General features: G+C 36.4%; 113 protein-coding genes and 1 tRNA gene (2 of these 114 cut by a window edge). 48 read left to right on the forward strand and 66 right to left on the reverse strand.

Features of this window, described 5'->3' with window-relative positions; all coding sequences use genetic code 11:
- The 4 genes in view from kdsA to C0Z22_RS02305 are tightly spaced (at most 12 nt apart) and all read left to right on the forward strand, a layout consistent with a single transcriptional unit that may run on beyond the window.
- Window positions 1-726, forward strand: partial view of a 3-deoxy-8-phosphooctulonate synthase gene (gene kdsA, locus C0Z22_RS02290; protein WP_103216714.1) — the 3' portion only. Its footprint begins 81 nt before the window's first position; the window shows 726 of its 807 coding nt (coding positions 82-807); its start codon lies off the left edge, out of view; it ends in the stop codon at window positions 724-726.
- A gap of 3 nt (window positions 727-729) precedes the next feature.
- Window positions 730-1,305 carry an HAD family hydrolase gene (locus tag C0Z22_RS02295; protein ID WP_103216715.1) on the forward strand — a complete coding sequence of 192 codons (576 nt, stop codon included), beginning with the start codon at window positions 730-732 and terminating at the stop codon, window positions 1,303-1,305.
- Between the two features lie 12 nt (window positions 1,306-1,317).
- Window positions 1,318-1,572 carry a DUF493 family protein gene (locus tag C0Z22_RS02300; protein WP_233189678.1) on the forward strand — a complete coding sequence of 85 codons (255 nt, stop codon included), beginning with the start codon at window positions 1,318-1,320 and terminating at the stop codon, window positions 1,570-1,572.
- Window positions 1,569-2,615, forward strand: coding sequence for an NAD(P)H-dependent glycerol-3-phosphate dehydrogenase (locus C0Z22_RS02305; RefSeq protein WP_103216717.1), 1,047 nt, complete (start codon window positions 1,569-1,571; stop codon window positions 2,613-2,615). The genes C0Z22_RS02300 and C0Z22_RS02305 overlap by 4 nt, the downstream gene beginning before the upstream one ends.
- Here C0Z22_RS02305 and C0Z22_RS02310 read toward each other — a convergent pair.
- The 9 genes from C0Z22_RS02310 to C0Z22_RS02350 all read right to left on the reverse strand — a co-directional run bounded on the left by C0Z22_RS02310 (window position 2,612) and on the right by C0Z22_RS02350 (window position 10,620).
- Complete coding sequence (locus tag C0Z22_RS02310; protein WP_103216718.1) at window positions 2,612-4,285, reverse strand: ATP-binding protein; 1,674 nt, start codon at window positions 4,283-4,285, stop codon at window positions 2,612-2,614. The two genes, C0Z22_RS02305 and C0Z22_RS02310, sit on opposite strands and share 4 nt — an antisense overlap.
- Window positions 4,275-4,970, reverse strand: coding sequence for a response regulator transcription factor (locus C0Z22_RS02315; protein WP_103216719.1), 696 nt, complete (start codon window positions 4,968-4,970; stop codon window positions 4,275-4,277). The genes C0Z22_RS02310 and C0Z22_RS02315 overlap by 11 nt, the downstream gene beginning before the upstream one ends.
- 8 nt (window positions 4,971-4,978) lie before the next feature.
- Complete coding sequence (gene phoU / locus C0Z22_RS02320) at window positions 4,979-5,596, reverse strand: phosphate signaling complex protein PhoU (RefSeq protein ID WP_158246775.1); 618 nt, start codon at window positions 5,594-5,596, stop codon at window positions 4,979-4,981.
- Between the two features lie 10 nt (window positions 5,597-5,606).
- Window positions 5,607-6,374 carry a phosphate ABC transporter ATP-binding protein PstB gene (pstB, locus tag C0Z22_RS02325; RefSeq protein WP_103216721.1) on the reverse strand — a complete coding sequence of 256 codons (768 nt, stop codon included), beginning with the start codon at window positions 6,372-6,374 and terminating at the stop codon, window positions 5,607-5,609.
- Entirely contained in the window at window positions 6,374-7,234 is an 861-nt protein-coding gene (gene pstA / locus C0Z22_RS02330) for a phosphate ABC transporter permease PstA (protein WP_103216722.1), read from the reverse strand. The genes pstB and pstA overlap by 1 nt, the downstream gene beginning before the upstream one ends.
- A complete protein-coding gene (gene pstC, locus C0Z22_RS02335; protein ID WP_103216723.1) occupies window positions 7,231-8,172 on the reverse strand; it encodes a phosphate ABC transporter permease subunit PstC in 942 nt (313 codons plus the stop codon). The genes pstA and pstC overlap by 4 nt, the downstream gene beginning before the upstream one ends.
- A complete protein-coding gene (gene pstS, locus C0Z22_RS02340; RefSeq protein WP_103216724.1) occupies window positions 8,172-9,167 on the reverse strand; it encodes a phosphate ABC transporter substrate-binding protein PstS in 996 nt (331 codons plus the stop codon). Before pstS ends, pstC begins: the two co-directional genes overlap by 1 nt.
- 102 nt (window positions 9,168-9,269) lie before the next feature.
- A complete protein-coding gene (locus C0Z22_RS02345; RefSeq protein WP_103216725.1) occupies window positions 9,270-9,485 on the reverse strand; it encodes a hypothetical protein in 216 nt (71 codons plus the stop codon).
- A 124-nt stretch (window positions 9,486-9,609) separates the two neighbouring features.
- Window positions 9,610-10,620, reverse strand: coding sequence for an HD-GYP domain-containing protein (locus tag C0Z22_RS02350; RefSeq protein WP_146037759.1), 1,011 nt, complete (start codon window positions 10,618-10,620; stop codon window positions 9,610-9,612).
- 223 nt (window positions 10,621-10,843) lie between these two features.
- On the opposite strand from C0Z22_RS02350, the gene C0Z22_RS02355 reads away from it, so the two are divergent.
- Entirely contained in the window at window positions 10,844-11,737 is an 894-nt protein-coding gene (locus C0Z22_RS02355) for a hypothetical protein (protein ID WP_146037760.1), read from the forward strand.
- On the opposite strand, the gene C0Z22_RS02360 is transcribed toward C0Z22_RS02355, so the two are convergent.
- Together C0Z22_RS02360 and C0Z22_RS02365 are read right to left on the reverse strand one after the other, a co-directional pair.
- Entirely contained in the window at window positions 11,734-12,741 is a 1,008-nt protein-coding gene (locus C0Z22_RS02360) for a DUF4340 domain-containing protein (RefSeq protein ID WP_103216728.1), read from the reverse strand. The genes C0Z22_RS02355 and C0Z22_RS02360 overlap by 4 nt on opposite strands.
- Before the next feature lie 17 nt (window positions 12,742-12,758).
- Entirely contained in the window at window positions 12,759-13,436 is a 678-nt protein-coding gene (locus C0Z22_RS02365) for a hypothetical protein (protein ID WP_103216729.1), read from the reverse strand.
- 148 nt (window positions 13,437-13,584) lie between these two features.
- Here C0Z22_RS02365 and C0Z22_RS02370 point away from each other — a divergent pair, with 148 nt between their 5' ends.
- Window positions 13,585-15,279: a S8 family serine peptidase gene (locus tag C0Z22_RS02370; protein ID WP_103216730.1), complete on the forward strand. Its 1,695-nt coding sequence runs from the start codon at window positions 13,585-13,587 to the stop codon at window positions 15,277-15,279.
- An 82-nt stretch (window positions 15,280-15,361) separates the two neighbouring features.
- Here the strand turns inward: C0Z22_RS02370 and rpmB are convergent, their stop codons facing one another.
- Window positions 15,362-15,598, reverse strand: a complete 237-nt coding sequence (gene rpmB / locus C0Z22_RS02375) for a 50S ribosomal protein L28 (protein ID WP_103216731.1) — start codon at window positions 15,596-15,598, stop codon at window positions 15,362-15,364.
- Between the two features lie 258 nt (window positions 15,599-15,856).
- On the opposite strand from rpmB, the gene C0Z22_RS02380 reads away from it, so the two are divergent.
- On the forward strand, window positions 15,857-16,789 hold the full coding sequence (locus tag C0Z22_RS02380; RefSeq protein ID WP_146037761.1) for a hypothetical protein: 933 nt from the start codon (window positions 15,857-15,859) through the stop codon (window positions 16,787-16,789).
- Here the strand turns inward: C0Z22_RS02380 and C0Z22_RS02385 are convergent, their stop codons facing one another.
- A complete protein-coding gene (locus C0Z22_RS02385; protein WP_103216733.1) occupies window positions 16,790-17,791 on the reverse strand; it encodes a radical SAM protein in 1,002 nt (333 codons plus the stop codon).
- Window positions 17,788-18,822, reverse strand: coding sequence for a hypothetical protein (locus tag C0Z22_RS02390; RefSeq protein ID WP_103216734.1), 1,035 nt, complete (start codon window positions 18,820-18,822; stop codon window positions 17,788-17,790). The genes C0Z22_RS02385 and C0Z22_RS02390 overlap by 4 nt, the downstream gene beginning before the upstream one ends.
- 74 nt (window positions 18,823-18,896) lie before the next feature.
- Here C0Z22_RS02390 and C0Z22_RS02395 point away from each other — a divergent pair, with 74 nt between their 5' ends.
- Complete coding sequence (locus tag C0Z22_RS02395) at window positions 18,897-19,820, forward strand: aldo/keto reductase (RefSeq protein WP_103216735.1); 924 nt, start codon at window positions 18,897-18,899, stop codon at window positions 19,818-19,820.
- Window positions 19,810-20,631 (forward strand): glycosyltransferase, encoded by an 822-nt coding sequence (locus tag C0Z22_RS02400; protein WP_199177505.1) that lies wholly within the window; start codon window positions 19,810-19,812, stop codon window positions 20,629-20,631. The genes C0Z22_RS02395 and C0Z22_RS02400 overlap by 11 nt, the downstream gene beginning before the upstream one ends.
- Here C0Z22_RS02400 and C0Z22_RS02405 read toward each other — a convergent pair.
- The gene (locus C0Z22_RS02405; RefSeq protein ID WP_103216737.1) at window positions 20,616-21,737 is read right to left on the reverse strand and encodes a saccharopine dehydrogenase; all 1,122 of its coding nucleotides are present in this window, start codon (window positions 21,735-21,737) and stop codon (window positions 20,616-20,618) included. The genes C0Z22_RS02400 and C0Z22_RS02405 overlap by 16 nt on opposite strands.
- A 171-nt stretch (window positions 21,738-21,908) precedes the next feature.
- Between C0Z22_RS02405 and C0Z22_RS02410 the strand changes: the two genes are divergently transcribed.
- Complete coding sequence (locus tag C0Z22_RS02410; protein ID WP_158246776.1) at window positions 21,909-22,877, forward strand: histone deacetylase; 969 nt, start codon at window positions 21,909-21,911, stop codon at window positions 22,875-22,877.
- On the opposite strand, the gene C0Z22_RS02415 is transcribed toward C0Z22_RS02410, so the two are convergent.
- From C0Z22_RS02415 to C0Z22_RS02445, 7 genes are all read right to left on the reverse strand, one after another.
- Window positions 22,867-24,243, reverse strand: coding sequence for an HAD-IG family 5'-nucleotidase (locus C0Z22_RS02415; RefSeq protein ID WP_103216739.1), 1,377 nt, complete (start codon window positions 24,241-24,243; stop codon window positions 22,867-22,869). The genes C0Z22_RS02410 and C0Z22_RS02415 overlap by 11 nt on opposite strands.
- A gap of 140 nt (window positions 24,244-24,383) precedes the next feature.
- Window positions 24,384-26,330, reverse strand: coding sequence for a bifunctional 2',3'-cyclic-nucleotide 2'-phosphodiesterase/3'-nucleotidase (locus C0Z22_RS02420; RefSeq protein WP_103216740.1), 1,947 nt, complete (start codon window positions 26,328-26,330; stop codon window positions 24,384-24,386).
- An 8-nt stretch (window positions 26,331-26,338) separates the two neighbouring features.
- Window positions 26,339-26,755: a hypothetical protein gene (locus C0Z22_RS02425; RefSeq protein ID WP_103216741.1), complete on the reverse strand. Its 417-nt coding sequence runs from the start codon at window positions 26,753-26,755 to the stop codon at window positions 26,339-26,341.
- 10 nt (window positions 26,756-26,765) lie between these two features.
- A complete protein-coding gene (locus C0Z22_RS02430) occupies window positions 26,766-27,467 on the reverse strand; it encodes a 5'-methylthioadenosine nucleosidase (protein ID WP_103216742.1) in 702 nt (233 codons plus the stop codon).
- A 66-nt stretch (window positions 27,468-27,533) separates the two neighbouring features.
- Complete coding sequence (locus C0Z22_RS02435) at window positions 27,534-28,295, reverse strand: glutathione S-transferase C-terminal domain-containing protein (protein WP_103216743.1); 762 nt, start codon at window positions 28,293-28,295, stop codon at window positions 27,534-27,536.
- Between the two features lie 51 nt (window positions 28,296-28,346).
- Window positions 28,347-30,665, reverse strand: coding sequence for a fatty acid cis/trans isomerase (locus C0Z22_RS02440; RefSeq protein ID WP_158246777.1), 2,319 nt, complete (start codon window positions 30,663-30,665; stop codon window positions 28,347-28,349).
- A 77-nt stretch (window positions 30,666-30,742) separates the two neighbouring features.
- Window positions 30,743-31,645 (reverse strand): DMT family transporter, encoded by a 903-nt coding sequence (locus C0Z22_RS02445; protein WP_103216745.1) that lies wholly within the window; start codon window positions 31,643-31,645, stop codon window positions 30,743-30,745.
- Between the two features lie 167 nt (window positions 31,646-31,812).
- Here C0Z22_RS02445 and C0Z22_RS02450 point away from each other — a divergent pair, with 167 nt between their 5' ends.
- Window positions 31,813-32,178 carry a c-type cytochrome gene (locus C0Z22_RS02450; RefSeq protein ID WP_158246778.1) on the forward strand — a complete coding sequence of 122 codons (366 nt, stop codon included), beginning with the start codon at window positions 31,813-31,815 and terminating at the stop codon, window positions 32,176-32,178.
- A 38-nt stretch (window positions 32,179-32,216) separates the two neighbouring features.
- Here C0Z22_RS02450 and C0Z22_RS02455 read toward each other — a convergent pair whose 3' ends face one another.
- From C0Z22_RS02455 to C0Z22_RS02475, 5 genes are all read right to left on the reverse strand, one after another.
- Window positions 32,217-32,807, reverse strand: a complete 591-nt coding sequence (locus C0Z22_RS02455) for a hypothetical protein (protein ID WP_146037762.1) — start codon at window positions 32,805-32,807, stop codon at window positions 32,217-32,219.
- Window positions 32,808-32,951: 144 nt separating this feature from the next.
- Window positions 32,952-35,993, reverse strand: a complete 3,042-nt coding sequence (locus C0Z22_RS02460; RefSeq protein ID WP_103216748.1) for an efflux RND transporter permease subunit — start codon at window positions 35,991-35,993, stop codon at window positions 32,952-32,954.
- A gap of 11 nt (window positions 35,994-36,004) precedes the next feature.
- Window positions 36,005-36,673 carry an efflux RND transporter periplasmic adaptor subunit gene (locus C0Z22_RS02465; RefSeq protein ID WP_103216749.1) on the reverse strand — a complete coding sequence of 223 codons (669 nt, stop codon included), beginning with the start codon at window positions 36,671-36,673 and terminating at the stop codon, window positions 36,005-36,007.
- Window positions 36,674-36,675: 2 nt separating this feature from the next.
- Window positions 36,676-37,971, reverse strand: coding sequence for a TolC family protein (locus C0Z22_RS02470; RefSeq protein ID WP_103216750.1), 1,296 nt, complete (start codon window positions 37,969-37,971; stop codon window positions 36,676-36,678).
- Window positions 37,972-38,028: 57 nt separating this feature from the next.
- Window positions 38,029-38,481: a MarR family winged helix-turn-helix transcriptional regulator gene (locus tag C0Z22_RS02475; protein WP_103216751.1), complete on the reverse strand. Its 453-nt coding sequence runs from the start codon at window positions 38,479-38,481 to the stop codon at window positions 38,029-38,031.
- Between the two features lie 108 nt (window positions 38,482-38,589).
- Here C0Z22_RS02475 and C0Z22_RS02480 point away from each other — a divergent pair, with 108 nt between their 5' ends.
- Window positions 38,590-39,111 (forward strand): TetR/AcrR family transcriptional regulator, encoded by a 522-nt coding sequence (locus tag C0Z22_RS02480; protein WP_103216752.1) that lies wholly within the window; start codon window positions 38,590-38,592, stop codon window positions 39,109-39,111.
- A 1-nt stretch (window position 39,112) separates the two neighbouring features.
- On the opposite strand, the gene C0Z22_RS02485 is transcribed toward C0Z22_RS02480, so the two are convergent.
- A complete protein-coding gene (locus C0Z22_RS02485; RefSeq protein WP_103216753.1) occupies window positions 39,113-40,387 on the reverse strand; it encodes an acetyl-CoA hydrolase/transferase family protein in 1,275 nt (424 codons plus the stop codon).
- A gap of 113 nt (window positions 40,388-40,500) precedes the next feature.
- Here C0Z22_RS02485 and C0Z22_RS02490 point away from each other — a divergent pair, with 113 nt between their 5' ends.
- Window positions 40,501-41,829 (forward strand): MATE family efflux transporter, encoded by a 1,329-nt coding sequence (locus tag C0Z22_RS02490; RefSeq protein ID WP_103216754.1) that lies wholly within the window; start codon window positions 40,501-40,503, stop codon window positions 41,827-41,829.
- Here C0Z22_RS02490 and C0Z22_RS02495 read toward each other — a convergent pair.
- Entirely contained in the window at window positions 41,826-42,209 is a 384-nt protein-coding gene (locus C0Z22_RS02495) for a response regulator (RefSeq protein ID WP_103216755.1), read from the reverse strand. The two genes, C0Z22_RS02490 and C0Z22_RS02495, sit on opposite strands and share 4 nt — an antisense overlap.
- Before the next feature lie 264 nt (window positions 42,210-42,473).
- On the opposite strand from C0Z22_RS02495, the gene C0Z22_RS02500 reads away from it, so the two are divergent.
- Window positions 42,474-42,893, forward strand: a complete 420-nt coding sequence (locus tag C0Z22_RS02500) for a CBS domain-containing protein (RefSeq protein WP_103216756.1) — start codon at window positions 42,474-42,476, stop codon at window positions 42,891-42,893.
- Here the strand turns inward: C0Z22_RS02500 and C0Z22_RS02505 are convergent.
- Window positions 42,883-43,587: a hypothetical protein gene (locus C0Z22_RS02505; RefSeq protein ID WP_103216757.1), complete on the reverse strand. Its 705-nt coding sequence runs from the start codon at window positions 43,585-43,587 to the stop codon at window positions 42,883-42,885. The two genes, C0Z22_RS02500 and C0Z22_RS02505, sit on opposite strands and share 11 nt — an antisense overlap.
- Window positions 43,588-43,649: 62 nt before the next feature.
- Here C0Z22_RS02505 and C0Z22_RS02510 point away from each other — a divergent pair, with 62 nt between their 5' ends.
- The 3 genes from C0Z22_RS02510 to C0Z22_RS02520 all read left to right on the forward strand — a co-directional run bounded on the left by C0Z22_RS02510 (window position 43,650) and on the right by C0Z22_RS02520 (window position 47,372).
- Window positions 43,650-44,273, forward strand: coding sequence for an FMN-binding negative transcriptional regulator (locus C0Z22_RS02510; RefSeq protein WP_103216758.1), 624 nt, complete (start codon window positions 43,650-43,652; stop codon window positions 44,271-44,273).
- Window positions 44,274-44,579: 306 nt separating this feature from the next.
- Entirely contained in the window at window positions 44,580-46,013 is a 1,434-nt protein-coding gene (locus tag C0Z22_RS02515) for an MBL fold metallo-hydrolase RNA specificity domain-containing protein (protein ID WP_103216759.1), read from the forward strand.
- Between the two features lie 12 nt (window positions 46,014-46,025).
- Complete coding sequence (locus tag C0Z22_RS02520) at window positions 46,026-47,372, forward strand: ATP-binding protein (RefSeq protein ID WP_103216760.1); 1,347 nt, start codon at window positions 46,026-46,028, stop codon at window positions 47,370-47,372.
- Here the strand turns inward: C0Z22_RS02520 and C0Z22_RS02525 are convergent.
- Together C0Z22_RS02525 and C0Z22_RS02530 are read right to left on the reverse strand one after the other, a co-directional pair.
- On the reverse strand, window positions 47,369-48,439 hold the full coding sequence (locus C0Z22_RS02525) for a hypothetical protein (protein ID WP_103216761.1): 1,071 nt from the start codon (window positions 48,437-48,439) through the stop codon (window positions 47,369-47,371). The two genes, C0Z22_RS02520 and C0Z22_RS02525, sit on opposite strands and share 4 nt — an antisense overlap.
- 410 nt (window positions 48,440-48,849) lie before the next feature.
- Window positions 48,850-49,386 (reverse strand): hypothetical protein, encoded by a 537-nt coding sequence (locus C0Z22_RS02530; RefSeq protein ID WP_103216762.1) that lies wholly within the window; start codon window positions 49,384-49,386, stop codon window positions 48,850-48,852.
- Between the two features lie 138 nt (window positions 49,387-49,524).
- Here C0Z22_RS02530 and C0Z22_RS02535 point away from each other — a divergent pair, with 138 nt between their 5' ends.
- Window positions 49,525-50,328 (forward strand): TIGR02147 family protein, encoded by an 804-nt coding sequence (locus C0Z22_RS02535; RefSeq protein WP_103216763.1) that lies wholly within the window; start codon window positions 49,525-49,527, stop codon window positions 50,326-50,328.
- A gap of 42 nt (window positions 50,329-50,370) precedes the next feature.
- On the opposite strand, the gene C0Z22_RS02540 is transcribed toward C0Z22_RS02535, so the two are convergent.
- The 8 genes from C0Z22_RS02540 to C0Z22_RS02575 form a co-directional block, all read right to left on the reverse strand.
- Window positions 50,371-50,577: a DUF5522 domain-containing protein gene (locus tag C0Z22_RS02540; protein WP_103216764.1), complete on the reverse strand. Its 207-nt coding sequence runs from the start codon at window positions 50,575-50,577 to the stop codon at window positions 50,371-50,373.
- 8 nt (window positions 50,578-50,585) lie between these two features.
- On the reverse strand, window positions 50,586-51,086 hold the full coding sequence (locus tag C0Z22_RS02545; RefSeq protein WP_103216765.1) for a hypothetical protein: 501 nt from the start codon (window positions 51,084-51,086) through the stop codon (window positions 50,586-50,588).
- Window positions 51,087-51,199: 113 nt separating this feature from the next.
- A complete protein-coding gene (locus C0Z22_RS02550) occupies window positions 51,200-51,514 on the reverse strand; it encodes a VF530 family DNA-binding protein (RefSeq protein WP_103216766.1) in 315 nt (104 codons plus the stop codon).
- A gap of 317 nt (window positions 51,515-51,831) precedes the next feature.
- Window positions 51,832-51,907: transfer RNA gene (locus C0Z22_RS02555), tRNA-Ala, on the reverse strand.
- 55 nt (window positions 51,908-51,962) lie between these two features.
- Entirely contained in the window at window positions 51,963-54,164 is a 2,202-nt protein-coding gene (locus C0Z22_RS02560) for a hypothetical protein (protein WP_146037763.1), read from the reverse strand.
- A 64-nt stretch (window positions 54,165-54,228) separates the two neighbouring features.
- The gene (locus tag C0Z22_RS02565; RefSeq protein ID WP_103216768.1) at window positions 54,229-54,840 is read right to left on the reverse strand and encodes a hypothetical protein; all 612 of its coding nucleotides are present in this window, start codon (window positions 54,838-54,840) and stop codon (window positions 54,229-54,231) included.
- 95 nt (window positions 54,841-54,935) lie between these two features.
- The gene (locus C0Z22_RS02570) at window positions 54,936-56,264 is read right to left on the reverse strand and encodes a tetratricopeptide repeat protein (RefSeq protein ID WP_146037764.1); all 1,329 of its coding nucleotides are present in this window, start codon (window positions 56,262-56,264) and stop codon (window positions 54,936-54,938) included.
- Window positions 56,265-56,294: 30 nt separating this feature from the next.
- Window positions 56,295-56,729 (reverse strand): hypothetical protein, encoded by a 435-nt coding sequence (locus tag C0Z22_RS02575; RefSeq protein ID WP_103216770.1) that lies wholly within the window; start codon window positions 56,727-56,729, stop codon window positions 56,295-56,297.
- Window positions 56,730-56,921: 192 nt separating this feature from the next.
- Between C0Z22_RS02575 and C0Z22_RS02580 the strand changes: the two genes are divergently transcribed.
- Window positions 56,922-57,206 (forward strand): hypothetical protein, encoded by a 285-nt coding sequence (locus C0Z22_RS02580; RefSeq protein ID WP_103216771.1) that lies wholly within the window; start codon window positions 56,922-56,924, stop codon window positions 57,204-57,206.
- An 86-nt stretch (window positions 57,207-57,292) separates the two neighbouring features.
- Here the strand turns inward: C0Z22_RS02580 and hisS are convergent, their stop codons facing one another.
- Window positions 57,293-58,633: a histidine--tRNA ligase gene (hisS, locus tag C0Z22_RS02585; protein WP_103216772.1), complete on the reverse strand. Its 1,341-nt coding sequence runs from the start codon at window positions 58,631-58,633 to the stop codon at window positions 57,293-57,295.
- A 104-nt stretch (window positions 58,634-58,737) separates the two neighbouring features.
- Between hisS and C0Z22_RS16295 the strand changes: the two genes are divergently transcribed.
- Window positions 58,738-59,694, forward strand: a complete 957-nt coding sequence (locus C0Z22_RS16295; RefSeq protein ID WP_103216773.1) for a M23 family metallopeptidase — start codon at window positions 58,738-58,740, stop codon at window positions 59,692-59,694.
- Window positions 59,694-60,899, forward strand: coding sequence for a DNA recombination protein RmuC (locus tag C0Z22_RS02595; RefSeq protein ID WP_103216774.1), 1,206 nt, complete (start codon window positions 59,694-59,696; stop codon window positions 60,897-60,899). The genes C0Z22_RS16295 and C0Z22_RS02595 overlap by 1 nt, the downstream gene beginning before the upstream one ends.
- Before the next feature lie 203 nt (window positions 60,900-61,102).
- Here the strand turns inward: C0Z22_RS02595 and C0Z22_RS02600 are convergent, their stop codons facing one another.
- Both C0Z22_RS02600 and C0Z22_RS02605 read right to left on the reverse strand, forming a co-directional pair.
- Window positions 61,103-61,354, reverse strand: coding sequence for a BolA/IbaG family iron-sulfur metabolism protein (locus tag C0Z22_RS02600; protein WP_103216775.1), 252 nt, complete (start codon window positions 61,352-61,354; stop codon window positions 61,103-61,105).
- A gap of 30 nt (window positions 61,355-61,384) precedes the next feature.
- Complete coding sequence (locus tag C0Z22_RS02605) at window positions 61,385-61,780, reverse strand: hypothetical protein (RefSeq protein ID WP_103216776.1); 396 nt, start codon at window positions 61,778-61,780, stop codon at window positions 61,385-61,387.
- Between the two features lie 130 nt (window positions 61,781-61,910).
- Here C0Z22_RS02605 and C0Z22_RS02610 point away from each other — a divergent pair, with 130 nt between their 5' ends.
- Window positions 61,911-64,820: a helicase C-terminal domain-containing protein gene (locus tag C0Z22_RS02610; protein WP_103216777.1), complete on the forward strand. Its 2,910-nt coding sequence runs from the start codon at window positions 61,911-61,913 to the stop codon at window positions 64,818-64,820.
- A gap of 3 nt (window positions 64,821-64,823) precedes the next feature.
- Here C0Z22_RS02610 and C0Z22_RS02615 read toward each other — a convergent pair whose 3' ends face one another.
- The 4 genes from C0Z22_RS02615 to C0Z22_RS02630 are packed head-to-tail and all read right to left on the reverse strand — an operon-like array spanning window position 64,824 to window position 68,077.
- Entirely contained in the window at window positions 64,824-65,621 is a 798-nt protein-coding gene (locus C0Z22_RS02615; RefSeq protein ID WP_103216778.1) for a hypothetical protein, read from the reverse strand.
- Entirely contained in the window at window positions 65,621-66,115 is a 495-nt protein-coding gene (locus C0Z22_RS02620) for a hypothetical protein (protein WP_103216779.1), read from the reverse strand. Before C0Z22_RS02620 ends, C0Z22_RS02615 begins: the two co-directional genes overlap by 1 nt.
- A gap of 28 nt (window positions 66,116-66,143) precedes the next feature.
- Entirely contained in the window at window positions 66,144-67,334 is a 1,191-nt protein-coding gene (locus tag C0Z22_RS02625; RefSeq protein ID WP_103216780.1) for a DUF4056 domain-containing protein, read from the reverse strand.
- 2 nt (window positions 67,335-67,336) lie between these two features.
- On the reverse strand, window positions 67,337-68,077 hold the full coding sequence (locus C0Z22_RS02630; RefSeq protein ID WP_103216781.1) for a hypothetical protein: 741 nt from the start codon (window positions 68,075-68,077) through the stop codon (window positions 67,337-67,339).
- Between the two features lie 46 nt (window positions 68,078-68,123).
- Between C0Z22_RS02630 and C0Z22_RS02635 the strand changes: the two genes are divergently transcribed.
- The 16 genes from C0Z22_RS02635 (at window position 68,124) to C0Z22_RS02710 (ending at window position 83,252) form a co-directional block, all read left to right on the forward strand.
- On the forward strand, window positions 68,124-68,627 hold the full coding sequence (locus tag C0Z22_RS02635; protein WP_103216782.1) for a potassium channel family protein: 504 nt from the start codon (window positions 68,124-68,126) through the stop codon (window positions 68,625-68,627).
- The gene (locus C0Z22_RS02640) at window positions 68,624-68,977 is read left to right on the forward strand and encodes a SirB2 family protein (RefSeq protein ID WP_103216783.1); all 354 of its coding nucleotides are present in this window, start codon (window positions 68,624-68,626) and stop codon (window positions 68,975-68,977) included. Before C0Z22_RS02635 ends, C0Z22_RS02640 begins: the two co-directional genes overlap by 4 nt.
- Window positions 68,978-68,996: 19 nt before the next feature.
- Window positions 68,997-70,301 (forward strand): MATE family efflux transporter, encoded by a 1,305-nt coding sequence (locus C0Z22_RS02645; protein ID WP_255407608.1) that lies wholly within the window; start codon window positions 68,997-68,999, stop codon window positions 70,299-70,301.
- A gap of 1 nt (window position 70,302) precedes the next feature.
- Window positions 70,303-70,965 (forward strand): class I SAM-dependent methyltransferase, encoded by a 663-nt coding sequence (locus C0Z22_RS02650; protein ID WP_103216785.1) that lies wholly within the window; start codon window positions 70,303-70,305, stop codon window positions 70,963-70,965.
- Between the two features lie 12 nt (window positions 70,966-70,977).
- Window positions 70,978-71,448, forward strand: coding sequence for a YchJ family protein (locus tag C0Z22_RS02655; RefSeq protein ID WP_199177506.1), 471 nt, complete (start codon window positions 70,978-70,980; stop codon window positions 71,446-71,448).
- A gap of 160 nt (window positions 71,449-71,608) precedes the next feature.
- A complete protein-coding gene (locus C0Z22_RS02660; protein ID WP_103216787.1) occupies window positions 71,609-72,952 on the forward strand; it encodes a Na(+)-translocating NADH-quinone reductase subunit A in 1,344 nt (447 codons plus the stop codon).
- A complete protein-coding gene (locus tag C0Z22_RS02665) occupies window positions 72,952-74,157 on the forward strand; it encodes an NADH:ubiquinone reductase (Na(+)-transporting) subunit B (protein ID WP_103216788.1) in 1,206 nt (401 codons plus the stop codon). Before C0Z22_RS02660 ends, C0Z22_RS02665 begins: the two co-directional genes overlap by 1 nt.
- 10 nt (window positions 74,158-74,167) lie before the next feature.
- Window positions 74,168-74,941 carry a Na(+)-translocating NADH-quinone reductase subunit C gene (locus tag C0Z22_RS02670; protein WP_199177507.1) on the forward strand — a complete coding sequence of 258 codons (774 nt, stop codon included), beginning with the start codon at window positions 74,168-74,170 and terminating at the stop codon, window positions 74,939-74,941.
- The gene (locus C0Z22_RS02675; RefSeq protein WP_103216790.1) at window positions 74,941-75,558 is read left to right on the forward strand and encodes an NADH:ubiquinone reductase (Na(+)-transporting) subunit D; all 618 of its coding nucleotides are present in this window, start codon (window positions 74,941-74,943) and stop codon (window positions 75,556-75,558) included. The genes C0Z22_RS02670 and C0Z22_RS02675 overlap by 1 nt, the downstream gene beginning before the upstream one ends.
- A 13-nt stretch (window positions 75,559-75,571) precedes the next feature.
- On the forward strand, window positions 75,572-76,183 hold the full coding sequence (gene nqrE, locus C0Z22_RS02680; protein ID WP_103216791.1) for an NADH:ubiquinone reductase (Na(+)-transporting) subunit E: 612 nt from the start codon (window positions 75,572-75,574) through the stop codon (window positions 76,181-76,183).
- A 28-nt stretch (window positions 76,184-76,211) separates the two neighbouring features.
- Window positions 76,212-77,438, forward strand: a complete 1,227-nt coding sequence (gene nqrF / locus C0Z22_RS02685) for an NADH:ubiquinone reductase (Na(+)-transporting) subunit F (RefSeq protein ID WP_103216792.1) — start codon at window positions 76,212-76,214, stop codon at window positions 77,436-77,438.
- A 141-nt stretch (window positions 77,439-77,579) separates the two neighbouring features.
- Window positions 77,580-78,920 (forward strand): sensor histidine kinase KdpD, encoded by a 1,341-nt coding sequence (locus tag C0Z22_RS02690; RefSeq protein WP_103216793.1) that lies wholly within the window; start codon window positions 77,580-77,582, stop codon window positions 78,918-78,920.
- A gap of 60 nt (window positions 78,921-78,980) precedes the next feature.
- On the forward strand, window positions 78,981-79,835 hold the full coding sequence (locus tag C0Z22_RS02695; RefSeq protein ID WP_146037765.1) for a hypothetical protein: 855 nt from the start codon (window positions 78,981-78,983) through the stop codon (window positions 79,833-79,835).
- A 188-nt stretch (window positions 79,836-80,023) separates the two neighbouring features.
- Window positions 80,024-81,433 (forward strand): ATP-binding protein, encoded by a 1,410-nt coding sequence (locus C0Z22_RS02700; RefSeq protein WP_103216795.1) that lies wholly within the window; start codon window positions 80,024-80,026, stop codon window positions 81,431-81,433.
- A 139-nt stretch (window positions 81,434-81,572) separates the two neighbouring features.
- On the forward strand, window positions 81,573-82,397 hold the full coding sequence (locus C0Z22_RS02705; protein ID WP_103216796.1) for a ThiF family adenylyltransferase: 825 nt from the start codon (window positions 81,573-81,575) through the stop codon (window positions 82,395-82,397).
- Between the two features lie 9 nt (window positions 82,398-82,406).
- Window positions 82,407-83,252: a hypothetical protein gene (locus C0Z22_RS02710; RefSeq protein WP_103216797.1), complete on the forward strand. Its 846-nt coding sequence runs from the start codon at window positions 82,407-82,409 to the stop codon at window positions 83,250-83,252.
- Window positions 83,253-83,299: 47 nt separating this feature from the next.
- Here C0Z22_RS02710 and C0Z22_RS02715 read toward each other — a convergent pair whose 3' ends face one another.
- Together C0Z22_RS02715 and C0Z22_RS02720 are read right to left on the reverse strand one after the other, a co-directional pair.
- Window positions 83,300-83,923 carry an iron-containing redox enzyme family protein gene (locus C0Z22_RS02715; protein ID WP_158246779.1) on the reverse strand — a complete coding sequence of 208 codons (624 nt, stop codon included), beginning with the start codon at window positions 83,921-83,923 and terminating at the stop codon, window positions 83,300-83,302.
- Window positions 83,898-84,590 (reverse strand): hypothetical protein, encoded by a 693-nt coding sequence (locus tag C0Z22_RS02720; protein ID WP_103216799.1) that lies wholly within the window; start codon window positions 84,588-84,590, stop codon window positions 83,898-83,900. Before C0Z22_RS02720 ends, C0Z22_RS02715 begins: the two co-directional genes overlap by 26 nt.
- A gap of 171 nt (window positions 84,591-84,761) precedes the next feature.
- Between C0Z22_RS02720 and C0Z22_RS02725 the strand changes: the two genes are divergently transcribed.
- Both C0Z22_RS02725 and C0Z22_RS02730 read left to right on the forward strand, forming a co-directional pair.
- Window positions 84,762-86,135: a sensor histidine kinase KdpD gene (locus tag C0Z22_RS02725; protein ID WP_103216800.1), complete on the forward strand. Its 1,374-nt coding sequence runs from the start codon at window positions 84,762-84,764 to the stop codon at window positions 86,133-86,135.
- A gap of 124 nt (window positions 86,136-86,259) precedes the next feature.
- Complete coding sequence (locus tag C0Z22_RS02730; protein WP_103216801.1) at window positions 86,260-88,017, forward strand: DEAD/DEAH box helicase; 1,758 nt, start codon at window positions 86,260-86,262, stop codon at window positions 88,015-88,017.
- Here the strand turns inward: C0Z22_RS02730 and C0Z22_RS02735 are convergent.
- Complete coding sequence (locus C0Z22_RS02735) at window positions 87,991-88,599, reverse strand: hypothetical protein (protein ID WP_146037766.1); 609 nt, start codon at window positions 88,597-88,599, stop codon at window positions 87,991-87,993. The two genes, C0Z22_RS02730 and C0Z22_RS02735, sit on opposite strands and share 27 nt — an antisense overlap.
- A gap of 73 nt (window positions 88,600-88,672) precedes the next feature.
- On the opposite strand from C0Z22_RS02735, the gene C0Z22_RS02740 reads away from it, so the two are divergent.
- From C0Z22_RS02740 to C0Z22_RS02755, 4 genes are all read left to right on the forward strand, one after another.
- Window positions 88,673-90,847, forward strand: coding sequence for a toprim domain-containing protein (locus tag C0Z22_RS02740; protein ID WP_103216803.1), 2,175 nt, complete (start codon window positions 88,673-88,675; stop codon window positions 90,845-90,847).
- Window positions 90,848-90,872: 25 nt separating this feature from the next.
- Entirely contained in the window at window positions 90,873-92,336 is a 1,464-nt protein-coding gene (locus C0Z22_RS02745; protein WP_103216804.1) for a DNA gyrase subunit A, read from the forward strand.
- Between the two features lie 307 nt (window positions 92,337-92,643).
- Window positions 92,644-93,069, forward strand: coding sequence for an integration host factor subunit alpha (locus C0Z22_RS02750; RefSeq protein ID WP_103216947.1), 426 nt, complete (start codon window positions 92,644-92,646; stop codon window positions 93,067-93,069).
- Complete coding sequence (locus C0Z22_RS02755; RefSeq protein WP_103216805.1) at window positions 93,070-93,501, forward strand: MerR family transcriptional regulator; 432 nt, start codon at window positions 93,070-93,072, stop codon at window positions 93,499-93,501.
- Here the strand turns inward: C0Z22_RS02755 and C0Z22_RS02760 are convergent.
- From C0Z22_RS02760 to C0Z22_RS02820, 13 genes are read right to left on the reverse strand one after another with little or no spacing between them, the layout of a single operon-like run.
- The gene (locus tag C0Z22_RS02760; RefSeq protein ID WP_103216806.1) at window positions 93,460-94,431 is read right to left on the reverse strand and encodes a polyprenyl synthetase family protein; all 972 of its coding nucleotides are present in this window, start codon (window positions 94,429-94,431) and stop codon (window positions 93,460-93,462) included. The two genes, C0Z22_RS02755 and C0Z22_RS02760, sit on opposite strands and share 42 nt — an antisense overlap.
- Window positions 94,432-94,466: 35 nt before the next feature.
- Entirely contained in the window at window positions 94,467-95,393 is a 927-nt protein-coding gene (gene gspN / locus C0Z22_RS02765; protein ID WP_158246780.1) for a type II secretion system protein GspN, read from the reverse strand.
- A gap of 29 nt (window positions 95,394-95,422) precedes the next feature.
- Window positions 95,423-96,040 carry a hypothetical protein gene (locus C0Z22_RS02770; RefSeq protein ID WP_103216808.1) on the reverse strand — a complete coding sequence of 206 codons (618 nt, stop codon included), beginning with the start codon at window positions 96,038-96,040 and terminating at the stop codon, window positions 95,423-95,425.
- Window positions 96,040-97,617: a pilus assembly protein PilM gene (gene pilM, locus C0Z22_RS02775; protein ID WP_103216809.1), complete on the reverse strand. Its 1,578-nt coding sequence runs from the start codon at window positions 97,615-97,617 to the stop codon at window positions 96,040-96,042. Before pilM ends, C0Z22_RS02770 begins: the two co-directional genes overlap by 1 nt.
- 60 nt (window positions 97,618-97,677) lie before the next feature.
- Window positions 97,678-99,045, reverse strand: a complete 1,368-nt coding sequence (locus C0Z22_RS02780) for a hypothetical protein (RefSeq protein ID WP_103216810.1) — start codon at window positions 99,043-99,045, stop codon at window positions 97,678-97,680.
- Window positions 99,029-99,943, reverse strand: a complete 915-nt coding sequence (locus C0Z22_RS02785; RefSeq protein WP_103216811.1) for a type II secretion system protein J — start codon at window positions 99,941-99,943, stop codon at window positions 99,029-99,031. Before C0Z22_RS02785 ends, C0Z22_RS02780 begins: the two co-directional genes overlap by 17 nt.
- A gap of 3 nt (window positions 99,944-99,946) precedes the next feature.
- Window positions 99,947-100,459: a prepilin-type N-terminal cleavage/methylation domain-containing protein gene (locus C0Z22_RS02790; RefSeq protein ID WP_103216812.1), complete on the reverse strand. Its 513-nt coding sequence runs from the start codon at window positions 100,457-100,459 to the stop codon at window positions 99,947-99,949.
- Entirely contained in the window at window positions 100,444-101,109 is a 666-nt protein-coding gene (locus C0Z22_RS02795; protein WP_103216813.1) for a type II secretion system protein, read from the reverse strand. The genes C0Z22_RS02790 and C0Z22_RS02795 overlap by 16 nt, the downstream gene beginning before the upstream one ends.
- Before the next feature lie 22 nt (window positions 101,110-101,131).
- Complete coding sequence (gene gspG, locus C0Z22_RS02800; protein WP_103216814.1) at window positions 101,132-101,587, reverse strand: type II secretion system major pseudopilin GspG; 456 nt, start codon at window positions 101,585-101,587, stop codon at window positions 101,132-101,134.
- A gap of 45 nt (window positions 101,588-101,632) precedes the next feature.
- Complete coding sequence (gene gspF, locus C0Z22_RS02805; protein WP_103216815.1) at window positions 101,633-102,841, reverse strand: type II secretion system inner membrane protein GspF; 1,209 nt, start codon at window positions 102,839-102,841, stop codon at window positions 101,633-101,635.
- A gap of 26 nt (window positions 102,842-102,867) precedes the next feature.
- The gene (locus C0Z22_RS02810) at window positions 102,868-104,592 is read right to left on the reverse strand and encodes a GspE/PulE family protein (protein ID WP_233189680.1); all 1,725 of its coding nucleotides are present in this window, start codon (window positions 104,590-104,592) and stop codon (window positions 102,868-102,870) included.
- 32 nt (window positions 104,593-104,624) lie between these two features.
- Window positions 104,625-106,991 carry a type II secretion system secretin GspD gene (gene gspD / locus C0Z22_RS02815; protein WP_103216817.1) on the reverse strand — a complete coding sequence of 789 codons (2,367 nt, stop codon included), beginning with the start codon at window positions 106,989-106,991 and terminating at the stop codon, window positions 104,625-104,627.
- Between the two features lie 15 nt (window positions 106,992-107,006).
- On the reverse strand, window positions 107,007-108,482 hold the full coding sequence (locus tag C0Z22_RS02820) for a hypothetical protein (RefSeq protein ID WP_199177508.1): 1,476 nt from the start codon (window positions 108,480-108,482) through the stop codon (window positions 107,007-107,009).
- Window positions 108,483-108,726: 244 nt separating this feature from the next.
- Here C0Z22_RS02820 and C0Z22_RS02830 point away from each other — a divergent pair, with 244 nt between their 5' ends.
- Complete coding sequence (locus C0Z22_RS02830) at window positions 108,727-110,493, forward strand: acyl-CoA dehydrogenase family protein (protein ID WP_158246782.1); 1,767 nt, start codon at window positions 108,727-108,729, stop codon at window positions 110,491-110,493.
- A gap of 74 nt (window positions 110,494-110,567) precedes the next feature.
- The gene (locus tag C0Z22_RS02835) at window positions 110,568-112,238 is read left to right on the forward strand and encodes a CRTAC1 family protein (RefSeq protein ID WP_103216821.1); all 1,671 of its coding nucleotides are present in this window, start codon (window positions 110,568-110,570) and stop codon (window positions 112,236-112,238) included.
- Between the two features lie 18 nt (window positions 112,239-112,256).
- On the opposite strand, the gene C0Z22_RS02840 is transcribed toward C0Z22_RS02835, so the two are convergent.
- From C0Z22_RS02840 to C0Z22_RS02850, 3 genes are read right to left on the reverse strand one after another with little or no spacing between them, the layout of a single operon-like run.
- Window positions 112,257-112,760 carry a YtfJ family protein gene (locus tag C0Z22_RS02840; protein ID WP_103216822.1) on the reverse strand — a complete coding sequence of 168 codons (504 nt, stop codon included), beginning with the start codon at window positions 112,758-112,760 and terminating at the stop codon, window positions 112,257-112,259.
- A 9-nt stretch (window positions 112,761-112,769) separates the two neighbouring features.
- On the reverse strand, window positions 112,770-113,114 hold the full coding sequence (locus tag C0Z22_RS02845; RefSeq protein ID WP_103216823.1) for a hypothetical protein: 345 nt from the start codon (window positions 113,112-113,114) through the stop codon (window positions 112,770-112,772).
- A complete protein-coding gene (locus C0Z22_RS02850; protein ID WP_103216824.1) occupies window positions 113,104-113,601 on the reverse strand; it encodes a hypothetical protein in 498 nt (165 codons plus the stop codon). Before C0Z22_RS02850 ends, C0Z22_RS02845 begins: the two co-directional genes overlap by 11 nt.
- A 73-nt stretch (window positions 113,602-113,674) precedes the next feature.
- Here C0Z22_RS02850 and C0Z22_RS02855 point away from each other — a divergent pair, with 73 nt between their 5' ends.
- Together C0Z22_RS02855 and C0Z22_RS02860 are read left to right on the forward strand one after the other, a co-directional pair.
- Window positions 113,675-114,352 (forward strand): hypothetical protein, encoded by a 678-nt coding sequence (locus tag C0Z22_RS02855; protein WP_103216825.1) that lies wholly within the window; start codon window positions 113,675-113,677, stop codon window positions 114,350-114,352.
- Between the two features lie 32 nt (window positions 114,353-114,384).
- Window positions 114,385-115,343: the 5' portion of a CpaF family protein gene (locus C0Z22_RS02860; protein WP_103216826.1), read on the forward strand. 73 nt of this gene lie beyond the right edge of the window; the window shows 959 of its 1,032 coding nt (coding positions 1-959); the start codon lies at window positions 114,385-114,387; its stop codon lies off the right edge, out of view.

The following is a 115,343-nucleotide window of genomic DNA, read 5'->3' on the forward strand; positions in this document are numbered from 1 at the left end:
CTTTTGGAAATGCTTGAGCCTGTAAAGGATGAAATCAACTTTTCTTATAAAGGGAGTTTTGATAAGGCAAACCGCTCATCAATCGATTCTTTCAGAGGTCCTGGACTTGAAAAAGGTCTTCAAATTCTTGAAAAAGTGAAGAAGCAATATGGTGTGCAATTAATCACAGACTTTCACACTGCTGAGCAAGCCGATACTGTTGCAAGTGTTGTTGATACAATTCAAATCCCTGCATTTCTTTGTCGTCAAACAGATATGATCTTAGCAGGTGCTGAAGCTTGTAAGAAATACGACGCTCAACTTAAGATTAAAAAAGGACAATTCCTATCTCCTGAAGAGACTGGAAATATCGTTAAGAAGGCCGAAGAGTTTATTTCAAAGGATAAGATCCTCTTAACTGAGAGGGGAACATCTTTTGGTTACAATAATCTTATTGTAGATATGGCAAGTTTCCAAATCATGAAGTCTTTTGGTGTTCGTGCAATTCACGACGCTACTCATTGTGTTCAAAGACCTGGAGGTCTAGGGACTTCAACTGGTGGAAAGCGTGAGCAGATTCTAACTCTTGCTCAAGCGGCCGTGGCAGCAGGTGCAGACGGAATCTTTATGGAAGTACATCCGAATCCAAGTGAAGCTAAGTCTGATGCGGCCACAAGCCTGCCTCTAGACCAAGCGGGTGTTATTATCCAAAGACTATTAAGAATTAGAAACGCTATTATGGAATAATTAATGGATTTATTTACAAAAGCTCAAAAATATAAAGAAAAATTAAAAGATATTAAAGTACTCGCTTTTGATATTGATGGAGTTCTAACTCCAGGTCATGTTTGGTACCAAGATGATGAAATGGGCTTTAATCGCTCATCACATACTTCGGATGGCTATGCTTTAAAACTACTTATGAAAGCAGGATTTAAAGTTGGTGTTATTTCTGGAGGTGCATCAAAAGGTGTTCAAGAGCGTTTTGTGAATAACTTAAAACTTGATTTTGCCTTCTTGGGTGACGAGGATAAAAGAGTCGCATTTAAAAAAGTCTTAGATCTTGGATTCAAACAAGAAGAAGTACTTTTTATGGGGGATGAATTCTTTGATGTTCCTCTACTAAAAGCAGCAGGATTTGCTGCAACAACGCCACATGCATCTCACGAGATTCAAATGTATTGTGACTATGTAACGCAAAGAGAAGGTGGACACGGTGCTGTTAGAGAAGTTATTGATATCTTCCGCTATGTCCATGGCATCGTTCCTGAAGTTTTAGACTTTGACGGAAGTCCTATTGATTTTAAGGATACATGGCCAAAGTAGGAGTTGATTAGTATGGATTTAACAAAACTAAAGGCCTTATTGGATGACCAATATGAGTGGCCAGCAGTCTATAATTTTAAGTTTATTGGAAATGAGACAAATCGTGATGAGTTAATCATGGCCGTAGGAGAAAAGCCTCACCATGAAAAACCATCTAAAACAGGCAAGTACATCTCTTTCACATTCAATGTAAAGTGCAATAGTTCTGATGAAGTGTTAACGATTTATGAAAGAGTCGGGCGCCTACATGGTATACTAGCACTATGACAAAAGATAACTTTGAATATAAAACAGCTCTCGTTGTTGGAGCTGGTGCTTTCGGAACTTCGATTGCATCAATTCTGGCAAATAAATTTGAAAATGTAATTTTAAAGGTACGCTCAGAAGATATCTATAAAGATATTAATGAGGACCGTATCAATTCTGTCTATCTTCCTGGTATTAAGCTTGACGCTAATATTAAGGCAATCCTTGATTGGAGTGAGCTAGATCCTAGTGAAGAAGATAGTTTAGAGCTTATTGTTTCAGGGTTACCTACTCACGGAATTAGAACTTTCTTTAGTGAAAACCTTGTTCGCTTTAATAGCTACCTTGGTAAAGGCATTCCTTTAATTAGTCTTTCAAAAGGGATTGATCCTGATACTCTTGAGTTAAGTGATGATCTACTAAATGATTTCTTTCCGCATTATCGTGACAATATCACATTCTTATCTGGCCCAAGTTTCGCAAAAGAAATTATGGAAAAACAGATTACTCTTGTCACAATCGCAGGTCGATCTAAAAAAGTGTTAATGGATGTTGCCACTAAATTAGAAACTCCATATTTTAAGGCCCTGCCAAATTACGATATAAAAGGTGTCCTTCTAGGTGGTGCTCTTAAAAACGTTTTGGCCATTGCTGGTGGTATCGTTGAAGGCCTAGGCTACAATCACAATACGCGTGCCGCTATGATTACTCGTGGAATCGTCGAAATGCTACGCTTTGGTAAGGTATTTAACGCTCGTCCTGAAACATTTTATGGCCTAAGTGGAATGGGGGATCTCATTCTAACAACAACAGGTGGACTGTCTCGTAACAAAACTTTTGGACTTGAGATAGCTAAGGGGAGAAAGCCTCTTGATATTATCAATTCACAACGTACAGTTGTTGAAGGTTATAAGACGACAAAAGCGGCTTTCTTACTAGCTGAGAAATATGAAATTCGCGCACGAATTTTTAAAGGACTTTATGAAGTTCTATACAATGATGCAAACGTTGAAGAAGTTCTAAGTCAACTAATGCAGGCACCTATTAAGTTTGAAATCGATTAAGATTTAATTGGAAAGAGCACTGTAAAAGTTGTTCCCTTATCTAGCATACTATCAACTTCGATTGATGCCTTCATTTTTTGTGCAGAGTGCTTTGCAATGGCAAGTCCTAGGCCTGTTCCACCAGTATTGATACTACGAGATTGATCAACACGATAGAAGCGTTCAAAGATTCTTGCGATTTTATCATTTGGTATACCAACACCTTCATCAGTAATTGCAATGTAACGATGATTTTCTCTTTGACCACTTTCAATAGTAATTTGAGTATTTTCTCGCGAGTACTTAATCGCATTTGATACGAGGTTCGAAATACAGTGATATAGTAGCTTTCCATTAGCAACGATTGTATCAGCTCCCGTATTTGAGTAGTTTACACTCATATTCTTTGCATTTATTTTGAGCTGTTGATCATTAATGAGAGCATTAATAAAAGAAGGAAGATTAATTTCTTCTACTTCAATTTTTCCTTCATTTTCAATCTTTGATAGTGAAAGAATTCCATTGATTAACTCGTCAAGGCGATCAACGTTTTGAATAACGATATCCATAATCTCTTGTTGATCTTCGTCCGTATTAATGGACTTTAGAGTTTGAGTATAGCCTTTAATCGATGTCAGAGGTGTCTTAATCTCATGTGAAACATTTTCAAAGAAGTCACGTCTCATATTATTTACATCTTGAAGTTTTGTAATATCACTAAAGTAGAAAAGAATCTCTTTGTCTTTATTCTTAGATTCAATATCGCTAATCTTTAACTGGAATGAGTTTGTTTTCCCACTAACTTTTGTTAAGGCGATTTGAGTATTATGGATCAGATTGGCCTGGTAACCATTCTTTCTTATAAGATTAATAAAATCATAGTCTCTAATTATACTAATAAGTTCTACGCCTCGATATCGTCCATTAAAAGGTGCAAAAGATTTCTTAAATGCATTATTACAGAAAATAACTCTGCCCTTACTATCAGTTACAACGACAGGGTCATCTATTGAGTTAATAATGACTGAATAATACTGTTTTGTATTAAAGAGATCTCTTTGAAGCTTTCGTCTCTTATTGAAGTTCTTAATAGACTTAGACTCAATATAATCCCAGTAATCACGACTATCAGTAGTATCAATAACTCCTTTCATTCTAAAAATATGAAAGAGGTCGTATAGAGGAGTAAAATAGTGACGAAAGAGAAAGAATTGTCCTGCAATAAAGAGAATTCCTAAGATTCCCATCGCCATAAAGAGTTTGGAAAAGACTTCTGATGAAATTAGTTTTAGTGCATCAGACTCAATCCTTAAAAAGAGAGTATAGCTCTTTCCTTTTGAGTGAAGTACACGGTGATGATAGATATATCGATCATCACTATCATATTCGCCAATAATAATATTTTTAAAATCCTCAATCTTAAAGCTTGGGGCCGCACATCTAATCGTACGATTTGCATTTAGAATATAAAATTGTGTTCTCTTTGTTTGTTTGTCACACATTTTCGCAATACCATCTTGGCGTAGCGACTGTAATTCCTGATCTACGATCGAGTGAATAAAGTTATCTTTAAAGTTTATGATAAAGAATGTGCCCAGAAAGAGTAGGGATAAACAAAAGATTAGCGTTTGATAAAAGATGATATCATTTAGAAACTTTATTTTAAGGAAGTTAAAAAAGTTATTCTTCACTCTTTACTCGATATCCTATCCCGCGAACTGTTTCAACAACTTTTGATTTACTTCCAAGCTTCTTACGAAGAGCGAAAACATGAGTGTCAACAGTGCGGTCTGTAACATAAATATTTTCACCTTTTATAAGATCAACGATTTGTTTACGTGTAAAAACCTTACCTGGAGAAGAGATTAGGACACAAAGAATTTTAAATTCAGAAACTGTCAGCTTAATTTCTTTTTCATCAATAATAGTTTTTACTCCATCGACATCAACTTTTATTCCCATATGGTTATATGTGTTCTTGTTGTTGATTGGAGAGCTTGTGTGATGACTTTCAACTCGTCGTTTTAGACTGCTTACTCTTGCCTTTAGGATTCCAATATCAAAAGGCTTCGTAATATAGTCATCAGCACCGGCATCAAGTCCTTCAATAATGGATTCGCTAGAAGTTAAGGCAGTAACAAAAAGAATTCCTACATTCTTAAGCTTCTTAGTATTTCGAATATACTGACAAATTTGTACACCACTAAGGTCCGGCAGCATGCGATCCAAAACAAAAAGCTCGTACTGATTATTCTCAATAGCAGTGATGGCATCATTACCTGTATTTGCCATGTCATAATCAATGCCTATGGCCTTAAGGTTTACCCCAATTAGTTTTGCGATTGATTGTTCGTCCTCTACAATTAGTGCTTTCATTATTTGCCTTATCGATCCTCTGTATGTCTTACGTCTTTACCTGACTCTAAGAAGATTATATCTTCACAAATATTTGTTGCGTGATCACCACATCTTTCAAATATTTTCGAAACACGAATGACAGCAAAACCTTCATCAACTTCTGCCTTTCCATCTTTAAGAAGTTGATAAAACTTCTTCACTAGATCTCTATGAAGAGAATTAACTTCGTGATCGGCCTTGATTACATCTGTTGCCATTTGAATATTGTTAGAAGCAAAGGCAATTAAACTCTTTCTTACCATCTCAAAAACTTCCGCTTGAATGATACTGCAATGTTTTTCTCTATTTGAAATTCGCATTAAGTAGCGCTTTAAGTTAACTGCTTCATCTCCGAGTCTTTCAAGTTCAGAGTTGATCTTCATGATGGCCAATGCCGTTCTTAGATCAATTGCAGTAGGCGACTTAAGAGCGATAAATTTAAATACATGATCATCCATAAGCTTATGAAATTCATTGATTTCATTTTCAAGCTCATAGAGATTTTCCATTGTTGATTTTTCATCAACTGCAACATGTAGAATCTTTTCTACAATTGCGGCCATTTCTGTAATATCTTTTCTTAGTGTTTCAACAGTCAATTCCATTGAATGCTCCTTAGCCAAAACGGCCAGTGATATAATCTTCAGTTTTCTTTTCTTTTGGGTTGGTAAAGACATCACTACTTAGTCCATGCTCAATAAGCTCTCCAAGGATAAAGAAACTTGTATAGTCTGCAATACGTGCTGCCTGCTGCATATTGTGTGTAACAACGATTACCGTATAGTCTTTCTTTAGTTCACTCATAAGATCTTCGATCTTTCCTGTCGCAATTGGATCAAGGGCCGATGTCGGCTCATCCATTAATACGATTGGCGGGTTTGTCGCTAGTGTTCTAGCAATACAGAGTCTCTGTTGCTGACCACCTGATAGTGAAGTTCCTTCTTGATGAAGTTTATCTTTTACTTCATTCCATAAGGCCGCTTTCGTTAGACAATTATAGGCGATTTCATCGAGTTCACTTTTTTTCTTCTTTCCCCAAAGTCTTGGCCCGATGACAACATTGTCATAGATACTCATGGCCGCAAATGGGTTAGGCTTTTGAAAAACCATTCCAATTTTTCTGCGAATTTCAACAGGATCGGCAGATGGAGCGTAGATGTCATTTCCTTCAAGAATAACCTCTCCTGAAACACGTGCACCTTCGACTTCTTCATGAATACGATTTAGGGTTCTAATATAAGTTGATTTACCACAACCTGAAGGGCCAATAATCGCATTGACAGTATTCTTATGGTACTTAAGATCAATACCTTTTACAGCGTGAAAGTCTCCAAACCATGCTTGAATATTTTTTACATCTAATATGATATCGCTATTTGCCATTATGATTTCCTCACAAAGAATTTCTTAAGCTTCTTTGAATTGAATAAGAATTTTGCACTTAAGTTCAGTCCAAGAACAATAATAATTAGGGTGAATGAACCGGCCCAAGCTTGTTGTTGCCATTCTTTATATGGACTGATTGCGTAGTTATAAATTTGTACCGGAAGTGAGGCCATTGGACCTGTTACATTGTAGCTCATGTACATGCTTCCAAATGCCGTAAATAATAGGGGGGCTGTTTCTCCGGCCGCACGTGATATTGCTAGAATTACACCTGTCATGAGAGAGTTTCTTGAGCCTTTAAGAATAATATTGAAGATAACTCGCCATCTTGGAAGTCCAAGAGCAAGTCCTGCTTCTCTAACATGCCTAGGGATTAGCTTTAAGATTTCCTCTGTTGTTCTAGTCACAATAGGAAGAATAATAATACTTAGAGCAAATGCTCCGGCCAGTGCTGAAAATGATTTAAAGCTTACAACAAATATTAGATAAGAAAAGATACCAACTACAATTGAAGGCACGCCTGTTAAAAGATCGATTGTAAATCTAAGGGCCGTTGCAATTTTACTTTTCCCGTATTCACTTAAGTAGACACCACATAGTGTTCCAACTGGAACCGCAATTAGTGAACCTATTGATACCATAATAAGAGTACCTAGGATGGCATGTCTCATACCACCACCGATTTCTCCAACTGGTTTAGGATCATTTAAAAAGAAGTCTAAACTTATTGAAGTTGAACCTTTTTGAAGAAGGAAAATAAAAACTAAAATTAACGGTAGAATCACTAATAAAGCAGAAAGAACTAACAGTCCCTTAAAAATTAGATTCTTTATGACACGACTTTTTGAGAGTTTCACTTTGATGCTCCCTTTGTTTGCTTCCATACAATTGTACGTGCTACTAAGTTAACTACAAAAGTAACGACAAATAAGAGAAGTCCAACGAGGCATAGAGCGGATAAGTGTAGATCACTTTCTGCTTCTGCATATTCATTTGCCATAACTGAGGCCATTGTTGAAGCTGGAGCAAAGATTGATTTAGTGATTTGAGGAGTGTTACCAATAACCATGGCCACGGCCATTGTCTCTCCAAGGGCGCGTCCTAAACCTAGAACTAGTGCTCCTACCATTCCTGAAAAGCTTGGCCTTAAAACTGCAATTTTAATCATCTCAAATTTTGTGGCCCCAAGCCCTAGGGCAGCTTCTTTGTGGAGTATATTAACTGAACGAAATACCTCTCGTGCAACAGATGTGATAGTTGGGATAATCATAATGGCCAAAATAATTGAGGCCGTAAGAATACCAATCCCAAAGCTTGGGCCTTGGAAAAAAGGTAAAAATCCAAATACTGCCTTTAGGGCAGGAGTTAGAAGGTCTTTAACAAAAGGAGCTAAGTAGTAGAGGCCCCATAAACCAAAAATGATACTTGGAACGGCCGCAATAAGTTCAACAAAAGTTCCTAGAATACTTGAAATTGATTTAGGTAAATATTCTGTAATAAAGAGGGCCACTGCAATACTAACAGGACCTGCAATTAGAAGGGCAAGAAGTGAAGTAACAACAGTACCAAAGATAAATGGAAGTGCCCCAAACTCGTCATCAATTGGATTCCAGAAATCATCGAAAATAAATTTAAATCCAAACTCACTAAATGCTTCACGACTGGCATAGAAAAGCTGACCAATCATAAGTATCAGTAGAATAATGACAATAAGTGAAAAAAAGCGAAGTGTTATATAGGCCAACTTATCCTGTTTTGAAGGAGAAATTGGCCCTAATTTTTTAAGTAGGTTCATTAAAGAGATTTTACCCTTTCTAATACCTTTTTGGAAAGTTCAGTTGGTAGGGGAGCATAGTAAAGTTCTTTAGCATAACTTTGGCCTTTACTAATTGCCCATTCAACGAATTTGTAAATCTCAACTCTTTTCTGGTCTTTTTCTACCATTGGTAGAAGGATATACGTCAGAGCACTGATAGGATATGAGTCTTTAGCGCTGCTGTTAATAAGTGAACCTGTTAACTCTTTTCCAGTTGTTTTAAACTCTTTAGCTGAAGCTGATACGGCCTCAACAGTTGGATTGATAAAGATACCAGACTTATTCTTAAGGGCCACTGTCTTAATATTATTCTTTCTAGCGTGAGCAAGATCCATATATGTGATTGAACCCTTAGTGTTGCTTACAATTGAAGTTACACCATCATTTCCTTTTGCTCCAACTCCAGTTGGCCAACGAAGTGATTTACCCGTACCAACTCTTTGCTTCCACTCTGTGCTGACTTCCACAAGGTAGTCTGCAAAGTTCTTCGTTGTACCTGATCCGTCTGCACGACGAACAACAAGAATGTCATCAGATGGTAGAGTTACACCAGGGTTAAGAGCTGCAATTTGCTCAGCATTCCACTTTGTAATTTTACCTAAGTAGATATCTGCAAGAGTTGCACCATCAAGCTTAAGCTCATCTGGAATTTGTGGGTGATTATAAGCAATGGCAACGGCGCCAAGAACCATCGGAACGTGTAGAACTGGCCATTTTGCTTTCTTCTTATCTTTTTCTTTCATTGGTGCGTCTGATGCACCAAAATCAACAGTCTCTTTTAAAAGTTGGCGTATACCACCACCTGAACCAATTGGTTGGTAATTGAATTGAATTTCTGGATGAATTTTCGAGTATTCAGAAAACCATTTTGAGTAAATAGCATATGGAAATGATGCTCCAGCTGCGTTGATCTTTAAAGCGAAAGTACTTGAACTCGCCAGCAGTAGGCAAAGTGCAATTATTCTCTTAATCATGTGTGTCTCCTAAATTCAGTGTTTTCTTGAATTTAGCACATGGTAAATATGGTGTTTATTAAGATTTTGTTAAAAAAAGGGCGACATTGTCGCCCTGCGTGATTATTGTAATGTATTTGATACGTAAAGTCTGAAGGACTTATCTTGATTACGACGAATCGTACAGATTCCTTCTTCTCTTTTGTTTACGAGATACTCGTAATAATCAGGTAGAGTGTCCTGAATTTCAAGGATTGATTTTCCTTCGTGCTCACCAAAATCGATAAAGACGTTTTCTTCTGCGATAATTCCCGTAACTGGGCTTACTTCGTTGGCCATGTTCCCTCCCTGGATCATTTAGCAATCTATAGTTTTATTTAAATATATGTAATTAAAAATATATTAACCGGTTCCTTGGTTAATTATTATTTTGAAATATTTGAAACGTAATGAAAAGTTTTTTTTACTTGACTGAACTTGTAAAGAAATTCCTGAAATAGTTAATGATAATTTTAAACTCGTGAGGGTAGTCTTTACTAATATGTGTGCGTACTTTTTCTAGAGCATCAAAAATTGTTAAAGCCTCTCTATATGGGCGTGGAGAGATCATCGCCGCTACGATATCACAAATATTAACCATGATTGTTTCAAAACCTGTCACTGTTAAGTTTTTTAGATACTGATTATCTGAATCATACTTATCTAGAATACTGAACGTGTGATGGTTTTCTATTACTTTCATGTGAGCAGGGCTTAGTTGAATACGACCTTGTAAAATTCTCGCTGAAATTATTGGATGTTTTGCAAGTAGTACCTTATCCATCTCTGATAGGTTCTCTTTGTCATATTTATCAATTGGAATGGCAGACATTCCAATATCTTTAAAATAACTCGTGATAAAAAAGTTCTCAATATCTTTGTCATTATAAAGTTGAGACGTCTTTAATATCCCTACAAGAAAAATTGATGAAAGTAGGGGTTGTGCAAAAATATAATGATGACCTTGGGCCGCAAAAAAACGATAGAGCGCTTCGTGCATTTTTGGATTCTTAATCAAGAAAGATGCCAGTACTTTTAAGCTTTGATACTGAAGATTAAGGGCATTATCATCAGTAGGATCTTCAAAGAGATATCGAAGGTTTATGGTAATAAGATTAAGTTGATTTTTACAATTTTGATAAGTATCACCCATTGAAAAAGAGCGAGTTACTTGCCTGAGGCAATCTTGTTGCAGCTCTTTCAGTTCTTGCCTTTGTTCTTTGCTTGCAAAAACAATCGTGTGACCTCTTTCAATCATCTCTTTAAGAGTGTCATTAGAAACATATGTTCCACGGTAGAGGTTGTGCTTAAACTTACCATCTTCGAAGATATAAACATCACAAGGTGTTGTCGGAATATTAAAAAGCTCCCTAATCGTAAAAGGGGTCAAGTTTAGTGCCAAATGTGATTTACGGAATATATCCTCTGCTCTCATGTTCATATTATAGCTTAAGTCGCTAAAATCATTAAATACCAAGAATAATAGGCAATATTTCGCAATTTTGTAATTTCTTGGAAAAAGCCTAACTTTCTAAGTTAAGAGCCCGAAATCAATAGAATATAAAGGCTAATTTTAATAAGGCTCGAATTTATTAACTAAGTTGCTATATTGGTTGAATACAACGAATGTTGAGCTAATTTTGACAAGAGAGAAGGCCATGAGTGCGCTTAAGAATCTAGAAGATTACATTGCTGATCCGAAATTATTTGAATCAATTCAACTATTTGATGATAGTTCGTACAGTTTACACTGGTCGAATTGGTCGAAATTAATTTGTGCAATGAAAGAGCGTCATATCAATGGTGATTCTTCAATGAGTATTGAAGAAGTGAAGGAAGAGCTTGAAACTTTCAAAGAAATTCCTGTTTGGCTTGTTAATAAGAAAGGTGAGATGGAGACGACTCTATTTGATCTTTATAACTTCTATATAGACCCAAGGCTTAAGCACTTATGGTTTGATGTTAATAAGCAAACTCTTATTTCTCTTAAGCATAAGGCCGGTCCATTCATGCATCTCCATTCAATGAGATGGGTTGATTACGATATCTACAAATTATTTGTATATGACCGTCTATTAAATAATCTTTCTCTAAGTCATCGCGACTTTAGAATGAACACAAATTTAAAAGCAAAATTTTCATTTTGGAATTCAATATTAAAACCTGTTGATGGACAGATTGTTCAGTTGAGTCGCAAGGGAATCCTTGTATCAATTGAAGGTCATAAGAACTTCTTAAGTCTATCGCAGTCCGACCAAATATCTCTTAGTGCTGAGGTTGGGGGACTCCTCAGCGCTACAGGGAAAAAATTCGAAGAATTTGATGAAGTTATTGGAAATTGTACAAGAGCAAAAACAGTTAAAATTGATTTCGATGAGAATATCTTTAAGGACTTAAATGCTCTTGAGACATGTAAAGGGGAGACATATTATATGTTCATTCCTTTTGCTAAGTTTCCAATCAAGCACCACCGCATTGGAAAAGCTATCCAACACGTCATTGATGAAGTTGAAGGTGCAGCTTCTCAAATTCTTAACAATTTAATCGACTAGTAAATAATATTATTCAAAGGGCTTGGTCTAAAAGATTTAAGCCTTTTGTATAATACATTTAGATACTCTTTGCTTACTAAGAAAGGGTGCTCTCTATTTGAAGCTCGTATAATAAAGTTCTCTTTTTTCTCAATATTAAGATCTGGAAGACTAGTTAATACCCAAGAAAGATCATATTCAATCTCTTCACCAGTTTTAATTTTTACAATAACTTTATAATATGGCTTAGCAAGATAGCGCTCAATTGCACTGTCCATCTTTTCAGTACGCTTATCAAGGATTGAATTTGATTTAAAACTCGTTAGCTTAACTAGGAACTCTTGGACTGCTTCATCATCAAGGGCCTTATTTCCTGATACCCAGATGTCTTTATCATTACGACTAAATTCAAAACGTAGTTTGCCTGAGTTTATAACTTTAACACCTCTAATATCGCTTGGAGCATAACTAAAGACTCGTGAGTCAATAAGTGATGGAAGGTCGATTTTCTCAAGTGAAAACTTAACGGCATTAACGTGGTAGATCGCATTGTCTTTATCGCTTACAACATATGTAGAGTTATCGATAGGATTGATAAGTCCAAATGAGATCGTTTCATCTTCTCCATTTTCACCCTTTAATGTAACAATTGAAGTTGGATTATCTAGGGAGAAGTTTGAAAGGTTGATTGGATCTTTTGGAAAGATCTTTTTAATCTTTACATTTTTTAGTGAGTCTAAAAGTTTATTAATGATTGCTTCATTAGCATTGATTCTTCTAGGCTTCGTAATAATCCATTGGTTTTTATTTTTAGCAAGACTAAATCGTCCAAGGTTTGATTGAAGTGAAATATCCTCAACCTTATCAATCTGATCACTTGTGAAAAGAAATTGGAGATTAGAAAGTTCTTTAGATGTAATAACCGGTGCTTGAAAAAACTCACTAATAACTGCTCCAAATAGGAGAGTAATAAAGAGTATTGAGACAAGACTAGCTGAAAAGTAATTACGTTTTATATTTTGCATAAGAAATTCTAGAATTCTTATTCGAGATCGTCAAAGAGATCGAAGTCGTCATCGCCACCTGAGCTACTTTCTTTGCTGGCCGCTACTGCCGCCGGCTCTTCTCTAACTTCTGGCTCAATAGATTTGATGAAATTTCTAAGAAGTGTACGTTCACCCTCTTTAAGAAAAGTGAACTTTATCCCTGTTCTAAATGGCATACTCGTTTGAGAGATAATGCGACTTTTCATGTTGTAGCTACGAGAAAAGACAACCACACCATTTAGGATGATACGATTTGGAATTTGAATATCAACGACAATTGATTGGCCCTGAGTAAATTGTCTTTCGCAAAAGAAATACATCCCATCCATATAAAGTTCAGATAGGAGAATATTGCCGACGTAGACCTTTTCTGGAGGTAAATCAGGAATAAATTGCTTGATGATTTTCGTTTCTTTTATCGGAGTAACATTGTCTCCAGACATGGCAGCATCTGCCAAAGCTTGTGGATCAAGTGCTGCTTCTTCACTTTCAATACTATCATTGATTGGAAGTTCACCTTTATCTTTATAAGTCTCAATAAGGTCATCAATATTAGGCTTTTCACCATTCTTGTACCTTAGTTTTACCGCTGCTTCTACTTCATCTCGAAGTGTCCAAACGTTAACTTTGATTCTTTTAATTAGGACTGGGTCGCTACTTTTACCGTGTATCATTAACTAACATTTTCTCACATTTTCAATATTTTGTATCTTTTGAAATTTTTGCCTCTGAAAGGGTGCTAAACTACTTGATAGACAATTATTTAAAAGTCTTAGCATAGGGTCTCCCATGGAAGGGAGATAAAAAGATTAGGAGGATCTAATGAGATTAAACGCATTTTTAGCACCAGCTGTTGTTTCAGCGATGGCACTTTCTCCACTAGCTGCTGATTACGTTCCAGGTGAACTAATTGTTAAGCTAAAGAAAGATGTTTCAGTTGAAAGTTTCTTTGGACAATCATTACATGGAAGTTCACTTGACCGTCGTATCGAGCTTACGTCAGGGGATCTTTATGTTGTTAAATTTAACGAGTCTCTTGTATCAATTGATTCAATTGCAAAGCAGATGAATGAAAGAGCAGAAGTAGAATATGCAGAGCCAAACTTTATCTACAAAATCGTAAAGCCAATCGTAAACACAAATGTATTAGAAGAAATCTTAAGCTATAACACAACTTCAGATGAAGGTGTTTACTACACGCCAGCAGATGAAAAATTTGGACAACTTTGGGGTCTGAAAAATACAGGTTCTAATGCTCCAAGAGGTGTTTCAGGTGTAGAAGGTGCTGACGTTGATGCACTAAGAGCTTGGGAAATCACTCAAGGTGATCGTGCAATTAAAATCGCAGTTATCGATACAGGGATTGATTACAACCACCCAGATCTAAAAGATCAAATGTGGACAAACGAAGGTGAGATTCCAGGTAACGGAATTGATGATGATGGAAACGGATACATTGATGATGTTCACGGATACGACTTCGCAAATAACGATGGTGATCCAATGGACGGACACTCTCACGGAACACACTGTGCTGGTACAATCGGTGCTTCACATAACGCAATTGGTGTTGCTGGTGTAATGAGAGATGTTCAATTTGTTGGGATTAAATTCCTAACAGATAGCGGTTCAGGTTCAACTGAAGCGGCAATCAAGTCGATTGATTATGCAACAAAAATCGGTGTTGATATTATGTCTAACTCTTGGGGAGGCGGTGGCCGCTCAGAAGCTCTTAAAGAAGCAATTGAAAGAGCAAATGCTGCAGGTATCGTATTCACAGCTGCTGCTGGTAACTCTTCTACTGATAATGATTCACGTCCACACTACCCATCAAACTACAATGTTGATAACGTAATTTCTGTTGCAGCTACAACTGCTGCTGATGAACTAGCAAGCTTTTCTTGTTATGGACGCTCAACTGTACACATCGGTGCTCCAGGACACGAAATTCTATCAACTGTTATCAACGGTAAATATGCTTCTTACTCAGGAACTTCAATGGCAACTCCACACGTTTCAGGTGTAATCGGACTTTTCCTTTCAGAAAATAAAGGACTAACTCCACTACAAGTAAGAAATAAAGTTATGGTAACTTCTGATCCTGTTGCTGCTCTTAGAGGTAAGACAATCAACGCTGGACGTATCAATGCTTACAACCTTCTTACAGATACTATTCCTGAAAGAAACGAACCAAATCCAGAAGATTGGCAAACTGTAGATGTTGCATCTTTTGAATCAGAACATCCATATACTGAAAACCAAACTCTTGAAACAACTTACACAGTTGAAGGTGCAAAGTTTATGAGAGTTAGAGTTCGTAAATTTGATCTTGAGAATCGTTATGACTTTATTGAAGTTAGAGATGCAAGAGGAGTTCTAGTTGAGAAAATTACTGGAGCAGGTGAGAACTATACTTCTTTCTTCGCTGAAGGTGATACTTTAAAGCTTATCTTCAAGTCTGACCGTTCAGTTCAGAAGTGGGGATTTGTTATTGATCAAGTAGATGTTCAATACTAAGAATTTTTAAAATTCACACAAATAAAAAGGCCAGCTAATGCTGGCCTTTTCTTTATCTATATAACTTTTAAGTTAAATCTAATTAAGCGTTCCAAAGGTGCTTGTACTTCTTTAGGAACTTAGAAAGTGAACCAACTTTATCTAGAGTTCTGATTGCTCTAGTTGAAAGCTTAAGCTTAATTGTTTCACCAGTTACAGGATCAAAAACTCTCTTCGTTTGTAGATTTGGTTTTTGAGTCATTTTTGTTCTATTTTTAGCGTGAGAAACTTTGTTACCAACAAGTCTTCTTTTTCCAGTTAAATCACATGTACGTGCCATCACTTCATCCTTATTTATTTATATAAACTCTACATTAATATATGGGTTATTAGGTTGTAGAATATAAACATAACGTCGTAAAAGTGCAACTACTTTTGTACAAATTGCGTAATATCCCATGGTTTTTACTGCAAAAAATCAAAGTTGTTTGGACATAGCAGCGAAATATCGTTATCATATAATTATTATTAAATGTAATTCTAGATAGTTAGAACTTTTTTCGAGGAAAGAGATTTGAAAAAACGAATATTATTGTTTTTGTCAGTCTTGGTCTTAATGGCCCTCGGTTACTATTTCTATACTTACTACAATGACGAATACCACCCTGAGGCCCTAAGAGAGCAGTATTCACAGAATGCTCCGGTGGCCTTCACTAATCGTGAATTACCAAAGAAAAAGTTTGTCCCGCGAAAGCAATTTCATGAAAAGAGTGATTATAAAAGATCTGACGATGAGGTCGTTGCGTTGGTTGGGCTCGGTATGGACAATGGTGTTTTCTCTGAGCTGAGTGGTTCAATAGAGGAGCTTAGAAAGGCCAATATTGATTGTGAACAGACTTATAATGATTATATGCCTCCTGCTCAAATCATAGATCCAAATTCTGGCTTTTACGCAAAAGAAGACGGCAATGTTTTGAGTCTCCTTAATCGTGCGATGGATTTATTAATAAATATCGAAGGTAGAGCTATTGCAAAACGCTTTCCTGAACTTGCTCAAGAGGCTTTGGATAGTGTTGATGAGATAAGTGAAGATGATATGGCAAAGATTATGCGCGCTCCACTTGTTTGTCGCCAATCAAATATTACAGTTCTATTTGAAACACTAATTGAAATGTCTAGTGAAGGTAAAATTTCTGACAACCAAAGGGCCGAGATTGTGGGCAGTATGGTTAATAAATTAGTTGTAAGTCTTGAAAGTGATAGCTTACAAGATAATATCTTAATGTCACTTACTCTATTAAAGGCCCTTGGAAGTTTATCAAGCAAGAATGACGAATACTTTTCTGAACTTGAGTCGATTTATGATGAGATGGCCGCGACACAAGTTGGGATAATGAAAGATTCAGATAAGAAGGCAAAGGTTGTTAATCCTGGAGAGATCTATCGTAATTACCGCGAAAGACAACGAGGCTTTTCTTCGTCTGTAATTGAAATTCTATATATTAGTTATCCTGAATATCTAAATGATTAATTACTCTTCCATGCAAAGATAGGTACTTTTTTTAGAGGCACCTGCTTTAAGACAAAGATCTTTAATCTTTCCTAATATCCACATTCTCATTGGTCTTGGATAGCGAATCTTTCCATCTTCACCTTTAGTAAGTTCTGAATGGAAGTATGTTGTTTGTGGATAGTTCTTCTTGACCTGTGAATAGACATCTTTCGTAAAGCGTACAACACCAATGGAAATATACTCAACTTTACTTAAGGGAATCACACTGCTTAGTTCACTAATTAGCTCTTCATATTCACTTTCAAAACTTTCACTGTGTATCACAGGATCAAAGTGAATACCGATGGGGTGACCTGCTTCATAAAGGCTTTTAATGGCCTTTAGGCGGGCCGCAAGACTTGGTGTCTTTAGGTCGTGAGACTTAATCTTATTCTTTGGCGAAAGAGAAAAAGAAGTGATGAAGTTTGGCAGTGGCTCTAGTTTTAGAAGCTCTTTTATATTTGCTGATTTGGTTCTAAGTTCAATGTAGCAGTGAGGATTTTTCTTTGTAAATTTGTGGTAGTAATCTAGCTCTCCAGTTAGGTGAGTTAGGGCAAGAGAGTCACTAAACTCGCCTGCGTGAAACCACATATTCTCATCCGATTGTTCAGCAATTTTTTGCATCTCACTTATAATCTCTTCGTGATTCACAAAGAGAACAAGGTCAGGAGTATTGAAATAACCTTGAAGGTAGCAGTAGTCGCACTCATAGATACAGTTGTAAGCGTGGATAAAGTAGTAGTGAGGCTCTCCTGAGATACCGTAGGCATTGGGAGCCTCTTTAACAAGTTGGCCTTGCTTTCTTGCAATAAAGAGATTTAGAGAATCTCTCTTTTGTAAGTAGGGCTTTTTAACTCTGCCCCAAATATCAGCGTAATTTTCGATTATTTGGACTGTAGCCTTTGGAAACTTAAGTGGAAGCTGATTTGAGATCAGAGAATTTTTAATTGAATCTTCGATAAAGATTTTCTCGATCTTCAAAGCTCTTCTCCATTCATAAGGGCGTTGAATTTTTGCCAATCAATCTTTGAAAGCTTCTTTTGTAGATCAAGGATTTCTTTTTCAGAATTAATTTTAGTTCTAAGGTTTAGCACAACTTTTTCAAGAGAAGGATCATAAGATAATTCATTTTTATCAAGTCCTGTTTCTTTGATAAAGTTATCTAGTTGTCTAATAATCTTAGTACGAGTCGGATAGAGTTTCTCTTTTAAGAAGTCTCTAAGCTCGAGGGCCTTCTTCTTTGGGGTTGTCTCTAATGCTTGAATATCTTTAAATGTGCTTAAGTTTAAAAGATCACTTAAACTCATATCATACTTAATAAGAATTTGTTGTACGAGATTTTTTACTTCGCGCTCAAGTGAGAGTGTAAAGTAAAATGCATCATCATTCAGAAGAGCAAGATCGTCACTTTGTAATTTTTCTTCACTTGTAAAAGACTCAATAAAGTAGCGGTAAAGCTCTTGGGAATAATCCTGGGCATGCTCTTTTATATATTCACAAATAGGTGCATCAGTGACGTGATCCGAAATCAATTTAAAAACTCTAAGTGGTGTTTGAAATTTTTTTGCCGCAAGACCGATGGCCCATGCTTCGCGATCGGCCAAAGGGGCAAAGTGTGAAAGTGATTTTGCTAATTCGCTATCAAGAACTCTTTCATTTGCAGTGATAAGATCTAGCTTAGATGAGCTTTGTTGGCATTGAAAACTTTTGAATTCCTCTTGCCCGTAGATTGTTCTGATTTCAAAAATCTCACCCTGCTTAAGATCAGCATTAAATGAAGCACATATTCCAAGATTGATGATTTGACCTATTTGAATTGCCTGGTTTTTAAGGATACCCATAGCATATGTGAGGGCCATGAGAACGTTCTGTGGGCCTTCTCCAGTCAGAATTAAGCCGTAGCTCTTATCTGCACATAAGTAGAGGTCATTAAAGTCTGGATGTGATTTAAAATCCATCTCTTTTAAAAATGTTTGAGCTTCGCCGCGGTGGGCAAATACAAGTAAATCCATAACTAGGAAATAACGTTTATCTTGTCGGTGCGTCAAGTCTTTACGCATTTAGGCGAAATAGATATTCATGACTTATGAAAATATTAGATCAATTTGGACAATTTGCTTTTGGTGGCGCCAGTATCTCTGGAGAGGGCGCGGGTTATGGATTTGGTGATATTAGTAAAGAAGATTCGATTAGTCTTTTACAATACGCCTTTGATCGTGGAGTGAAGATCTTTGATACGGCACCGATTTATGGCTTTGGTGAGAGTGAGAAGAGAATTGGCGAAGCATTTAAAAATAATCGTGAAAAAGTTTTTATTGTTTCTAAGTCAGGTGTGACTTGGCACGAGAATAAACGAGTGGATATGACTAATGATCCAGTTGTCACTCAAAAAATGATTGAACAATCACTAAGAGATCTAAATTCAGATTATATTGATCTCTATATGGTTCACTGGCCTGATGAAAGAGTGGATATCAGAAAAACTCTTGAGGTTATTGCAAAGGCCAAGCATGAAGGAAAAGTTAAGCATATCGGACTTTGTAATACAACGACCGAAGAGTTTAAATTAGCGTCACAAGTCGATCGAGTTGAGGTGATCCAATCACAATTTAACTTTTTTGAACAAGACGTTAAAAAAGATATTTTCCCAATCGTAAATGAAAATGACTTAAGTTTTATGAGCTGGGGAACTCTTGATAAAGGAATCCTAACTGGACGAGTGACGAAGGATCGAAAATTTGACAAAAGTGACTGCCGCTCATGGGCACCATGGTGGAAGGCCATGGATAAAGAAAGTCGCTATGATATTGTTGCAAGAATGCAACCTGCACTAGAAAAGCACGGACTTACTGGTTTAGACTTTGCAATTCACTTTAATCTTTCTCATGATGAACTAAGCACTGTTCTTTGTGGTGCTAGAGATCATGACCAATTAGATGGAGTCCTAAACTCTCTTGAGAAGAAAGTTACGAAAGAAGTACTAGAAGATATTATTAATAGTGTTAGTTAGTGTCGTCATTCCCACATACAATCGGGCCAAGTTCTTGGCCCGTGCAATTGACTCTGTTTTAGGACAAAGTTTTCAAGATTTTGAATTAATTGTTATTGATGATGGTTCAACTGATAATTCAAAGCAAACTGTTGAGTCCTACTCGGATTCTCGCATAAAATATTTTTTTCAAGAAAATAGAGGAGTTTCAGCTGCTCGAAATCTAGGTGTAAAAAAATCTTCAGGGAAATATATCGCATTTCTTGACTCTGATGATGAGTGGAAAGAAGACAAGCTTGAAAAACAATTAAGCTTACTAGATAGCTCAAAACATCGCCTCTGCCATACAGGGGAGCTTTGGCTTAGAGATGGTGAAGTTGTAAAACAAAAAAAAGCTCATCAAAAAGTCGGAGGGGATATGTTTATTCGCTCTTTAAAAAATTGTGTCATTTCACCTTCAAGCGTTTTACTTGAAAGAACATTATTTGAAGAGATGAATGGTTTTAATGAAAGCTTTATTGTGTGCGAAGATTATGACCTATGGCTTAAGATAACTTCTTTGTATGAAATCGACTTCTTAGATGAGCCTCTGGTAATTAAGCATGCAGGTCATGATGATCAACTATCCTTCAAGTTCTTTGCAATGGATTACTGGAGAGTTAAGGCCATGGCCTGGGCCAAAGAAAATCGCCAGCTTTCAACTGAGAGAATTGAAGTGTTAACTCAGCTTTGTTTAAAAAAGTGCCAATACCTTATTAAGGGCTATGAAAAATACGAAAATTTTGAAAATTACGATGAAGTAAGAGCTATTGAAAATTACATCAATAGCTGAGGCTCTTCGACTAACTTTTTCTCTAGGCCTAGCTCAATCGTTTTTTGATAGAAAATCTCAAGTGCGTTTTCCCACGGAGAATCTTCAATATCGCCATTAAGTAAATTGATTAAATGAGGAAGTAATTGCTCCACATATTCTTCAGTACTTTCTCTTGGAAGAAGAGATGGAAGGTGATCAATTGCAGTAACTTCTAAGAGCTGATCTAACTCTTGAACTCTAAACGTTGGAATATCAATTGTCGTAATATCAGGATATATCGGAAGAGGGTTACAAGGACCTGTAGGATCACAACTAACATCAGAAATTACAGAAAGATTTCTTTCATTTTGTAGAATTTCTAAATTGAGAAATGGCTCGGCCGGTTTTTTATTTAAAGTACAATTGACTAGAATATCGTAATCGAGAATTTGCTTAATTGGTCTGGCCACTTGTGTATCGGCCCTTCCCCAACCAGTCATTTCAACACCGACAGCTTCAAGTAGCTCTTTTGCTCCTCGGCCACAACGTCCACGGTTTCCAATGACAAGAACTCTTGGCCTTGAACCAAGCTCATCTAGCTCCTTTGATATATCATTAATTAACTCATGCTGAGATGAATATGAGTTCAATGGGCCACAATCATTAAAGTCTTTTCCTCTTTGTTGGCAAATCCAGTTCTTAAGTCCTAGGGCCGCTCCCACAAATCCTGCCCACTTCCCAAATGCTGCAATTCTTCTCCCTTTAGGGTCAGTTAGGTATTCAAGGTCATATAATTTTCCATCTCCTTGAATAAAACGATCAAGCATTTCTTTTGAACCTGTTTGATTTTTGTAAACATGAGCAAAGTGTATATGTCTGTGAGTTAATGGAAAAGTGTGAACATCTAATTCTTTTAAACCAAGGATAAAAGCATTTGCCGGTGCAAAGTTTATCCATGAATTTGTAGGCATCATCTTAAGGCCAAGTGCTTCGAATTCATCATCTTTAAAAATACGACTAGGTGAGCGTTCAATAATTACTTCATGACCAAGCTCCTTTAGCATTAGGGCAGCTTGGGGCGTAAGTGCACTACGCTCTTCAAATGGTTTTGTTTCATGGCGAAGCCAGATTGTCCTATTTGTCATGAAATTTAATCTCCCAAAAAAATCGTATACTTATAGCAAAGCTAATAGATTACTATAGCAAAGGGCCTTGTCACATTCTTAAATTTGTAAGATTTACAGGCCATTTTAATGTATAACTATATAATATTAGGATAATCAAGCAAGCTAAGTTTCGTTAATAAAGGAATGAATATGAAATACCATCCAGAAAAAAGTCGACTCTATTACATGGAAGACTCCCTTGGAAGTTATACTGACTATGGTATTGGCGTTCCTTTAAAAGACGAGAGAGTAACCAAAATCCTCGAAGAATTCAAAAATTCTCCATTTCTTGAAAGAAGAAAATCAACACATTTCTTTTTAAGTGACTTGGCCCTTGTCCATGATCGCGACTTTTGTGCTCGTACTAAACTTGATCCTACTGGACTTGTTCTTGAAGCTTACGAACTTATTAATGACGATGGAAGCTATCATCGTTACGAGCCTTCTGCTGCAGTAAAACCTTTAAGTGATTTTATTAATCGTGCTCTTTCTCATTGCGAAGGAACATACCTTGCTGCCTGTAATGCTCTAGAATCGGGCTTTTCTTATCATTTAGGAGGAGGAATGCATCATGCAAAGAGTGATGGGCCAGGTGGCTTTTGTATGTTTAACGATATCGTTATTGCAATTAGAAAATTACAAAAGGAAAAAGGTCTTGGTAAGTGTCTCGTTGTAGATATGGATGCTCATAAAGGTGATGGAACTGCACAAATTGTTGCCAACGATGAGTCGATTGATTGTGTTTCAATTCATATGAAGGATGGTTGGCCACTTGATAATCCTGATAAAACTAACTCAAGTTATATTCCTAGCACTCTTGATATCCCAGTTACTCCCGATGATGACTATCTTGTAAAACTCAAAGAAGTAGGGGACTTTATCAAAGAAGATTACGATCTTTGTATTGTAGTTCAAGGTGCAGATGTTTATGAAAAAGACATTTTGGAAAGTGCTAAAGGAATTCAGCTAAGTTTAGAAGAATGTCTTGAAAGAGATAAGTATATGAATGAATTATTAGAGTCGAAAGGTATCCCCCAAGCATGGGTTATGGCCGGGGGATACGGTGATGAAGTTTACCGTGTCTTTCAACAATTTGTTCAATATAAATTTAAAGCATAGTTGAATCTTCGTGGGCCAAGATTCTTTTCTTTGGCCTAAAGTAAGTACGTGGAGTGTACTCTAGAAGATCTGTAATCTTTGCCATGTAGAAACATGCATACTTTTCAACTTGATCAGCAAAACGTGATTCCTCCAGTCCTGCTCTCATCATTTCTCCCCAGTGTGGGTTAAAGAATTGGCGATAAGCATCTAAGTGCAGAGAGATTTTTGAGTTGATCTTATCAATTTCGCTAAAGATCTTTCCAATATCTTCTTTATTATATTTTTCTGGATCTTCGTGCTTTAAAAGCTCTAGCTTATTTAGCTCATGTTCTAGCTTTTCTTTTTGTTCCATTTCAGCATCGATAAGAGCTTGTGTTGGTGTTGACTGTCTAATCGCTTCAATCTCTGCTTCAAGAGGATCTAGGATAAGAGCTGTTCTCCAGTTGAAAGTTTTCTTTAGTGTAAGAACATCACCATAGATATGGTCACCAAGGTAAAGAATCTCTTCACCTTCAAGGCCTAGATCTTTTTGTAATTTTCCGGCCCATCCACCTTGGTACACCTTGTTTTGCTCTAGAGGACCTTCTGCATTTGTCATTAGTCCAGTATCCGTTTGAATTTCTAGAAACATATTGCTTACGTTAAAGAATCTTGGCTTACATGCAAGACAGATTGAAATATCAAATAGGTCTGTCCAGTTCTCATGCTCTTTTAAGAATGGATTAATCGTGTATTCCATTAGTCTTTTTGTCCAAGTCCATTCACTATTTGTGATAAGAATTAACTTCTTTCCAAAGCGTTTAAACCTTTCTAGCAGTTTTGCCACTTCTGGGTCTTTGATAATAAAGTCTTCAAGATGCTCTTCGACATATCCTTTAAGAGAATTGTCAGAGTGAGCGATATCGATAACTTCTTTGATATCGTGAGATAGTGTTTCGTAATCAGGAAGTTTTAAGCCTTGGTCTTTTAGATCAACAAGGTTTGCAAACATTGCACCATTTGAAATTGAGAAGTTTGTATCTAGTGATTGATACTGTTCTGAGTTTAGGTCAATGATACTATTCCCATAGATTTCATTCTGATCATGAAAGTCCATTGGCTTTGTACCATGCTTTGCGATCTTTACTTTTCCGTAGCGGTTTGTTTGTAAAATATTTCCACGAAGACGATCGATAATTAAACCTTGAATAACTTGGTTAAAATCAAATTTTAAATCTGTTACTTCTTTTGGATAATTTTTTACATCTACTAATTTTTGAAGCACGAGTTCGAAAACAAATTTTTCGAAAGCTTCTGTTTTATAGCGAACTAGAGTGTAGTCCATATCAAAACCAATGGCCTTGATCTTCTTCATATTTAATGTTCTATTGACGTATACTGACATATAAAATCCTTTTAAATCGTTTGAGAATATAATCCCCGGACCTTAGATTTTATCTAATCTTGATTTAAATGTCATATTATTAATACGTTAAGGCGTAAATTCAGTAACTTACGCCTTGGTGATTTTTAAGAGCGGTGTGTCTATTTAAGAATGATATAGTATTTTGCAAAGCCTTCATCATCAAGGCCTTTAATACGGTTAAGCTTAAATTTTGACTTCTTCTTAATATACTTTGTCGCTTTATCTGATGGAGAAGTTTCAAAGTAAACCTTAAGTTTGTCTGCATTAGCTATTGGCTTGATCTTCCAGTTCTCATTTGGACGAGCATCGACAAAACCTTTTTCTTTCGTTTCTTTTCTAATGTAGTTGATTAGAACTTGGCGATTGCTATCTGGAGCACTAAAGACGACATTGGCTTTTACTGCACCTGGAAATTTACCACCGGTTGCACGAAAGCTATTTGTTGCAAGAATAAACTCTTGCTCATCAGTAACGGCCTTTCCTTGATACTTTAAGTTTTCAATTCTGAATGAATCTTTATTTAAAACCTTACAATTTTCATCGTAGTGTCTTCTCTTTGTGATATTGATCTCGTAAGTTAGACCGTCAATCATATCAAAGTTGTATGAACGAAAGCTTCCCCAGTTTAGAAGAGGTTGGTCCTTGCTGTAGTTTGGATCAATATGAGCAAACATCCCCGCAGAGCACTCTAGCCACAATTTAACTTCTTTTCCTGTGAGCTTTAGAGCGTAGAGCATATTAGGGTAGAGGTAGAGATCAGCTGCATTTCTCAATGTCAGATTTCCCTTTTCAACAGTTGTGTATCCATTTGGATCATTCTTTCTGCCACCTGTTTTAAAAGGTGCAACTGCAGATAATACTGGGAGCCCACTTAAATTAGCATCGCCTTGTATTGCTCTTTTCACATAATCAATTTGAGCGTTAGAGACAATCTGTGTTGCCGCATCATCTTGGATTAGTGAGAGGAAGCTATAAAATTCCTCCTTAGAGAAACCAACTTTTTCACCTGCGAGCTTAATTGTTCGTTGGTGATCATCTTCAATGATTTCTGCAAGTTCAAGATCGGGTTTTACACTTGAATCTGATTCTTTATCATAAATCGAGTAGACTGAGGATTGTCCATCGATCACATGCCACTTACTTCCATCAAAGTTTAATTTTAAATCAATGATTCCAACGTGTGATCCCCATTTCCCAGGCATAACGGCAGCGACTCCATTAATTGTTCCTTTCTTCGCATCAATACCTTGAATTCCTTCATATTCTTTTGAAGGAAATAGAGCATGAGTGTGACCAAAGGCAATGGCATCGATATAAGGAACGCGACTTAGGTAGGAAACTGAGTCCTCTGCATAAAGCTTGTATTCATCTGTACTAATTCCTGAATGTGGAATTGCGATGATGACATCAGCGCCTTCATTTTTCATTTTCGCCGTAAGCTCTTTTGCGACTTCAATAATATCGCGGGCCACGACTTTCCCTTCAAGATTATTCTTATCCCAGACCATAATCTGTGGCGGAACAAAACCAATGTATCCAATTTTGAGCTTATGTGGCAGACCTTTTGTGTCCTTAACTTTTTTCTCTAAAATTACATATTGCTTAAAGTAAGGCGATGCTGGCTTACCATTTTCGTCTTTGTAAACGTTAGCATTGATATAAGGAAATTTTGCATCTTTAAGAGAGGCATCTAGAAACTCTAGGCCGTAATTAAATTCATGGTTTCCAATATTACCCACGTCATACTTTAGATGATTCATGAGTTTAAAAGCAGGGTGAACTCCTTCTTTTCCGTGAGTGGCCACAAAGTCGGCCATAGGATTCCCCTGAAGGAGATCACCATTATCGATGAGCGTATAATTATCTGCTTGTGCGGCATACTTTTTAATAAGTGTAGCCGTTTTAACAAGTCCAAATCTTTTACTTTCTTCGTTCTTATAATAATCGTAGTCTTTGTAGTAACCGTGTAGGTCAGTGGTTTCAATTACACGAAGTTTAACTTGTGTTTGTTCCTTACAGCCTACAATTAGAAAAAGAGACAGTGAAAATAAAAAGATTTTTCTCATATATATTCCTAGTAATAACGTCCTGAAGAGTAAGTAGCATCAAACATACGAGCTTTACCGTAAACTTTTACGTTACCCTTAAGTCCTGCAAAGCCATAAATTTGAGCTTCGCCAAAAGCTTCAGCATTATCCCAAACTGACGCCTCATCATAAACTCTTGCATTCTCATACACGTGAGCATTACCCCAAACTTTAGCGTAGTCTGAAATAATTGCATTACCTGTGATTTTTGCAAATCCTGTTACTTGGGTCTTGTCACAAACTTGTGCATTCTCACCAATATAAACATTCTTTGATACATAAGCTGTATCAGCAACGAATCCACCTTGTGTTCCATCATTGTTGATCCAATATTCACCTTCTTGTCCTGCACATGGTGCAGCTAAAGCTGGAAGGATAAAAAGCATAGCAGCTAGTAATTTCATAAATCACTCCTTAGATTTTTTCGATTAGCTCAATTAATTTCTTACCTAAATTATCCGATGCTAATCTCAAATTGGCAAAGAACTCTTCCTCTGTTGGATGCTCTCCGTCAACAATGTCAGTAACTGACTTTAAAAAGAGTGTTGGAATACTGAATTGATCAACTACCCAGGCAATAGCTCCAGCTTCCATATCTTTAAGAACTGCTTGATTTGTTTCAATTAACTTTTCATCTTCAGCACTCATATCAAGAGAGTTTCCTGTTGAAATAATTGCTGTCTTTAGGTTTAGAAGCTTTCCATATTCTTGAGCAATAGGATGTGCTGTCTTATAGATTCCGTAGTTTTCATATCCTGGAATAGGAATTCTGCGATCATGAAAAACTGTTGTGTCGGCCGTGTAGACGTCTCCAACTTCTGCACCACGCTTTCTAAAGCCACCGGCAGTTCCCGCGTTGATAATCATTTCTGCACCAAGTTCTCTGATCGCAAGAAGAGTAGAGACAACCGCAGGAGACGTTCCTACGTTTTGCACTTTATGGTGCTTACATTCACCACTTATAATAACTGAAATCTTATGCCCGTGATATTCACATTGATATAATTTCATTGGTAGATTTGGGTCTAATTTTTTGTCTTGATCTGTGATAGCTAGTTTCTCTAAAAGCGGTGCTGCTTCCGAGTCCATGGCCATGATGATGGCAATATTTTTCATAATGTCTCCATTTAAAATCTTTTATCTAAGTTTAATAGAAAAAGAGCATAATTTGAAATATTGCAGCTAACTTTCTAGATGGGTTGGGTAGATATTATCTTTTGAACGTGTTTGGGCGGCCACTCGTTGGAGCCACCTGATGATACGGTGGTACTTCTGCTTAATTAGATCTGCAGGAGGTAGTCCAGTAATGAGAATACGATTCAGATGGCAATAGAGTAATATATCGATATACTTGATATCGTTGCCAAAAATAAAATTCTTCGTTCCCAGTATTTCGTTAATATAAGTAATCTGTGATTCAAAATAATCAAGTGCACATGCTTGATCTTTATGAAAGATTTCATACTCTGAGATACGCTTTACTATAATTTCTTTTACTGACGAAATAACATCTTCTGGTGATTCATCTATATCTTGAACATACTTGGCCTGCTTAGCGAATTTTTTCTTCATAGCGCTAAGCCCTTTTGTATCTTTGTATGAGAAGTAAACGATACTTGCCCATAATGAATTTATACACCAATCTTGTAAGAGCTGGGCCTGCATTGCTTCTTCATTGTTTAAAAGAAAAAGCTCAGATTCTCCACGCAAGTCTTTGAAGTAGTTGATACAATTTCTAATGCCTAAGTATTTCTTATCGCCATCAATAATAGCAGGAAGACTGCTCATCTTAGCTGGCACTCCCTGAATTTGAGAGTTCACATGGACTGTTTTTAACTTAAAGTCGATATTTAGAAATGAAAAAATTCTATTTATAGTTGCACAGTACGGGGAGAAGGATTCGACTTCATCGTTTCCTGCCCAAGAAATTAATACTTTATCCATGGCATAACTGTCGGAGAGTTACTTTAAAAAATTAACTAAATTTTGATGTCTTTAGCGATTTTCCAATCGATTTAAATCATAAAGACCAAATTCAATAAGATTTGTTTCAAAGGCTATCTCATGAATTTTATCTAGTGTTGGCCAAAATCTTTTATCACTTCTTCTCACACCATACTTATCAAGAAGCCTGCTATGAGCTGCCTGTGAAGTAGTATTCTTAATTGCATTTACAAAATTCGGTAGTTGAGATTTTTTAAGTTTAAAAATAGTATTCGGATAACTCCCTACAGTTCCTTTTGTTACAGTGAAGTTATCTTCTTCAGTAATTCTCTGACTTCCTTCTTTCAAGAGGTGAGAGATATTGTAGTGAGCATTGTTGTGAATTAACGTATATGTTTCATTAGTATCCTCAATCAAGATAAAAGATACTTGTGAAAAGAGATTTACAGCAGTCTTCTTCATCTCTTCGTTATTCATTAAGCTTTTGAGATTATCATCTTTAACTTCAAACCTCTTATTTAAAGCAGGAGCTAGTCTATTTTTTAATAGTTCAAATAGTTCACTCTTTGCGTCTCTAGTCTTATATGAAATTGCGGGCTCTTTCTTTATCCAAGCATAGCGTCCTACGATATGTTCTTTAACTCTACCAGAAGCTCTTTCGTACCATAGTTCTCTTTCTTTCAATCTTTGTTTTGAAGGTAGTAATGTTAGAAAGTTGAATTCACCTTCAAGTCTTAAAAAATCCATGTAAAGTCTAGTGTTGAGTTGATGAGATAAATTCCCATATACATCAAAGCCAGCAACCAGGAGGTAGTGAATTCTTTCTAAGAGTGGATAATCAATGACCCAAGCTGTTTTTGGATTTTGACCAACAAGTCCTTTCAAAACTGTCGCACTATCAAAATGTCTAAAAATAGTTAATGCTGCATTCTGATTGTTTCCATCGCCATTCCAAATAGAATTTAGATTTAGGATAGAGGAGTTTTGATCGATAAATTCTGACTTCTTTTTAAGATATTTTTCTTCTTCATTTTTATACTTGAACCATTGAACACCACCCACATTTGCAAACTGTGCAGGAAGACTCATGCGCTCTAGCTCATTTGTAAGTGGAAAATTATTGCGGTTTTTATAAAGCTTAGGGTTTACAAAGAAAGTCCAAAAGTGATCCTGAATTACATTAAGGGCAATTTGACCGCGGCAAACAGGACCTTTTATAAAGTTAGAAATCGTGTATTGAGACTCTTTAAGAAGAAACTCATAACGTGATTCAACAGGTAAATCTTTAAAAGTTAAAAATGGGTTTGCTGCTTCTAGGGCTCGGTAGCTAGGAAGTTCTTTTACCTGATACTTTGGTGTTATAAATAATTTCTTATACCAATTCATTCTCTCTTTATCAAAGAGGTAAGGCATATGCGTTTTATCGACAATTGTCTCTTTCTGTTTCACTAGTCGATAGTAGACTCTCTTAACCTTTGGATCATCAAATGGCCTTCGAGAGGCAATGACTTTGATTGGTTTTCCAGTTGGTGTTTTAGATCTTACTAATTTATAAAAATTCGTTTCATTTTTTTCACTAAAATATAGATTTGCTAGGTAAAGGTGCTCATAAAGGTAGCGCGCCATAAGTTGATGTTTTTTACTTTTCTTGTTTAAGAAAAGTTCCCAATCTTTTATTTTTTTTAGTTCTTCCCTTGAAAGGGGAGCTTCTTTGTTGAAGTTTGAGCCTTGGGCTATCCAAGTTGTAATTAGCTCACTCTCTTTATTTGTTAGTGCAGGAAGTCCATATGGCATACCTCCAAAAGGAGAAGACTTCGCGTAGTTTTCAAATTCGTCTTCTTTTGGACAAAAACGATCATTTTCTAGGCTGAAGTCTAAGCTTGTCGGAAGAATCTTTGTCTCCGGAAGAGGCACAACCTCTTTTAACTTTATCATCTTTGCTATGACGTTTTTATTAAGATTTTTATGTGAAACTGAGAAAAAACCTTTATCTCTCCACTGCTTAGTTGAGTTTGCATCGATATAAAGTCGGCTTGGCGAAGCAACGATTAAGCGCTCTCCCATATAGACCTTATCTTTAGAGGCTCCTCTTTCAACGGCTTCTCGGGAAGTTAGTTTTAGTTGGCAAGGTGAATCGTAGCAACTGTGACAAACAACACAGCGATTATCAAATATTGGTTTAATATCTTTGTTGAAATCAACTTTCTTCTTCCCATTCCAATGGTTTGCTTGTTGTTGGGAGAAGACAACACTATTATTTTCAATCTCTTTAATGGCCTTTTTAGTTGCCTCTTGGTGAATTTCTTTATCCTTTGGGACAAGGAGATCTGTCTCGTTATTATTTGAACAACTAATAAGAAAAATGCTCACTAGAGCAAGTAAAGAGATCACCTTCATTTAAACCATACCTAATTAAAATTATTTATGAAATGTTATAAAGATTGGCCTCAATTGTCATTTGATTTCGTTTTCTTTGGACGCGAAAGGTGAGTTCCTAGGTAAATACACGTTAAGAGAATTGCAGCTCCAATTATTTCAAGTGAAGAGAATGGCTCATTAAAAAGGAATATACTTAGAGTCTTAGCAATCACTGGTTGTAATAAAATAATAAGTCCTGAAACAGAAAGTGGGGCACTTTTAAGGCCATAGCTAATTAATGACCAGCCAATGACCTGACAAAGAATAGCAAGCCCAAATACAGAAGGCAGATGCTCAAGAGCTAGGCTTTTGTGGCCGTGCTCAAATTGAGCGGTAATAAAGAGAATCGCTCCAGTCACAAGAGAAGAGTAGGTGATAATCTCTAGTGCAGTGATTTTCGTCTTAAATGTCATAAGGGACGTTTTCTTAATTGAAGTTGTATAAAGTGAGTAGCACAACCCTGTTGTCAGACCAAAGAGTACTCCCCAAAAGAATTCCTCTGACTGATAGAATTGAACTTGGCCTTTTAGAATGAGAAATACTCCAAAGAAAGCAAAGAGAAATACTAGTAGCTTTTTGAGTGTTATTTTTTCTTTATAAAGGATAAGGCCAAAAACAAGTAAGTAGAAAACTTGGGTATTGCCTAAAATTGTAGACATGCCAGCACCAATTAAGTGAACTGATCGATGCCAAACAAATAAGTCCATAGCAAAGCAGAAACCTATGACGGCCGTCATAGTATAGAAGCGTTTGTCCTTGATATAATTTTTCTTAATAAGAAGTTGGTAAATAAGAAGAATTGAACCTGCAATTGAACAACGAAGAGCGCCAATCATGCTCGGAGAAAGGTCACCACTGAGATTTTTAACAAAAATAGGTGCTAATCCGATGCATATTGTTCCTAAAATTAGGCTTATGACACTTGTGTTCATTTTTACTCTCTTTTAAGTTTCTTTTGAGTTTCTTTAACTTGCCACTGTGTGCAAGAGAGTATAGCTCAACAAATGGCCCCAAGGGTATATTTTCTTTTAAATTTACTGACGATTTGACGATAATTGCATAAAGTATAGCTACGCTATAAATATAAAGGAGATATATTGTGAATTTATTCAAAATCACTGTTGTTGCCGCTCTACTAAGTGTAAGTGCTTACGCTGGAGATGCTGCTAAAGGTAAAGCAATTTACAAGAAAGTTAACTGTGCTCTTTGCCACAATGCTGATGGTATGGGGAAAGCTGCAGATGTTAGTAAAATTGCAATTGTTAAAGGTCCAAGAATTGCTGGTCTAGATGCTGCTTACGTTGCTGAGCAAGTTACTGCGATTCAATCAAAGAAGAGAAAAACTAAGAATACTTCTATGATGTGGACAAAGGTTCGTGGTCTTTCAGCTCAAGACATTAAAGATGTTGCGGCCTACGTAACGACTATGTCAAAAGATAAGTACAAAGGTATGAATCAAAAATAAGACAAATAGAAAGGGCCTCTTATGAGGCCCTTTTTTTATTATTTAATTTCAAAAAACACTCTAAAACCACCGTAATTCTGATCGTAAATTCCATTGAAGTCATTACCTGAAACTTCAATTAACCTTTTTAAACTGAAGTCTAGGCTAGTGATAACCTTTTCTCCATTTAAGTATTTCTCATACTTCTCTTTCGTTAAGAGGTCTTTAACGTTAAAGCTCGCAGTAATTTTAGAAAGGTCTTGGTTATCTATGATATCAACTTGTGAAAGTTTCTTATAAATACCATCTTGATAGAAAAGAATATTAGCACTCTTTGTTCTTACTTCCATTTCGATATTGCGAAATGTTTTATAAGTGAATAGATCAAAGATGTTCTTTTCTTTAAAGGCAAAGCTTTTATCTGTTTGACTACATTGGAGCATTTGAATGTTCAATGTCAGTTCAATATTATCTCCAATTTGCTTGGAACTATAATTTTTAACTTTATATGCTTGAAGCTTATTTCGATAGAGGTCCTTCTTCTCATTACAATTTGCCCTTGCACCGTCAGATACTTTAACGACACCCTGTGATGGCATAGCTTGGCAAATTCCTGAACATAGAACTGAGGTAAGGATTATTGATCTCATCTTTAATTCTCGCTTGTTGCTAAATAAAATAATGAACATTTATAGCACTTTTAAGGATGAGTTTGTTCAAGATGGGAAGATTTACAGGAGATGTCTTAAGTTTAGACGTAAAAAAGGCCTCTAATTAAGAGGCCTTTTTTCAAATTATGCATTTGATTTCAATAGCTTAGAGAGCCATTCTTTCACTCGATATAGCACTAAGTGAATCGTTGGAACGAGTGTGTATGTAAAGAAGATTGAACCTAGCATACCACCAATCAAAACTGCACCCATGGCCGACTTCATTTTGTCGATCATAAAGAGCTGTGGCATTGTACCAGCGATAATGGCAATAGAAGTCATTAGAATAGGCTTCAGTTTTTCCTCGGCCCCTAACCATAATGCTTCCTTAATCTCAACACCTTCATCAAGCTTTTGCTGAGTATATTCAATCATAAGAATGGCGTTGTTAACGGCAAGTCCTACAACCATTACAATGGCCATCATGGAACCAATATTAATCGTCTGCTCCGTGTAGAACATCATTAAAAAAGATCCTAGGAAAGATGTTAGAATCGCTGAACCAATTGACACTGGGAATACAAATGAGTTTAGGATCGCAACAAGTAGCATATAAGTTAAGATTACTGCTAGCATGAAGGCTTTTCCCATCTCTTGTTGAGATTCTTTCTGACTTTCTGCCTGGCCTGCAAACATGAACTTAGTCCCTTGTGGTAGCTCTGCCTTACTGAATTGCTGGCCCAGATCTCCCATGATGGCACCAACAACACCTTTTACAACAAAGGCTTTGATCTGAATGATTCTTTCTTTGTCACGTCTTTTAAGTGGCGAAGATGCTTCGACAACTTGAACCTTACCAAGGCTTGAGATTGGGATAAGTCCATCCTTTCCATGAATTAGAAATTTATCAAAGTCAGAGATATTTCTTTTAAATTCTGGCGCAAGAGTTACATTTATATCGTATTCTTCACCACCTTCTTTATAAACGGCATCATCATTACCATTTACAAGTGCACGGATTGTACCCCCAAGACGCGAGCTTGATAGGTTTTGACGAATTACTTTTTGAGGTTCAGAAATAAACTGAATCTCCATTTTTGGAATTCGGTAAGAGCTTTCAATTGAACTAAAGTATCCTGAGTCCTTCATGATCTTTTGCATTTTTTCTGATGCAATAATCATATTATCGAAATTATCTCCTGTGACGTTTATTGTAATATCACCATCATTACTAGCGTTTCGACTACCACCTGTTAGAGTAATTTCTGCTTCAGGAATATTAGATACCTTTGGAAGTAGATCATCCATGATTTCTTTATAGTCTCTTTTTCTCTTTGTTGCTGAAGTTAAGTTGACGGTAATACGTGATCTTTCTTCACCGTCATAACCAATATCTGAAAGAGTTGAAACAACCTCTGGGTACTTTCTTATAATCTCATCAACCTGTTGAGTGATCTGAGCTGTTTTTTCAATTGGTGAACCATCTGGCATAAGAATAAATGCCTTAAATTCATCACGGTCAGACTTTGGAAGGAACTCATTACCAACACGTTTTGCCGGATAAACAATTGTAAAGAAAAGCGCCATTAGGACAATAATTGAAGTAATAGGCCAATTCATAAATTTATCAAAGAACCAACGGTACTGTTTTGTTGCCCAAGCAAGTAAGCGATCGACAAGACCTGCGAGCTTAGGGAAAGGTCCTTTTAAAGTATCAGGGTCTTTTAGAAGTAAGGCACAAAGCATTGGTGTTAACGTAACAGATGCTAGGATCGAGAAGATCGTTGCAAATACAACAGTCATACCAAATTGAAGCATGAACTTACCAACGACACCACCCATGAAGGCCAGTGGAGTAAATACAACTAGGTTTGTTCCTGAAGAGGCCATTACTGCAAGTAATACTTCTTTCGTCCCATCAATGGCTGCCGACTGAGAGTCTTTTCCCATTTTTAGATGCTTGTAAACGTTTTCGATAATGATAAGAGCGTTTGCAATGAGGGTACCTAGACATGTACCGAATGCAAGAAGTGTCATAACGTTAATTGAAAACGATGACATATCCATAAGGAAAAGTGTTGAGATAATTGAAGTCGGAATTACGATACTTGCAATAAGGGCACCACGCCAGTCTCCCAGGAATGTTAAAAGAATCGCAATTGTTAAACCAATACCAATGAAGATCGAGTTAATTGTACCTTTTGTATCATCTAGTGTAATTCGAGTTGTATCAACGACTAGTTCAAGTTGCATCCCATCAGGTAGCTCACTTTGTACTTTCTCAAGAGAGCTTTTTAAGTTCTCAACGATCTTAATAGCATCACCATCAGAAAGCTTTAGTACTGATAGACCGACTACTTCCTTTTCATTGAAGCGTGCCATCGTTTCAACTTCTTTAAAGCTATCTGAAACATTTCCAATTTCTTGAAGCTTAAAAACTTGTCCCTCTCGGGAAACAACTTCTAGATTTCTGATCTCGTCAACGTTGGCAAACTCCCCAACGAAGCGAACACTAATCTTAGAGTCTGTCGTATTTATTGATCCACCTGGGATATTTAGGTTTTTTCTAGAGATGGCCGCAAGAACATCCTCAATTGACAGATAATTTTGAATAAGAAGGTTATTATCTAACTCAATATTGATCTCTCTTTCTCGTCCACCAAAAATGTCAACAGAGGCAACACCATTGATAGATGATAGGCGAGACTTAAGTTTTTTATCAGCATACTCATATACTTGAGTCAGGTCATGCTTTGTACTTGAAAGAGCAAGAGTTGCAATTGGCTGAATTAATGGGTCAAACTTTGCAATGATTGGACGATCTGCTCCATCTGGAAAATCGTTTAAGATTGCTTCAACCTTATCTTTTACTTCAATTGATTTGATATTAGCGTCTGCTTCAATATCAAACTCAATGATAACAATACCAAAACTGTCACGTGCATCTGATTTGATTTTCTTAATTTGAGAGACTTCTGAAATTTCGTCCTCAATCTTCTTTAAGATTTGTGATTCGATTTCTTCAGGTGATGCACCAGCATAGACCGTCTGTACTGTAATAAGTGGAAGCTCAACCTTAGGTGTCGGTTCAATAATTAAGTTACCAATTGAAACCAGTCCCATTACCATAAAGATGGCAATAAAGATGATTGTTGTGGCAGGGCGTTTAACAAATATTTCGATCATCTTCTAACTCCTTAATCCTGATCCACTAGTGCTTTGATGATATTTACTTTTTCGCCATCATTAAGATAACGTTGATCACTTAGCACAATAGTGTCTCCTTCAGTTAGTCCGCTTTTCACAACATAGAAGTCTTCGTTACTATCACTTACTTCAATATTGCGTTTTGTAACGATATTCTTATCATTAACGATGAATACGTTATGCGAACCACCTCTTTCTGAAACAGCTTCTCTTTTAATCGTTAAAGCATTTTCTAATTTGTGTGTTTCGATATTCATAATATAGAGATTTGTTGGAATCTTTTTATTTGCAAAAGATACAACGATTTTATGCAGGCCCGAAAGATAATCAGCTTTGGCATCAACCGAAACTACATTTCCGTATACTTTCTTATCTTTTACGCGAATACTAACAAGTGCTCCTGGCTTTATTAGATTTGCCACTTTTGGTGCAACTGATGCATGAATTCTTGGACCAATATTACTACCTGTTACAATGACAAAGTTTGAGAAGGCCCTTCTCGTAACCTTTGTTGTATTAACTGGAGTTCCTGAAACAGCACGAATTGTATACATAGTCGCAGTTTCTTTACCTTTCTTTCTTTGTAGGTCTAAATCTTTAACAAATAAGCTACCTGCGTAAACAAGACCAACTATTAAAACGAAGATTATTTGCTTCATAATTATTTATCTCCCTTTCCTGTAGTCGTAAGAAGTCGATCCATCTCAGCACGAGTTACCTTTAGTTGTAATTTCGTTTGAGCAAGATTTAGACGGTGTTGAGTTAGTTGAATTTCACTATCATTGAGCTGAAGTTGTGATACTCCACCAGACTTAAAAGAGCTAAGAGCTACTTTATAAGATGAAGAGGCCAGTTTTACAGCTTCAGCTTCCGCATCAAATCTTTCTTGAAGGCCATCGTAGTCTTGTTCAAGTTTTAAGTATTGAGTTCTAATTTCTCTTCTTAGTTGATTAAACTTCAAGCGCGCGATATTCGCATCACTTCTTTTTATAGCTACTTCTGAGTTCTTACTTCCTCCAAGATCCCAGTCAAACGTAAACTGTAAACCAAATGAAATATCATTTTGGTTATGTGAGATATCTCCTGAGAATGGTTTATCAACTCGATAAGTAAGAGGAGAGTAGGCAACAAATAATCCAAGGTCGGGAAGACGTTGGCTCTTGGCAAGCTCAACAGAGAAGTCTGATAGTTGAATGCTTTCTTTAAGAATCTTTACATCAACTGTTTCATCAAGCTTTTGTAAGTTTGAGGGTATCGTTGCAATTTTATCTTTAGCATTAAAGTTATCAGCAACTACCTTTACGTCATCTTCTGGCTGTAGGGCCAGAAAGTTTTTGATGTCTAAGATTGCATTTTTAAGGTTTTTCTTTGCAATAATCCAATTTGGTTTTCTACTGGCAAGGTCAGCTTGCATTTTGATATTATCATTTCGTGAGATACGTCCGTAAGAAACACGTTCTTCAAGCGCATTTTTATTTTTAACAGCATTTTTATATGAGTCTTCAGTTATTCGTACAAGCTCTTGGTTGAATAAAACTCTGTAGTATAATTGTCTTGCAGCATTCTCAACTTCAGCCTTTGTTACAACTGTTCTCAACTTTCCGATCTTATTTGCAGATTCTGCAATATCGACACCACTAGAGATCTTTCCAAAAGTGTATAAAGGTTGTGTGAGCTGAACTCTTGCATTGTGATTCCAATCATAACCGTGAGGCATGATATTACCTTTACCATCATTTTTCGTTAAGCCTGCAGATATTGAAAGGACTGGAAATAGATTAGATGTTGCACTACTTAGTGTTTCCTTGGCCTGTTCTAATTCTTGTCTTGCAATACCAACATTTTCATTTCTTTTGACTGCAAGTTCAACTACTGATTGTTCGTTTAAACTGTATTGAGCAGCGCTTACGCTACTAGCAAGTCCAAACAAGACAATATAAGTCTTGATCCTTCTCATGAGTGTGGTTCTCCTGTATATTCTGTCTCTTTAGATTCTCTTTAAGATTTTTTTATTTTATCTTTTTGACTGATAAAACTCTTCAATCATTCCCAACTGACATAAAAGTTTACTTTTCTCATCTTGAGAAAATCTTGAAACTAGTTCATGCCCCATGCTGAAGTAGCGAGGAAGTACTTTATTGATTAATTCAAGGCCCTCTTCAGTAAGTGTAATTTTCTTTGACCTAGTATCGTTTTCGTCAATGGCCTTCTTGACTAGATTGGCCGCTTCAAGTCTTTTAACGATTCCCGTGATATTGGCCTTCGATACTAGAAGCTCTTCTGCTAACTCTGTAGTCGTAACTGATTCTTGATCTGTTAAGTGTAGGATGACAAGGACATCAAATTGAGGCTTTGTAAGTTTAAAATGCGAAACTTCTTCAGAGATCATTTTATCGAGGATTCGAGTTGTGCGAATCATGCGTCCGATAATACTTTCCTGTACATATTCACTCTTTATTATTGACATTGTTACTCCAAATTTGTTAATGTGTTAACTATATAGTTAACATGTTAACTAAGTTGAATCAAGAATTTTATTCAAATTGACGGTAAGTTAACAAAAGGTAGTAGCTAGATGAATAAGACTAAACAGAATTTGATTGATGTTGCGATTCCTTTAATGGCAAAAAATGGTGTCTACGGCGTAAGCTTAAGAGATATAGCAAAGAAGGCCGAGATTAATGTCTCTTCAGTTCTTTATCATTTTGGTTCAAAAGAAGAATTTATTACGACATGTGGTGAACACTGTATCAACTTACTCGCTGAGCAGATTAAAGAAATTTCAAAACATACCTTTGATACTGTTGATGAGCTAAACCAAGTGATCAATCAAGGTGTTGAACAGGGTAAGGAAGCTATCGCAATTTGTGTCATGCTTCTTGTTATCGACTCACCTGGCTTTAGAGAAATTTATGAAAATTATGTCTCGGATGCATATGTATCTGTTCATGGACAAGAGAATCCATTCTTATTAAATCTTAGATCATTTATTTCTTATATGATCTTTAAGAGAGTTGATCTAAAAGTAGCAAAAGAAAAATATGAGGGGAGTGGTATGGTAGAATTATTATGCCAATCCCCAGTGAGTGCACTGTAGATTATTTTCTACAGTGCGTTTCATGCCACATCTTTTCAAGATTCTCACGATCATCAGGATGAGCAATTCTAATCAACTCTTGTGCTCTTTGATTAAGACTCTTTCCGTATAAATCAGCAATACCATACTCTGTAACAACATAGTGCATATGTGATCGAGTTGTTACGACACCTGCTCCTGACCTTAATGTTGGAACAATCTTGGGGTAACCTTTAGCACTTCGTGAGTTGATAACAATAATAGGCTTACCCCCTTCAGAAAGTGAGGCGCCTCTCATAAAGTCCATCTGGCCACCAACTCCAGAGATAATACGATGGCCGATTGAGTCTGCACAGACCTGTCCTGTAAGATCAATCTCAACGGCACTATTGATCGCACATACTTTTGGGTTTCTTCTAATGATACTTGGGTTATTTACATAGTCCGCTTCAAGTTGAATAACGCTTGGGTTGTCATTGATAAAATCATGTACATCTTTGCCTCCAACAATAAAGGCACTAACTGTTTTTCCACGGTGAACATTTTTGCATGAATTATTTACGGCGCCACTCTTAATTAAATCAAGAGCCCCGTTTGACCACATCTCTGTATGAATCCCTAGGTTCTTGTGATTCTTTAAACTAGCCAGAACTGCATCAGGAATTGATCCAATTCCCATTTGAAGAGTTGAGCCATCTTCAATAAGAGATGAAGTGAGCTGTCCTATCTTTAAATCCTCTTCACTCAAGCAAACTTCTTGATGGCCGACAATTTCGTGATCAATTTCAATCGCATAATCAATATCATTAATATGAATAAAGCCATCACCATGAACACGAGGCATATGTGGATTAATTTGAGCAATAACAACTTTTGCACTACTTACTGCAGCCTTTGCAACATCAACAGATGTACCTAGAGTGCAGTGCCCATGTTGATCTGGAGGACTGACGTGAATAAGTGCAAAGTCTAGAGGAATTCTACCGCTTCGAAATAAGTTTGGAATTTCAGATAGAAAGCATGGAAGATAATCAACTCTTTGGTAGTCGATATGTTTTCTCACATTTCCGCCAACAAAGAGATTGAGAATTTTAAAGTTTTCACAATATTCTTCATTTGCATATTTCGCATCACCGTGAGTATGTAGGTGAGTAAGTGTGACATCTTTTAATTTATGAGCATTTTCAAGTAACCCGTCAATTAGGGCCTGTGGCGTAGAATCACCACCATGAATAAAAATATTTGAATTAGAATATACTATCGATAAAGCTTCCGCTGCATTTGAAACAATTTTCACAAGCACTCCTTTGTGTTCATATTTTACGAAGATTTGGCCGAGATTTAAAGTATATTTGGTTACAATTTTTATATGCCATCTATTAAAAAATTAAGGTATAACCTCTAACTATTATGGTAGTTGCAACAACGAGTAAGAGACTCAAAGAACTTATTTATTTTACTATTCCACTTGTTATTGGCCAGGTTGGGCAGATGCTTTTTAACGTCGGTGATATTTTTGTTGCCGGACGCTATTCAACATCAGCAGTAGCATCTATTGGTGTTGCAGCAGGTATGTTATCTCCTTTTATAATGATTGGGATCTCAACGTTATTTTCTGTCAGTGCAGTTACGGCAAGAATGCGTGGAGCTGATACGAATCCACACGAGAATGGCGTATGGGGAAGTGGAATGACTTTAGCACTTCTTTTAGGAAGTGTTATTTGTACGGCCCTTTATATCTTTACTTACTTTGTTGACTATATCGGTTTGAATAAAGAGATCGTACCTCTTGTTAAGACTTATCTTTATTGGGTAAATATCTCGATTATTCCTGCACTTATTTTTCAAATGATTAAGGAATATCTTCAAGCTTTTGATAAAACAATTTTTGCCAATGCTCTTATCATTTTTATGAATGTCGTTAACCTCATTATGAACTACTGTTTAATGTTTGGGATTGGACCTATTCCTGAAATGGGAATAAAAGGTGCGGCAATTGCAACTGTTGTAACTCGCTTTATTCTAGCTTTAATTATTTATGTTTATGCTTATCGAGTACTTCCAATTGAAACGCATTTTAGTAAGAAGTCTTTTAAGGAATTGATAAAACTTGGAATACCAGTTGGTCTTGGAACTTTTATTGAAGTATTAATGTTCTCAACTGTTACTGTCTTAGTTGGACGCATGAGTCTTGTTGCATCAGCGTCTCACAACATTGTTCTAACAATTGCGGGACTAACTTTTATGGTTCCTCTTGCCATCAATGGCGCGGCAGGGGTTAAGGTCGGCTACGCTCTTGGTAGAAAAGATATGGAGATGATTAAGAATTATGCCTATGGGTGTATCTTTATGGCCGTATCTTATATGGTCATAACGGCAATATGCTATTTCTTCTTTCATGAATTCTTAATGGGACTCTTCACGACTGATCAGGCCGTTGTTCTTTATGGATCAGGACTATTCTTATATGTTGCTTTATTTCAAATACCAGATGGACTACAAGTCGCAATGTGGGGAGTCTTAAGAGGGCTTGGTATGAGTAAGCAACCAATGCTCTATTCGTTTTGCGGTTATTGGCTAATTGCAATTCCTGTTGGGATTTATTTAAGCTATCAACACGGAATGGAAGCAGCTGGTTTATGGGCGGGACTTGCAATAGGACTTACTATCGTTTCAATGATTCTCTCGCTTTTATTTAAAAAGAGAATTGGTGAACTTTCTAAGGAATGGGGCGTTTAGGATTCTGATTGCTGCTTTAGTTTTTCTTCAATATAGAGAATGACTTTGTCGAAGTCGAACGGCTTCGTCATAAGATCAACAGCACCTAGCTCCTTTGCTCTTTGTGCATTTAATTCGTCAATGAAGCCTGTAATAATTAAAACTGGAGGTGTTGGAGCATTAAGCTTTCCAATTTCTTCCAAAAGTTTTAGGCCATCCATTTTTGGCATTTTTAGATCAGTGATGACAAAGTCGACAGGATTATGTTTTGCATAGTCTAGGGCCAACTCACCATTTTTGACACCTATGGTTTCATAACCAAATGACTCAAAGGTTTCCACGTAGATATCATTTAATGTCGGTTCATCTTCGGCGACCAAGACCCTCTTCTTAGCTAACATATAAAAATTGTATTTAATCTTTCTACCTAAGGCAAACGTATAAATAAAAACTGTGTTTTAAATCACGTAATACAGTTATTCTAGATAGTTACGTGAGTTAACCAAGGGCCAATTTTTTTGATTTTAATGCCCATTTTTTGCCAAAATTGACGAGAACTCTCTTGAGGTTAAGGCAAAAATTAAGATTTTTTTTCGTAAAAACTGACACTTGTCAGTTACCAATTAGTCCATTGTGCTAATCTAAATTTAATTTAGGAGGCATGTATGAAGCATATATCAGTCGAAGAATTTACTACTCCCGCAGTTCACGTTGTTGATCAAAATGCCAGTATCGATATCGCTTTTAAGATTATGAAAGATAATGGAATTAGGCATCTTCCTGTAAGTGACGGGAATCAAATTGTGGGAATCATTTCAGAAAGAGATGTTATGTCAATTTATGGAAAGAGCTGGTGTGATGGAGTTTTAGTTAAAGACTTCATGAATGAATCTGTTCTTGCTGTTAACAAGGACGATAGCTTAGGTGAAGTAGCTTATCAGCTATCAAGTAATAAAGTTGGCTCAGCAATTGTACTTAATAATAGAAATCGTGTGTACGGTATTTTTACTGTTACAGATGCACTAAATGCTTTAGTCGAAGTTTTTGTCGATGACGCTTATAAGAGAAGTGATCTTAGAAATTAATTTCATCCTTCTTGAAGAGAACCGGACATACCGGTGACTCTGAAGCTAAGTGTAGTGGGAGTGGAAAGCCTGAAAAGAAGTACTTTCCAGCAGGCACGTCGTCTAGTTTTAAATTTTCAAAAATGGCAGCTTGCTTAAAAAGTGTATTATGAATCGGCCTATTTCTGCTCCCTGGACAAAAGTCAGAAGACTTCCAAGAAGTACCATACATATCAAAGTTAGGGTTTTGTAATAAGTAGTCAGCACTTTCTTGTGAAAGTGTTAAGACGTAATTAGGGTCGTGCAGTTGTGATTTGTTTATTGGCATTTCTTCGACTGACAAAATCAACTTGCATGGAATCTCATCTCCAAGCTCGGACTTAAGCTCACTTAGTGAGACTTCCCAATGGTAAATACCATCAAGGCCTTCTACAGGTTTCCAGTTTTTTCCTTTTAGTTTTACGACAACTACTGGCCCAAAAAATGAATTTATTTGCTTCTTAAAATAGTCATCGACGCTCATCCCATTTTTCATAGTGTGAGATTGTGCTTCCATATGAGTGAGACTATGTGGTTTTAAAGTATGAGCATCATAATTTACTGGAGGACCTTTTGGATCATTCATCGAGTAAATATTCTCTCGCTTATAGCCTTGACCTTCAAACCACATTCCAGGCATTGATTCTGTAATAATTGGACTTAGGATATAAGGCATTTTAACTCCGGTGTTTATTGAGTTATCATTGTAGCATTAATAAATGAATTAGAGGTAGTAGAATGCATATACCAAAGCTATTCAAGCAGGAAGATAGGACCGAGTTAATAAAGCAGATGAAGGAGACGACATTTGCGAATCTGATATCAAACGGAACTGAAGGGATTGAGGTTAATCATCTTCCACTTTGCGTTGTCGAAGAAGAGGGGAAGCTATTCTTATTTGGACATATTGCAAGAGCAAATTCTCTTTGGAAATCGACACTTGATAACAGTGAGGTTGTAACTACCTTCAATGGCCCTCATTGTTACATTTCTCCTAATCATTACCCAACTAAGAAAGAGACTGGTAAAGCTGTTCCAACATGGAACTATATTGTTGTTCATGCTCGTGGAAAAATTTCATTTATTGAAGATAAGGAGTGGATTCTTAATTCGATTGAGATGCTTACTAATGAACAGGAAGAAGGAGGCCACAATCCTTGGAAGGTTGAAGATGCTCCTCGTGATTATACACAAAAGCTTCTGGCCGCAATTATTGGAATTAAAATTGAAGTAACCTCTCTTGAAGGGCAGTGGAAACTTAGCCAAAACCAACCAGTTGAAAATAGACAAGGAGTGATCTCTGCTCTTAGTTCCTCAGATGATCCTTATCAAAGAGAAGTCGCTCAAAGAATGAAATTATAAATCTATCGTGGTGTGATGATATAAAAAAAGGTCAGTATTAAACTGACCCTTTTGTTGATAGATTAATTTTTTTGGCATTTCTCATATAATTCTCCTTGAGTTGATTTCCTATGAATTAAGTATATGTCTCAAAAAGAATTTTTAAGTTTGTTTCGAGTCTAATTTCTGCAAAGTGATTGTGAGTTTTTTGTTAGTCGTATTGAATACTCAACTATGATAACCTTTCTTTTATCAATATTAAACATTCTTAACTATTAAAACGTCGATAGGTAGTACACGAAATTTAATTATAAAAAGGATGTATCGATGAGAATTACTTTTCTTGGAGCAGCTGGTGGTGTTACTGGATCTAAAACTTTGTTAAAAGTTGGGAAGGATTATAAAGAGCAGTATCTTGTTGACTATGGACTCTATCAAGGGGCCAAGGAAAATCGTGAACGCAATTGGATGTCGTATCATGGTGCCAGTAAGCTAAGTGCAGTTTTTTTAACACATGCACATATTGATCATTCCGGCCTTTTACCTCGTCTATATCGGGATGGTTTTCGAGGTAAGGTTTATTGTACAAGGGAAACATTTAGGCTTTGTCAGATCTTATTAATGGATTCGGCCCGTATTCATGAAGAAGATGCTAAATATGCAAATCGAAAAAAAATTTCAAGACACAAGCCGGCCCTTCCTTTATATACAACGCAGGAAGCTCAAGCTGTTCTTGAACACTTTGAAGTTGTGGATTTCGAACAAGAGCTGACAGTTTCTAAAAATATTGCAATTACTTTTTTCTGGGCCGGCCATATTCTTGGAGCAAGCTTTATTCGAGTCCGCTATAGAGCAGCTACTGGTGAAGTGAAAACAATCGTTTTTTCTGGAGATGTTGGGCATAAGAGAAATATCCTTTTAAACGAACCTCAAGTTATCTGTGAAACTGATTATCTTGTTTTAGAGTCTACATATGGAGATAGGCTACATGCCCGTATTCCTGCAAAAGAAGTTTTAGGAATGTATCTAAATACAATTTTAAAGCGCGGTGGAGTTGCGGTTATACCCGCATTCTCAGTTGGTCGTACACAAGATATTCTCTATCTTATTAAAGAATTGATGAATGAAGAGGCCATCCCTAGTGTAGCTGTTCATTTAGATAGCCCACTTTCTAAGAAAGCTAACCGTATATTTAATGATTGTTTTCGAAAGGGTCATGTCAAAGATAATGTAACAGAGGATATCGATATTTATCCTGATACATTTGAAGAAATCGAAGATGTTGAAGATTCAAAGGCCCTTATGGAAAAGTCTGGACCTCGTATTATCGTTAGTGCTTCAGGGATGATTGATGGTGGGAGAGTTGTGTATCATGTAATGAAGCATATTGTGGATGAAGATAGTGGAATAATTTTAGTTGGCTTCCAACCTGAAGGAACGAAAGGTCGTATTCTAATTGATGGTGAAAAAGAACTCCATATGCATAAACAGAGACTTCCAGTTCGAGCTAGTATATTTTATATCGATTCATTATCTGCGCATGGTGATTACTTAGATCTTATCGGATGGCTAAATGAATCACGTATTTCACCTAAGCTTGTTATTTTAAATCATGGTGAAGAAAAGGCATCAAGTCATTTTAAAACTCTTCTCGAATCTCAGTTAAGTCTTAGGACAACGATTGCAACCTTAGGGGAGGAATTTGATTTAGAGAATATTTATGATAATCAAACAAAGGTCGCAAGTAAGTTAGCAGCGTGAGGTAAGAGGTTAATGAAGATTGATTATGAAAGAGGAATTACATATAAGTATCTTATTGCTTTCGTATCGATTGTCTTATTCACTATAATTGCTCAAGCTTTAATGCAATTTCTCATTCTTCAACAGGAAAGTTACTCCCAGGTTATTAACTTAGCTGGTCGCCAACGTATGCTAAGTCAAAGACTTGCTAAGCAGTCTTTAATTTATTCTTTTAATACTAGTGTTGAGCCAAGGAGTGAAGTAAGTAAAGAGATCCTTGTCACAAAAGAATTACTGTTTTCTACTCATGAGGATTTGAAAAATGGTAGTGAAGATAAGGGAATAGCTCCTGCATTTTCGCCAAATATTAAGCAGCAGTATGCAGATCTCGATCCCATTTTAAGTAGTATTGATAGGAATATTAACTGTATCGTAAACTTGTGTGAGAATCAAAAGAAAAGCCTTGAAGAGATTGTCAAAGATACAGATTTATTTTTAAAAAATATGAATAAGATAGTTTTTGAGTCTGCAGATTATTCTAAAACGAAAATATTAAATTTAAGTAAAATAGAGCTGCTTTTATTCTCATTAATCATTCTTCTATTAATTTACGAATTTTTTAAAATTCTTATTCCTATTAAAAGAAAGCTTGTTAGTCAATTAAAAGAACTACAACAAAAAGATCAAGTGATTACTCACAGTTCAAAGCTTGCGGCCATTGGGGAACTAGCCGCTGGTGTTGGCCATGAGATTAATGGGCCACTAACAATTATAAAGGGATACCTTGCCCGACTAAAAAAAGAGAACTTCAAATCTAATGAGCATGAAGATTATATCGTAAAGTCATTAGAGAAAATAGAATCGTCAGCAACACAGATTGAAAATATTGTTAAAGGATTAAGGAATTTTTCTCGCAAGGATGGACAAGGATTAGTTTTATTTGATCTATCTGCAGTCTTAAATGACTGTATCCTTATGATTGAAGAGATATATGAACACTATGGGATTAGCGTGTCATTTGAAAATTCTTTAGGTGAGTTACAGGTGAAAGGAAGTCCTGGAAAGATACAACAAGTTGTGATGAATTTACTTACCAATGCTAGAGATGCTCTTGAGCAGAGTGAGGTAAAGCAGATCAAAGTAACTCTCACTAGTCGTGACGATAAGGCCGTTATTGAAGTTTCTGATAGTGGTGCAGGGATTAGTGAAGAGAATAAACGAAAAATTTTTGAACCATACTTTACAACTAAGGAGTATGGAAAAGGAAGTGGATTAGGTTTATCTCTATCTCATAATTTCATCAAGGAGCATGGTGGTTCAATTACCATTGATTCAGATCCTGGGGGGGGAACAACTTTTAGAATTGAAATTCCTCTTTAATCACAAAGTGGGGATAAGATCGTTCTAAGTTGGCTACCATTTAACTCGGCCTGATATGGTGAGTAACCACTTGGTCCATCACCCATAATATTCTTATCATCTAAAATGATTTTTCGATCAGGACATCTTCTATCTTTATATGCATCAGCTAATCCCAAATTATGGGCGAGTTCATGGATATAAAGCTTACATCTTTTTTGATCATTAATATTTGCAACGTTTGCAAATTTATGAGTTGCCCATTCTTTGGCCGTAGGCCTTTTGTGTTCCTTAGAGATGGTAATCGTGTGATCGCATTTGAATCGATCCATGATGCCAGTCTCTTCTTTTAAATCGACATTAAGCTTTAGCCCGTGTCTTGCGTAAAAATCTTTCACACAAGGCATTGAGTTTCTTACAAGTGCCATTGATTCTTCTTTGTCTTTCTCATTACCGTCAAACTTTAGGTAGAGTGAGACATCGACATTGACAAGGCCTTCTTTAATGTAGGTTTTATACTTTGTCTTTGTTCCAACATACTTAAAGAGGTCGCTATTTTTATCACAAAGTGATTGCGATTTATAATCGACCTCGACTACCGAGTCTTCATGTCGATTTTCCAGACAGCTTTTAATATAAGTGCTCTTATTAGCATAGTATGAGATTCTTCTTTCGCTGCTACCATACTTTAAATTCCACCCTTCAAATTCTCGATCAGTTGAAAAGTAGAGGAGTTCATTATTTAGGCAAAGATTCTTATCCTTCACAGCATTTATATTTTTAAGTTCACCCGTTACTGATCTAACGACGAGCTTACTTTCTAATGCCTGAAACTCTTCTTTTAATGGCCTTAATCTTTCTATAATATCTTTATTCTCTTTTTGTAGTCTTGCTATTTCTGCTGCCGTTTCTTGGGGTTTGAGCATGCGATGATAGAGAGTGTTCTTCTTTGATACCTTTTCTTGATTCTTATTAAACTGAGAATGAAGTCGATTAATTTCTAACTCTAATTCGTAATAGGTATCGAGATCACCTGCATGAGTAGGTAAGGAGACGGCAAATATAAGAAGGCTTATAAAATAGAACATGTTTTCTTTTCGGTATAAAAGTAAAAAAAATTACTTTTAAATATGTAATGGGAAGTTACTAAGATTCTGATATTACATGCTTTTTGTCTTGGGGAGCTAATAAAAAAGCCAGTAAACTGGCCTTTTCAATAACTATTTTAATGGGTAAATTTCTTGTCCTTTTGCTTCCACACAGGCAAATAGTTAGGCATGCTCAGTACTATCCTTATTCTTTTCTTCTAGATCGTAGTACTTATTCAAGAGATTGAAATAATCTAGCCTGAAACTTGCTAAGTTTTGTTCACTCAGATTTAATGATCCATGGGTAAATGAGAATAAAAGTACTGTGAATGGGTACTATTTTTTTATGTTTTAATATGTGTTGTTGAATTAGGCCGAAAAGGAGCTCTTCTCGGCCAATCGATATATCCTTAAAGTTTGATTCTAGTGCTATCAATCATAACTGCAACATAGAAGTCACGATTGAAGAAGTATGGAACATCAGTAGGGTAATCAATACCAGCTTCTGCTTTCACAATTTTTACAACTTCAGATACATTAATAACTTCACCGCTTGTTAGCTTCCATAATAGGTTGTCATTAACATCAAAAGTAAGTCTAACAGGGTAGCGAAATTTACTTTCTAATACTAGGACTCTTTGAAATTTCGTCCAATATGGTGCTTGGATATCTGTCGGATAATCTGTACCTGCTTCTGCGCGAACTAACTCGGCATGGTCAGTATAAACTGGAATTCTAACTCCATTATAAAGTGATAGAACGTAATCGTATTGAGGAGCCGGTGCATCAGTTGGAAAGTCGATACCTGCTACAGAGTTATCAATATGCATTGTGCTTATCGCTGGGTGGGCCATTGGGCCAGCACTAACGATAGGGCCTGCAAATATTGGGTTAATTAGATGTAATGCCATTAAGATAAAAGCGATGATTTCAATTTTTAGTTTCATATAAGTACTCCCTTTAGAAAAATAGTTTCAATTGATATTGAACAGGAGTAGATTTAACAAGCAATAAAATATGTGTATATATTTTTTATATACATTTTGTCCCTTGAATGTTTATTTTTAATATACTATTCTTCGTAAATGGAAATATTCGAGTTTAAAAATTATCATAAATTTCTTCGTTACTTGATTCTCGAGGCTTATGCACAAAGGGGACTTCAGGCAAAGTTATCAAAGGCAATTGGTTGCCAAGCTGCATATCTATCGCAGGTATTGAAGGAAAAGGCCGATCTAAGTGAAGATCAAGCGTATAAATTAAGTGTATTTTTTAACTTCTCCAAAATTGAAACAGAATATTTCTTAAATCTAATTCGCTACGCTAGGGCCTCAACTCACGAACTTAAAAGTTACTTGAAGTACAAGGGCGAGAAAATTGCTGAGGAAGCAGGTAATCTAGCTTCTAGAGTCAATTCAATGGTTATTGACGATGAAAATGAGCAATATAAAGACTATTTTATCTCATGGATACCGTCTGCGATACACATCGCGACTAGTTGTCCCAAGTTACAAACAATTCCTAATCTGGCCAATCACTTTGCACTAAGTGAGAAAAAAGTTAGATCAACTCTTATCTACTTAGAAAAGCTTGGCCTAGTTGAAAAACATGATCAAAACTACATCTTTAGCGGAAAGTCTATACACCTTCCATTTGAGTCTTGGCTAAACACACCTCATCAGATGGCAAAGAGAATACAAGTGTTAGACATCATTGCCAAAGAAGAGCCTAATAATATTCATTATTCTTCTACATTTACGATTGATGAAAAAGATTTCTTACCTCTAAAGGAGAAAATTTTAAAGCTAATTCAATCCACTCAAGATGACATTAAGGAATCTGGAACAGAAGTTGTTTGTGGCCTGAATATTGATTTATTTGAAACTTAATTAAAATAGGATAGCTCTATACTGCTTAGAACTCTTGATCCACTAACTTTTTCTTTTCTTGAAGCCCCAAGGGCAATGGCGGCAGCCATACTTACAGCATTTTCTCATGCGTTTAAGGCGTACTTCTGTTGAAACAATACCGCCTGTAACAGGGTCCTTATAATAGTCTTCACCATTTTTGACGGCCTCGTCATGTAGAATGCGGTACTGTTGTTTTAGGTTATTCTTTTTATTCTTATTTCTAGACATATATTAAGTTATGCCGCCTGTACTTGTTTGGAACTTTCCTCTAATGCAGCAACTCCACTTTTATAATCTTTTGTGAACTTAATAAACTTATATAAGTAGATTGAGCAAACAGCAATGGCAAAGTAAGCAAAGTGCCTAATCGCTATTTGAATATTTTCGTATTGTATTAAAGAAAGCTTTCCAATCCAGTAACCTACAAAGGTTGAGATGAGGAAGCTGTCGCGAATACAATAAAATGCAACGGCCGTAATAATCATGGAGTCATCTGAGGCCAACATTAATTCACCTCTTCTAGATCTTGCACCAATGATAAATTGAAACTTTTTAACATTCATATAAGAAATTTCAATTTCTTCACCTACATAAATATGGTCAGCGATATATGTAGTTGTGATGACATTCTTAAGTTTGGTACCATCTTCAAATTCAAGAAATGTGTACTCTCTAGTTTTTCCCTTTACCTTAGATGAGCCATATCCAATAACTTTTGATTTAACTGTTGAAGCCACGCTTTCTCCTCACTTTATTAACGTTCAATAGTCGGCTTAGCGGGCGAAAATCTTTAATTGATGTGGTTTTAGATATTAGAAACACTTCCTAGTGATTATTCTTATTATGCCTCTCAGTATTTTGTCTTACGCCCACCAGTACCACTTCCAAGTGCAAGGTCTTTTTTTGATACCGTTCCATCGCGTTTCATTTTTTCTATCGTTTCTAAATTCCCACGATACATCTTCTCTATCTTTTGAATGGCCCATGGATTTTTTCTAATAAATTTTAAAATTTTATTAAACATGGGAGGCTCATCATTGAAACTATTGATCTCTGTCATTGCATAGATTTCTTTACAGCCAAAGAGATTGATAACATCTGTTAACATCATCTTTAAAGTTACACCCTCTAAGGGGTCTTTCTTGCGATTTGTTTGATCATTCATTTTTTTTACCTAGTTTTATATTGTTTAAGATATGGTAACTTATAAAGTGTTATACATCCATTTACACTTTATTGCTTGGTTAAGTTGGCAAGGAGCTGTAGTTCCATGGGTTTTATCTTTGCGCATGGTCAACGAAAAGTGATCTTGCACGAAATGTTCTTTTTTAGATAGTAAGCTAGTTTGCAGGGGAGTCGACTTTTGCTCCTGCGTCGTCGACACGATGGCATCCATGCCATCGACCGCCAAAAGCAATTAGATCTGATACTAATATCAACAAAAACAAAAAAGCCCACTCTTGCGAGTGGGCTTTTTTGTTTTGGTGGACCTTAGCGGGATCGAACCGCTGACCTCTTCGCTGCCAGCGAAGCGCTCTCCCAGCTGAGCTAAAGGCCCTCAATTGAGATATTTTGTAGAAAGATAATAGCCAACCCTGGTGGGGTTGGCAATATTATAATTCTGGTAAATCACCACTTTGATCAAGTTCACGAGCGATTTCTGCTTTCTTTGTGCTTACGGCCTCTTCGTAATCACGATAGAAACACTGGTTTTTGTAAGCTTCATTCTTTGTTGAAAAGCGCTCTGTACCTTGGATGAGGTACGGGATTCCGCCACTTTTATCCAGTAGCTCCTTACACCTTTTAAGAACATACTTTGCTCTTAGGCCCATACCTTTTTGTTTAATCATCGGGTAGTAGATGGCACAAGAGTGGAGAGTGTCACGGTAGATATCGTCACGGCTTCCTTTATCAAGGGCGACTTTTACATTCTTGTTTAGAACCTTGATAATCTCTTTTGCGAAAACCTTTTCAAAGTTTTTACGTGCTGTATTCATTAGTGGGATATTACTTGCTCCCACATTATCTCCACGAAGAAGGCTTTCTTGCATTCCACGATAAATTGGAACTAAGAAAATATACTTCGAGTAGTTTAAGCTATCTTGGTATGTAAGCTCAGGAGATTCAGCATATGGAAGGCCATATAAGAAGAATTCTTCAACTGTCCTGATATAGTTGTAAAAACTTGCATCAATTGTTTCAACTGAAAGTACATCACCATCAGATAGGTTATTTGCAAGATACGTATAAGCAGCTTGAGAAAGGTCCTTGAAGCTGTCACACTGGCATGTTGGATTGTCGATATCACAATCCTCTGGCGTTAGTCCTTGTGTGTCTGTCACAACATTTTCAAAATTAACGAGTGCCTTAAGGGCCTTTAGTGCTTTCTTAATTCTAATTGAAAACAGTGACGTTGCCTCTGGCCTTGTTGTCGTGTTTTCTAGGTCTTCTTCAAAGATTTGAATAACTTCAGTAATCGAGAAGTCCTTCTTGTTGTCGCGCCAATTATCTTCGGCCTCGATTACTTTATAAAGTCTTTCAACGTTTACTGAGTTTCTAAGCTTTTCAGAAAGTCTTTCCTTATCGGCACCAAGGTCAGCTAAGGCCGGCTTAATTACTTCTTGGATATATTGCGTACGATCTTCATCACGTGCAATAGCAGCTTCCTGACAGTCACTATTTTCTTTTACCCAGTACTTACCATCTTGGAACTCTCGACAGTAAACTTTAAGTTTAGAGTTGATATTTGTATACCAAGTCAGCATATGGGCCCACTCTGACCATGGGCGAATGTTTTGATAGCTATCATTCCACTCTTCAATCTCGTAAGGATTTGGTTGATAGAGCCTAAGTTTTGCTTGCTCTTTTTGTAGAGTGGCAATTGTTACAATTGTATCCTGTTGGTTTGCTGTCTCGTAAATATCACGAAGTTCACTAAGGATTCGTTGAAGACGAGGGTAGTGCTTTCTTAAGTTTTTTACTCTTTCAAAATCTTTTGTTGGAGTATCAAGCTCCTTAATATAATTGTACAGCCACTTTGCTTCTTCTCTTGTTGCATTTTTGCGACGAAGGTTACAAGTCATTGCATTGATATTCTTATAAGCACACTTGTAAGAGACGTAGTAGTTACGATTATTATAGAGATCTTCTAAAGCTTGGTTAGCATCATTACCTTTAAATTGAACGTATGAAACAAGACTGTCCACCATATTGGCAAGACCTGTTGAAGCCGCTGCTGTAAATAGGTTCGATCCAGGATAAAGTGCGCCTGCAACTTGACCCATAAGCATGATCGTTGGACGAATCATTTTTGTGCCAAGATCCTCATCACACTCTGGTGCCGCTCTAAGATCATCAAGAATCGTTGTGGCCATACTAAGCGAATCAACAATTCCATTATTACGGTTATTATCCGCATCAAGTAGTTCTTGTCGTCTGCGCTGTAGACTTAGAATTTCTTGATCAAATTGTCCCGTATATGAGCTAGCTGTAACAAGCTTATAGACTTCACTCGAAATCGTCTCAAGGTTTGAGTCAATAATTGAAAGCTCACTAGAGCTTGAACGGTATTGTTCATTTAAAGAGGCGAGGAAGGCCTTTGAGTTGGCATATATTGACTGACAACGGTAGCGCTCATCATTAATATCTTTGATGGCCGTGATTAGTGAGTCGACAACTTCAAGGACTGCTTGGTCACTTACGAATTGACATGAGTTTGCAAGACGCCCGCTAAAAAGGATTGAGCTGTTAAATTGAGCCTTAGAAAACGTGGCCACCATCGTGATGGCCACTATTTTAATTATAATTTTAATCATTAAAAAAACCTGTGTGTTGTGTTCTTGTGTGTATTTATTTTTTTATTTTTTTAATCTTTAAATTTTATAGTCTGCGACGATCAACTTTACTTGGTCCTGAGATACAGCTTCTAAGTGCATCAACAACCTCTTCTTGATCGTTACATGAATATTTTGACTTACACTGCTTTTCAAAACAGGCTACATCAAAAGTCCCTGTACATTGGTTTGTAATCGCTTTTAAGTCTTCAAGACTATCAAAGTCTCTTGGGTGAAGTCTTGAAAGAGCACTTGCTAAACAAGAGTTTTGAACAAGCCAAAGTCTCGAGTTAATAAAAGTGATCTCTGAGAATTCATCACGATCATAACGGTACATATTCTTCATTGCTGTTTGATGAGCATATCCAGATACATACTGACAAGAGCGAGCAATTGAAACCATTTCTTCAATTTCATTTTGCTCATAGCTTGAAATAAGCTTCATTGATAAATCAATACATCCTAAGTCTAGTTGTCTTGAACATGCATCAAAGATCATACGATGCTCTGTTCTTGAACTACACTCACCTGGATTATTTGCACATAATTTCTCAACACATTGAGCTTGTGTATGAGATGGAATTTGTGGTGCTTGAAATTGCGCCATTGTACTAGTTAAGTAAACAATAGCAGCTAGCAAGATTACTGCTCTAAACATAAATACCCCCAAAAATTTCCTATTCTTATATAATTTTGGTGGGCCTATGCAAAGGGCTTTATAGTACGGCGCGGAGCGAAGTGTTCGAAATTACATTAAGCATTATAAAATTTATCGAGCCTAACCTTCATATTTGGAAAGATTTTAATGGCCTGCTCATACCACTCTTGGGTGCTTTCCTTCTTTCGGTTCATCTCAATAGAGCGCTTAATGATGATTTCATAAAGGATTTCTGATTTATAGCCGCTGTTTAGTGTATCAATGGCCATCTTTAGTGATTGAGAAGCAGTTGAATCTTTGTCACATACAAGGGCATCCATCAACGGTGCATTCTCATATTTTGGAAACTTCTCTTTTTGTTTTACTTGAATAAATTTAGTCGTTTTATTGTCTGGCGTATGGGCCAGAACCACTAGCATACGCTCTAAAATTGCAGGCTTTGTCGTACAGATAATTGAAGCTTCTTCTAAGAGTTTTAATGAATCCTTATATTTCTTGTCTCTTAGAAGTTCTTGAATTGAAGTATTATCGAAATCAATCTTATCCAATTCACATTGAACATAGATAACAAGAGCTGCAGCAATGGCATCTTTAATATCATCAGATGGTTCATTCACTTTCTTATACGCCTCATAGTAGTTTAAGATAAGCTCATGCTTTCTCGCTGCAACTGCAACCATCGATAGATCCCTTAGCATATCTGGAGAAATAGGGTAGGCAGCATGAAGTTTTAATGAATACTGAAGTGCCATATAATAATTTTTTTGATGCTTATATGCTTTAAAGAATAATTTTAATGTATTGAAGTCTGTTGAATTTAGAGCATAGGCTTGTTCAAGTGACTTTATCGCCTCATCATACTTTTCTTCTTTAAACTGGCAAAGACCTTCAAGGTAGTGTGTTTCAAATGGATTTTTTGATAGTTCACGGGCTTTTTGCGTGATCTCAAAAACCTTGTCATGCTTTGAACCAACATACTCGTAGGCTTCATTGATTAACTGTCTATACTCACTAGGGGAAGACTTCATTTTGTAAAGTTCTTCCATAAGTGCTTTGATGCTATCGACTGTAAAAGGAATCGGAAGAACAAGATCGACTTGTTGTTGCGCGATTCTTGAAATGGCATCAATAGAGTCATTTTGTGTTAAGAGAATAAAACTATTCTTTGTACGATTTGGAAGTATTTTTAAGTGCTCTTTAAGAACTTGGTTATAGCGTCCTTCCGCTAGAACTTCATAAGAGAATACAAGAGTAGGCTTAAAGCTTTTCATCTCTTTAAGTGCATCTTCAAAAGTTTTAGCAAATCGAACATTCTTTCTCTGGACCCCCAGAGTTTTAAATGCATTCTCATAGGCCACGCGTGCGTTTCCTATGGACTCGACTACTAAAACTTCCATGTCGTTAAAAAATGCTTCTCTATTCATTTCTTCAATTCCGTAACTGTCTCTTATTTTTTATTCTTCGTGTGTGTTTCTATATTGATTTAAAAGTTCATTGAAGCGCTCTTGTCTTTCTAAGATCACTGCTTCAATTTTCTTGTGCTCCTTCATGTTGTCCTCTAGTAAACGAAAAACAACTTTATTTTCTTCAGGGCCATACTCTTCAATCTCCACGACTTCACTCGAAAGCTTTATGACATTGCTAAGTTTCGTAATATCGCTTAGCTGACCTTTTGGGACCTGCGAGCTTTGAATGATGTAGAGATTAATTTTGTGCCCACTAGCACATGTTTTCTTTGGAATAATTGCACAAATACTATTAGGTGATTCCAACATCAGTATTTGGTTTTTTTCTGTATCGTAGACGTTTGTATTACTTGTAATATTCTCAAACGCTAATATAAATTTATTGCTTTTTTCTGAAGCAATTTTAATAGCTTGTTTATCCATCACTAAAGATTAGCTTAAGCTTGGAATCGGTGCAAAGGTGACCATTTTACCCACTTATTTAGTTGAGATTAGTGCTATTTATCGACAAATTAAAGAGGCATTCCGTTTTTTTTATTGACGTAGTTTAGGCCAGGTACTTAAAATTACATTATTACAAATTTTTCATTAAAAACACTAAACACGAGGTTTAAAATGGCAAAGAAAAAAGCTACGAAAAAAGCAGCTCCAAAGAAGGCAGCAGCAAAGAAAGCAGCTCCAAAAAAAGCAGCTAAGAAAACAGCTAAGAAAGCATCTAAAAGAGAAATGCTTCTAGTTGGTTCAAAAACTAAAGAAGCACTTAAGGGTAAAGGATACAACGTATCTTCAGACGCTCTTGAAGCAATGAACGAGTACGTATACTGGCTAGTTGATCAAGCTCAAAAGAGATGTACAGCTAACGGTAGAAAGACAATTCGTCCATACGATATCCTAGGATAATCGACACGAATCAATTTCGTTAGAAATAAAAAGGCCACTCTTAGAGTGGCTTTTTTTTTGTCCAAGATGGATGGTATGTCGACTATTTAAAGTTTAATTTCTGATTGTTCTCCAGATTCCATATGCTTCACTTGTAGCACGCCTCTTTCCTTCTCAGCATCACCATAGAAGATTACATTCTTAACTCCACGCTTGTTAGCGTAAGTCATCTGTTTCTTCATTTTTGCTGAAGTAGGGTAGATTTCAATCGAGTGGCCTTCTACTCTAAATTTACGAGCAATTTGTAGGTATTCTTTTTGGTCTTCATCACTCATGTTGATGATCATATAATCAACGCTTGCACTAATCTCTTCGAATAATCCGCGATCAAGCATCACATCATAAATTCTTTCTGCTCCAAATGAGATACCAACACCTGAGAGTTTCTCTTTTTGACCAAACATACTTGTTAAGTCATCGTAGCGTCCACCGCCTCCGATGCTTCCCATTGAACCATCAACTAGCTTAACTTCGAAGATACAGCCAGTGTAGTAATCAAGTCCTCTGGCCAGAGTAGGGTCAAATACTAGGTTTTCAATACCAAGCTCTCTTACGTTTGAAAGAACAAATTCTAGCTCTTCTAGGCCAAGCTTACCAATTTCATCAGTACCAAGGAACTCTCTAATTGTTGAAAGCTTCTTATTTGAGTCACCTTCAAGTGTTAGTAGAGTAGAGAGGCGACTTACTTGATCTTCATTGAATCCGCGGCCAAGTAGCTCTTCACCAACTTTTTCAGCACCAATCTTATCAAGCTTATCAATGGCAACTGTCATATCTGTTAGTTTGTCACTAACTCCAAGAACACTTGCGATACCCTGAAGAATCTTTCTGTTATTGATAACGATTTCAACACCGTCGATTTTTAGATCTTTAAATACATCGTGATAAACCTCAACTAAAGAAACTTCACTTAGTAGTGATTCTGTTCCGATGATATCTCCATCACATTGATAGAACTCTCTATAGCGACCTTTTTGAGGGCGATCAGCTCGCCATACAGGCTGAATTTGGTAGCGTTTAAATGGCAGGGCCAGCTCATTAAGATTTGCACATACATAACGAGCAAATGGAATTGTTAGGTCGTAGCGAAGGCCACGATCACACATTTTGCTCGAAACAGCTGAAAGATTCTTTTCTTCTAAATCTTCTGGTTTTACTTTCTTTAAAAAGTCTCCTGAGTTCAGAACACGAAAAAGAAGTTTATCTCCTTCCTCTCCATATTTTCCCGTAAGTACGTTCAGGTTTTCAACGGCCGGCGTTTCAAGTGGCATAAAACCGTGAGATTGGAACCTCTTTTTAATTGTTTCAAAAATATGATTTCTTCTTGATGACTCAATTGGACCAAAATCTCTTGTACCTTTTGCATTTTGCGGCTTAATAATCGCCATTAAATTACCCCTTCGAAATAAATATATTTGTTTATACCCTGATTTTTAGTACTTTTAAAGCAATAGGCGTTTAAAAAACGTGACTTCTTTGCCATAATTTTCTTATGAGACAACACACAAAGCTATTACTATTTTTCTTTATTCTATTTATTTATTCATGTGCTGGAATTAAGCCATTACCTAAGCTTGGAACTTATGAAGTTGAGCAGCGTGTGGCCTATCCTGGTAAGGTCAATAAAATCGTCTTGCAATTGCCAAGTATTGGCGAAAAATTTCGCGTTCTATGTGGCGAAGAGACACTTGGCCACAATGTGAAAGGGAATACGCTTGAAACAGTCTGGGCACCGCAGTATTGGTATTTTGAAACAAAAGACGGTGAAGAGACAAACGCACCAACTTCGGTTCACTGTTACCTAAAGTCTGAAGTATACGGACAAGAGGTTCAATACCATATTGCAACTTTTGAAGTTAAGCCATTTGAGTATAAGAAGTCTTATATTAAGGTTTCTAAAAAACACGTGGATTTAGCTCCTGAGGATGTTAAGCGTTGGCAGGAAGAGGTGAAGTTACAAAAAGAAGCCTATGCAACTGCTGAACTTGAAAAGTCATTAACTGATAAAGAATTTATTAAGCCACTAAACTCAAAAATTACTGCCTATTATGGAAACCGTCGTGTCTTTAATGATAAGAAAAATAGCTGGCACTCAGGAACAGATATGCGTGCCAGAAGGCCAACTCCTGTAAAAGCTTCGAATGATGGTAAAGTTATTCTTGTTAAAGATCTCTTTTTTAATGGAAATGCCGTCTTTATTGACCACGGTGCAGGTGTCATCACGATGTATTGCCACTTGTCAAAATTCAAGGTTAAGCAAGGTGAAACAGTTAAGCGTGGTCAAGTCATCGCTTTAAGTGGTAATACTGGTCGTTCTAGTGCTCCACACTTACACTGGGGTGTTCGTGTGCAAGGCAAGTGGATTGATGGACTACAGTTCATTAAAGAGAAAGGGCGAGAGCAAAAGGCCCAAAAATATGTTACGCCAAAAGTTGAAGGGAAGAATTAATGACTCCAATAATTATTGTCATCGTTTTACAAGTTGTAATCTTAGCTTTCTTATTTCTAATTTTTAAGAAAGAACACACGGTTAATTTTGATGAAGTAACAAATCTTATTCGCTCTCAAAAAGACGATATGACAGAGACGCTTTTTAGAAATAATAATCAGCTTGCGGAGAATTTTTCAAATCTTAGAGAGATCGTTGTAGAGCGCTTAATGGAGACAAAGGGCGCACTTAATAAAGACATGTTTAGTTTTAAGGATCAGCTAACTCAAGATCTTGAAAAGAAATTTGATAAGACTAATCATGCTATTCAAGAAAAGCTTGAAAAGATTAATAATAAGGTTCAAGAAAACTTAAATGAAGGTTTCAAAAAAACTAACGAAACTTTTACTGGAATCATTGCTCGTCTTGCTAAAATTGATGAGGCCCAAAAGAAAATTGAATCTCTTTCAACGAATGTTGTAAGTCTACAAGAGGTATTAACAGATAAGAAGTCACGTGGGATTTTTGGTGAGGTTCAATTAACTTCTCTTCTTAAGTCTGTCTTTGGAGAAGGTGATAAGTACTACAAACTTCAGTTTAAGCTATCAAATGACAAGCTTGTGGATGCCATGCTTGATCTTCCTGAGCCAATTGGAAGACTTTGTGTGGACTCGAAATTTCCGTTAGAAAATTTTAAGAGAATGTTTGAGGGATCGGTTGAGGAAAAAACTGTTGCTCGTCGTGAATTTGTGAAGAACGTTAAAAAGCATATTGATGATATTTCTTCAAAATATATTATTAAGGGGGAAACTTCTGAGCAGGCCGTTTTATTCTTACCTGCAGAAGCAATCTTTGCAGAGATCCATGCTTATCACGAAGATATTATTGCTTACTCACAAAAGAAGAATGTTTGGATCGCTTCACCGACAACTTTTATGGCCACATTAACAACAGTTCAGTCAGTTCTGATGAATATGGAGCGATCTAAGTATATGTCGATTCTTCACGAAGAGATTAATAAGCTAGGAGTTGATTTTGGCCTCTATGAGAAGAGATGGGGCGATCTAACTAAGCACTTAGCGACGGTTACTAAAGATGTAAATAATATTAATATAACAACTGGAAAGATTTCTAAGAGATTTCAGAGGATTATGGAAGTTGAAATCGATAAGGGGCAAACCCCAGAAGTCGAATTTTCTAGTCAGGAAAGCCTAAATGACCTATAATGGTCATTAGATTTCAAAGAAATTTAATTAAAAGGAATAATATATGAGTTTAGAAGTATTCGTAGCACTATGTTTAGTTGGTTTCTGGGCCCTTCTTCCAGCGTCTCTTGCAATTGCATGTAAAGATTTTGATGATGCGATGATGGATGATCACCACTAAGAAATAATCAATTTGATTTTTATTTAAAAAATATGAACAGGGACTAGATTAGTCCCTGATTTTTTGCCTGTTCAAAAGTTAGCGTCTTTAGCTGTACCGCATGTAAGTCTTCACTTAACTTTTGCTTTAAAATATCCATAACCATTCTGTGCTGAGCTAAAAGCATTTTACCTTTAAATTCATCACTCACGATTGTGATACCAAGATGATCGCCTCCACCAGTTAGGTCGTAGATCATTACTTGTGAATCTTTGATATTTTCTTCGATGATTGTTTTTACTTGTTCAAATAACATATAAACTCGCTTTCTTTATTTTGCGTTTTCTTATAGTACAACTTTAGAAGCTGCATAGAAGCTTGTGATAAAAGTTAAAATTCTAAACGCTAAAGTAGTAATACCTAGGTAACGGTGCTTTTTAATAAAGCTAGAATTACCTTTTAGAATCATACGGCCAGAGATTACCATTGCGATGTAAAGAAGTACGCTTGATACCGCAAAGAATAGGTGAATCTTTAGAGCTGTTTGCGATTGGAATACTTCCATTGCTTTATCAATTGCACTGCGGCTTAATTCAATTTGTAGAATTAAAATAACATCCCAAATCATCGCTCCAGACATTATCTTAACGTGCTTCTGGCGTTTTTTGCTCTGGGTTACTCCATAAATCATTAAAGATAGGATCAAAAATGATTGAATTTGAAAAAATGTCGCTGAAGACATGGCGCACCCTTACGTAATGAAATTATTAATAATATGTAGCCTAGAATAAGGCATAAAAAGGTGATTATCAATACGATTTAACAATGTTAAGTTAAATAAAGGCGAAGGCCTATGGGAGCAGTAAAGAAGCATGGATACGATGAATACAGAAAATAACACACTAGGCAAATGGGCACTTCTTGATATCGAGACAACAGGTGCAGATTGTAGTGTTGATGAAATAATTGATGTTGGTTTTCTTCAGTTTGAAGGAACTAAACTTGTTCATAAATATGAATCACTATGTCGTCCTAGTTTTGAAATTTCGAAGTTCATTCAAAAGCTCACAGGTATTGATAACAAAATGCTAAAGCGTGCTCCGCTTCTTGATGATGTTATTGGAGAAGTCCTTGAGTTAGATGGCCACGACATTCTCGCTCATAACGCAGATTTTGAGGCCGGCTTCTTAGACCATCACTTTGAAACACTCGATTTTAGAGAAGGTCACCGCTGGCAAGATTCTCTTTATTTTCTTTCACTCCTTTTCCCTCATATGTCTTCACTTAAACTTGAAAACTTTATTGTTGGTTTTGGATTAGCTGAAAAAGAATTACACCGAGGGTTTCAGGATTCAGTTGATCTTTTAAAAGTTGTAATTGTCGCAACACTTATGACAAAGAAAGATGCCGGTAAATATAACTTCATGATGTCAATAATGCATAAGTACTCACTTCATGATTATTGGTTCTTTAGGTTTCTATGTCTTTATGAAGAAGAGCTATTTGAAATCTCTGAGCAGATAGATTTTGATCCAGCAGCTCATATTGAGATGGCCCTAGAGTGGGCATATCCTAAAACACTTGAAGATAAGCAGGTGTATGAGCAAAATTTCGATATAACTTTTAACGGGCAAAACGTAAAAAATATCTTTAGCAATGAAGAGAAGGTTTCGTCATTATTCAATGGCTATCGCTATCGTAAGTCACAAGAGGATCTGGCCCTTAAAGTTGGCCAATCTTTTAAGAATCATATTCACGCCATGGTGCAAGCGCCAACTGGAACGGGGAAAACTCTTGGCTACTTAGTGCCAAGTGCACTATTTGCATTAAGTGAACAGAAGCAAGTTCTTGTTGCTACAGGGACAAAGACTCTTCAGGCCCAGGCCATGAATAAAGATGTTCCGGCACTTCATAAACTTTTAGGAGTTTCACCAAAAGATCTGAAGATTCGCCAGCTCATTGGTTCAAGTAACCACTTTTGCGAACTTCTATTTACGCAAAGACAAAATGAGGAAGACCTTTTTTCTCAAAGTAATGACATAAAAGATAAGTTTGCAGATATCTATTTTGAATCTCTTTTCTATCACAATTCAAATAGTGCGCTTGAACATATGATCTCTAAAGATGATCTACCATTTGTTCTTCGTATGAAGCTTGAAAACTTTACGCAAGCTCAAAAAGACTTGGCCGTAGATTACCGCGCTTGCTCAAGTAAGCAGTGCCCATTCTACGCCAACTGTACTTATATTCGAGGTTTAAAAGACGCTAAGGAAGCTGATATTATTATCGGAAACCACGCTTTGATGTTTTCTTGGACAAAGTCTTTTCCTAGACCTGCTTACGTGGTTGTGGACGAGGCCCATAAAATTGAAGGTGAGGCGACAAAGGCTTTTTCTGCAGAAGTGGCACAAAGTGATCTTGAAAGTCTTCACAAACAATTTCAAAACCTACAAGGTTTAGGTTCTCTTTTCTACTTAATCAATACAATGATTGAAGAAAATCAAGAGGAAGAGATTTCGTCTCTTCGAATGTTATCAATTGATACGGCCTCTATGCTTAGAGATCACTTATTTGAGCTTCCAGAAAAGTTTGAGATGATCTTTAAAAAGATGCCTCGCTATACAGATAAATTTTGGAATGAGCTTCCAATGATTATGCCAACAGAAAAAGAAGGACTTCGCTTAAGTGTCTTCCACCATCTGGAGAGTATTTTCTATCTTCTAAAATCAGTTTATGAAAGATTATATCCGTATACAATTCGTTGGCAGGCAAGTGATATGCAAGGCCAAGGTGAAATTACTGCTTGGACTCGTTTTGAAGCATTTGTCGGTCAGCTTGAAGATGTGATGAATGCTCTAGCTGTCTTATTAAAGATTGAAAGCTCATCGCAGCCTCATTCTTTATCAATGAAGTATCATGAACAACAAGGCTTCTTACTAACTGCAGGCCCAATCAACACTGGGCGCATCTTACATGACCAGCTTCTGCAGACCTCATCATCTGTTGTCTATACTTCTGCTACTCTTGGCAATGAGCATGGAGATCAGGGAAGTCGTGGCATGGAATGGTCGACGGGCTACCTCTATAGTGAGCCTGAAAGACGCTTTAGAACAGGGCTCTATCTACCTTCAGTATATGATTATAAGAATCGTACAAAAGTTTTCTTGTGTGACGATACACCATCGCTTTACGACAAAGATTTTGTAAAGACTATTTGTGATCGTCTAACACCATTCATTGAGGATATTGATGGTAGAACCCTTTTACTATTCTCTGCACGCGCTCGTTTTGAAAAGGCCGTGGAATATATGCTGGATAAATTTGAGGGCAAGCTACCTGTTTTCGTTCAAGGAATGGGTGCCAATGTTGTGGAAGAATTCAAAGAAAGTGGTAATGGTATTCTCATCGGAATGGAGTCGTTTGGAGAGGGGATTGATGTTCCAGGTGATGCTCTGAGATTTGTTTTCATTGATAAAATCCCTGATCTTTCAATGGAGCAAGTTATTCGTCTTCGTCGTGAGTACTATGAAACTAATATCGGTAATGAATTTGAAGATTACTATCTTGCACACAGAACAAGAAACCTTCATCAAAAGCTTGGAAGACTTTTAAGAACTGAGTCGGATGCAGGAGCGGTTGTTGTTATTGATTCTCGTATTAAGAAGTGGAAGAATTCGACAATGTCCAAGCTAACAAAGCAAATGGAGCCATATCAAATTCATCGCACAAATTTTAAGGATGCTCTTGAAGCTTCTAAAGATTTTGTTAATACCCTTGATTAGGACTTAGAAACGGTAGCCAAATTCTAAAAGATACATGTAACGATCGCCAAAGCTAAGTTCTGTGGTTAATCCGAATTCACGATTGATTTCGTAATTGAGGCCCGCAAGTCCGTGCCATCCATATGAAGAAAGGCTTACGTTGAGGACAATATCTTGGCGTGAGCCAGTGATTTTAATATCACTATCAATATACATAGCGCCCGTAAAAATTTGAAGTTTACCAGCGTTGTATCCACCTCGGAAAGCAATACTATAAAGACTCACATCTAATTCATCTTCAATGATAACGTCAGTTAAGTTAACATTAGTCATTGCAAACCAATTATTGTAACCAGCGACAAGAACTCCTCCAAGGTTTGCAACTGTCCCAGTCGCTTTAAATGGAATTTTATGTTGTTGGGCACCAACGATTGGCAATTGAGTTTTAAACTCAAGTTGTACATCAGAATGAATCTGACCAATCCCAAGATATAAGTTAAAGAATGGTAAAAGCCAGAAGTCTGTACGAATCATATTTATTTTTGTTTCAGTATCGACTTTTACATCTCCTGTTACAGGGAGTGCATCAAATAAATTTTCACCATTTAGAGTTGCTTTTTTTACACCAAATTTTTCATCGTGCTCAATTCTTGAAATATTGATTCCATAAGCTCGAGGAAGTGTGTAGCCCATCTTCTTTGCTTCTTCTCCCCAGATTGGAAAATAGCGAGGTTTTTCTTCACTTACTTTATTAACTGGCATTTCTTGGGCCAAACTCATTAAAGAGCTTAGGAGAATTATTAGAGAGATGATTAGCTTCATTAATTTGTTCTCCTTATATATTTGTTAATATCTTCGAACTCTTTTGGAGCGACTGTTTTTGCATAATCGATTTCTTCTTGTGTTAAAGGAATATAGCCTCTGTCGTAGTTCCAACCGTAGCCCCAACGATAAGAGGTCTGGTATTGAGGGCCTCCTCCAATACGCACTCCAAGGTACATGACTATCGACATCCAATCAGTAAACTCTTCTTTTACACATGCCTTTAGTTGTTGATCTGCATTAAATCGCTGCGCTTCTGTTCCACCAAGCCAATAGTGTTGATCGTGAACAAAGCAACATTTCAGCCATGCATCGGGTTTTGAAATTGTTCCGTCTGGCCACTTTGAGCAACCATCAGACATGAATGGTGATAATTGTTTTGAAATATGTGTATTATTTTTCTTTTTAATTTCACTTCTGCTGGCCGGAAGTTTTGCGCATGAAGTTGCCAACAAGAGTAAAGCGAGAATAGGTGAAAGTAGATTATTCTTCATAGATCTATATTATATACGTTTTTTGAAGTTAATTATTCTTAAGGTAATTGTCGTCAAATTCTTTATCGTATTGAGCAATCTTTCTAAGGTCTTTAATCGTTAGCTTCTTATTCCAAATATGTTTTGGAACATGATTAAATTTATCTTCGAATGAAGGATCAATTTCAAGCTTAAGAATTGCAATTTTATCTAAGTTGTAAATTCTAAAAAATTCTTTAATTTCAAGTGTCGCTGGATCTTTTAGCGGAGAAGTCGGAATTTCAAGAGGAGAGAGCCTTAACGATAAGCTATAATCCCTTTTTCTCAGCATGAACTTATCAGGTAATCTAATATCTTGATCCCACCATATTTTGTTCGTCGTCATTAGAAGTCTTTGAGTTTCTTCTTTATCGACAGGCCCTAACTCTTTTAAAGTTTGCTCAAGCCAAGAACTCATATTCAAATTATACTGAATACTTGAAAAGATGAGCTGTTCGTTGATTAGGGCCGAAGCAAGTTTTGCACCAAGTATATTTGAATAGAGATCTTCTGGTGAGTAAGCTGATTGCTCCTCTGGAAATATTGAGACATTCCTATAACCATGCCACTGGGCAAATTCGTGTGAAACTGCCATCTCGTAAGCAAGTTTGGCCGCTAGTGCAGAGCTTAGGAAGATTCTATCTTTTCCTTCCATTTTACTTGTATCAAAAGCATTGAAAAGAATTGATCGTTTACCAATTTCTCGAGGTAACTCAATTTCAAAATTTGTTCCAAGCCTAGGATAAATTTTATAGAAGAGTGTAAGCGTGACATCTGCAGTATCTCTGATATGTGCAGTATCGATTAAACCACCTCTTCTTGTATAAATTAGGCCATTTACCTCTGGCGTTCTTTTACCGATTGAGGCCATCTCTTCTGCTGAAAATTTTTCCATATTGTATATATGGGTTCCAAGAGAATCGTAATTGACCGTATTTGTCTCTTTAAAAAAGGGGATAGGTATTGATAAGAGTGTCACTGTGAAATTAGTACCAAAAGCACAACAAGGCCTAAAGTTATGAGTAAATTCTACTTTGTCGGAGTGATTAAGTTTCAAATTTAAATTTGAACTTTCACCATTTTCTTTAGACAGGATGCTATTGATAGCTTTCGAGTCAGGCTTAGTGCTTTCTAACCAAATTTTACCTGCGCAAGAAGATGTCAAAACGATTAGAAATAATCCTGTCCACAGCCTTTTCATTCTTAGCCTCGATCGAGGTTGTTAAGATACTTTATCGTTATATTAGTTCCTTGCTTGTCTTTAATAATATAAGGAATTGTTTGGTGTTGGGATAACCAGATGCTTAAGAATTCAGGATCAACTTTCATATCTTTGGCATCATCAGAATCTAATTTCTCAAATAATTTGTACTGAACAGCTGTCACAGTGGCCCCTGCAATTTTAATGGACTCTGATGTTTGAGCTGCTCTTTCAACAACGATATTATTATTGATAATAGGGCCTTCATACTTCCACTGATTATTTGAAGAAAAGAATGAGTAGTAGTTCTTTCCAACGGAATCAAATTTCTTTGACCAAAGAAAGAGCATACTGCAACAGCTTAGTGGAGTGGTGACATAGAATTTTGGAGAAGTCGTGATGGATTCTTGATTAACTTCACCATCGCATTCAAATTGATACTTGAGCTCACTCGTCGAATGATCAAATAAGAAAATTTCTTTAGAGATCTGTTCTCCAAGACTTTTAATGATTTGCACTTTGACTGGGGTGTATTCCTTATCAACAGTGTAGGCGACATTGATTTTTAAGAGCTCTCCGGTCATTACACGTGCCAGCATTTCTCCTTCAAAGTAGATTTGGTGGAGTTTTGGTCTGCGGTAGACTTCAAATGTTTCTTCAGCATAGAGATTATCCTTGCGGGAGTAGCTGTACGCACCGCGAAAGATCTTTTCTCCCTTATTGCTGTTTCCAAAATAGCTCATATTAAATATTATATAGTAAATTAAAATTTTGTAGAAGAGGTTAGTTTTGCGCTCCGGCTTTCGCGTATTTGTTGAACGCTTTATCTATTTATTCAAAACCGTTGCTTTTTGGTTTATTACAATCATCGGCAACCTCGGTGTTGTTATCTTCGCCTTCGTCTTCTTACAGCTTGAAAAGGGGCACAATCCAAAAGTTATTGAGCTTGGAGATGCTATTTGGTGGGCCTTTACCACAATAACCACTGTTGGTTACGGAGATATTACTCCTGTAACACTGTGGGGAAGGGTTATTGCAATTGTTCTGATGATCTTTGGAACGGGGCTATTTGCCACTTATACCGCAATTTTTGCTAATGTCATGCTTGGGCGCCAATTTCTTACGATCGGAAGACGTGTACAAGTCTTAAAAAGAAATGTAGAAGGGATGCAATCAAGTCTACATAGAGAAGATTTAATGCTAGAAAGAGAACTAGCTAAGTTAAATAAAACTTTAACAATATTAAATGATAGAATGACGAGTCTTGAAGAGAGAAATGGAGAAAAGAAATGAGTTATGAATTTTACAAAGTACTTCACGTGTTTATGGTTGTCCTTATGGTTGCTGCCTTTGCACCACAATTTGTAAGTACTGAAGCGCAAAACAGAAAGCTTTTTAAAATTACTTCTGGGATTGCAAGTTTCCTACTTTTCGTAGGTGGTATGGGGCTTCTTGCTCGTATCGGTGTTAGTCACGGTGCTGGTTGGCCAGTATGGGTAAAAGTAAAAGTTGGACTATGGGTTGCAGTTTCTGCGCTTGGGCCAATCCTTGCAAAACGTATGAAATCAAACCGTCTAGCAGGTCTTGGTTTAATCCTTGCGTTAATCTTTATTGCAATCTTCTCTGCAGTAACTAAATACTAAAATTTACAAAGTAAAAATTTTGGACCGCAACTGGTTAACATATAAGGGCCTTTGGGCCCTTTCTATCCCTTCCATACTCGCATCAATGCTTGAGCCTCTAAGCTCAATTGTTGATACTGCACTTGTTGGAAATTTTGATACAAAAATGCTGGCCGCGATGGCCATTGGTGTTTCGGTTATTTCATCTATTACCTGGATGTTTAACTTCTTGGTCCATGCACCAATCCAAGCAATCTCTCAAAAACTAGCTAAAGGTGAGTATGAGAATGTAGTTTCGCTTATTAAGGTGACTTTCCTAATCGCTTTCTCGATTGGACTTTTTCTCGTTCTCATTTTTGTTCCCGCACGCCACTATGTTTATGAATTTTTGAGTGTCACGAAGGATCTTTATTCTTTATGTGATGACTATTTTTTAACCAGACTATATGGCCATGTATTTATTCTTTTATTTATGTCGGCCTTATCAGTTCTAAGAGGAATGGCGAAAGTAAATATCGTTTTAGGAATCATTGGGGTAGCAACTTCGATTAATATTGTATTGTCTTACATAGGTCTCTATCAACTTAATATGGGGCTTTCAAGCGTTGCGGCCGCTACGATTTTTGCTAATGCTGTAGGCTTTCTAATAAGTTTATACTTTATTCTGACTCACGAAAAAATTCGTCATTTGTTTTTAAAACAAAAAATCATGTTAGCGGATGCCTTTCATATTGGAAAAAGTTCTATCAATGTTTTTATGCGCTCGGCTTTTTTAACTCTAAGTTTCTTCTTGGCCACAAAAGTTGCGAGCTCAATCTCTTTAAAGGCCCTCGCTGCTCATCAGGTTATTCTCAACCTATGGTTATTTGCATCTTTCTTTACTGATGGAGTCGCGACTTCTGGAAATATTATAGGTGGGACACTTTTCAAAAATGAAGGCCATGAGCACTTAAAAGATATCTTTCATAAGCTTCTTTTTATGGGGGGGATTATTGGAATTATCTTCTGTTTCATTTTCACTTTTGCCAATGGCCCATTAATTTCACTTTTTACGTACGATGAAAGTATTCATGAAACGATTAAAGGCATTATTTATTTCTTGGCCATTGCTCAAATTCCTGTTTCAATTGCATATGTCTATGATGGGCTAGTCTTTGGAATCAATCGCTTTGATTTCTTAGGTCGTCACATGGTGATAGCCTTCTTTACGTGCTTTGTGCCACTGGCGTATTTGAGCTATCAAAATCAATCCTTCTTGCTTCTTTGGGGGGCAATTTTCTCTGTGGGTATCTACCGATTTATTTCGAATGCATACTTAATCGGAAAGACACTAAAGGTTAAATAAAATGAAAGAAAAAGGTTCTCTTGGTTTTTCCCAGGACTATTGGGATGTAAATTATGAAGAAGCTGATCAAATGGATGGAATAGGCAATGTCGAGCAGCACGTTGGCTATATTAAAAATTTATTTGGATTAGAGTATATTGATATCAATTCTATTATTGATTTAGGCTTTGGCCTTGGTCATTTATTTGAGGCACTTTTAGACGAGTTTAAGCCATATAAGGCCCATGGAATTGAGCCCAGTGAATACGCTTACAAAATTGTAAAAGAGCGTGAAATAAACAAAATTGAATCAACTCAGTTTAAGTTAGAGAGAATGGATATTGTTAGCTGGTGTCGCAAGAATGAGAAGAGTAAGAAATCTTTTGATCTTGGTGTTTGCACAAGTGTATTTCAATATCTCACAGATGAGGAATTAGAGTATTGTCTGCCAATTCTTGCATCCAAGTTAAAGTATTTTTATCTAACAGTTCCAACGGATAAAGAACTCGATCGCCAGATCGAAGATCTTGAGTTTAAAGATGAATATGCCATTCGTCGAAGTCGTACAAAATACCAGAAAATGCTTAGAGAGCATTTTACATTTATTTCTAGTCGACTACTAGAAAGCAAGGTATATTTTGATGAAACAAACACAAATTTTACCGACTTATTATATCGATATTAAATGGAGTTTATTATGAGTAATTCTGGTCTTGATACAAAGACATGTGAAGCAATTGTTAAGGGTGAAGCCAAGGCCCAAACTGCAGCTCAACTTATGAGCGCACGTTACTTTGCTTATACAATCGGCAATATTGATTTCATCGTTGATTCAACTCACCCTGATCACAGAGATGATATGGATGTAAATGAAATCAAGGCGTGGTCATCACAATCTGAGTGGAAGGGTCTTGAGATCGTTGACACTGCAGAAGGAACTGAGAGAGATGACTGGGGAATGGTTGAGTTTAAGGCGACTTTTGGTTTAGGTGGCCAAGACCATGTGCATTATGAGCGTTCTGAATTTGTTAAGGTTGATGGAGACTGGTTCTTCGTTGACGGTGAGCCAATCGTAGCGCAGGTTAAGAGAGATGGTGCTAAAGTTGGACGCAATGACCAATGTCCTTGTGGTTCAGGCAAGAAATTTAAGAAGTGTTGTGGTCGATAATTGTCGACTAAATAGCCTTTGTTTTAACGCGTCATGGTCGCTAAGTGCGGTGGTGTGATTAGTTAAAATTAGGGTTACAACTTTATGTATTTCTGTTAAAAAACTAATAATTTCATAAATATTTTATTGTTAACAAACCAAGATAACGGGATTTGTCGCTATGATTCACATTAAGAGAGGATTGGATCTTCCTATCAGTGGGAAGCCATCACAAAAGATTGAGGTAGGACCTCAAGTGACTAAAGTCGCTCTTACTGGGCCAGACTATGTTGGAATGAAGCCAACTATGCTTGTTCAAGTAGGTGACGAGGTTAAAAAAGGTCAGGCGTTATTTTCTTGTAAGAAAGTTGAAGGTGTTCTTTATACAGCACCTATCAGCGGTAAGGTTATTGAAATTAACCGTGGTGCAAGAAGAGCGTTTGAAACTTTAGTAATTGAAGTTTCAGGTAACGAGCAAGTTACATTTGAAAACTTTAAAGGGACGGGAGTAAAAGATTTAACGAAAGAAGCTGTTCAAGCTCTTTTAGTTGAGTCAGGTCTATGGCCAGCTTTCAGAACAAGGCCATTTTCTAAGGCACCAGCTTTAGGTTCTGAGCCACACTCTATTTTCGTAACTGCAATGGATACTAATCCTCTTGCAGCTGATCCAGCAGTAGTAATTGCTGAAGCAAGCGAAGATTTCACGAATGGTGTTGAGATTATCTCAAAACTAACTGATGGAAGAACTTTTGTTTGTAAAGCAGCTGGAGTTAATATTCCAAAGCCTTCAACGACTAAAGTTGAAGTGAAGGAATTTGCTGGTGTTCACCCAGCAGGTAACGCAGGAACTCACATTCACTTTGTTGATCCTGTAAACGCTAAGAAGATTGTTTGGTCGATTGGTTACCAAGATGTAATCGCAATCGGTAAGCTTTTCACTTCAGGTGAACTTTCAACTGAAAGAATTATCTCAATTGCAGGTCCTGCATCTGTAAACCCAACTCTTGTTAAAACAGTTCCAGGTGCTCATTTAGGTGAAGTTACTTCAGGAAAAGTTGGACAAGGTGAGGTGAGAGTTGTTTCTGGTTCGGTTTTCAACGGTCGCGCAATGGTTGGAAGTTTTTCTTACCTAGGTCGTTTCCACAACCAAATTTCTCTACTTACTGAAGGTCGTGAAAGAGAGTTCTTAGGATGGCACAAGCCAGGTCTTAATAAATTCTCTGTTAAGCGTACTTTCCTACACTGGTTAAAGCCAGGGCAAATTTTCGATTTCACAACTGCTACTCATGGTTCTGATAGAGCAATGGTTCCAGTAGGGTCATACGAAAAGGTAATGCCTCTTGATATGCTACCAACTCAACTTTTAAGAGCACTTGTTACAAAAGACAATGACTACGCTGTAGAGCTTGGTTGTTTAGAGCTAGATGAAGAAGATTTAGCACTATGTACTTTCGTAAGTCCTGGTAAAGTTGATTTTGGTCCAGCTCTAAGAGAAAGTTTAACTACTATTGAGAAAGAAGGATAATTACAATGTTGCGCAAACTTCTAGATTCTCAACATGATAATTTCGCTAAAGGCGGGAAATTCGAAAAGTTTTATGCTGTTTATGAAATGATCGATACTTTCCTTTATACTCCAGGTGGAGTAGCGAAAGGTTCAGTTCATGTTAGAGATGCACTTGACTTAAAAAGATTAATGATCACAGTTGCTATTGCTCTTATTCCAGCAATGTTTATGGCAATGTACAATACTGGTTTCCAGGCTAACTCTGCTCTTGCAGCGGCTGGTATGACTCCTGAAGGTTGGCGTGCTGATATCATCATGGCGCTTGGTGCAGGTTTCTCTCCAGAAAGCTTAGTTGCAAACCTACTTCACGGTTTCTTATACTTCTTCCCAATTTTCCTAGTGACTCAAATCGCTGGTGGTTTCTGGGAAGCACTATTTGCAATCGTTAGAGGTCACGAGATTAACGAAGGTTTCCTTGTAACAGGGATGCTATTTCCATTAACTCTTCCTCCAACAATTCCTCTATGGCAAGTTGCTGTAGGGATCTCTTTCGGTGTTTTAATCGGTAAAGAGGTTTTCGGTGGTACAGGGAAAAACTTCCTTAACCCAGCACTTACTGCTCGTGCATTCCTTTTCTTTGCATATCCTGCACAAATTTCAGGGGACGCAGTATGGACTGCAGTAGATGGTTTCACTGGAGCAACAGCTCTTTCTCAGGCAGCTCTTGGTGGTGTTGGTGCAATCACAACTTCAATGCAAGATGCTTTCTTAGGATTTATGCCAGGTTCAATGGGTGAGACTTCAGCTCTTGCTTGTTTAATCGGAGCAGCAGTTCTAATCATCTCAGGTATCGGTTCTTGGAGAATTATGCTTTCAATGGTTCTTGGAGCAGTTGTTACTTCAGCAATTTTAAATGCTATCGGTTCTGATACAAATATGATGTTCTCAGTAACTCCACTTTGGCACTTAGTGATCGGTGGTTTTGCTTTTGGTACAGTGTTTATGGCAACTGATCCAGTATCAGCTTCTATGACACACAAAGGACACTGGTTCTATGGTGCTCTAATCGGTTTCATGGTTATCCTTGTTCGTGTTATTAACCCAGCTTTCCCAGAAGGTACTATGCTTGCAATCCTTTTCGGAAACTGTTTTGCACCTTTAATTGACTACTTTGTAATTCAAGGAAATATCAAAAAACGTGCAAACGGATACAAAACGGCTTAAGGGGGCAGTGATGAGTAATGATAGTACTGCAAAAACTCTGATCGTAGCAACAATCCTATGTGTTGTTTGTTCAGTTGTCGTATCTTGGTCAGCGGTTTCACTAAAGCCACTTCAAGATGAGAATAAAGTTTTAGACGTTAAGAAAAACCTTCTTATGACTGCAGGTCTTGTAAAGGCGACTGCTACTAAAGAAGAAATTTTAGAAGCTTATAAGCAAATCGAAGAGAAACTAGTTGATCTTAAAACTGGTGACTACGTAACTGATATGGATGTTACTAAATTTGATGCTGTTAAAGCTGCTAAAGATCCAAAAATGAACTACGCAATTCCTGCATCTGAGGACAAAGGAAAAATCAAGTTCCGTGCGAAATACTCTAAAGTATTCTTCGTAAAAGATGGTGAGACAACTAAGTCTGTTGTTTTCCCAATTCACGGTAAAGGTCTTTGGTCAACAATGTACGGTTTCCTAGTTCTTGAGACAGATCTTAATACTGTTAAAGGTATTGGTTTCTACTCTCACGGTGAAACTCCAGGTCTTGGTGGTGAAATTGATAACCCACACTGGAGATCAGTATGGCCAGGAAAGAAAATCTTTGGTGATGCAGGTAAACCTCAAATTCAAGTTATTAAAGGTGAAGCTAATAAAGCAAGCAGCTTTGATATTGATGGACTTTCAGGTGCAACTCTTACAGCTAATGGTGTAACAGGAACTGTTCGCTACTGGATGGGTGACGATGCATTTGGACCATTCATTGACAAATTCACACAAGGTGGGGGTGAATAATGAATTTTAAAGAAACAGTAGTTTCTCCATTATTTGAGAACAACCCAATTGCACTTCAAATCCTAGGTATTTGTTCTGCTCTAGCGGTTACGACAAAAATGGAGTCAGTAGCAGTTATGTGTTTAGCGGTAACAGTTGTTACAGCTTTCTCTAACTTATTCGTATCACTTATTAGAAATCACGTTCCTAGTGCAATTCGTATTATCGTAATGATGACGATTATTGCTTCACTAGTTATCGTGACAGATCAAGTTCTTAAGGCTTACGTTTATGACGTTGCTAAATCGATGTCAGTTTATATTGGTCTAATCATTACAAACTGTATCGTTATGGGACGTGCGGAAGCATATGCGATGAAGAACCCTCCAATCATGTCATTCTTTGATGGTGTTGGTAACGGAATCGGTTATTCAATCGTACTTGTATTTGTTGGATTCTTTAGAGAGCTTCTTGGTTCAGGAAAGCTATTTGGAGTATCTGTTTTAGCAACAACTGGAGAAGGTGGTTGGTACCAAACTAATGGTATGGCACTTCTTGCACCATCTGCATTCTTCTTAATTGGTTTTTTCATCTGGGGACTACGTACTTGGAAGAAAGATCAAGTAGAAGAAATGTAAGGGTAGGTGAAATATGTTTGAACATTATTTAAGTTTATTTATTAAAGCAGTATTCATTGAAAACTTAGCCTTAGCATTCTTCCTAGGTATGTGTACATTCCTAGCAGTTTCGAAAAAGGTTAAGACTTCTATTGGTCTTGGTGTAGCGGTTGTTGTTGTACAAACAATTACAATCCCTATTAACAACCTACTTTATAACTACTTACTAAAAGAAAATGCTCTTGAGTGGGCAGGGATCTCTGGTACAGATCTTTCATTCCTAGGTCTAATTTGTTACATCGGTGTTATCGCGGCGATGGTTCAAATCCTAGAAATGTTCCTAGATAAATTTATGCCAGCTCTTTATAACGCTCTTGGGATTTTCCTACCTCTTATTACTGTTAACTGTGCCATCATGGGTGGATCACTATTTATGGTAGAAAGAGATTATACTTTTGGAGAGTCTGTTGTTTTCGGTATCGGTTCTGGTTTCGGTTGGGCCCTAGCGATTGCTGCTCTTGCAGGTATTAGAGAAAAAATGAAGTACAGTGATGTTCCAGATGGACTAAAAGGTCTTGGGATCACTTTTATCACTGTAGGTCTAATGGCACTTGGTTTCCTAAGTTTTTCAGGAATCCAACTTTAGTAACGGTAAGTAATAAAAAGGAAATATTATGAATGCAATTATTCTTGGTGTTTTAATGTTTACCGTTGTGGTTCTTGCTCTTGTTTTAGTAATTCTTTTTGCTAAATCAAAGCTAGTATCAAGTGGTGACGTTAAGCTAACGATCAATGGTGAGAAAGTGGTTCATATCCCAGCTGGTGGTAAACTACTTAACGCTCTTGCCGATCAAAAACTATTCGTATCTTCTGCCTGTGGTGGTGGGGGTACATGTGGTCAGTGTAAAGTTCACGTTCACGCAGGTGGTGGTGAAATTCTTGAAACTGAATTATCACATATCTCAAAGAAAGAAGCTCGTGAAGGCTTAAGACTTGCATGTCAGGTTGGTATCAAAACTGATATGGAAGTTGAAGTTGAAGAGTCTGTCTTTGGTGTTAAGAAATGGGAATGTGAGGTTATCTCAAATGATAACGTTGCGACTTTCATTAAAGAATTTAAGCTTAAGCTTCCAGAAGGTGAGTCTGTACCTTTTAGAGCTGGTGGTTATATTCAAATCGAAAGACCAGCAGGGCTTTCAATTGATTACAAAGACTTCGACGTACAAGAAGAATACCGTGGAGATTGGGATCACTTCAATCTTTGGCAGTATAATTCAACTGTAAACGAAGAAACTATCAGAGCTTACTCGATGGCAAACTACCCGGAAGAAAAGGGAATCATTATGCTTAACGTGCGTATTGCTTCTCCTCCTCCAAGAGCTCCTAAGGGAACTCCTCCAGGGAAAATGTCTTCTTATATCTTTAGCTGTAAGCCAGGTGACAAAGTTACAATCTCTGGTCCATTCGGAGAGTTCTTTGCTCGTGACACTGATAAAGAAATGGTATTCGTTGGTGGTGGAGCTGGTATGGCGCCAATGCGTTCACACATCTTTGACCAACTAAAGAGACTACACTCTAAACGTAAGATGACTTTCTGGTACGGTGCTCGTTCAGTTAGAGAAATGTTCTATGTTGAAGACTTCGACGGTCTACAGGCCGAAAATGATAACTTCACTTGGCACGTTGCTCTTTCAGATGCACTACCGGAAGATAATTGGACAGGTTACACTGGGTTCATTCACCAAGTACTTCACGATGAGTATCTTGCTAAGCACCCAGCTCCAGAAGATTGTGAGTACTACCTATGTGGTCCTCCTATCATGAACAAGTGTGTAATCGATATGCTTCTTGACCTAGGGGTTGAGCGCGACGATATCATGCTTGACGATTTTGGTGGGTAACTAGGATTAAAGTAATAAATTTACATATAGAAGAGGCCAGCTTTATAGCTGGCCTTTTTTATTAGCTAATTTCGAATAAAAGTTAAGCTAAGTTATCCTTTCTTCAATTGTTCATATATTCCACTATGTTAGTTTTGATGTATGGATAATATGACGGCCCTATATATCGTACTCTTATCATTTCTACTTCTGTGCGTTGTCAGTACTTATGTTGTTGCAATGGTGGATAAAGAAAGTGACTACCAGCAATTTAAAATGGCCCTAATTTTTAATTTCTTCCTCTATGCTACACGTTTTTATTGTGCTCAGTGGATGGAACTCGACGTCATATTCTTTGGCTTAAAATTCATTCCACTTTATTTGATATGTAATTTCTTTCTAAATAATCGATTAAGCCAGTATCGAGTTGAGTTGATGAGTCTTTTTGTTTTAAGTGGCATTGCTGGCTTTTTATTGTATTTAGCTGGGGGTGAGTATGAATATTATTCCCTTACTGTGGCCATCGGAAGTTTCACTCCTGGTATCTATGCATTGGCCTACTTTGGTAAACGAATAAAGTATGTTGTGAATTTTTTCTATTTTACTATTTTTGCTATCGCAGGAATAGTCACATTTACCTATCCATTTACCTTTGAAATAAAGGGCTCTGGGATTTGGGGCTGGAGTGCGGGCGTCATCACTTATATTGCAATCATGTTAGGGCTTCTGGTTAAGATCTTAGAAAAGAAAGTTGATGGGGATTATAAATTACAAGAAGAGTTAAAGCTTATTAATGCAGTTTATAAGGCCGTTATTCATGATACTTCAAATGACTTAAATTTTTTGTCTTTAAGTCTTTCAAGGGCGTTAAAAGATGAGAACTTGACCTATGTAAAGTTAGCCTATGATCGATTAAGTGAGCTCATCAAATTTAAAGCAGAGATTCGTAAGCAATTTAATAAAGATAATCTTTCATATGATGTGGAGCTTTCGTCAATAGTAAAGTCTGTTGTCTCTCACTACCAAGACGACTTTAACAAGAAGCGAGTTCAGTTGGTTGTCACTTATCCCCATCAAAATATCGAAGCTTCGCTACCCATTAGTAAGGAGAGTTTAGTTAACTCGATTTTAGGTAATCTTGTTTCTAATGCCTTGAAGTTCTCTGAGCCACGTTCAAAAGTCTACCTCTCAATGATTCACGATAAAACTCATGTGTACTTTAGTGTTATTGATTCAGGGGGCGGTATTTCTGACGACATTATTTCATCAGTAACGAATTTCTCAAAAGTGAGATCGAGTAGTGGTACTCGTAACGAACTGGGCAGTGGAATGGGCCTTAGCATACTTTGCTACATCATCAAACGAATTGACGGTGAAATTAGCTTCATGAGTATGAAGAGTGGAACAAAGGTAATTGTAAAGATCCCTTTTGTTAACCAAGTATCAGAACATTTAGATAATAAACGTGATGGCCACGGTAGCAACGTAATATCACACGCTTAAAACTCTTATCTTTTCTTACATAACTAGTCTTATTAAGGCTTATTGGGTCTAATTATGGATATGAAATCGATACTCACTTTATTACTTTCAACTTATGTCTTGGCCTCTTCTCCGGTAGCAATATCTGATTTTTCTAACTCACTAGAAAATGAATTAGGATTGAAGCTTTCACGCTTAGATGATGTTGTAAGAAAGATTAGAATCAGAAAACCAAATGTTTTTGAGAAATGGTTAATGAATAAAAGTGGTGCAGAGGCCACATATAACGACAAAACGAACACGATTGTTTTACGACAAAAGAATTGGCGTGGAGATCGAATTGTTAGCTCGTCTGATTTTCCAACTGGACAAGAGTATCAGTTCACTATCTTAGCATCGACTATTTTTCATGAGTTAATGCATGCGGACTTTGATGTTTTAATAAAGGGGAGTCGTACACGTTCTGATATTGCACTTAAGAATACCCAGCGTTGGTTCTCTCAAAATATTCCTGGAGTTAATGCTCATATTGCTGCCCATGAATTCTTTGGTTATACCGCTTCGGATCTCATCTTGGGAATTAAGAGTAAGCTTCAAGATATCTATATGGCCCACGGGATTAATAGCTATAAAAATACGTGCTTTGGAAAGAAAGGCCTTAAGAGAATTAAGGATCGCCTTTTTCCTGATGGCGATATTCATTTTAAAGACACGTTAAAAATTTCAAGCTTTGCGAGTGTATTTACGCCCAATACAATCTTTGTAAAGGGCAAAGATTTTAATATCAAAGATAAGAACTTCCCTGACTCTTATCGCAAAGATGTCTATCAACACTTTGTGGACAATTACCATGCTCCTAATAATTCAAGTGATTTACTTGAAATCGCTACGAGAGAGTATGGTGAATTATTACAAAAATGCTTCGAAGGTATATAATTCTAATCCAATCTAAATAGAAATACTTTCAAATAGTTTAGGTTCTCGGCAACTTCTGCTTCGCTATTAAGAATCTTGGCCAAAGGTTACAATATATATTGTGGTGTAAAGTTAAAGAAATAACTTAAGTTGCCATTTTAATTCTTGTAGTGATAATCAGTATTTATTGTTTTATAAGGTGTAATTGGTTGGAAGTTAGTAATAAGGCATTAGTCGCATATTTTGATGGTGTAAAGTCGATGGGGGATTCCGTTGAAGATTTTATTGCCGAGCTTCCAGTTAAAGACAAAGATCTTTTAGATGTAAAGTCGCGTATAAGCTGGCAAGAATTTAAAGATATCACAGTCTTCTTCTCTGAAAAGTACCCGAACTATACTGAAATTATTAGTAATACCGGTGTTTCAAACAGAATCATTAAACCATTTTTTGACATCATTACATATGTAATTAGTTATAGCTTACTCTATGAGTTCTTTTTAAAGCTATCTTTTAAGATGCTTTATACCAATATCAAAATTGATACAAAGAAACTTAGCTCAGATTCTTTTCAAATTATCTTTGAGTTTTCAGATTCATCTCAGATCTTTCATGAATTCATAAATATGTATGTTGAACTTTTCAAAACGATTCCAGTTAATTTCGTTGGGTGTCGTACATATTCAAGAGTGAAGTATCTTGTCGTAGATGACCGAGTTGTATTCTCTGTTAGTAATGCGGCCTTCGCTAAGGTCAGCATTCCGAACTTGCTTTACAATTTCTTCTTCACAAAGAAAAAACTTCACGAAGTTATTCTAAAAAATGTGGAGTATTCGAATCTACTTGAGAAGCAAAATTTAGAGCTTGAAGAGTATCGAAAGAACCTTGAGCTATTAAATACAGAATTGAATTTAAGTAATCGTACCTTACACCATGATGTTGCTAATAAACTTCTTAGTCTTGAAGTAGCTAAGAAAAGAATTGAGAATGGTGATTATGAGCAAGCGGTTAATAAGATTAATCAATTCTCAAACTCAGTTAAGGGAATTATTCAAAACTCAATTGTTACGACACATATTGATGGTGAACTTTTTGAGCTTCAAGAAAATAATTTATATGACCTTTTAATCGAAGCAGTAACAGAGTATGACGACATTGCTATCCAAAAAGGTGTTCGAATTATTCACGACTTTAAAATTGATCAAAACCTAACTTTATATACAAATAAAATCGCACTACAAAATAACCTAATTTCTAATATTATGTATAATGCGATCAAATTCTCACATAAGAATGAAAGTATTGTTTTCTCAGCTTCTGTTTGTGATGAGAACCTTTGTCTAAGAATTGTTGATTTTGGTGTAGGTATTCCAGAAGAAAAACTTAAGCTTATCAAAAGAAATGTTGGTCTAATTGGTTCAACTAAGGGGACTAATGGTGAGAAGGGTTCTGGACATGGAATGAGTATCATTATGGATACTGCCAACGCACTAGGCTTCAAGGTTAATATTTCATCGAGTTTAGGAAATGGAACATCAATTGAGTTAATAAAAAATATTTCTCAAGAAGATACAGATTTTACAAACGTTCTTTTCCTAGACGGTCAAAATACAAAGTCGTAAATCAGTCTCATAAGTATTAATTATTACTATTGTGTGCCAAGTATTTTTGCTGAGCTCAGAAAATGCCCCATTTGTAACTCCCCAGATTCTCCAAAAAAATCATTTTAACTTATACTCTCACGTTAACTGGAGGGTAGAGATGTTTTCAAGAAATATTGGTTTAATTACTCAAGAGGATCAAGATAAATTACAAGGAGCATCAGTTTTAGTTTGTGGAGTTGGTGGCATGGGAGGTGTCGCTAGTGAAGTTCTTGTTCGTATGGGAATAGGAAAAATTAAAATTGCTGACTTTGATCGTTACGAGCCCCATAATTCAAATCGTCAAATACATTGTAATGCAAAGAACTATGATCGCTATAAAGTCGATGTCTTAGAAGAAGAATTCAGAAGTATAAATCCAAATTTAAAAATCGAATCATTTAACGAAGGTGTTACAAAAGATAATATCGAAGATCTTTTAGATGACGTTGATATTGTTATCAATGGAATGGATGAAATGTTTTACTCATTAATTCTAGAAAGAGCAGCGCGCAGAAAAAATATCACAATCGTTGATGCTTGGATCACTCCATTTGCATCAGTCTTTGTAATGACTCCGGATTCTCCCCACTGGGAAGAGTATCTCGATTTATGTACCAAGAATACTGCGGTTGAGGATCTAACGCCTGAACTATGTAACCAGGCAGTTAGAGAAGAGGTTGATTTTACCTTCAGTCATTTTTCTCCTTACAAATATATTTCTAAAGATCTCGTTGATAAGATTGTTACTAAGGAAGCAACAAGGCCTAGTTTTACGCCTGTCGTTTGGTTATCTGGAGTTCTCATGGCCAACGAAGCTTATAAAGTTATCTGTGGCCTACCACATACGGATCATTTAGGGGTGTTTTTTGACCAGTATGAATTTCAACTAACGAATGCTGGTTCAAAGAGTAAGAAAGGAAAACAAGTAAAGAAAGCTGCCTAGGGAGCACTTATGAATGAGGTAAAGTGGGGGAGCTACTCCTTCAAAACATATTTCAGGCCAGGCCTGTATTTGGATGATTTTAATTTAAAACGTTTGTATCGTTCAATTATAGAAATTAATAATACTTCTAAGAAAAAAGTAAATATTAGATACCTTCAGCTAGAAGATATCGATGAGATTAAAAGTTTTTTGAGTCATATTATTGTTTCTATAGTTCATACACGTGGAAAAGATATTTCATTTTTAATGAATTATATTATTGAAGATGGTGATGTAAATATTCTTCATGTCGGAATTATGATTGCAAATTCTTATACTGGTAATGAAGCGATGGCCATGATGGCATGCTTTAATAAGTTGGAGTATTTTAAGCAGCATAAATGTTTTTATACGACTAATATATCAGCGACTCCTGCTGCAATTGAAGCCTTTGATAAGATAAGTCGTAAAGTTTGGCCATCTCCAAAGAGTCAGATCAAGAAACCACCAAAGGACTATATTAACGTTGTAAAACTTCTTGAAGAGTTCTACATCAAAAAATGGTTTCAGGACCCTACAGAGTGCAATATTGACCCGTATCGCTTTGTTCTTAAGTCTCCATGCAAGAAGATGGGATTTAAAACAAATATGTTTCAAATGAGTCGGGCAAATAATATTGAGTACCAAAATTTTTGCAATAGTTTAATCGATTACGAAAATGAAGAGGACCTAGTACAGGTTTCTACGTCAGGTTACCTTGAATTGATAAAAACCTACTTGTTGACCAACCTATATCTTGTCTTTAAAAAACCACCTCGCTTTTATGAGGAAGAGGCAACGATAGGTGATGAGAATGATTTAAGTAAAATTGCTTAGTTTATAAAAGAGGCCCTACTTCATTAAATTGTAGTAGGGCCTATTTGTTAAGATGCTTTGCTAAGAGTCTGAGCACTACTTTCACATGCTTGTAATAACCTGATATAACGTTTAGTTGTTTCTTTCATATTATTTATAATGATATCTTTGTTTGGTAGTTGATTAACTGCTTCTAATGCCTTTTTGATATGTTCTATATCTTCATCTGTATGTACTTTCATAAATCTTGTCGCTGATTTTCCATACTTTTGAATTAAGTTATTAACAATTATTTGAGGAAGATTTGCTGCGAATGCCTCTAGTGCTAAGACCCAACCAAAAACACTTTCACCTCCATATGTATTGGCATAGTAAAACTGTGACTGGTAGAAGATCTTTGTTTCTTCATACTCCTGAAAATCACAAATGTTATAACCTAAACTCTTTAAGTCACTAAGGGCCAGGTTCTCATGTCCAGACTCTTCATCAGCATGTTCTAACCATCGCTTTGATAATTCCTCGGACTTGCAATGCTTTGCACTCGTTCTCAAAATACTTTCAGAGACAGAGGTATAATAGTAAGTTTGCGCTAGCCAATTGGCGTATACATTTTCATCTTCAAACTTTATTGCTCTTACTTCTTCGATTATTTGAGTAACACATTCATTAAGCAAACTTTCTAAATGATTCATAATTTTCCTCCTCATCTGGAAACTTTAAAAATAGAACTGAATCTCTATACTCATCATAGAGTTTGTTAACTTTTCTTTTAAGAATTTCATCATTTATATCGACAGCTGTTTTTTCGTTAAAATATAGAAGATTACATAAGAGTCCCTTGTAAATAATATTGGCGCAGATAATATCTCCATGCTTTTGACCTTCCTTACTTGCGCTATTAGTTTTTACAGTTGGTGCAATAACATGCTTTGCTTGAATATCTCTTGTAATATTCACTAGAATTTGTCGCAAGATACTGTAGAAGTCTAAGTGGTGTCTTTTCTTACGATAACTCGGAGAAATTGTTAGTAACTCAATACTGTAGACGTTACTTATGGCCAGCTCTTTTATTGCCCTGATGCCTTTCATTGGAATTTCTCTAAAGTATGATTGCTGTTTAAATAAAGGAATAGAGAAGTCATGCTTACTCATTGCACAGTAAGCACATACATTATTATCAGCGTCTAAAAGCAGAATATGAAGCTCTTGCCTTAGAAATGTATCTGAGCAAAAGTTATCTTGAATTTTAAAGATTTCGGCCCATGTTTCTTGATACATTAGAAAGGCCTTTTGAAGCAGTGCTTTGTTAGCGCTACTAAATATTTCTTGCTTGTGAATAATTTTTAGTTGAATTTCCATTTGAGAATTGTAGTACGACTAGAGAGGATCTATACTGCAAATTAATTTATCCCGTTATTTCAGTTACTTATGAGGTTGGCTAATATAGGCGCTATTTATTTACAAGCCAATAAACTGTGTAAAATTTATTTATGGAGTGAATTTGTTGAATAGTTTTGGTACTTAACTTTCATGTACGAATTTAAATGCTCCAAGCTAATGGCCCGTCTGATTATAGATTCAGTCACAAAGCTTGGTGTCGATAAAGCTCCATTCAATGAATTATATTCTAAGTATGAAAATACTTGTGATAAGTATATTTCTTATAAGTTTTTAAATGACTATGGAGATCTTCTTCTACAAAAAGTTGATGAGGATGAAGTTATTCGAGTTATTGCCAATGATGGACTAAATTCAGAAAAACTAAGTGTATTTAAAAACTTAGTCTTTAGTATTTTATCTCTTAAAAGCCTTTATAACATTCAATCTAAATTGGTTTTAACATATTTATTCAAAGGCGTTTCTTTGAATGTATCGACACGTGGTAAAAATATTAGACTTGTCCAAGAAGCTTCGGCACCGAAAGTGCATTCGTTATTTTTCAAGATTTATGCAGAAGTTTATAGGAACTTTCCAATGATAATTGGTCGAGAACCTGCCAAAGTTGTTAGCTTAAGGATTGAAAACTCTTCAATGACAATGGAGATATCTCCAAGTCAAAAGCTGAATATTGTTTCTACAATTGGTCTTTTTCTTAAAACGAGATTTGCACATTTGGCCGCAAAATCAATGTATATAAATCTAATTAATGAGCTTAGAGAAGAATCAGATCAACAAAATTACGAACTTAAAAAGTTAAATGAACAACTTGATCAGTCGCTAAAACAAAAGAGTGTGTTAGTTCGTGCTTTAGGCCATGACATTAATAATTCAATCGTCACAATCAAACTTTCATGTGAAAGGTTGTTACGAACTTTAGAGGATGAAAAAGATCTTAAGGTTGCAACAACAATATCGAAACACATCGAAATCATAAATCTTATCGCTAATAATGCACTTCAAAATGAAATAGATGAAGACCATATTGTTAATAATTACTCAATTGAGAATGTATCTAGTGTCGTTGATGATTTAGTTGATAGTTTCAAAGATAAAATTTTACGAAAGAATCTAGATGTTATTACTGAAGTAAGTACTCAGAGTAGTAACTTTTATATTAATAGACCAATTTTTACATATAATATTCTTGCAAATTATTTTTATAACGCAATTAAATACTCATTTCCATATGGAAGGATCATCATCTCTATTTCGGAGATCAATGATTTTTTCGTGTTTAAAATCATTGATGAAGGAAAGGGGATGAATGTTAGCATGTCAAAGCAGGTATTGGGTACTGAAGGGGAAACTGGACGTGGCCAGGGAATGATAATTGCAAGAAATTTATTGGCCAAAATGTATGGTGATGTCGTTGTATCTAGTAAACAGGGTGTTGGGACTAGTGTTTCAATAAGTATTCCTAAGTCACTTTCAATAACATCAAACAGTAATCATTTTACACTTTAAATTAAATAATAAGTTTTCGACTTCGCGAGTCATCGAGTGGGGATGCTCTTTAAATGTTTGATGTTGATTAAAATCAAAAGGCTACTTTTTTTCCATTTCAAATATTCTTGTATACAATACGTCAATGAAATTTAAACTCAGGGATTATCAAGTTGAAGCTGTTGAGAGAGTGGTCTCTCACTTTAGAAAATGTGCTGATCCTTCTCTTATTGTTCTCCCAACAGGTGCTGGAAAAAGTTTAGTCATTGCTGAACTTGCGCGTATTGCACGTGGGCGTGTTCTTGTGATGGCCCATGTAAAAGAGTTAGTAGAACAAAATCATGCTAAGTATGAGTCCTATGATTTAAAAGCGGGAATCTTTTCTGCCTCTATGAATAGAAAGGATAAGGACGAAAAGGTTATTTTCGGCTCGATTCAATCTATTGCCCGTGCTACTGATGATTTCTTCAAAGATTTCTCTCTTGTTATCATTGATGAGTGCCATCGAATTTCGCTAGAAGAAGAGTCTCAATATCAACAGGTTTTTGACAAACTAAAAGAAGTAAACCAAAAGGTTTTCTTTCTTGGCCTTACGGCAACACCATATCGCCTTGGAATGGGATGGATTTATAACTATCACTATCATGAAATTCTAAGGACAAAAGAAGAGCGCTTTTTTAAGCATTGTATTTATGAGTTGCCACTTAGTTATATGATTAAAAATGGTTATTTAACTAGGCCAATTAAAATTGATTCTCCTGTTGCTTGCTATGACTTTTCAAAACTTGAAGTTAATGAGAATTCTGGACGATTTTTAACTCAAGAAATTCAGAAAATTTTGAATGATAGCGCTCGTGTTACACCAGGGATTGTTAAGCATATCGTCCAAGAGGCAAAAGAGAGAAATGGGGTTATGCTTTTTACTTCTACAGTAAAGCATGCCAATGAAGTCTTGAGTTTTTTACCTGAAGACTCTAGTGCCATTGTAACAGGTGAAACTGATCAAAAAGTTCGCGACCAAATCATCGATGATTTTAAGAATCAAAAAATAAAATTCTTAGTAAACGTCTCTGTTTTAACAACTGGGTTTGATGCTCCTCATGTGGACTTGATTGCAATCCTTCGTCCAACAGAGTCCATTAGTCTTTATCAACAGATTGTTGGACGAGGTCTAAGACTTTTTGAAGGAAAAGAAGACTGTTTAATTCTCGATTATACTGGACTTGACCACGATATTTTTAAACCTGAAGTCGGTGAAATCCGACCTCATGGAGAAACTCAAGAAGTGCAGGTGATGTGTCCTGATTGTGGGCATGCTAATATCTTTTGGGGCAAGGTTGATAGTGAAGGTTGTATCACTGAACACTATGGCCGAAAGTGCCAAGGTATCCATATTGACGAAAGTAATATGACTGTCCAAGAGTGTGGCTTTCTTTTTCGATTTAAAAGCTGTGATAATTGCGGACAAAGTAATGATATTAGTGCTCATGAATGTGTACATTGTTCACATGAATTACGTGACGCTGATAAGAAATTAAAAGAGGCAATGCAACTTAAAGATGCCCATATTATGCGTGTGGAAGAGATGATCTTTAGTGAACATCAAGGTAAGAAGGGACGCTCTCTTGAAGTCAGCTACTTTGATGTGAACGGAGAGTCTTTAAAAGAATATTATCAGCTAAATAGTAAGTCGCAACAGATGGCCTTCTATCATGCTTTTGTGAAGAAACACTTAAAAACACCTGAGCTTAAGTATTATATTGATGATCTTGATAAAATCTTAAAGGATCGAAAGTATTTTAGAGAACCGAAATTTGTGATTGCGCGAAAGAAACAGCGTTTCTGGCAAATAAGAGAGAAAATTTTTATAGAAGAACTAAAGTCGGCGAGATACACGAAATAACTTTTCCATCGCAAGCTCTCCAAGGGTTTCTGAAAACATCTCAAAGAGAGTGTCTGGTATCGAAGACTTTTCACCCTTCCAATAACTTTTTGAAAAGAAGAGGCATCTACCATCCGAAAGTTGTCTCACATTGATTTCTCCCCTTAGTCCTTTTAAGAATCCCTTATCAAATGTAAATGGATAGGCACCCGGTTTTGTGATGCGGGGAATTTTAAAATTTAGCGACATCGGAAAGGGCATGAGAGTATGGTCGAGATACAGATAGATCTCTTTTTTCTTTTCTGAATAACCTGATAGTTTTACTAGGTCGATATATTCATTAAATTTTTCGTAGCGCGACAATTTTCTTAAAGCGACTTTGCATTTATTTGGATGGATTCCATATATTTGGTAATCTAAACTTTGTTTGTTTTCTTGGGTCTTAACAATGGCCTTTCGATAAATTCTTTTTTTATCAACTAAAATTTCTTTGATATCAGCATCAATCCCCTTGAAATCAGAGGCGATAGCAAGATTTGAAAATACCAAAATCAAGTAAAAAACTGCTGTAATTATCAATGGTTGACGCGTTGTAACTTTCAAGGCCTTTAAGTTTCCCTTATTCTTTATAGTAAATTCATTATAGCACGAAGCTAAGATAGGGGAAAATTTAAGCATGGGACGCAGCATTGAAAAAGTTAATCGTAAAGGTAAGACGAAAGACGCCGTCATTGAGAGTAAAGATCAAAGGTGGCACTGTCGAAACCGTATTACGCTCGTCTTTGGTTCTAATGATATTGAAGATTTAGAAACATATGTCTACGAAGATAAGTCAGTAGATTTCAAAACCGTTAAATTTCATCAGGCAAAATCAAAGGCCATTGAAGAGCTTTTAGATAACTGTATTGATGAGTATTACCGCGGGCACGTTACAGAAATTCACACTTCTCTTAGTGAAGATGGGAAAACTGTTGTTGTTGCCGACAATGGTATTGGTTTCCCATTAAATAAAGTCAAGCAGGTTTATTCTGAGTTTAGAACTGGTTCTAAGTTTAAGGATGAAGAAACAGACGAGAAAGGCTTCTTACACAGAACTTTAGGACAGAACGGACTTGGTGCTGCTGCAACTTGTCTTACTGCAGATGAGTTTATTGTTACAATTAAACACTATAACTCTAAGAAAGAGCAGACGACGAAGTTTATCGACGGGGCCCTAAAGATTACTCAATCAAAACCAAAAGCCTTCAAAGGTGCATCTGGTGTATCAATCCAAGTAACTCTGTCAAAAGAAGTATACAAAGATAATAAGATTGATGAAAACCTTCTGAGAAAGAGAATTATTGACCTTGCTTACAATAATCCAGGGCTAGCTTTCTACTTTAATGGTGAGAAGTATCACTATCAAAAAGGTCTCTTCCAACTAGCTCAAAGAATTGATGAAGAGAATGCGCATGATTTTGGTGAAGCAGCCTATATCTACGAAACAGTAAATACTAAGAAGAAAAAGGTTAAGGGAAAGATTGATATGTCTCTTTCTCTAACTATTGATAAGGGAAGTGAAGAAAGAGAGAAATTTATTTCTTTTGTTAACTCTACTCCTACTTATGATGGTGGTTTCCACCACGATCGCGTAAGAAGAATTTTCATTAATGCGATTAAAGACAAGTTAGAACGTCAGGCAAAGAAAGAGAAAATTAAGTTAGTTGATAATGATATTCTTTCTGGTCTTACTTTTGTTCTTGGTGTGACAATGCCAAATCCAAGATTTGAATCGCAAACTAAACGTAAGTTAGTTCGTGATGCACATCTTGAAAAGGCCCTTGAAGAATTAATGGCAAAGTCTATTGATAAATTCATGAGAAAAAACAAAGACTATCTTGAAGTTGTTATTGAAAGAGCTAAGTCTCGTCACAAATATCAAGTTCTTAAAGAAGCGGCATCTAAGGGCCGTAAGCAAAAAAGACAAAGAGTTGAAAAACTTCTTGATGCCAACGAAAGAAAAAAACGTGATTTATGTACACTCTTTATTTGTGAAGGGGATTCGGCCATTGGTGGTCTAAGATCTGCTCGTAATAAACTGTACCAAGGTGGGATTGCTCTTCGTGGTAAACCTATGAACGTTGCCCAAGCAGGTATCAAAGACATTTTAAATAATCAGGAATTTTCAGATATCATGGCATCAATCGGTCTTGTTCTTGGACAAGAGGTTGATGAGAAGAAGCTTCGTTATTCTAATATCGTATTCCTTGCCGACTCGGATGTTGACGGTGGGCACATCAATACGCTTCTAACAAATTTCTTCTACCAATTTTGGCCAGAATTATTTGAAATGGGTGCTATTCAAATTGCAAAAGCGCCACTTTTTGAAGTCGTGACAGATAAGAAAACTCTGTATTTCGAATCAGATAAAGAACTAGAAGAGTTTAGAAATTCTGGAGAAGTAAGAATAAAAGAAATTCATCGAAACAAAGGGCTTGGTGAGATGTCACCGGAAGCCTGGAAGTATGTTTTATCAAAAGATGAATATACAAAAATTATCGTTGATCAAAAATCAAAAGCTAAAGAGATGTTAAATATCTGCTTTGGTAAAGATACGAATCTTAGAAAAGATTTATTACTTGATGAAGAGCAGTCTGAGATTATGTCAGAGGCAATTTCTGAAGATAAAGTTGTAACTAAGCCTAAACCAGCTAAGAAAGTAGCTAAAAAAGCTGTGAAAAAAACTGAGAAAATGGCGAAAAAACCAGCAAAAAAAGTCGCTAAGAAAGCTGCTAAGAAAAAGGCAAAGAAGGCCGTTGCAAAAAAAACTGCAACTGGTGGTCTGGCCGACATGATTGATTACCTTGATTAAAAAAGAAATTGGAAGGAAATAAATAATGCAAGAAACTTATCTTCATTCACTAGAATCAGTAAACTTAGAAGATATCGTAAGAGATGAATACCGCACGTATCAGATCTATACATTAATGGATCGTGCGATCCCTTATCTTCAAGATGGCCTTAAACCGGGTCAAAGACGTATTCTTTATACGCTTTGGAAAAATCAGTCGAAAGGACTTTTAAAAGTTTCAGCTGCTACTGGTCTCGTTTTAACTCTTCACCCGCACGGACCCGCTTCGATTGAATCGGCCATTGTAAATATGGCCCAAGATTATACTTTCTCTAATAACTATCCTCTTATTGATAAGAAAGGATACTTCGGAGAGAGGATGGAAACTGATCCGGCCGCTGGAAGGTATATCGAATGTAAGCTAGGTAAGGTATCTGATCTCTTACTATTTGATGATATGAACCAAGTTGAAATGGTTCCAAATTATGATGAACGTTCGATGGAGCCAGTTGGGCTTCTTCCAAAGCTTCCTCTTATGTTACTAAACGGAGCAGAGGGGATTGGTACAGGTTTCTCTTCGACGATTCCAAGTTTTCATCACAAAGATATTATTAAGTCGATGATTTCATTTATTGAAACTGGTAAGGTGAAGAAGTTAAAACCTTACGTTCATAATTATTCTCTACCAATTCATGTTGATAAGAAGACTGGAAAACTTACGTTTGAAATGTCGATTGAAGAAAAAGGTGGAAAGTTCTTTATTACTGAACTTCCTCGTGGTTACGATGCTAAGAAGATTTATCGTCACCTGACAAAATTCATTGATAGCGGTTATATTAAAGATTTCGTTGATGCTTCTGTGGATAATGAAATCAATATTGAACTTCTTTTAAAGAAGGGCCAAGAAGCAACACTTAAAGAAATTCAAGATACAATTGGTGCAACTTCAACTCTTTCTCCAAATTACACTCTAATTTCAGAAAGAGGGGTAAAGATTTTTGATCAAGCTGAAGAGATTATTGAAATCTTCACTGGTGAAAGGTTAAAGGTTGTTACTCGTCGTTATGAACTTCTTTGCCTTGATCTGAAAGATTCAATTACAAAGAATAATGAAATTATCAAATTCATCAAAAATAAAGAATACGAAAAGGCGACAAAGTCGAAAAACAGAAAGTCTTTCGTAGAGTATCTTGATAAAAAGAAGTACGTTTATGCTGACTATCTAGCAGATATGCCAATTTATCGTATGACAAAAGATGAAGTTGAAAAACGCAAGTTACTTATTCAGGATGAAACGAAAAAACTTAATGAGTATACAAAAATTGCGAAGTCACCTAAGCTTGTTGCCAAGAAGCTAATTGAAGAGCTAAATGATGTTGATACTAAATTAACTGACTGGCTTAAGAAGAAAGATGCGGAAAAGCAAAAGCTCCTAAAAAAGATTGCTAAAGATCAAGAGAAACTTGGAAAGAAAAAGGCCAAGAAGAAAGCAGTTAAAAAGAAGTCTTAATAATCTAAGTGAAATAGTCTGATAAAAAAATCCCCAGCAGAAGTGCAAAACTTGTGCTGGGGATTGTTCATGTCAATACGCCAATTTGACAAGAAGAAGTTGATATAAACATAATACATGGTATTTATTTAGCTACTCAACTTAATGTTTTCTTAAAACTGGCTTAATTGACATCTTTACGCCGAAAAAGGCTAAGTTATTAAAATGAAATATATTTCCCACAAAATTTTTTTTGTGAAATATTCATAATTCTGCTAACCTATTAATATATAAAGGTTCTTTTGATTCATGGAGGAATGCAATGAGCTTGACTAAAGCTGATATTGTCGAACGAGTTTATAAGGAAGCAGGGTTTTCTAAAAAGGAAGCAGGGTTTTCTAAAAAGGAAGCTTCTGACCTTGTTGACTTAGTTTTTAAGGTAATTAAAGATACTTTGGCCCGCGGGGAAAAAGTAAAAATTTCTGGTTTTGGAAACTTCTCAATTCGCGATAAAGCATCAAGAGTTGGCCGTAACCCACAAACAGGTGAGGCGATGGAAATTTCAGCAAGACGTGTTCTTACTTTTAAACCTTCACAGGTGCTAAAAGAAGATATTACTGGACGCTACGTTCACCGTATCGATGATAAAGGTAAGGAAGACACTTCAATTGCTCCTAAGGAAGGAACACCGAAAGCATTAACATCATTCAGAAATGATACTGATGATGACTACGAGAGTGAAAACGGATTTTAAATGCTAGAAACATTATCGATTCCACAAAAATCGTTATTTAAACTTGATGAAGTTTGCTCAATCGTTGGTGTAAAGCCATACGTATTAAGATTTTGGGAAAGTGAATTTGATGAAATTTCACCTCTCGTTTCTTCTACTGGTCAAAAACTTTTTGAACAAAAAGATATTCAAATGCTGGCAAAAATCAAAGGCCTTCTATTTGAAGAAAAGATGACTATTGAAAAAGCTAAGCTAGTTTTAAGAGGTCAATTAGATCTTTCTAAAGACAGTGCTGTTGCCAAGAAGAAGTTAAATACTAAGCCTGCAAAGTCTTCTAAATCAAAAGTTGTAAATTACAATATTGATTTAGATAAACTAGAGCAAGCGAAGAGCATCCTGAATCAATTGAACCTAAAGAGTCAAAGTATTCAACAAAGAAATAATTGGATCTAAAGAGGTGGGCCTAGCGCCTGTCTCTACATCTAAGTGACCAGTTATTGTTCTTTGATTTGGTTCAATAATACTAAGTATCTTTCCAAGATATTCTCCGTAAACTAAACGGATATTTTCGCACGCGTACTTTTCAAAAAATACTTTCATATATTCTAGATTAGATTGTAATTCATTGAAACATTCTTGCGATCGTGTCTTCCAAGGATTTACAGCTTCCTCATGTTCACTTAAAACTTCATCTTCTAATTCGCAAAGATCATCAAGAAGTTGAAATGCTATTCCCATGTGATGTCCAAGGCGGTGTAGTGCCTTTGCTGTTTTTAAATCCGCATCGTCATTAAATAGGTATGGCCCAACAATTGAGAGTTGAATAAGACGTGCTGTCTTAAGCTTATGAGTAAGAATTAAATTCTTAAAACTCTCTGTCATATGGTGGCCTAAATCGAGGGCCTGGCCAAGAATTAGTCCTTTGGCGCCTAAACACCAATGAGCATAATTTAGAATTTCGTATTTATTCCTAACTTGTATTTTGTTTATTAAATTAAAGCTTAGAGATTGTAGAGCATCTCCGGCCAGTAGTGCTTGCCATTGGCCAAATTTTGCATGAGTTGAAAGTCTGCCACGACGATATTCATCATCATCCATACAAGGCATATCATCATGAATAAGTGTATATGTATGATGAATTTCTAATGCACATGAGAAGCTCTTAATTGACTTCTCAAGCTTTTGATTACTAAAGTCTATACCAAAGTCTTTTGCAGTGGCATAAGCGAGCAGAGGGCGAAATAACTTTCCTGCAGGTAATAACGAATAATCATATATCTCACTGAAGAAATTGTGATAATTATTTTGATCGATAAATAACTTTAGGTCAGCTTCAATTTGCTGCCTTGCTTCTTTTGGCTTAAGTAGTGATTGATTTTGCATTGAATTAAGATGCTTTAAAGTTGGCCTTTAGTCAACTAGCGCTTAATCATTTTCGGCGTGTTTGGACGTCCAAGAGTCCCATCAATTTTCATATGGTAGAAACCTTGTTCGTCAGGAGTACCATTGCCTAGAAGAAGGTTGATAATCGCAAAACTTTCGATAAATTCTGGTGTGAATTTAACCTGTGCTTCGAGATCGATTTTTGAATTTCTAATATTTCTTTTATCTAGAGAAATTGTTCCACTTGCATTGGCACGAATAGGTGAGTTGCTATCTCCAATGATTAACTCTTGGATTTCAACGGCCCCTCCATCTTCAGCATGTGCTTTAAATGAAAGATTTTTTATTGCTAGAGTAGGTAATTCAAAACTTTGAATGACTTGGGCCGGAATCGTAAAATCCTTTGATGTTAAATAAATATCGAGATCTTTTATTGCTTTTAAATCTGTACTAACAAGTGCGTTTAGATTGATCGTTCCATCTATTTTAAATGCATTCATTAGCGGGCCAAGGGCCTCAAAGCTGATTACAGAATTTTCTATCTTAATGTATTGAGTTGAAAAATTGTGAATCGATTTAATATTGATATTATTATTTAATCCCGAAATCTTACTTATTTCTGTATTAAATGTAAGACCCATTGGTGCAAAGCTTGGAAGTCCTAAAGAAATATCGGCCTCTGAAATAGTTAGTCCTGATGGAGCATTTAAACATCGAGATGAGATATCGATTTCTTTTAAGTTAATACCTGGAAGAAAATAGCTAAGAGAGGCGTTCTGATAATAAATAGGGCAGCTTCGATTCTTTCTAAGTCCATCATAAACGAGACTCATTACTTTATCTTCAACTGAAAAATTGAAAATGAATCCAAGAAAGAGAGATAAGAATGCAAGGATAGTCATTAGAAAAATTGTTTTCTTATTTATCTTGTATACGTCTGTTTGTACTACTTCTTCACTCATATTATTCTTCTGGATACCCATATTATGTATTAGTTAACTTTTGCATAAAATTCGACAAGAAATTTGCCTGAAACAAATTTTCCATCAGCTGTTTTTTCAAGATCGATTTCTGTAATGATAACTTTAAACTTTCGGTGTAGTTCGTTTAGTAAGCCAACGAAAGCCTTATTAGTAAATTTATCAATCATAATACTTGTTTCAATACGATTGATTGAACCACCTAAGTTTTCTTTTTGAAAACCATCAACATTAATTTGATTTGCTTTTAAGTTTAATCTCGAAGTCGCATCCGTTAATTTATTTACGAAATCAGATTTTTCGTAGATTGCATCATTTATTACAATAGGGCCTTCTTGGGCCTTAAGCTTCACGTTGCCTTCTTTAAAGCTCACAATAGCGCTTTCTAATTCTTTTCTTGTGTTCAGATCACTGACTTTCATTGTTCTAAAGATAAAGACACCAAGTAGAGCTATGACAGGAATAATAACAACTAGTCCAGATAAGAACTGATTAATAATTTTTTGCTCAGTTTCAGAGAAAGAGCGTAGTTGGTCTGCAAATGATTGAAATACACCAGAATTTCTAGCTTCTTCTATTTGCTTATCAATAGCGACATCAATTTCTTTAAACATGCTCTTTTGTGTCATTATTTACCTTTAAAACTAATAGTAATCTTATCTTTATTAGATTCATCAATATTGGCATCGTCAACATTTAGTCCTTTAAGGACTTTTAATAATTGTTTTGTATCTCGATCACTCTTACTTTGAAATTGTGCAAAACCTGAGTTTAGATCACCTTTGTACTTAGTTAATGATACTTCTTCGTTTCTTTTTATCGCACTCGTAATTGTGTGTAGGTTAGCAAGAGCACTAGTCTTTGGAACTTTTGCTAAAACTTTTAAATCAACATCAATTGCTTTATTTTTTTGTTTGATAATCTTTGTTAGCTTCTCAGGAGTTTTTCTAAGATATCTTTCCTGTTTTTGCGTAATATTCAAGTTACTCGATTTAATTAGCTTTTTGATCTCACGATCTGTTGACTTGATTTCTTGATTTACGAAGTAGAGTGATTCCACTAAGAATCCTGCACATAAAACTAAGCAAACTATAGCAAGACGATAGAAAGTAAAGATTGTATTTTCTAGTTTAATTCCATCTTTAAGTGCAGAAGCAAATTCTTTCGTAAAAAAGTTTTTTGCAGGCTCTCTGTATGTATTTGAAGCACCCATTGTGTAGGCGAGTGTTAGAGAGTTGTATTCTTGTGCAGAAACCATTCTCTCAAGACCTGGTGTCATAAATTGTGAAACACTTACGTGAAGTCTTTCTGTAATATAGTTATCAATATTTTTGATATTGGCACAACCACCAGTTAAGTAGATATGTTCGATACTTTGACCTGTTTTTACTCTATGTCCAAGTAGCCATCGGTCGATTTGAGAAAGTAGGTCTTTAAAAGTATGATGCATCATAAGAGCAAAATCTTGCTGCTCTTTTGTTACACTATCAAGCTGTGACTTCGTTAGAAAGAAGCTGTTTTCGTGTTTAAAAATACGTGCTTCTGCTGCCCCAATATTGTAAGTCTTTGAAATGGCCTCATCAATGGCCGCGCCAGCAACATACGAAATGTGGTGAGTGTAGATAATACCGTTATAAATTAGGTAGGCCTTCGTTGTCTGATGACCAATATCTAAAATACATACATTTGATTCTAATTTCTTTTCTTCAACAAAGCTCTGATAAACACTAAGTTCCGACGTTAAGTTTGATGGAACAGTATGGTAGGCTTGTAGAAAATTACGATAAGTCGCAAAGACACTCTTTTCTGCAATTTGAACAATTGCTGAAAATTGACTATTGATCTTTTTATAAAGATTAACAATGTAGTGAGTATCGGCGATATTAAATGGTAGGTCCTCTTCAAGTTGAAAAGGAATCATTAGTTCCGCATCCTTCTTGCTCTTAGCAGGAAGATCAAGATAGCGATTCGTTAAGAATTCATTTGGTAGTTGAGTAATGATTCGACCATTGTAGTGCTGGTCTTTTAGAAAGCCTGAGATGATTCTTTGTTGAAGTTCATGAATCGATACTTCTTGGTCACTTGGCCCACGAACATCTTCGAGTAGAACTTCTTCAATATCATCAATAATGAATCTTTTTTTGTGTACTCGGCCTTCAACAAATTTAATACTGTAGGCACCACAGTCTATTACTAAAATACTCATAAATTTATTTTACCAAATTTCAATAACTTTGCTGTTTTTTTTTGAATGAAAAATTTGCCATTAGTAGGTGCGTATCTCAACAACTCTTGGACGCAGGAGATAGTACTTACTTGAAGACTGTTGCCCTTGTTGACCTGTACTTGATTGTTGTTGTCCACTACCTTGGTCGTCATCATCATCTGGATTCTGTGAACCACCTGCTTGTTGACCAGATTGTCCTTGTGATGTCGTTGTTGGTGCCTGAGGTTTGATTGGTAAGTCGATAAAAGCAGTCAACTTATATGTTGTGTCGGCATACATACCGATGGATTCTAATTTGAAAAGCTTACCACCTGTACCAATGATAATATCTGCGTCAGCAAATTCTTTAATTCTTTTATCAAAGTCTGACGCTTCGACAGCTCCGAGACGATTTGTAATAAGTTCTTTGAAGTCCTTGTCACTTTTAAATGAACTTGGTGAAGTTCCATTTTCCTCATCACCATCACGGTACTTAAAGAATTCTTCCAGAGCAACGTCAGACATTTCAGGAAATAAAACTTTGAGCTGATTGATTGTAATTTCGTTAACATTAATTACGGAAACATTATGAATTGAAATTCGATCCTTTATAAGGTTTACGATCTCATCATCCCAGCCCGCAAGAGAGTAAAGCTCTTCTGCTGTTTCAAAAGCGGCATGTTTGGCTTCAACGCCAAGGTTTTGATAAGTTCTCTGGATATCTGCTTTTTCTGGCTCATCATAATCTTCTTTACCAGAAACAAAGTACTTTAATTCTTTAACAAGTAGTTTCGGATCAAGATTAGAGTAGTGAAGAGCGAAGTCTTCATTATTTTCGATCTCATTTCTAAATGTTGTTTCAAGCATTTCTGTAAAAGTTTTCTCCATGAATTGATGAGGTGTTATTGTCGAGCTCTGTTGGCCACTTGCCTCAGACGAAGATTGTGAAGAGCTTCCATTCATTGGTTTGATTACTCTTAGGGTATTAGGATTAAGAAATCCTGTTATAGGCTTAAGACTAACTGAAATTGATCCTTGTATTAGTGATTCTTTTTCAAACTCTGCAATAGCATTTTTTTGAAGAGCACTTAATTCAGTCGTAACCGGAATTGGCACAACGAATGGTTGTGTGGCAATAGCTTCAATATCACTTTTAGAAATTGTCGATTGAAGGGAAGTGTTATCTTCAAGTTTGTTCCACGCTTCTCTATATACCTTTAAGACAGACAAGGCGTAATGAAGTCCTGCTTCAGCATTTAGCTTAGCTTGTACTTTATCGATTTGACCTTCAATTCTGATTTTGTTTAGTTTTGTCTCATACGTAAATTGAGCAAGTAGAACAGTTAGAATTGCAACGGCCGTCGTTACCATAATAATGGCGATACCAGACTCATTCTTAAGTAATGTCTTCTTATTTTTTAAAGTCATACTTTTCCTTTAAGTCTGCTGCTGCATCAAATTCTGGCCACATTACTCTAATTGTTCGATTAATTTGTATTTCATCTCCATTCTTTGAGACGTAATCGATATTCATACGAATAAGACGTGGAGTATTTCTTAATTTATTTAATTCTCTAAGTGATGAAACAAACTTTTCTTTTTCTGGACTATAGAATTCGAAAGAAAAGTCTCTTAAGTTTTCTATTACTGGATATTCTTTTGCTTTTTCCCAATCTAATTCAGTATTATAAATATCAACTGGAATGATTGTTCTCGTTAGGGAATATGGAGCTTCTGTATTTTTTTCTTCTTCCTCTTGCCCCTCTGTCGATGTCGTTACCACTCGGTAGCGTACCCACATTAAGTTAGATTGCTTCATATTCTTTATAAGTCTTCTGTTTGCTGAAGATAGAAAAACTAGTGAACCTTTCTCTTCATTTTGTAAAATTGGAATTGGAACATTTCCTGACGATAAGTTATCAAAATTCTTATTCTGATATATATGAGAAGTCATCACATATTTACTTGATTGTTGTTGCTGCTGTTGCTGTTGAGACGATCCTCCAAGCCTTGATCCCGATTGAGATTGTGACTGTGAGGCATTGTAGATTTTTGCAAAAGCTTTGTTATCTTCTGCTTTAGACGATTCGTAATAAAGGGGAGAGTTGATGAGTTCGATATCTCTTTCAATTCTCATCATTCCAATTTCTAACTGTAGTCTCTCGCGGTCTTCTTTAGTAACACGATCGTTCGTGTTAACACTGCTGTCGACGATTGTATAAATGGCCGTCATGAGTACTGATAAAATAGCAATAGCGATAAGAACTTCAATTAATGTGAAGCCCTTTTCATTTTTGTGAATATGATCGGTTTTAAAACTTCTCATCTTCTAGAGTCCGTTTATCTCTACTTTATATTTATCATTTGAAAGCCACGTACTTATTGTAAACGTTTCTTCAGTATTATCATCTTTAACAGTGACACTAACTTGCCAAATAAGTTTTTCAAGGTTCTTTTTAACAACACCAAAGATTTGTTTTTGAATTGAGTTATTGCTATCGTCACCATCATCTGGTGTTTCAGAGCCCGTTATCTTTTCGAAGTCTGGTACCGTGAAATTCTTCCATTCAACGCTATAGCTAATATTTTCATTACTTTCAAATTTCCCTACTTCAGGCTTCATCGTAATACTATCTTTTAGCTCCGGTGGGTAGGCCAGAATCTCATTCATTTTTTCAATTCCATATTCACGAAGAGTTATCTCCGTTCGCATCTCCATCGAATCTGTAATATTTAGGCCTTGAGCAGTGATATATGAAGTTATAAAGACAGCGAATATTGCAAGTGCAATAAGAACCTCTATGAGGGTAAATCCAGAATTATTTTTTAATTGCTTAACCATTCGTTATAAAGTTCTTCTGCTTTTGTTGTTAGTTTTTCAATAAAGTCGTCACTAGAGAAGTTAACATCTTCCAAGGCCACGTACTCACGATTGATTACTTGACTGTATGGCTCTGTTGATAGTGCGACCATTTCATCTTCAGTTGCAAGAATAATTATAACAGAATCTTTCTCACCTGTGGGGTAAAAGTAGACATATGGTTTGCCAGTTATGTGTAATTTTTGTGTTAGTGTGCTGCCAACTGCAACAATGCGAACACCGCCCGTTGGACGGAAGTCATTAGCATCAAAGTCCGGTAGAGGCATGAAGCGACCTTTCTTATTTGCTTCTTTTTTCTCTTCATCAGTCATATCATCGTAATTCTTTGTTGAATCCATATCAATTACAAAGTCATTACTTTGTGCCATTTCTAAAGAGAGTTTTTGGTCGATATCTTCTAAGTCAAAACCAACGCGTAGAAATTTATTTGTTAAGCTCGCTTCATCACTTGAGAAGCGAATAACTCGTTCAACATTTTCAATCGTATCATCTAGGTTGCGGCGTGAGGAAAAGGTTGATCCTGCAACCATGTAAAGAAGTAGGGAAGCTAAGGCCATGGATACCAGAATTTCAATTAATGTAAAACCTGATTGTCCATGTACCTTATGCATAGTTTCCCTAATTTATTTTAGATTACTTATTGTCTCTTAAGTAGATATCGGCAGCGAAACCTTCTCCGCCTTCTTCGTTATCATTACCATAAGACATGATGTTGTAAGTTTTTCCATCTGAAGTATAAACATACTCCATATCCCATGGATCTAATGGGATTTCATCCGCATCGATAAATCCATTTGGTGGATAATTCTTACACTCGCGTCCGCCAGACGGTTTGTTGATAAGTGAGTCTAATCCCATCTCTGTTGTTGGGTAGAAGTTACACTTTCTTCTAAAGTCTTTCAGTAGTGACTCTAGTGATTTCATTTGAATGTTAGCAGACTTTACACGACCTTCTTCTAGTGAGTCGAAAACTTTACCTGCAATAAATGTCCCCATAAGTGAAATTAGAGTAAGGGCAATTAGGATTTCAATTAATGTCATCCCGGCCTGACTCTTCATTACTTGGCGTTTAAAAAAATTGTACTTCATTTAAAATCTCCTTAAATGTCTTCTTTTCTATATCCTCTAAAAAGCTTAATTGATTGAGTTTAGCTCCATCATTGGAACGACAACTGACATTACAATGAAAGCAACAGCTCCACCCATGCCGACCATCATAATAGGTTCGAGTACAGATGTTAACCCACTTAATTTAGATTCTACCTGATCCTCGTAGTTTTCCGCAATGATGTTAAGCATTGGTTCGAGTTCACCTGATTTTTCACCTAAGCTTATCATATGTGTAACCATGATAGGGAAGTATCCTGATTGTGCAAGGGGCGCTGCCATGGAAGAACCTTCCGATATATTAATACGAGCGCTTTCAATTGCTTCTTGCATATGGACATTACCAATTAGGTTTTTAACAATCTTCATTGAAGCAAGAATTGGTACACCTGAATTTAAAAGTGTTGCAAGAGTTGAAGCAAAGCGTGAAACGTTCACCATTGTAATAAGTGAACCAAATACTGGAAGCTTTAGAGTCACGTAGTCCCATTTTGCGCGGCCATTCTTTGTATTAATATAGCGATTAAATAGCCAATAAAGACCAAAGGCGCCAATTATTACGGCCCACCAATATTGTTGTAAAAACCCTGATAGCCAAATTGAAATTTTTGTCGGCAGAGGTAACTCTTTTTTCATCGAAACAAAAATCTTTGTAATCTTAGGAATAACTAAAACTAGAATTACACCCATAACAAGGGCTCCAACTAGTAACATGATGATTGGATACATCATGGCACCTTTAACTTTATTTTTTAATTTAACTTGCGCTTCTGTAAATTCTGCAAGACGAAGTAGAACAATATCTAATGTACCTGACTGTTCACCGGCTTCAACCATGTTGACATAAATATGGTCAAAGATTTTTGGATAGTCTGAGAATGCAGAGGCAAGGGAGCTACCTTCATTTACTTTTTGACGAATCTCAGAGAGAACAACTTTTAATTTTGGGTTCTCACACTGTTCAATAAGTGCATTGAAGGCTTCAACAATTTGAATCTTTGCTTTAACAAGAGTGGCCAATTGTCTTGTCATAAGTGAAAGGTCGTTGATTGAAACGGTACTTCCGAAATTTAGCTCAAAAGAAGACTTACTAGAAGACTTATGTTCTTTTATCGCAGTAAGCATAATACCCTTAGCACGAATTTTGGCCTTGGCCGCCTGTTCGTTTTCAGCTGTGATATTACCTTTCTTTTCAGTTCCGGTACGATCGATACCTTTGTAATCAAATATGGCCATGTCTTCTTACTCTTTTTACTTTTTCTTTATTGTTCCTGACTCTCGTCTTCGCCTTCAATATTGATTGCACGGTTCATTTCTGCAATTGAAGTGATTCCCATTATAACTTTCTCAATGGCATCATCTCTAAGAGTTTTCATCCCGTATTTCTGTGCAACTTTTTTGATCTGCCCTGATGGAGCAGAGTTAATAATAAGTGAGCGAATTTCATCATTAATCATTAAAAGTTCTGCGACAACAGTCATACCTGAGTAGCCTTTATTGTCACAACTTGGACAACCTACGGACTCATACACAGTTGCACCTTCAGGTATTTTATCTATTCCTAGTACTTCTAGGTCAAAGTCAGTAATATCTTTTGGCTTCTTACACTCCTTACATAGTGTTCGAATAAGTCTTTGCGCAAGAGCACCAGAAAGAGAAGAGGCAATCATGAATGGTTGCACTCCCATATCAATCAGACGGTTTGGTACTGACGATGCATCGTTAGTGTGAATCGTTGATAGAACAAAGTGACCAGTAATAGAAGCTTGTATCGCCATCTCCGCAGTTTCGTAATCCCTCGTTTCCCCAACCATGATAACATCAGGGTTTTGACGAAGAATGGCACGAAGTGCTTTAGCAAATGAAAGTTCAATCTTATGGTTTACCTGGATTTGAGAAATACCAGGTACTTCGTATTCCACCGGATCTTCAACTGTAATAATCATTCGATCTGGTGTATTGATTCGACTTAGCATCGCAAATAGAGTTGTCGATTTACCGTGACCAGTTGGACCTGATACATAAACAATTCCATCTTTTCTTTGCGATAGGGCATCGAGATCATCAAGAACCTTACCGTGGAAACCAAGGTGGTCTAGTTGAAGGATATTATTGTCTTTTTCAAGAATCCTCATAACGATACGCTCACCATTTTGAACTGGTACCGTTGAAAGACGGATATCGATATCTTTACCGGCCATCTTAATTGGAATACGGCCATCTTGAGGAAGACGTTTTTCTGCAATATCAAGTTTTGCCATAACTTTAATACGTGAAGCTACAGCAGAGTGTGTTTTAAGCGGTTGTCTTAAGACTTCCGTCATAACTCGATTGATACGAAAACGATAAATTGATTCTTTTTCATACGGCTCAATATGAATATCTGTTGCACGCTCTTTTACTGCTCTAAAAATAATCGAGTTAACAAAACGAATAACAGGGGCTTCATCCGCACCAGCATCTAGGATATCAATCGGACCGTCAAGATCTAGTGATTCATCAAATTCGTCTTCAAGAGACTGAACCATATTCTTATTTGCTTTTTCATACACGCGATTAATTGCGTCATTAACTTTTAATGGTTGGGCAACTGAGATATGGATATCTTTTTTAAAAATTTCTCTTAGGTCATTGATGGCATCAAAATTAAATGGATCCGTAATAATTACTGAAACAAAGCGGGGAGTTTCCATTACTGGGATAAGCTCCTGCGTCTTTGCATAATTAATTGGAATATTCGTAATTAATTCAGGATCAATTGTATCCACATCAATTTCAGACTCGTATGGTATTTCAATTTGGTGACAAATTACTTTTGTAATATCGTGAGGGTGAATATAGTTCTTTTTAAGTAAGATTTCACCAATAAGCATTCCTGATTCTTGTTGAATCTCTAGTGCTTCATCTAACTGCTCACGTGTAAGAGAGGTGTGCTTAATTAAAAGCTCACCAATCTTTTCTTTACCGTGTTCAAATGTTTCTAGCATTTGGTTTCTCATTTACATCAAGCCTTTTTAAATTACTTCTTAATCACAACTTCTTTATCTGAAGACTTTACTTTTATAGCAGGGGCCTTCTTAGGAGCTGATTTCTTCGCATTTACTTTTTGAACGACATCATTGTAGCCAGGCTCAATAACAGAGTCATTCATCACGCTATCTTGGTTTTGTTGCTTGTAATACTTGTTACGTTGCTCATCATAAAGAGGACCTTGCTCTTGTTTTTGGGCCTTGTTGTAAAGACCTTTAGCAGTCGACTTAAATGGATCTTTTTCACCGTGGAACTCTTTTAGGTGAGAAGCACGACGATTTAAGCTTTCTTTAACTGTACTCGCAATATCTTCTTGATAGTTATCAAGAATTTTTGGCGTTAAGAACATTAGCATATTTAGTTTCTCAGTTTGTGTCGTCGTATTCTTAAATAGCCAACCAAGAACTGGAATATCACCAAGTAGAGGAACTTTACTTACTGAATCAGTTGTCTTGTCTCTCATCATACCACCCATTGCAATTGTGTCGCGATCACGAACAGTTACAGTTGTTACAGCACTTCTTACGACTGTACCAACACCAACTGATGCTACACCAGAAGGAAGGGCCCTACTTGAGAAATCTTCAAAGTTTTGGTCAATTTTTAGTTTGATATATCTTGTTACCTTGTTAATTTGAGGAGTTATCTTCATCTTTAAAGTAACATTTTGTGTGTCTAGTGAAGTCGTTGTTGAACCATTAGATGCCTGGCTCTCTTTAGGTACAGGAATCTTTTCACCAACTTCAAAAATACCTTCTGTATTATCTAGAACTAATAATTGAGGAGTAGAGAGTACGTTTGTGTCTCCGTTACTTGCAATTGCAGAAATAAGTGCGTTTACTGAATCAATTTTCACTGTTTGACCATTGATCTCTGTTTCAATTTCATTTCCTAGACCAACACCGGCAAATAGACCACCAATTGATGTCCAAGTTCCAGAAATAAGTTGTGTCAGAACAGAGCCTGAAGTTCCGTGAATTGAACCAGCACGGTCTGCAGCACCTGATCCGTATGCACCAACGATAGAGACACCAAGATCACGTGATTTAGAGATATTTGTTTCCATCACTAGACCTTCGATAAATACTTGGTCTTTTGGTTGATCTAGTTTCTTAATAACTTTTTCAAGTGTAAGCCAGTCAGTAGGAGAGGCAGTTACAACAAGAGCATTATTAGACTTGTCTGCAGTAATTCTAACTTCTGCATTAAATAATTCGTTATTATCTTCAGTTGCTGTTCTAGAAAAACGAGAAGTTCTTCTTGAGCTTGAAGAATTCGATTTTGATCCACTTACTAGCTCAGATAGTGTCTTAGACATATCTTCAGCATCTCCGTGGTAGAGGTAGTAAACATGAATTTGTTCGTTATTAGAAGCAACTAATTCAACATCTAGCTTATTGATTAGTTCCTTAAGTCTCTTTGCTCCACTTGAGTTTGCCATGGCAATAATCGAGTTTGTACGTGGCTCTGCCGTTAATTTTGAGATGATCTGTCCACCACCATCAGAGCTTCTTCTTGAGGCAGTTTTCTTAGAAGTATCATCTTTTAGAATCTTATCAAGTAGCTTTGCAATTTCTGATGCCGAAGTATTCTTAACAGGGATGATCTGTAGTGTTTCTTCGTGGCCAGGAACATCGATGAATTTAATTAAACTCATTAAACGATTAATGTTAGAACCAGTATCTTGAATAATAATAGTATTTGTTTGTTTGATTTCAATGATTCGTCCGTAACGAGACATAAATGGTCTAAACGAGCGTGAAACTTCTGTCGAATCAATATTTTTAAGGGCAATAATCTTCATTAGGTAGTTTTCTGTTTCTGGAACATAGTTACCTGTGTAGATTTTAGTAGGGATGTAGCGAATATCTCTAGCTTGTACAATTTTGTAGAATGCACCAGATTTAACCATCGTTAGGCCATTCATATTCAGTGCTGCTAAATATGCTTTCCATGCATCACCAACAGTAATAGGTGTTGGTGCAGAAATAGAAATCTTTCCTTTTAGGTCTTTGTCGATAATCAGATTTAAACCTGTAAGTTTTTGCATGTGCTTAGTTAGGTCTTGAAGAGAAGTGTCTTCGAAGTCAAAACTTGTAACAATCTCTGGACCAAAAGCAGTCTCTGGATTTAAGTTAACGTAAGCATCATCAGTTTTCTTAGGCTGAGTTGCAGTTCTTCCAAATGCATCACTTCCTGACTCTGCATTGCTGCTATCGAGTAGGCTAGCTGCCGAAGGATTCGCATCGCGATTAACCTTGGTTTTTGATTTGAATTGTCTAAACTGTGCTTGAGCAGGGTCTGCTGCAAGACAAAGTAAAGATAGCGCTGAGAGATTTAAAAATAGTTTCTTCATCCATGATCCCTATAATTATTCGACAAAATTGTAGTTGTAGCTTTGTTGAACTCCGTTTCTCTTAATACCGAGTTCGTAATAGTCCGTAGACTTAATTTTTCCAAACATTCCCATAATTTGATTCATATTTTCGATTTTTGCACCGTTGATTTCACAAATTATGTCATCGTTTTGAACATTTAGATATGAATAGATTGATCCTGGCTTCACTTCTGTCATTTTAAAGCATAGGGATCCATCTGGATTCTTAATTGTAATGGCCTTGGCCTGCGTTAGAACATCTCCAATATTACTTAAAAGAGAGTCACGTAGTTCCTTCTTTATTTTGAAGTTATTTCCTTCAACTTTAATATCCTTGTTAAATTCAGGCATTACGTCTTTGGCGCTACTTGGTGGAAGAATTTTAGTGTTGGCCTTGCGAGCAAAGCGCTTGGCCTTCTCGTCAACGTTTGCAATGAATTCACATTCACCAGTTCTTAAGTTTTTAAAGATAACTTTTTGGCGTGTGATACTTCCAATCTCTGCTATATTATTGATCTTTCCACCAACACGAACATTTTCTACTTTTCCACGGTTAGAAACACTTGCAACAGACTTGGCACTGTTTTGAAGAACAATTGTATTTAAGAGTTTGAAACCAAGTCTTGATTCTTGATCAGCAGCAAGGCAGATCTTAACAACATTCTTTGGACGTTTAACTTTTGTTTCAGTTTTTTCGTTTTCATCTTCTTGAATATTGAATGGGTTATAGTTTCTAATATTAGCAATTGATGCATTGTGATCGTAAGTATTAGGGCGACTAAAATCTGTTTGAAATTTTGCGCCACCGTCTTTGCCATTTAAGAAAAGGGCCGCAAATTTACCAATTTGATATAAGAAGGCACAAGTTAAAAGAATTAAAAAATAATGATGAATCTTAGGGCGCGATTCATTACTTAATAGGTTAGGAAGAAAGTATTGTGCTCCAGTTGGTTGACCTTTTGTTCTTTTTCCAAGACCACTTCCAACTCTTGATAAGTCAAAGTCTTCTGTCTTTGATTTGATTTTATCAAGCATGCGTTGCATGACATTGTATTTATTTTCTGATCCTTCAGTTTCGTCTTCTTCGTCGCTATCTTCAGAGTCAGCTTCTTCATCAGCTTCGTTAGTTGATTTGTTAGTTAACTTACTTTTTAGCTTAGAAAGAAAACCGGCATCTTCTTCGGAGTGAGCTTCTAGATCGTCAATATAAACTTCTAGAGTGGGGTCTTCTAAGACCTGGTCTGCGTCTGGGGTTGGTGCGGGAGGTAGGGGAATGTCGACGTCTTCTTCGTAGACTTCGCCGTTGTCCTCTTCTTCGTACTCTTCTTCGTACTCTTCTTCGTACTCTTCCTCGTACTCATACTCTTCACCGTCGTGAAGATTTTCTTCATGCTCAATAAATTCCCCATCATCCTGATCTTTGGATAATTTTGATTTAATTTTAGAAAAGAATCCTTTCTTTTTCGTCATTAAGTTTCTTCTTGAAAGTTTTTATATTTTAATACCTTATAGTATTTTAAGGTTGTTTACCCAAAGCATCAACCATTGATATATTCGGTAAGAATTTTCTTGCTTTTTGACCGAGTTAAAATGTCGGTTAAACTTAAGTAAGTGTTTGCTTTGATTATTTGACGAATGTCGTGCTAAAATGTCAGGGAATTCCAGTCAATCAATTTTCTACCCACATAGATGGATTTTAAAAAAGGACTTAATGATGAGTGAAGAAAAGCAAATGATGGACTCCATTGTTGGAGATCTATTCTTTGGTGAAGTTAAAGAAGACAATGTATTTCCATACCCAGGTTTTACTGATGAGCAGCAAGACTTTGGTCGTGAGATGGTAAACGCTGTAAACAAGTTCTGTGAGGGGACTTTAGACGGTGAGAAGATGGATCATGAGGGTGTGATCCCACCAGAAGTAATGCAAGGTTTAGCTGAGCTTGGGCTTTTTGGGATGGGTGTTCATGAAGATCTTGGTGGTCTTGGTCTTGACTACACTCTTTATAGTCGCGTTTTCGCTGAAGTTGCTTCTTTTGATGGCGCAGTTGCAACGATGATCGGTGCTCACCAATCGATTGGTTACCGTGCACTTTTAAACGAGGGGACTGAGGAGCAGAAAGCAAAGTGGCTTCCACAACTCGCTTCAGGTGAAAAGTTAGCAGCATTTTGTTTAACTGAGCCAGGATCAGGTTCTGACGCTTATTCAATTAAGACAAAGGCCGTTGATAACGGTGACGGCACTTATACAATTACAGGGCAAAAGCTTTGGATTACTAACGCAGGTACTGCAGAGTTCTATTCTGTGTTCTGTAAGACAGATCATGAGGTAGACGGTGAAATTAAAGAAAAAATTTCTTGTTTCGTCGTTGAAAAAGGAATGGAAGGTCTTTCATTTGGTGAAAAAGAAAACAAAATGGGGATCCGTGCATCTGAAACACGTGCAGTATACTTCGATAAAGTAATCGTTCCAAAAGAAAATATTCTAGGTGAGCTTGGGAAAGGTTTCAAGATCGCCATGAACGTTCTTAACTCTGGACGTCTTTCACTTGGTGCTGGATGTGTAGGTGGAATGAAGACAATTCTAAAGCTTGCTACTGAACATGCTAAAGGTCGTAAGCAATTTGGTGCACCAATTGCTGAGTTTGGTCTTATCCAAGATAAACTTGCTCTTATGGCAGCAAGAATTTATGCAACAGAGTCAATCGTATACATGACAACTGGTAATATGTGTAAAGGTCTTAACGACTACTACCTTGAGACTGCTGTATGTAAGATCTATGGTTCTGAATCTCTTTGGGAAGTTGTTGACCAAGGAATGCAGATTGCTGCTGGTAACGGTTATATGAAAGAGTATCCATATGAAAGAATTATGAGAGACTCTCGTATTAATATGATCTTTGAAGGAACAAACGAAATTTTAAGAATCTTCCTTGCTCTTTCTGGTATTAGAAATCCATCTGAAAGTATGAAAGCTCTTGGAAAAGCAGCTGATGTATCAAAAGCTCTTCAAGATCCAATTAAGTCTGTAGGTGTTTTAACTAACTTTGCTAAAGGTCGTCTATCAAAGATGATTGGTCAGCGACTAATTACTAAGCATCACGCAAAACTTGATAAAGAAGCAGGGAAGTTTAACTCTCTTCTTGGTCAATTCGCGATTCAAGTTGAAAACACTCTTATGAAGTATGGTAAGAATATTATCGGTAACGAGCTTCCACAAAAGAGAATTGCTGAAATGGCAATGAATCTTTATGTAATGCTTGCTGTAATTTCTCGTACAACTTCAATTCTTAATAGTGATAAGATCGAACAAGATAAGAAAGACTATGCTCTTAACCTTGCTCGTGTTGCACTAAAAGATGCAAGAGCAGTAGTTGTGACAAATCTTAAGGCAATGACTTCACACGATGACAAAGTTGTTAAAGAAACTTCTGATCAAGTTTGTGCAAATGATGGATACGGCCTAGATATCATTAATTTCTAATTATTTCTCATTACAATTAAAAAATAATCTCTTAGGCCCTAGTAAAAAATGCTAGGGCCTATTAGAATATTCATATGAAATATTCTTTACTCCTACTTTCTTCGGTCCTAATTGCTACTTCATGTTCAAGTAAGGTCTTTAAAAAGAAAGAAAAAAAATCGAAAGCAAAACAAGTCAAACTTAACTATGGGCCAACAAAGGCAAGTTCGAAATTTGTCGATGTAACTCAAAAGCTTGGTCTTGATGGTATTAAGGCATCACGTGTTTATGTTTACGATATAAATGGTGATGGAAGAGAAGATCTTGTCTTTTTAAATGGGAATTATTCTGTTCCTCAATTTTATCTTGCGACAGACGATGGATTTGTAAAAGCTAAGAATATTTACTTTGAAGATGATGTTCAGGTTACATTCATGCAATTTGTAGACCTCGATAAGGACGGCATTGTAGATGTAATTACGGGAATTCATAATCAAAAGTCAGCACTGACGAAAAAGCCACTTGTTTCTTACAAAGGTAGTCCATCGCGAAATAATGGAATTGTTTTTAGAAAATTTAGTGAAACTAGTTTTGATTTTATAGCGCCAATCTCTAACGTAAATATCTTTGATTATGACAATGATGGTTTTTTAGACTTCTTTGTTGCCAATTGGTTTGATCGCAACGAAGAGGGCAAAACAATCGAAAACAGACTTTTTACTTATAAGAATGGAAAAATTTCTGAAATCTCGGGAGCACTAACGAGTGAATTAGAAGAAAGAGGCAATACTTATATTAATGTGGCCCCTACATTTTCTTCAAGTATTTGCGATATAAATAATGATGGTTTCGCAGACATTTTAACAAGTAATTCTGCAGGCCATCCAAATAAGTTGTGGCTTTCCACAAAGCGTGGAAAGAGTATCGTCTATACTGATGCAGGAGTGAGTTCCGGATATAGTATGGATGCTATCACAAGTGGTGGCCGCTTTAATGGCGGAAATTCAACTTTTGCAATTTGTGGCGATTATAATAATGATGGCTATTATGATATTGCCATGGGAGAAATCTCGCACTCTCTGGACTTAGAGTCTCGTGATCGCTCAAGTATTTTAACTAATAAAGGGCTTAAGAGTATTTCATTTATTCGTACAGAGTATACAAATGATGAGGCGAAGGCGAATTGGAACCAAGGGGATATGAGAGGACTTTGGACTGATCTGAATAATGATGGCCTTATTGATCTACTCGTTGATAATTCAGGATTTCCTCCTCACTCAAGACTTGTGTCTTTTGTGCAAGAAAGAGATCATGAGTTAGTTAACCGAGGCCCGGATCTTGGTATTGATATTGTTAATCCTAGCTCAACAGTAGTGTTTGATTTTAATGATGATGGACGAATGGATATCTTAACGATTCAGACAAATACTCGTGATTTTAGAATTCAGCCTAGAGTATATCTTTTTGAAAATCGACTACCACAGAAGAACTTTATAAAGTTAAAATTAGTAGGAAAGAATTCAAATAGAGAAGCTTATGGAGCTAAAATCATAGCTGATACGAATAAAGGTAATACATATACTCGTCAGCATTATCCATCATTTGGCCAATTCCAACCTCAGAGTACATCTTATATACATATTGGCCTTGGTGACGAGAAGGTAAGTGAAGTTGTTGTTGAATGGCCTTATCTGTTAAAAAATGGGAAGAAACTTAGAAAAACTTATCCTGTCTTGATGAACTCCACGACAGTTATAAAAGAGTAGGTGCTTTCGCACCTACCACTACATATTCTTTTTGATAATTGTAATCATCTCTTTCACTTGAGCTTCGCTTGCTTTGCCATTGATCTTGTAAACTAAGCTACCTTTCTTATCAAAGACAAGGATATTCGAATCGTCATCTTTTACGATTCCTTTCCATTTTTTTACGATTACTTTTTCAAGATCTTTTACGTAAATTGTATCAGGGTATTTCTTTTGCTTATCTTCTAAAGCACCTTCTAGGATTGAGTTTGGAAGCCAAGTCGCATCCATATTAATTACTGCAACTGAGGCATATTTAGTGCGGTCAAATTTTTCACGAGCTAGTGCTTCTGAAGCATGGTTATTTAAATCTTTTTCATCAGGATCAACATAAAAGAGTACGTGAACTTTGTCTTTTAATTCAGTTGACGACCACGCTTTACCATTTAAACGGCCACCATTTTCACCCGAAATTTCAACTGTAGCTGGTTTCATTGCCAGTGTTGATGCACAAATAAGCGCCATCATAAAAAACTTCTTCATTCACTTCTCCTATTCGATAAAAGTTTTATTAAATATTTGCTTTAAGTTTAGACTAAACTTTGAGTCTTTTAGAACTGTCTTTTTTAACACTTTTGCACGAAGTTGGTCATTATATTCAACCAATTCTTGCATGAGCTCATCAAATTGATTCAATTCAATCACATTTGGAACTCTCGTTTGAAAGAAGTCCTTTAGCTGCTTTATGCGATTCTTTTCAATATCGAGAAAATTCGTCAGTTTATGTTCTTCACTTCCAGAAGATTGCTTTTTAGGAATTGGTGCAAATTCATCACCTAAGACCTTTTTGATATGTTGGTCAATTTTCTTTAAGTCGTTGTTATCGTTATCTGACATTTTCGTCTTCCAAGATTGAAATTAATTTCTCAAGTTTTGCACCTTCTTTTGCAAGTGCTTTAATTATCCTTTGGGATGCAATTGTACGTCCAAACTCATCAAGACATAACTGTACATCTTCATTTCTTATATTTGAAGCTGAGATATCAATGAAGTCTAAGACTTTTTGCTCTTTATTAGTTGGCCTTGCCGCTTCAAATTGATAGTACTTTGGTAGATCTTCAAGAGATTTAAAGATTGGAAAGCGCGTCCAAATATCTTCAACATCCGTTATCACATAGAAAGGATAAGGGAATTTAGGTGAAAGATTTTGTTCCTCCAAAACATTAGATAAAAGCCCAAGAAGCTTAATTAGTCGATCCCTCTGTAATTTCGATGCATCGAGATAGAGAGGCTGATGACCAACTCGGTACGTTTTAAGTGCCGTCTTAATTTCTTCCTTATCAATTGCCTTGAGTTTGAATTCTTCTAGAATAGGTGTTTTCATAGATCCATTATAACAGGAGCTCCTTACTAATATAAAGCTGGAATCTCATCTAAATCTCATTTATCATAGTTTTATGGAATTAGATTATGTAGAGCTTCCCGATAGATTTTGTCAGTTACTAATAAGTGATGTTTCAAGTTCAAGTAACACATCTGTCGATTTGCAAAGATTTATTTTTGAATCTCCTGCTATGGGCAGGATTCTTTATCGTATTTTAAATGGCGGTGAAGAAACAGATTTAACTTCTCTTGTGAAGAAGTATGGCTGGCACGGTATTCGTGATCGTCTCTTGGCCTACTATATGAACTTTCTCTATAATAGTAATCATCCGCATGCTGTCGTTATTGAAGAGATCGAAGATATTAAAAAAATAGAATCTCGTTTTCGTGACAAAACAGTAAGTGGGTATTCGCGCCTAATTTCACTTGGAATGTATTTAAAAGTATCTTGTTATGAGTCTGATATTGAAAAGATTGAAGATCATCCATACTTTCCGGATAGAAGAATTGATCAGCTTTTATCTCTTTCAAAAAATCGTAATATCCGCATTGATATCCTTATCCTTATGCTTGTTCACTTTCTAAAATATTTAGGAGAGGAGAAGCTCTTTGGATTAATTAGAGCGAAACAAAGCTTTGATACAATAGAGTCGATGCTTGCTACTGATCAAAAGTATCAATTACAAAAAAATATAATTAATTACGCCTTAAGTATTGGAGATACTGATTTAATTGCATCTAAGACTGTGTAAGTCAGTTTTGTTCAGTATGAAGAAGGAAGAGTATGGCAGAAAATAGTGTATGGAAAATGTTAGAAGACCTTTCAACGAAGAAGGGGATTTCTGAAATTGTAATCAATGGAACAAAGAATGTTTTTGTTGAAAGAGGAGGAGAGTTTATTGGACTTAACGTACCTCTTAATAAGAAAGATATTCTCGATTTCTCAAATGAAGTGGCACTATTTAATAAGAAGAAATTTTCAAACGAAAATCCTATCTTAGATGGAAGACTTCCAGATGGTTCACGTATCAATATTATTAGTGAACCATATGCATCTCAAGGTACTTCAATCACTATTAGAAAATATCTTTCAAATAATTTCCAACTCGATAAGCACTCTCAGCTTTTTGGAATTAATGAAAAATATATTCCTTTCTTCAAATCACTTATTAAGGCCAAGAAAAATATTCTTATTTCTGGTGGAACTGGTTCAGGTAAGACGACATTTATGAATATGCTTCTTAAGGAAGTTTCTCCTGATGAGAGAATCATTACAATCGAAGATACTCTCGAGTTAGTTGTTCCTAATACAAATTGTGTAAGGCTAGAGGCCGGGCTAACAAGTGGACAAGAAGGGCTTTCGATGAGCCAACTTGTTAAGAATACACTTCGTATGAGACCAGATCGTATCTTTATTGGTGAGGTAAGGGGAGCTGAAGTTTTTGATATGATTCAGGCAATGAACACTGGACATGATGGAAGTATGACTTCGATTCACGCCAATTCTCCTGTGGAATGTTTACAAAGAGTAGAGGCCCTCTTTTTAATGGCAGGCTTTGATCTTCCTTATCATGTTGTTAGAAAGTATATTTCAACAGCAGTCGACTTCATTATTCAATTAGGACGTACTGATGACGGCCGTAGAAAAGTTACGCAAGTGCTGGAAGTCAATAATATGGAAGGAAATAATATCCTTACGACTTCAGTTCTTGAAATTGAAAATGGTGAGCTAGTATTTGGCGG

Source organism: Halobacteriovorax sp. DA5, assembly GCF_002903145.1.
Classification (GTDB): Bacteria; Bdellovibrionota; Bacteriovoracia; order Bacteriovoracales; family Bacteriovoracaceae; genus Halobacteriovorax_A.

Bases quoted from the DNA above. Each gene is read 5' to 3' on its own strand.
- C0Z22_RS02565 (WP_103216768.1), bottom strand. From the start codon at position 54,840: ATGTTTAGAGCAGTAATCTTGCTAGCTGCTATTGTTTACTTAACTAGT.
- C0Z22_RS02695 (WP_146037765.1), top strand. From the start codon at position 78,981: ATGAAATCGATACTCACTTTATTACTTTCAACTTATGTCTTGGCCTCT.
- C0Z22_RS02795 (WP_103216813.1), bottom strand. From the start codon at position 101,109: ATGCATAAGGTACATGGACAATCAGGTTTTACATTAATTGAAATTCTG.
- pstS (WP_103216724.1), bottom strand. From the start codon at position 9,167: ATGATTAAGAGAATAATTGCACTTTGCCTACTGCTGGCGAGTTCAAGT.
- C0Z22_RS02460 (WP_103216748.1), bottom strand. From the start codon at position 35,993: ATGATCGAAATATTTGTTAAACGCCCTGCCACAACAATCATCTTTATT.
- C0Z22_RS02740 (WP_103216803.1), top strand. From the start codon at position 88,673: ATGGGACGCAGCATTGAAAAAGTTAATCGTAAAGGTAAGACGAAAGAC.
- C0Z22_RS02300 (WP_233189678.1), top strand. From the start codon at position 1,318: ATGGATTTAACAAAACTAAAGGCCTTATTGGATGACCAATATGAGTGG.
- C0Z22_RS02660 (WP_103216787.1), top strand. From the start codon at position 71,609: ATGATTCACATTAAGAGAGGATTGGATCTTCCTATCAGTGGGAAGCCA.
- C0Z22_RS02415 (WP_103216739.1), bottom strand. From the start codon at position 24,243: ATGTCAGTATACGTCAATAGAACATTAAATATGAAGAAGATCAAGGCC.
- C0Z22_RS02445 (WP_103216745.1), bottom strand. From the start codon at position 31,645: ATGAACACAAGTGTCATAAGCCTAATTTTAGGAACAATATGCATCGGA.
- C0Z22_RS02715 (WP_158246779.1), bottom strand. From the start codon at position 83,923: ATGAATCATTTAGAAAGTTTGCTTAATGAATGTGTTACTCAAATAATC.
- C0Z22_RS02790 (WP_103216812.1), bottom strand. From the start codon at position 100,459: ATGGTTAAGCAATTAAAAAATAATTCTGGATTTACCCTCATAGAGGTT.
- C0Z22_RS02470 (WP_103216750.1), bottom strand. From the start codon at position 37,971: ATGAGAAGGATCAAGACTTATATTGTCTTGTTTGGACTTGCTAGTAGC.
- C0Z22_RS02705 (WP_103216796.1), top strand. From the start codon at position 81,573: ATGTTTTCAAGAAATATTGGTTTAATTACTCAAGAGGATCAAGATAAA.
- C0Z22_RS02345 (WP_103216725.1), bottom strand. From the start codon at position 9,485: ATGGCCAACGAAGTAAGCCCAGTTACGGGAATTATCGCAGAAGAAAAC.
- pilM (WP_103216809.1), bottom strand. From the start codon at position 97,617: ATGAGTATTTTAGTAATAGACTGTGGTGCCTACAGTATTAAATTTGTT.
- C0Z22_RS02295 (WP_103216715.1), top strand. From the start codon at position 730: ATGGATTTATTTACAAAAGCTCAAAAATATAAAGAAAAATTAAAAGAT.
- C0Z22_RS02505 (WP_103216757.1), bottom strand. From the start codon at position 43,587: ATGCCTTATATCCTAAGTCCAATTATTACAGAATCAATGCCTGGAATG.
- C0Z22_RS02305 (WP_103216717.1), top strand. From the start codon at position 1,569: ATGACAAAAGATAACTTTGAATATAAAACAGCTCTCGTTGTTGGAGCT.
- C0Z22_RS02350 (WP_146037759.1), bottom strand. From the start codon at position 10,620: ATGAGAGCAGAGGATATATTCCGTAAATCACATTTGGCACTAAACTTG.
- C0Z22_RS02390 (WP_103216734.1), bottom strand. From the start codon at position 18,822: ATGGATTTACTTGTATTTGCCCACCGCGGCGAAGCTCAAACATTTTTA.
- hisS (WP_103216772.1), bottom strand. From the start codon at position 58,633: ATGGCGATTATTAAGCCGCAAAATGCAAAAGGTACAAGAGATTTTGGT.
- C0Z22_RS02595 (WP_103216774.1), top strand. From the start codon at position 59,694: ATGACTCCAATAATTATTGTCATCGTTTTACAAGTTGTAATCTTAGCT.
- C0Z22_RS02560 (WP_146037763.1), bottom strand. From the start codon at position 54,164: ATGATTAAAATTATAATTAAAATAGTGGCCATCACGATGGTGGCCACG.
- C0Z22_RS02525 (WP_103216761.1), bottom strand. From the start codon at position 48,439: ATGTTCTATTTTATAAGCCTTCTTATATTTGCCGTCTCCTTACCTACT.
- C0Z22_RS02520 (WP_103216760.1), top strand. From the start codon at position 46,026: ATGAAGATTGATTATGAAAGAGGAATTACATATAAGTATCTTATTGCT.
- C0Z22_RS02610 (WP_103216777.1), top strand. From the start codon at position 61,911: ATGGATACGATGAATACAGAAAATAACACACTAGGCAAATGGGCACTT.
- C0Z22_RS02510 (WP_103216758.1), top strand. From the start codon at position 43,650: ATGCATATACCAAAGCTATTCAAGCAGGAAGATAGGACCGAGTTAATA.
- C0Z22_RS02820 (WP_199177508.1), bottom strand. From the start codon at position 108,482: ATGACGAAAAAGAAAGGATTCTTTTCTAAAATTAAATCAAAATTATCC.
- C0Z22_RS02430 (WP_103216742.1), bottom strand. From the start codon at position 27,467: ATGAAAAATATTGCCATCATCATGGCCATGGACTCGGAAGCAGCACCG.
- C0Z22_RS02455 (WP_146037762.1), bottom strand. From the start codon at position 32,807: ATGAGATCAATAATCCTTACCTCAGTTCTATGTTCAGGAATTTGCCAA.
- C0Z22_RS02615 (WP_103216778.1), bottom strand. From the start codon at position 65,621: ATGAAGCTAATCATCTCTCTAATAATTCTCCTAAGCTCTTTAATGAGT.
- gspN (WP_158246780.1), bottom strand. From the start codon at position 95,393: ATGAGTGAAGAAGTAGTACAAACAGACGTATACAAGATAAATAAGAAA.
- C0Z22_RS02650 (WP_103216785.1), top strand. From the start codon at position 70,303: ATGAAAGAAAAAGGTTCTCTTGGTTTTTCCCAGGACTATTGGGATGTA.
- C0Z22_RS02425 (WP_103216741.1), bottom strand. From the start codon at position 26,755: ATGAAATTACTAGCTGCTATGCTTTTTATCCTTCCAGCTTTAGCTGCA.
- gspG (WP_103216814.1), bottom strand. From the start codon at position 101,587: ATGAAGTACAATTTTTTTAAACGCCAAGTAATGAAGAGTCAGGCCGGG.
- C0Z22_RS02835 (WP_103216821.1), top strand. From the start codon at position 110,568: ATGAAATATTCTTTACTCCTACTTTCTTCGGTCCTAATTGCTACTTCA.
- C0Z22_RS02515 (WP_103216759.1), top strand. From the start codon at position 44,580: ATGAGAATTACTTTTCTTGGAGCAGCTGGTGGTGTTACTGGATCTAAA.
- C0Z22_RS02760 (WP_103216806.1), bottom strand. From the start codon at position 94,431: ATGCAAAATCAATCACTACTTAAGCCAAAAGAAGCAAGGCAGCAAATT.
- C0Z22_RS02845 (WP_103216823.1), bottom strand. From the start codon at position 113,114: ATGTCAGATAACGATAACAACGACTTAAAGAAAATTGACCAACATATC.
- C0Z22_RS02490 (WP_103216754.1), top strand. From the start codon at position 40,501: ATGGTAGTTGCAACAACGAGTAAGAGACTCAAAGAACTTATTTATTTT.
- C0Z22_RS02630 (WP_103216781.1), bottom strand. From the start codon at position 68,077: ATGAGCTATTTTGGAAACAGCAATAAGGGAGAAAAGATCTTTCGCGGT.
- C0Z22_RS02725 (WP_103216800.1), top strand. From the start codon at position 84,762: ATGTACGAATTTAAATGCTCCAAGCTAATGGCCCGTCTGATTATAGAT.
- C0Z22_RS02730 (WP_103216801.1), top strand. From the start codon at position 86,260: ATGAAATTTAAACTCAGGGATTATCAAGTTGAAGCTGTTGAGAGAGTG.
- C0Z22_RS02575 (WP_103216770.1), bottom strand. From the start codon at position 56,729: ATGGATAAACAAGCTATTAAAATTGCTTCAGAAAAAAGCAATAAATTT.
- C0Z22_RS02710 (WP_103216797.1), top strand. From the start codon at position 82,407: ATGAATGAGGTAAAGTGGGGGAGCTACTCCTTCAAAACATATTTCAGG.
- C0Z22_RS02670 (WP_199177507.1), top strand. From the start codon at position 74,168: ATGAGTAATGATAGTACTGCAAAAACTCTGATCGTAGCAACAATCCTA.
- C0Z22_RS02315 (WP_103216719.1), bottom strand. From the start codon at position 4,970: ATGAAAGCACTAATTGTAGAGGACGAACAATCAATCGCAAAACTAATT.
- C0Z22_RS02495 (WP_103216755.1), bottom strand. From the start codon at position 42,209: ATGTTAGCTAAGAAGAGGGTCTTGGTCGCCGAAGATGAACCGACATTA.
- gspF (WP_103216815.1), bottom strand. From the start codon at position 102,841: ATGGCCATATTTGATTACAAAGGTATCGATCGTACCGGAACTGAAAAG.
- C0Z22_RS02785 (WP_103216811.1), bottom strand. From the start codon at position 99,943: ATGAGAAGTTTTAAAACCGATCATATTCACAAAAATGAAAAGGGCTTC.
- C0Z22_RS02755 (WP_103216805.1), top strand. From the start codon at position 93,070: ATGCTAGAAACATTATCGATTCCACAAAAATCGTTATTTAAACTTGAT.
- phoU (WP_158246775.1), bottom strand. From the start codon at position 5,596: ATGGAATTGACTGTTGAAACACTAAGAAAAGATATTACAGAAATGGCC.
- C0Z22_RS02435 (WP_103216743.1), bottom strand. From the start codon at position 28,295: ATGGATAAAGTATTAATTTCTTGGGCAGGAAACGATGAAGTCGAATCC.
- C0Z22_RS02655 (WP_199177506.1), top strand. From the start codon at position 70,978: ATGAGTAATTCTGGTCTTGATACAAAGACATGTGAAGCAATTGTTAAG.
- C0Z22_RS02465 (WP_103216749.1), bottom strand. From the start codon at position 36,673: ATGAAGCAAATAATCTTCGTTTTAATAGTTGGTCTTGTTTACGCAGGT.
- C0Z22_RS02540 (WP_103216764.1), bottom strand. From the start codon at position 50,577: ATGTCTAGAAATAAGAATAAAAAGAATAACCTAAAACAACAGTACCGC.
- C0Z22_RS02500 (WP_103216756.1), top strand. From the start codon at position 42,474: ATGAAGCATATATCAGTCGAAGAATTTACTACTCCCGCAGTTCACGTT.
- C0Z22_RS02745 (WP_103216804.1), top strand. From the start codon at position 90,873: ATGCAAGAAACTTATCTTCATTCACTAGAATCAGTAAACTTAGAAGAT.
- C0Z22_RS02830 (WP_158246782.1), top strand. From the start codon at position 108,727: ATGAGTGAAGAAAAGCAAATGATGGACTCCATTGTTGGAGATCTATTC.
- C0Z22_RS02410 (WP_158246776.1), top strand. From the start codon at position 21,909: ATGAAATACCATCCAGAAAAAAGTCGACTCTATTACATGGAAGACTCC.
- C0Z22_RS02605 (WP_103216776.1), bottom strand. From the start codon at position 61,780: ATGTCTTCAGCGACATTTTTTCAAATTCAATCATTTTTGATCCTATCT.
- C0Z22_RS02535 (WP_103216763.1), top strand. From the start codon at position 49,525: ATGGAAATATTCGAGTTTAAAAATTATCATAAATTTCTTCGTTACTTG.
- C0Z22_RS02420 (WP_103216740.1), bottom strand. From the start codon at position 26,330: ATGAGAAAAATCTTTTTATTTTCACTGTCTCTTTTTCTAATTGTAGGC.
- pstB (WP_103216721.1), bottom strand. From the start codon at position 6,374: ATGGCAAATAGCGATATCATATTAGATGTAAAAAATATTCAAGCATGG.
- C0Z22_RS16295 (WP_103216773.1), top strand. From the start codon at position 58,738: ATGAGACAACACACAAAGCTATTACTATTTTTCTTTATTCTATTTATT.
- rpmB (WP_103216731.1), bottom strand. From the start codon at position 15,598: ATGGCACGTACATGTGATTTAACTGGAAAAAGAAGACTTGTTGGTAAC.
- C0Z22_RS02780 (WP_103216810.1), bottom strand. From the start codon at position 99,045: ATGACTTTAAAAAATAAGAAGACATTACTTAAGAATGAGTCTGGTATC.
- C0Z22_RS02850 (WP_103216824.1), bottom strand. From the start codon at position 113,601: ATGAAAACACCTATTCTAGAAGAATTCAAACTCAAGGCAATTGATAAG.
- C0Z22_RS02530 (WP_103216762.1), bottom strand. From the start codon at position 49,386: ATGAAACTAAAAATTGAAATCATCGCTTTTATCTTAATGGCATTACAT.
- C0Z22_RS02570 (WP_146037764.1), bottom strand. From the start codon at position 56,264: ATGAATAGAGAAGCATTTTTTAACGACATGGAAGTTTTAGTAGTCGAG.
- C0Z22_RS02550 (WP_103216766.1), bottom strand. From the start codon at position 51,514: ATGAATGATCAAACAAATCGCAAGAAAGACCCCTTAGAGGGTGTAACT.
- C0Z22_RS02625 (WP_103216780.1), bottom strand. From the start codon at position 67,334: ATGAAAAGGCTGTGGACAGGATTATTTCTAATCGTTTTGACATCTTCT.
- C0Z22_RS02480 (WP_103216752.1), top strand. From the start codon at position 38,590: ATGAATAAGACTAAACAGAATTTGATTGATGTTGCGATTCCTTTAATG.
- C0Z22_RS02770 (WP_103216808.1), bottom strand. From the start codon at position 96,040: ATGACACAAAAGAGCATGTTTAAAGAAATTGATGTCGCTATTGATAAG.
- nqrF (WP_103216792.1), top strand. From the start codon at position 76,212: ATGAATGCAATTATTCTTGGTGTTTTAATGTTTACCGTTGTGGTTCTT.
- C0Z22_RS02810 (WP_233189680.1), bottom strand. From the start codon at position 104,592: ATGCTAGAAACATTTGAACACGGTAAAGAAAAGATTGGTGAGCTTTTA.
- C0Z22_RS02720 (WP_103216799.1), bottom strand. From the start codon at position 84,590: ATGGAAATTCAACTAAAAATTATTCACAAGCAAGAAATATTTAGTAGC.
- C0Z22_RS02365 (WP_103216729.1), bottom strand. From the start codon at position 13,436: ATGATACACGGTAAAAGTAGCGACCCAGTCCTAATTAAAAGAATCAAA.
- C0Z22_RS02855 (WP_103216825.1), top strand. From the start codon at position 113,675: ATGGAATTAGATTATGTAGAGCTTCCCGATAGATTTTGTCAGTTACTA.
- C0Z22_RS02395 (WP_103216735.1), top strand. From the start codon at position 18,897: ATGAAAATATTAGATCAATTTGGACAATTTGCTTTTGGTGGCGCCAGT.
- C0Z22_RS02620 (WP_103216779.1), bottom strand. From the start codon at position 66,115: ATGAAGAATAATCTACTTTCACCTATTCTCGCTTTACTCTTGTTGGCA.
- C0Z22_RS02405 (WP_103216737.1), bottom strand. From the start codon at position 21,737: ATGACAAATAGGACAATCTGGCTTCGCCATGAAACAAAACCATTTGAA.
- nqrE (WP_103216791.1), top strand. From the start codon at position 75,572: ATGTTTGAACATTATTTAAGTTTATTTATTAAAGCAGTATTCATTGAA.
- C0Z22_RS02370 (WP_103216730.1), top strand. From the start codon at position 13,585: ATGAGATTAAACGCATTTTTAGCACCAGCTGTTGTTTCAGCGATGGCA.
- pstC (WP_103216723.1), bottom strand. From the start codon at position 8,172: ATGAACCTACTTAAAAAATTAGGGCCAATTTCTCCTTCAAAACAGGAT.
- C0Z22_RS02600 (WP_103216775.1), bottom strand. From the start codon at position 61,354: ATGTTATTTGAACAAGTAAAAACAATCATCGAAGAAAATATCAAAGAT.
- C0Z22_RS02640 (WP_103216783.1), top strand. From the start codon at position 68,624: ATGAGTTATGAATTTTACAAAGTACTTCACGTGTTTATGGTTGTCCTT.
- C0Z22_RS02475 (WP_103216751.1), bottom strand. From the start codon at position 38,481: ATGTCAATAATAAAGAGTGAATATGTACAGGAAAGTATTATCGGACGC.
- C0Z22_RS02355 (WP_146037760.1), top strand. From the start codon at position 10,844: ATGAGTGCGCTTAAGAATCTAGAAGATTACATTGCTGATCCGAAATTA.
- C0Z22_RS02675 (WP_103216790.1), top strand. From the start codon at position 74,941: ATGAATTTTAAAGAAACAGTAGTTTCTCCATTATTTGAGAACAACCCA.
- gspD (WP_103216817.1), bottom strand. From the start codon at position 106,991: ATGAAGAAACTATTTTTAAATCTCTCAGCGCTATCTTTACTTTGTCTT.
- C0Z22_RS02840 (WP_103216822.1), bottom strand. From the start codon at position 112,760: ATGAAGAAGTTTTTTATGATGGCGCTTATTTGTGCATCAACACTGGCA.
- C0Z22_RS02360 (WP_103216728.1), bottom strand. From the start codon at position 12,741: ATGCAAAATATAAAACGTAATTACTTTTCAGCTAGTCTTGTCTCAATA.
- C0Z22_RS02690 (WP_103216793.1), top strand. From the start codon at position 77,580: ATGGATAATATGACGGCCCTATATATCGTACTCTTATCATTTCTACTT.
- C0Z22_RS02580 (WP_103216771.1), top strand. From the start codon at position 56,922: ATGGCAAAGAAAAAAGCTACGAAAAAAGCAGCTCCAAAGAAGGCAGCA.